We start from the raw sequence: 113,486 nt of genomic DNA on the forward strand, positions 1-113,486 counted from the left end.
GACGCCCTGACCGGCGTCGAGATGTTCACCGGTCTGGAGCCCGAGGTCCGGCAACGGGTGATCGCGGCGGCGGTGCCCCGGACCTACCGCAAGGGCCAGCTGCTGTTCGTGGAGAACGACCCGGGCGAGTCGCTGATCGTGCTGCGTCGCGGGGCGGTGGCCGTCTTCCGGACGGCGCCGACCGGCGAGCGGGCGATCCTGACCGTGATGCGACCGCCGGACGTCCTGGGTGAGGTCTCGCTGCTGGACGCCTCGACCCGGTCGACCTCGGCGGAGGCGATCGAGGACACCGCGGCGCTCGCGTTGAGCCGGGGGGCGTTCATGGAGCTGGTGCACTCCAACCCACGCATCCTGGACGCGGTGATGCGCTCGCTCGGCGGCCTCATCCGCCGGCTGACCGAGCAGAACGCCGACCACGTCTTCCTCGACCTGCCGGGCCGGGTGGCCAAGACGCTGGTCCGGCTGGCCGGCGAGAGCCAGGCCCCGATGATCACGATCGAGCTCAACCAGAGCCAGCTCGCGGAGATGGCCGGCGGCTCCCGGCAGAGCGTCAACCAGGCGATCGGGTCGTTCGCCAGCCGGGGCTGGCTGCGTACCGAGGGTCGCCGGATCGTGGTCACCGACGTCGCCTCGCTGCGTCGGCGGGCCGGCATGAGCGAGCGCTGACCGCGCCGCGTCGAGGGTCGGCGGCGCCGGCCGCCGCGCGACTCAGGCGGCGACCGGCTGTCGCGGCACCGGGGCGGGCTGCGCCTTGGCCTTCTGGGCGTACGTGTCGACGTACTCCCGGCCGGACAGGTCCATCAACTCGTACATGATCTCGTCGGTGACCGCGCGCTCGACGAACCGGTCGCCGGCCATCCCGGCGTAGCGGGAGAAGTCCAGCGGAGCGCCGAAGCGGATCCGCACCCGCCGCACCTTCGGAACGAGCGTGCCCGGTGGCTGGATCTCGTCGAGGTTGAGCATCACCACCGGCACCACCGGCGCCCCGCTCTCCAGGGCCAGCCGGGCGACCCCGGTCTTGCCCCGGTAGAGCCGCCCGTCCGGGGAACGGGTGCCCTCCGGGTAGATGCCCGCGACGCCGCCGGCCCGCAGGATGGTGAGCTGGGTGTCCAGGGCCGCGCGGGCCGCCCGGCCACCCGACCGGTCCACCGGGATGGTGCCGGTGCCGACGAAGAACATCTTGGTCAGCCAGCCCTTGAGGCCCTTGCCGGTGAAGTACTCCGCCTTGGCGACGAAGGTGACCTTCCGCGGCACGATCAGCGGCGTGAAGATCGAGTCCGAGAAGGACAGGTGGTTGCTCGCCAGGATCACCGGACCGGTGGCGGGAACGTGGTGCAGTCCCTCCACCTGCGGGCGGAAGATCAGCCTCAGCAGCGGCCCGAGGATGACGTACTTCAGCAGCCAGTACAGCACCGACGTCCCTTCGGTCGGGGTTTCCCGCGACAGCGCGCCCGTGCCCGGGTCGCTGCCGTCGCCGACGAGCCTACGGAGCGGGGTGGGCCACCACAACGGACGATGGATCACCGACGCCCGACCCGCGCCGGACCGGGCCGATCCGCCCGGCTTCGCCGCTGACGGCGGGACACCGACCCGACACCTGACCGGCCCCCGGGGCACGGCCGAAGCCTGCCATGATGCTCCGCATGCCGCTGTCCCGCCGTACCTTGTTCGCCGCCGGCCTGGCCGGCGCGGGCGCCGCCCTCACCGGTTGCCGCGAGCAGGTCCGACCCGGCTGGTCCGAGGCGGGGCCGGCGACCACCGCACCAGCGGCGGCCACGCCCGGGTCGGAGGCGGCCGGCGCCGCCCGGGTGCCCGGCACCGCCGGCATGGGGCCCGCGCCCACCACCGGCGCGGCCACCAGGATGGACGCCCGGCTCGCCGCCGAACTCACCCGCCACCTGGCGCCCACCCGGGACAACCCGAAGCACCCGGCGTACGGCGGCGCGGTCGCGCTCTGCCTGGTGGACGGCCGGGTCGTCGGCCGGGCGGCCGTCGGTAAGGCGCTGCGCCACGGTGCCGGACCGGTGCTGCTGCCCGAGTCCGAACAGGTCCCGATGCGGCTGGATTCGATCTTCGACACCGCCTCCCTCACCAAGGTCTACACGGCGATCCTCACGCTCCAGCAGGTGGACCGGGGCCGCTTCGACCTCGACACCCGGGTGGTCGACCTGCTGCCCGGCTTCGTCGGCCCGGGCAAGGAGGCGATCACCGTCGCCATGCTGCTCGCGCACACCGGCGGACTGCCGGTCGGCGCGAAGGTGACCGGGCTCTCCGGCGACGCGGCCCGCCGGGCGGCGGTGCTGGCCACGCCGCTGCTGCCCCGCGCGGTCCCGGGGAGCGTCTTCCGGTATTCCAGCGTCGGGCTGATGGTCCTCGCGCAACTCGTGGAGAAGGTCACCGGTCAGCGCTTCGACCGGGCCCTGAGGACCGGGCTGACCGGGCCGCTCGGTCTGCGGGACACCGGGTTCAACCCGAACAGCTGGCTCAGCTCGGCGGACCGGGCCGCTCGCCTCGTCGCCACCGACGCCCGGTCCTCGCGCGGCCTGCTGCGCGGCGTCGTGCACGACGACGTCGCGAACCGGCTCGGTGGCGTGGCCGGTCACGCCGGCGTCTTCAGCACCGCCACCGACGTCGCCGCCATCGGGCAACTGCTGCTCGGCGGCGGCACCCACAAGGGGCGGCGGATCCTCTCCGAGTCGATCACCCGCCGCATGCTCACCAACGTCAACAAGGGCCTGCCGGCGGTGGACCCCGAGCGTCCGCGCCGCACCGCGGCGCACGGTCTGGGCGTCGTCCTCGACCAGCCCTGGTTCATGGGTCGACTGAGTGGCCCGCGCACGTTCGGGCACACCGGCTTCACCGGCACCTCACTGGTCGTCGATCCGGCTCGGCGGATGGTGCTGGTCCTGTTGACCAACCGGGCCCACCCCAACTGGAGCTGGGCCGACCCGGACCCGGTACGCGCGGCGGTGGCGGGCGTCGCCGCCGGCTGACCAGCGGCACCGACCGGACGAATCGGGGCCGGCCCGGCAGCCCGCTGGCGCACTCCACGCGCAAACGGACATGCCGCCGCACCCGCGACCAGCATCTGGGCCGCCGACTTTGCAAGACGCGACGCAACGCACTCCCGGAACGGGGGGCGGACGTGTCACGATTCATGGCACGGCGGGTGCGTCAACGCCGAGGGGGCTCAGGCGGTCGCGCCACGACCGCGCGACGAGGAGGTTGTCCGGTGTCAGCGGGTGGGGCCCGCCGGGGACGGCGGGACAACGGGCTGGACGCGAGCGAGTACGCCGTCGCGGGCGATGTCGATCCGCGGGTCGGCGAGCACCTGCTCGACGTGCTGGCGGCCGGCGGGATCGCCGCCTACCTGCAACCCTCCGCCGACCTGAACCCGGTTACCCGCACCACCACCGTCCCGGCCCGGCCGGTCGACCGGCTCTACGTCGACCGCTCGCACCTGCGTACCGCCCGGGACTACCTGACCCAGCTCGCCGACGAGGGTGGCACCGAGCCACCCCGGCAGGACGAGCCGGACATCGACGTCGAGTGGGCGCGCATCGTGGCCGGCTTCCACGCCACCCCCGCGACCGCCGGGGCCAATCCGTGGCCCGCCGCGGAGGACGTGGACGAGGCGGGGCCGGCCGGTGGGGTCACCCGGTCCGGCGGCGAGGATCCGACCGGGCCCACCACCACCGACGTACGCCGGTTGCCCTGGGCCGCGGACGTGTCCGGGATCTCGGTCGGTCGCGGCCGGCAGGACGAGCCGTCGCTGCTGGACGGGCTGGACACCTTCGGCGCCGACCTGCCGGACGACGAGAGCGACGAGGGCTACACACCCCCGCCGCCCCCGCCGTTGCCCAGGATCTCGAAGTACGCCGTCATGGGCGTGCTGGGCATCGTGGTCGGTTTCGTGCTCTTCCTCTTCCCCGACGTGCTCCCCGCCGACCGCGCGGTGGTCACCTTGCTCGGTTTCACCGGCATCCTCGCCGGCTTCGTCACGCTGATCTGGCGGCTGCGTCCCGGCGACGACGACCGGGACCCCGACGACGGCGCCGTGGTCTGACCGTCGCCCCGTCGGGGCGGGGTTCCGGGCCGGAGTGCCCGCATCGCGGGACCACCGCGGCCCCTGCCGATGGCGTAACAGTGGTGTAACTTACTGTCAGTAGGAATACCGCTGTCCGTCACTTCCCTCGCTGACTGCCCGGTTTTTCCTTTCTGCGGCGGTCACTCCTCAGCTGATCGGAATGCCCGAGATGCGACAGAGTTCCCTCGTGGTGGTGGCCAACCGCCTCCCCATCGACGACAGTGTGGCGCCCGACGGCGCCTGCGAATGGCGCCGCAGCCCGGGCGGGCTGGTCAGCGCCCTGCACACCCTGCTGCGGCACACCCCGGCGACCTGGGTCGGCTGGGCCGGTGGCACCGGCACGGCACCCGCCCTGCCCGACGTCGACGGCGTTCGCATGCACACCGTCCCGCTGAGCGCGGAGGACCTGCGCGACCACTACGAAGGTTTCGCCAACGCCACCCTGTGGCCGCTCTACCACGACTCGGTGGAACAGCCGGAATACCACCGGCGCTGGTGGGAGGCCTACCAACGGGTCAACCAGCGGTTCGCCGAGGCCACCGCCGACGTCGCCGAAGAGGGCGCGGTGGTCTGGGTGCAGGACTACCACCTGCAACTGGTGCCGGGCCTGCTCCGGGCGTTGCGACCGGACCTGCGGATCGGCTTCTTCCTGCACGTGCCGTTCCCGCCCCCGGAGCTGTTCATGCAGCTCCCCCGCCGCGCCGAACTACTGCGCGGCATGCTCGGCGCCGACCTGGTCGGCTTCCAGCGGGCCCAGGCCGCGCACAACTTCGCCCAGCTCGTCGCCAAGGTGCTCGGGGTGCCGGCGACCGACCGGCGGATCGCGGTCGACGACCGGGTGGTCCGCATCGGCGCGTTCCCGGTGTCGATCGACACCGTCGAGATGGGCGCGCTGGCCACCCGCCCCGACGTCGTCGACCGGGCCAGCCGGCTGCGCCGCGACCTGGGCAGCCCCGACCATGTGGTGCTCAGCGTCGACCGGATGGACTACACCAAGGGCATCGAGCAGCGGCTCAAGGCCTACAGCGAGCTGCTCGCCGACGGGCACGTCAAGGTCCGGGACTCGGTGCTGGTGCAGGTGGCGGTGCCCAGCCGGGAACGCGTCGGGCAATACCAGATCCTCCGCGACCGGGTGGAGCGCGAGGTCGGGCGGATCAACGGCGAGTTCGGCCGGGTCGGCGAGCCGGCCATCCACTACCTGACCCAACCCTTCGACCGGGCCGAGCTTGCCGCGCTCTACCGGGTGGCGGACGTGATGGCGGTGACCCCGCTGCGGGACGGGATGAACCTGGTCGCCAAGGAGTACGTGGCCGCCCGGGTGGACGACAGCGGCGCCCTGCTGCTCAGCGAGTTCGCCGGGGCCGCCGCCGAGCTGTCCGAGGCGTACCTGGTGAACCCGCACGACCTGGAGGGTCTCAAGCAGGGACTGCTGGCGGCGCTGCGGGCGAGCCCCGACGACACCCGGACCCGGATGCGGGCCATGCGGGCACACCTGCACGAGCACGACATCCGGGCCTGGGCCCGCTCCTACCTGTCCGCGCTGGACGACAGCGGCTCCCTGCTCACCCGCCTCGGCGCCACCGGCTGACCAGCGGGGCCGGCACGCCGCGGCGGTCCGACGCGTGGGCGGGGTGGTGCGTCGGCTCAGGCCGACGGGGTCGGCTCCTTCTGCAGCCAGTCGAGGATCGCGTCGACCGGCTCCGACCAGCGCGCGTCGAGCATCAGGTCGTGCCCCATGCCGGGGAACAGCAGCGGGGCGGAGCCGAACCGCCGGGCGGCCCGGGTCAACGTCGCCGCCGGCACCACCCGGTCGTCCGGGCTGCCCAGGACCAGCACCGGGGGGTCACCCACCGGCGGCTCCGGGGCCCGCCCGGTGAGCAACTGCCACTGGGCCCGCCGACCGGCCCGGCCCAGCCGGGAGACGTACGCCCGGGCCTGCTCCTCGGGCAGCTCCCGGCTGAACAGCTGGCGGCGGGTGAGCCGCAGCGGCCCACCCACCAGCGCCGGAAGCGTGCCCAGCGGGTTGCCCCGCAGCGCGGCGCCGAGCGTCCCCCACCCGCCCAGCACCGGTGCGACCAGCACCGCCGCGCGCGCCGGGTAACGCGCCAGGGCGTGCGCCACCACCAGGGCCCCGGCGCCGTGTCCCACCAGCACCGCCTGGCGTGGCAGGCTCGCCGCCACCTGGACCACGTCGTGGGCGTACGCCCGCAGCGTGGCGTCCGGCGCCGGCCCGCTGCCGCCGTGCCCCCGCAGGCTCAGCGCGTACGCCCCGAAGCCCCGCGACGCCGCGTGGCCCAGCCAGTGCTCGGCGAACGCCCACGCCCCGTGCCCGAAGCCGGGCACGAAGAGCAGCGGCGGCCGCCCCTCCTCCAGCTCGGGCGTGGCGCTGAGCACCTCCCGCCGGACCGGGCGCACCGGCCGCGCCCACTCCCGACCACGCATGATCCGTACCGAACGAGAAGCGGTCATCACCGAACTGGCCTTTCGTTCGCGACTGCGGGGCTCCGCTCCGCTGCACTCCTCGCGCTCACCGGAGCCGGCCTTTCGTTCGCGACTGCGGGGCTCCGCTTCGCTGCACTCCTCGCGCTCACCGGTTGCCCTCCAGGTCGTGCAGCGCGCGCTGGACGGCACGCAGGTAGTCGGCGTGACCGACCTCGAACCAGTGCCGGCTGCTGTCCTTGACCTGCCCCGAGTAGCGCTCCCCGGCGTGCGCCTCGACCTTGCCGGCGAAGGCCGCGGCCCGGTCCGGGCGGGTACGGCGCAGGCGCAGCAGGCGGGCGAAGAGCACGGTCTGCCAGTGCGAGAGGGTGAAGATGCCGGAGTCCGGCTGCACCAGGCCGGCCACCGCGAGGGTGGGGTGGCCCGGGGTGAACGCGTTGAGCCACAGCCGCGGCCGACCGGCGCCCTCGTCGTCACCAATGATCTTCGGATCGAGGAACTCGAAGCGCGGCAGGTAGCCGGTGGCGAAGACGACCAGCTCCGGGTCGATCTGGCGACCGTCGGACAGCTCCACGCCGTACGGGTGGAAGCGGGTCACGTCGGGCACCGGGGTGATCTCGCCGTGGCCCACGTAGTAGACCAGTTGGCTGTTGGCGATCGGGTGCGTCTCGTAGACCCGGTGGTCCGGCTTGGGCAGGCCGAAGCGGGTCAGGTCACCGACGGTCAGCCGCAGCGTCCAGTGGTAGAGCCACTGGCGTACCCGCAGCGGCACCCGCAGCGCGAGCAGCGCGTCGTTGACCTGGTCGGCCGGGCGGCCCAGAACGTACTTCGGCGCGTACCAGTAGCCCCGCCGGGTCGAGTGCCAGCACCGGGACGCCTGCTGGGCGGCCTCCACGGCGATGTCGCAGCCGGTGTTACCGGCCCCCACCACCAGCACCCGCTTGCCGCGTAGCTGCGCCGGGTCCTTGTACGAGGAGGCGTGCATGATCTCGCCCCGGAACTCCTCCAGCCCCTCGTAGCGGGGCAGCTTCGGCGACCAGTTGTGGCCGTTGGCGACCACCACCGCCGCGTACCGGGAGGTGCGTTCCGGCCCGTAGCCGCCGGTGCTGCGGGTGGTCACGTCCCACCGGTCGCCGGCCACCGGCTCCACCCGCACCACCTCGGTGCCGAACCAGATGTGCGACCGCAGGTCGAAGTGGTCGGCGTACCGCTCGAAGTAGGCCAGCAACTGGCTGTGGTGCGGGTAGTCCGGCCAGTCGTCCGGCATCGGGAAGTCCGGGAACTGGGTGAACGGCCGGGACGAGATCAGGTGGGTGCTGCCGTAGACGGGGCTGCGGTCGTGCCGCCAGTTCCACGCGCCCCCGACGCCGGTCTCGCGCTCGTAGCAGTCGACGCCGAACCCGTGTTCCTTGAGGTTCTTCACCGCGGTCAGCCCGCTGGCCCCGGCCCCGATGACGCAGACGGTGTCACCGCGGTCGGCGACCGGACGTCCGTCGTGGGTGAGGGCGAGCGTGCCCGCATCCGGGTCGGGCCGGCCGTGGTCGGTGGAGGTGGACACCGATGAGTCTCCTTCGTACGGCACGAGTGCCGGTCGCGCAGCATCCTCTCCACATCGGAGCGGGATGTCCAGCCCGACCGGCGGGCGCGGTCAGCCGTCGGCGGGCAGCAGCAGGTCGACCAGGACCGGGAAGTGGTCGCTGGCCCGCCGGGTCTGCGGCGTGTCCACCACGTCGTAGTCGACCACCCGGATCCGCGGGTCGACGAAGAGCGCGTCGATGCGCCGGCTCGGGTTGGCGCAGGAGAAGGTGAGCCGGTCGGCCCGGTCCATCGCCAGCGCCGCGTCGGTGAGCCCGGCGGCCACCGTCGCCCACGCCGGCCCGTCGGGCCCCTCGTTGAGGTCCGCGCCGGCGATCACCGGCAGCGTCGCGGCGTCCAGGTCGCGCTTGAGCAGGGCGGCCTGACCGGGCCGCTCGGCCGGGTCGGTGGACAGGTGCGACCCGGCCACGGTGAACCGGGCGCCCCGGCCGACCACACAGTCGGCGTACGCCACCCCGCGCAGGTGCCGACCCGGGGTCAGCGGGAAGCGCCCGCACCGGGTGTCGGTGACCCGGACCCGCAGGCTGGTCAGCAGGACGTTGCCCAGCGACGGCAGGCCGCCGGCGGCGACCACCAGGCCGAACGACTCGGCCAGCGCGGCGGTCTTCTGCCGCCACCGGAACCGGCGCGGCCCTTCCTGCACGATGACCACGTCCGGGGCCGCCGCGCGGACCACCGCCGCCAGCGCGGCGGTGTCGTCGCGCTGGCTGTGGATGTTGTACGACACGACGCGCAGTGGCACGCCGTCGGTGTGCTCGACCATGCTCAGATCCTGCGGGCGAGGTCGGCGGCGCCGATGACGCCGGCGGTGTTGCCCAGCTCGGCCGGGCGGATCTCGGCCACCGGCAGCCGGCTGCGCTGGGCCAGCGCGTCGGCGAAGGAGCGGCGGGTCGGGCCCATCAGCAGGTCCCCGGCGTCGATCACGCCACCGCCGACCACCAGCACCTGCGGGTCGAGGATCTGCGCCATGTCCGCGAGGCTGGTGCCCAGCCAGCGGCCGACCTGCGCGAACGCCTCCGCGGAGACCGGGTCGCCACCCTGGGCGGCGGCGGTGACCATCGGGCCGGTGATCGCCTCGGCCTCCCCGCCGGCCAGCTCCAGCAGGGCGGTGGCCCGGTGCGGCTCCTGACGGGCGGCGGCGCGGGCGAAGCGGACCAGGGCGCTGCCGCTGGCGTACTGCTCGATGCAGCCGAGCCGGCCGCACCCGCACTGGTGCCCGTCCGGCACGGTGAGCATGTGACCCAGCTCGGCGGCGATGCCGTTGGCACCGCGCACCAGTTCGCCGCCGAGGATGATGCCGCCGCCGACACCGGTGCCGATGGTGAACATGATCATCGAGTCGTCGGCGTCCCGGGCCGCGCCGTGGCGGAACTCCGCCCAGGCGGCGACGTTCCCGTCGTTCTCCACGATCACCGGCAGGCCGACGGCGGCGCTGACGTACTCCCGCAGCGGTTCGTCCCGCCACGCGAGGTTCGGGGCGAAGAGCACGGTGGAGCGGCTGGCGTCGATCCAGCCGGCCGCGCCGATGCCGACCGCGTCGACGGTACGACCGGCGGCCAGCTCGGTGGCCAGCTCGATGATGACGTCGCGGGTCTTGGCGACGTCGTCGGCGGGAGTGTCCCGTCGGGCCTGCACGAGAACCCTGCCGGTCTCGTCCACGACACCGCCGGCGACCTTCGTGCCACCGACGTCGACTCCGATGGTCAGCGTCACCGCTGCCACTCCCCTCTGCTGTGCTGTCCGGCGTCCGGCCGAACCGGCCATGGTTGGACGCCGGATCGTCCGGTGGTCAGGCTCCGTCGCCCGATGCGTCCCCGTCCGCGCCGTCCGGCGCTCGCGAGGCGGGCACCGCGCGACGGTCGGCCGCCGGCCGGACCTGGGCCGGGGCGACCGGCCCGGCGTCGTCGACGGGCGGGGCGGCGGTCGGTTCGACCGGCTCCTCCGCCCGGGTGGCGGCGGACCAGACGTCCCGCTCCGGCGCCGACGGAGAATCATGCCCGCTACGGGTGGCCTCGCGCCACACGTGATCGTCGTCGCTGCTCCCGCCACCGCCCGGCGCGGGGTGCGTGGGCCCCCCGCCGGGACCGCGGGGTTGCTCCGGCGGGGCGAACGCGCGCAGCAGACTGGCCACTCCGGCGGCCAGATCACCCGCTCCGGTGGCCAGCCGCTCGGCGAATTCCGGACTCGGGTCCCGCATTGCCGCGATAGCCCGACAGACGGGGCAGACGCAGCATTCCGGCGCGCCGGTGGACAGACCACCCCCGCCCGGGGCGGTCGACCCGCCCGGGGCGGCGCTGTGACCGAGGACACTCGTCACGATCCCACCGAGCGGACCCCACTGGCCGGCGCCCGAACCGGCGGTGGCCAGTCGGGCGGTGGCCAGCAGGGTGGCGACGAGTCGCTCCGCCTCTTCCCGGGCCGAACCCGGATCCGTTGCCCCCATGGTCGGCTCCTCTACCGTGGCGTCCGCGCCACCGGCCGCGTCAGTGCGCCGCACCGGGTGCTTCTACCCGGCGCTTGAGCTGCTTCAACGCGGTATCCATGATCATCTTCTCGGCCTTGCGACGGAACATGCCCAGCATCCCCACCGACAGCTCGACCTCCAGCGTGTAGGTCACCGTCGTGGTGCCGTCCGGGTGCCCCTGAAGGTCGTACGACCCCTGCTGGGAACGCTGCATCTTCGACGGCGCGACCAGGTGCCACTCGATCCGGGAGAGGTCCTCGGCGTACGCGTACGCCAACACGTACTCGTCGGCCATCACCCCGGCGTCGATGGTGAACCGGACCTGACTGGCGTAGCCGTCCTCGTACTCCTCGACCACCTCGACCCGCCGCATCGCCTCGGACCACTCGGGGTAGCTCGGGAAGTCGCAGATGACCGCCGCCACCCGTTCCGGTGACGCGCCGATGATGATCGACTGGGTGGTGGAGTCCGCCATGGGGGGAGGCTACCCGCCGGGCGCAGCACCTGCCCCGCGCCGCCCCCGGCACGCCGCACCCGCCCGCCGCCGGCCCCTTCCCGGGCAGGGTGCGTGGGCCTGCCTCTTCGCCCCGGCCGGGTGGGCGGGTAGGTTTCGACATGGCCGACCCCCCTGCCGGGAGGCGGCCGGCCTGGTCAGTGTGAGCACGAGGGAGTGCAGGTGCGCGAGTTCTCCGTCCCGCCGATCGTCACCGTCGGCGACGCGGCCAACCTCACCGACCCCGTCTGGGACAACGCCGAGGCCGCCCCGGACGCGGTGCAGTTCGTCCGTCCCGACGCCGACGGCCGGCCCACGGTCGAGGTCACCTGCGGGCAGTTCCGGGACGAGGTCGTCGCGGTGGCCCGGGGCCTCGTCGCGGCCGGCGTGCAGCCGGGCGCCCGGGTGGCGCTGATGAGCCGCACCCGCTACGAGTGGACCCTGCTCGACTACGCGATCTGGGCGGCCGGCGCGGTGACCGTGCCGATCTACGAGACCTCCAGCGCCGAGCAGGCCGCCTGGATCCTGGCCGACTCCGGCGCGGTGGCCTGCGTCGTCGAGTCGACCGCCCACGCCACCCTGGTCGCCGGTGTCCGGGACCGGCTGCCCGAGCTGGAGCACGTCTGGCAGATCGAGCTGGGCGCGGTGGACGAGCTGACCGCCGCCGGGGCGACCGTCGAGCCGGCGGAGATCGAGCGGCGGCGCAAGGCCGTCCTCGCCGGCGACCTGGCCACCATCATCTACACCAGCGGCACCACCGGCCGTCCCAAGGGCTGCGTGCTCACCCACCGCAACATGTACGCCGACATCGCCAACGCCGTGCCGGTGCTGCCGAACCTGTTCCGCGAGGGCGCCTCGACCCTGCTGTTCCTGCCGCTGGCGCACGCCTTCGCCCGGCTGATCCAGATCGGCGTCGTCCAGGCCCGGGCGACGATGGCGCACTGCGCGGACACCACGAACCTGGTCGCCGAGTTGCAGGAGTTCAAACCGACCTTCGTGCTGTCGGTGCCCCGGGTCTTCGAGAAGGTCTACAACGGGGCCAAGCAGAAGGCCGAGGCCGACGGCAAGGGCAAGATCTTCGCCCGGGCCGAGGCGGTCGCCATCGCGTACAGCGAGGCCCTGGAGACCTCGGCCGGGCCGGGCCTGGCGCTGCGCGCGCAGCACGCGGTGTTCGACCGGCTGGTCTACGGCAAGCTGCGCGCCGCGCTCGGCGGCCGCTGCCGCGACGCGATCTCCGGCGGCGCGCCGCTCGGCGCCCGGCTGGGGCACTTCTTCCGGGGCATCGGGGTGACCGTCCTGGAGGGTTACGGCCTCACCGAGACCTCCCCCGCCGCCGCCGCGAACCTGCCCACCGGCACCCGGATCGGCACCGTCGGCCGGCCGCTGCCCGGGGTGACCATCCGCATCGACGACGACGGCGAGATCCTGATCCTCGGTGACCTGGTCTTCCAGGGTTACTGGCGCAACGACACCGCCACCGCCGAGGCGCTCACCGCCGACGGCTGGTTCCGCACCGGGGACCTGGGACAGCTCGACAACGACGGGTTCCTCAGCATCACCGGCCGCAAGAAGGAGATCATCGTCACCGCGGCCGGCAAGAACGTCGCCCCGGCCGTGCTCGAGGACCAGGTCCGCGCCCACCCGCTGATCAGCCAGTGCGTGGTCGTCGGCGACCGGCAGCCGTTCATCGCGGCGCTGGTCACCGTCGACGAGGAGGCGCTGCCGAAGTGGCTGGAGCAGTCCGGCCTGCCGGCCGACACGCCGGTCGAGCGGCTGCGCGACCACGAGAAACTGCGCGCCGAGATCCAGGGCGCGATCGACGCCGCCAACCAGTTGGTCTCCAAGGCCGAGGCGATCAAGGTGTTCCGGGTCCTGCCGCACGACTTCACCGAGGCGACCGGCGAGCTGACCCCGTCGCTGAAGGTCAAGCGGCAGGTGGTGCACAAGTCGTACGCGGCGGAGATCGCCGACATCTACCGAGGCTGACTACGATCCGTCACGTGCCCGCCTCGACGCCCACCCGGCCGCATCCCCATCCCCTCGCCACCGCCGCGCGCGTGGTGATGCTGGCGCTGGTCGCCGTCCTGACCCTGTTCGCCACGCACGACGTCACCCAGCTGTGGTGGATCGTGCTGCTGGCGGTGGCCGGGCTGCCCGCCCTGATGGCACCGGAGCACCCGCTGTTCGGCCCGCTCAGCCGGGTGGCCGAGGTGCTCGTGCTCGGCCTGGCCGCGAGCCAGGTGGCGGCCGTGGCCACCATCGGCGGTGAGATCGGCGGTCTGGGCGCGTCGGCGGTCCTGCCGTACCTGGCGGTGCCGGTGACGGTCACCGCGCTGCGCCGCCGGTTCCGCGAGGGCGCCGCGCTGCTCGCGGTGACCGCGGCGACCCTGCTGGTGGCGGGGGCGCTCACCGAGGTGGGCGGGGAACGGCAGATCGGCCAGATCGGCTACCTGGCGGTCTGCGCCCAGTGGCTGATCCTCGCCGGTCTCGGCCTCTACGCCGCCGGCACGCTGCACCGGGTGATGCAGGCGCGCGGCGACGGCAAGCCCCAGCCGTACGCCGAGGCGACCCGGCTGCTCACCCAGCTGCGCACGGTCGCCCGCCAGCTGCCCGGCGCCACCCTCGACCCGGGCGGCATCTCCGAGCACCTGTTGGAGGAGCTGCGCACCGTCGCCCCGACCGACCGTGGGGCGGTGCTGTCGGCCAGCGGCGGCGGCCGGCTGGTGGTGCTCGCCCAGATCGGCGCGGACCGGGTGGACTGGGAGACCACGCTCGACGCCGACTCGGCCATCGCCGACGCGTGGGCCAGCCAGCAGCCGCAGACCGCGGCCCGCTCCCAGTCCCGCTCGCACCGCGGGGGCGACGTCTCCGCGCTGATCGTCCCGCTGGTGGCCGGTGTGCGTACGGTCGGGTTGGTGGTCCTGGAGGCGGACGCGGCGCAGGCGTACCCGGCCCCGGTGGTGTCCCGGGTGACCGGGCTGACCAGCCCGGCCGCGTTGCGGTTGGAGGCGGCGCTGCTCTTCGACGAGGTGCGCTCGCTGGCCACCAACGAGGAGCGGCAGCGGCTGGCCCGGGAGATCCACGACGGGGTCGCCCAGGAGCTGGTGATGGTCGGTTACGGCATCGACAACGCCCTGGCCACGGTCCACTCCGACGCCGCCGAGACCGAGGAGTCGCTGCGCCTGCTGCGCCAGGAGGTGACCCGGGTGATCCAGGAGCTGCGGCTCAGCCTGTTCGAGCTGCGCAGCGAGGTCGACCGGCAGGGCGGCCTGGCCGCCGCGATCGCCGAGTACGCCCGCACCGTCGGCGCCTCCGGTGGCCTGCGGGTGCACCTGTCCCTGGACGAGTCCACCGCCCGGCTGCCCGCCGCCACCGAGGCCGAGCTGCTGCGCATCGCCCAGGAGGCGGTGACCAACGCGCGCAAGCACGCCGGGGCGGCGAACCTCTGGGTCACCTGCGAGGTGGACCCCCCGTACGCGCAGATCGAAGTGTCGGATGACGGTCACGGGATCGGTGACCAGCGCCCGGACGGGCACTACGGTCTTGCGATCATGGCCGAGAGGGCGGAACGTATCCGGGGCCGGTTGGAGATCAGGCCGCGGCAGCCCAGCGGCACGACCGTGGCGGTGGTGGTCGGTTCGTCACCCCGGCGCGATAACCTGCGCGGTAGCGCAGCGGCAGCAGAAGGGGAGTAACCCGAGGATGACCACAAGTCCGACACCGGCCACCCGCACCAAGGTCCTCCTTGTCGACGATCACGACCTGATCCGCAAGGGTCTGCGGCACGCGTTCGAGCGTGACCGGCAGTTCGAGGTCGTCGGCGAGGCGGCCACCGCGGCGGAGGGCGTGCGCCAGGCCGGTGCGCTCCAGCCGGATGTGGTGATCATGGACCTGCGGCTGCCCGACGGCAGCGGCCTGGAGGCCACCCGGGCGCTGCGCAAGTCCAGCGCGTCGATGGGCATCGTCGTGCTCACCATGTACGCCGGCGACGACCAGCTCTTCGGTGCGCTGGAGGCTGGGGCGAGCGCCTTCGTGCCGAAGACCGCCCCCGCCGACGAGGTGGTGGCCGCCGCGCGGCACGCCGCCTCCTCCCCCAGCGCCTTCACCGCGGCCGACCTGGCCGAGGCGATGAAGCGCCGGCTCGCGCCGTCGGGACCCCAGTTGTCGCCCCGCGAGGGGCAGGTGCTGCGGCTGCTCGCCGACGGCATGAGCGTGGCCGGCATCGCCAAGCAGCTCTTCGTCAGCGAGTCCACCGCCAAGACGCACATCTCGAAGCTCTACGAGAAGCTCGGCGCGGCCAACCGGGCGCAGGCCCTGATGACCGCGCTGCGGCTGGGCCTGCTCGAGGCGCCGGACGCTCCGAAGTTCTGACCCGCTTCCCGACCGCGCCCGCCCAGTGGGCGGGCGCGGTCGCGTTCATCGACCGGTTTACCTGACCGACGCGGAGGCAGGCTATGGTCTCCCGAGCGACGCGGCCTCCGCGTGCGGCGAAGGGGTGAGGGCATTGCGGCGTCCGGAGTGGGCACCCGACGGGATCGACATCGAGCGCCCCAGCGTCGCCCGGATGTACGACTACTACCTCGGCGGCTCGCACAACTTCGCGGCGGACCGGGCGGCGGCCCAGGCGATGGTGGCCGCGATTCCGGAGGCGCCGCTGATGGCCCAGGCCAACCGGGCCTTCCTGCGCCGGGCGGTGCAGTTCCTCGCCGGGCAGGGCATCCGCCAGTTCCTCGACATCGGCTCGGGCATCCCCACCGTCGGCAACGTGCACGAGATCGCCCAGCGGCTGGTACCGGACGCGCGAGTGGTCTACGTCGACGTCGACCCGGTCGCGGTGGCGCACAGCCGCGAGCTGCTCGACTCCGACGAGTCGACCGTCGTCGTGCAGGAGGACCTGCGCCACCCCGAGCGCATCCTCGGCCACCCCGAGGTGCGCCGACTGATCGACTTCGACCAGCCGGTGGCGGTGCTGGTCGTGGCGGTGCTGCATTTCGTCTCCGACGACGACCGTCCCGCCGAGCTGCTGCGTACCCTCCGGGACGCCCTCGCGCCCGGTAGCGCGCTGGTGCTCTCCCAGGCCAGCGACGACGGGCGTCCCGACGCGGAGCGGGCCGAGGCCGAGGCCGTCTACCGGCGCACCGACAATCCTCTGTGGATTCGTAGCCGCCGGGAGCTGGCCGCCTTCTTCGACGGTTTCACGCTGGTCGAGCCCGGCGTGGTGTGGGTGCCGCAGTGGCGGCCGGAGTCCCCGGACAGCGCCGAGGACGCCGAACGGTCGGGCTTCATCGGCGGCCTCGGGTGGCTCGGTGGGTGAGCGGTCCGGGGTGACCGTGCCGGTCGTCGCCCGGCCCGGCGCTCCGGCACCCGCCGGTACGCCGCCCGGCCGGACCCGGACGTCGTCCGGCGCGCAGACCTTCGCCCGCGCCTGGGCCAAGGCGGTCGCCGGCACCAGCTACCTGCCGCTGACCCAGGCGCAGTTGGAGGCGCTGCTGCACGGCTTCACCGTCCGGCTGGCGGCGGCGCTACTCGCCGAGCCGCTCGACCTGCGGACCGGCCAGCGGATCGGCGCCGAGCTGGTGGCCGCGCACGTCGCCTCCGCCGAGGGGCTGGGCCGCACCGCCGAGGTGCTCCAGCTGCGCCTGGTCCGCGACCTCGGGCTGGTCGGCGAGGACGTCGAGGACCGGATGGCCCGGTTGCTGGGGGCGGTCGCCACCGGGTACGCCCGCGCCCTGCGGGACCGGACGCTGGACGAGCAGGAGTCGATCCGTCGGGCGGCGATGGCGGCGCGCACCCAGGCGGAGCGGGCGCTACGCGAGAGCGAGGCCCGCTTCCGGCACCAGGCCACCCACGACTCGCTGACCGGCCTGCCGAACCGGACGCTGTTCACCGAGCGTCTCGCCGCGGCCGTCAACGCCCCCGGGCGCGGCGCCGAACGTGTCGGCCTGTGCTTCCTGGACCTGGACCGGTTCAAGGTGGTCAACGACGCGCACGGACACCAGGTCGGTGACGCCCTGCTCGGCGCGGTCGGCGACCGGCTCCGCCGGGCCCTGGACGGGCACCTGGTGGCCCGGCTCGGCGGCGACGAGTTCGTCGTGCTGGTCGAGCGCAGCGCCGGGACCCGCGACATGATCGAGGTGGCCGAGGTGGCCCTGGCCGCCGTGCGCGAACCGGCCCCGGTGGACGGGCACGAGCTGACCGTCACCGCCAGCCTGGGCATCGTCGAGCGGCAGGTCGCCGGCGCCTCACCGGGGGACCTCATGCGGGCCGCCGACAGCACGCTGCACTGGGCCAAGGCGGCCGGTGGGGGCCGCTGGGAGCTGTACGACGCCGAGCGGGACCGCCGCGAGCTGGCCCGGTACGCGTTGTCCGCGGCGATCCCGGCCGCGTTGGAGCGGGGCGAGTTCTACCTGGACTACCAGCCGTTGACGTCGCTGCGCGACGGCCGGGTGGTCGGCGCCGAGGCGCTGGTCCGGTGGCGGCATCCCGAGCTGGGCGTGCTGCGGCCGGACAGCTTCATCGCGCTGGCCGAGGAGAGCGGGCTGATCGTCCCGCTGGGCGGCTGGGTGCTGGCCGAGGCGTGCCGCGAGGCGGAGCGCTGGGCGGCGACCTCGGCGGACGCGCCGTTCGTCAGCGTCAACCTGGCCGTGCGGCAGGTGCACCGCCCCGGTCTGGTGCAACAGGTGCGCGACCTGCTGGACCGGACGAACCTGCCCCCGCGGCGGCTTCAGCTGGAGATCACCGAGAGCACCATGATGAGCACCGCCGAGGAGCCGGTCCGCGCCCTGCGGCACCTGGCCGAGTTGGGCGTACGGATCGCGATCGACGACTTCGGCACCGGCTACTGCAACCTGGCCTACCTGCGCGAGCTGCCGGTGACGGAGCTGAAGGTGGCCGGGGAGTTCGTGGCCGGGCTGCGCGCGCCGGGCGGCCGGGCCGACGAGCGCATCCTGGCCTCGCTGGTCTCGCTGGCGCACGCGCTGGACCTCACCGTCACCGCCGAGGGGGTGGAGACCGCAGGTCAGGCCGAACGGCTCCGCGCGATCGGCTGCGACGCCGGGCAGGGCTGGCACTTCGGCCGCCCCGAGCCCGCCGACCGACTTCTGGCCCGGCTGACCTGACGCCGCCCGCGGTGCGGTCCGGGGCGGTGTCAGCCCCTCAGGAGGGTGGTCAGGCGCTGGGCCTGGGTCTCCCAGCGCCACTCGCGTTCGACCCATGCCCGCCCCGCGGCGCCCAGGTGGCGGGCCAGGTCCCGGTCGGCGAGCAGGGTCGCCACCCGGTCGGCGAGCGCGGCGACGTCCCGGCCGGGCACCACGTATCCGGTCTCCCCCTCCCGGACCGCGTCCGGCGCGCCGCCGGAGTCGCCGGCCACCACCGGAAGTCCGGTCGCCGACGCCTCCAGGTAGACGATGCCCAGCCCTTCCACGTCGAGACCGCGGTTGCGGGTGCGGCAGGGCATCGCGTACACGTCGCCGGCGGCGTAGTGGGCGGGCAACTCGGCGGTCGGCACCGAGCCGGTGAAGACCACGTCCCGTTCCACCCCGGACTGCCGGGCCAGCTTCTCCAGCGTCGCCCGGTAGGGGCCGCCGCCGACGATCAGCAGCGCCGCGTCGGGAACCCGGCGGCGGATCTCCGGCAGCGCGCGGATCAGCATGTCCTGGCCCTTGCGCGGCACCAGGCGGGACACGCACACCACCACCGGCCGGTCGGCGAGCCCGAGGCGTAGCCGGACCGGCTCGCCGTCCACCGACGGGTGGTAGGTGTCGGTGTCCACGCCGGGCGCGAGCCGGCGCAGGTCGGTCACCCCGTGCAGCGCCCGCTCCAGCCGCACCCGGGTGTACTCGCCGAGGTAGGTGGTCACGTCCACACCCTGGCCGATGCGGCGCAGCGCCCGCCGCGCGCCGGGCAGGGCGGCCCAGCCGACCTCGTGGCCGTGGGTCAGCGCGACCACCCGCCGGACGCCGGCCCGCCGGCGCAGGCCGGCGGCGAGCAGCCCGAGCGGCGCCGCCGCGCCGAACCACACGGTGTCGCAGTCGTACGCGCGGGCCAGCCGCGCCGCCCGCCGGGCCACCAGGGGGGTGGGCAGCAGCACCCTGGTCCGTTCCCGGATCACCTCGAAGGGCTGCTCCGCGTCGAACTTCTCCGCGTCCCGCCAGGACGACGTGTAGACCACCACCGAGCCGGTGGGTTGGCGTACCGCCAGGTTGTGCACGAAGGACTGGATCCCGCCGGGGCGGGGCGGGAAGTCGTTGGTCACCAGCAACGTGCGGCTCATCGGCCGAGCTCCCGGGCGTGGGCGCGGGCGGCGGCGATCCGCTCGACGGTGGACGGGTGGCTGGCCGAGTAGAGGTATTCCCAGCGGGGCGGGTCGGGGTCGGCGAGGTTGATGCCGGCGAGCCGGCGCTGCATCGCCTCGAAGGCGGCCGGGTCGCCGGTGAGCGCGAGGGCGTGCGCGTCGGCCCGCGCCTCCACCCGGCGGGACATCAGGGCCTGCACCGGCGCGGAGACCAGCCCGGCGACGGTGACCAGGGCGAGCAGCAGCGGGAACGCGCGGGGTTGGGCGACGGAGTCGACATCGGCCAGCCGCAGCAGCGGGCGGGACGAGCCGAGCAGGTAGAGCGCGACGACGGCCGCGCCGGCGCCGAGCGCGCCGGTCAGCGTGCCGACGGCGACGTCGGAGTCCTTGGCGTGGCCCAGTTCGTGTGCCACCACGGCGGTGACCTCGGCCGGGGTCGCCTCGCGCAGCAGGGTGTCGTAGACCACCACCCGGCGGGTGGGACCGAGCCCGGAGACGTACGCGTTGACCGCCCGGGTGCGCCGGGACGCGTCGGCGACGAGCACGTCCCGGACCGGTACGCCGTCCCGCGCGGCCATCGCGGTCAGCTCGGTGCGCAGCGGTCCCTGCTCCATCGGGGTGAACCTGTTGAACACCGGCTCCACGAGCACCGGCAGGACGAAGGAGAGCAGGACCACCAGGCCGGCCGCCCCGGCGGCGCCGAACGCCCACCACCAGCGGGGGGCGAGCCGGATGACGGTGTAGAACCCGAGCAGCGCGACCGCGCCGATGACCGCGCTCACCGCGTACGACTTGAGCAGGTCGACGGCCCAGCCGCCCCAGCCGTTGGTGCTGAGCCCGTAGCGGGTGAGCACGGACTGCCGCCAGGCGGCGAACGGGAGGGTCACCAGGTCGGCGACGAGCACCACGGCGAGACCGCCGAACACCGCCTGCGCGGCCCAGTGGCCACCGAAGGGGCGACCGGCGAGTTCGACCAGGCGGCCGCCCAGCGGGGTGAGACCGAGCGCGAGGGCCACCAGCAGGCCGACGGCCAGCGCGGTCCAGGTGCCGGGGCGCAGCGCGGCACGGAACTCCCGGCCCCGGGCGACCTGCTCGGTGGGCAGCTCACCGAGCGCGGCGAGCTGGTCGGCGCGGGGGGCCGGTGGCCGGTTCCACGGGATCAGCAGGGCGGCGGCCAGGACCAGCGCCACCACCAGCACGCCCAGGGTGAGGACCGCCCAGCCACGCGGGCTCAACGGGTCGCCCCGTCGGGATCCGGAGCGCGTCTCCCGGCCATCGGTCCTACCCCGGTCATCCCCGCTCCTCCCGCCCGGCGCGCCCATCGTAGTGCGACCGCCGATCCCGGCGATCACGAGCCGGCGCGCCGCCACGAGCCGACCGGTGACCGGCCCGGGTCAGGCCGCCCGGTGGCGGCGGCGGTCGGCCCGCCGGGCCGGCGGACGCGGCGCCGGCAGCACCTCGACGTCGAAGCCGGCCCGGGCGAACACCTCGATCGCCCGGGCCTCGGCGTCGCCCAGCCCGGCGGTCGCCGAGTCCGCGTCGAACAGCGCGGTCACCAGGCAGCCGGAACAGCCGTCACCCCGGATCCCGCACCGGTCGCAGTCGATCAGCATCTCGCCTCCTCGGAAGCGCTGGCGGTGCGCGGGGGGGCGAGCGCCGTCGCCACCCGAACACCGTCGGTCACATCGACGCTAACCGCCGGGTACGACAAGAACCGGGCAGTCACCGCCCAACCCGGATCTTGGTAGGCAACCGCCCCTGGAGGGGCCAATTCCGGCCAAGGTCCGCACCGGAGCGGAGGAGGGTCCCGCGGGCGCCGGCCGGCGCGTCCTCAGGAGCGGGCCAGGCGGCGCAGCAGCGAGTCGGCGCCGAGCGGGTAGGCGCCGTGCCGGCGTACGCCGTCGGCGACCTCCCGGTCCGAGGAGACCACGACCACCGGCCGGCCGGACGGCTCCGCGCGGACCAGGCGCCGGATCAGCTCGTCGGCGGTCTCCCCCTTGCGCGAGAAGAGCACCCGCACCCCGCGCGGGGTGGGCGGCAGGCCGTGCATCCGCTCCGCGCCGTCGAAGACCACGGTGACCTCGTCGCCGGTCTGCGCGGCGATCCCACCCAGACCGGTGATCAGCCGCTTGCGCTGCTGTTCCAGGGACATCTCGCCGAACCCGCGCTTGGTGACGTTGTAGCCGTCCACCACCAGGTGCGCCCTGGGCAGGGCGAGCAGCTGGTCCAGCCGGGCGGGGTCGTCGGTGTCCCGGGCCCGTGCCGCCGTACCGGTCGCCGTGGTGGCGGACTGGTCGGCGAACGCGTCGGCCACGAAGTCGCCCGGCATCTTCTCCACCGGGTCCAGCGCCAGCTCCCGGCGCAACCCGACGGCGGCCTGCCCGATGGTCTCCAGCAGCAGCCAGAGCCGGGCGTCGTCCACCGAGCGGGCCTCCTTGGCGCTGGCCCGGGCGACGCCGGCGGCGGCCTCCGCCTCGGCCAGCCGGGCCCGCGCCCGGCGCAGCTCCGCGTCGGCGTCGGCGGTCGCCCGCGAGGCGCGCCCCCGCTCGGTCGCCAGCAGTTCGGTGGCCCGGCGCTCCCGGGCCTGGATCTCCCGCAGGGAACGACCCAGCTGCCGGTTCTCCTCGCGCAACTGACCCAGCTCCTCGCGGACCCGGGCCAGCTCGTCACGCAGCTTCTCCGCCTCCACCCGGGCCACCGCCCGGTCGTGCTCGGCGCGGGTGGCGCGCTGCTCGGCCTCCCGGACCAGCTCGGCGACCACCGCGCTGTCCGCCTCGGCACGGACCGCGGCACCGCTGGCCTCGATCAGGTCGCGCCAGCCGCGCGGCCGGGCGAGGTAGGACAGGGCGGCCACCTCGACCGGGTCGGCGGCGGCCGGCGCGGTGCCGTCCAGGACGGCCGCGCCCAGGTCACCGGCGTCGGCCAGCACCCGGGCGGTGATCCGCTGCCGGAACAGCGGGTCGGCGGTGAGCTGGGCGGCGATGACGGGTGCGCCGAGGCGGGCCCGCCGGTTGGGGGCGAACTTCGCCACCCGCCGCAACGGCACCGGCACCTCGTCGGCGGGCAGCCCGGGCAGCGCGGCGGCGGTGAGCGCCACGATGCGCTGGCGGACCGGTTCCGGCAGGACGGGCTCCGGCTCCCCGACGGCGCCCCCACCGTCGTCGGGCGTGCCGGCGACCGGGTCCTCCCGGGGGAGGTCGTCGTACGGCTCGGTGAGGGGCATGTGGCAAGTCTCCCACCGCGACCGGGCCCACCGCCGGGTGAGTGAGCCGATCTCTCATCCTAGACGGGTGGTGACCCCTGGGACCGCTGGGACGGGAGTGTCGGACCGGACCGCTAGCGTGCCCGCGATGGCAGCACAGGAGTACGTCCAGGAGTCGCTGGCCGGTCTCGACCCGGTCACCGGCGGGGTCGATCCGGCGCTGCCGCTGTACGCGACGACGTTCGTGGTGGTCGACCTGGAGACCACCGGCGGCGCACCGGACGGCGGTGGCATCACCGAGATCGGCGCGGTGAAGGTCCGCGGCGGCGAGCAGCTGGGGGTGCTCGCCACCCTGGTCAACCCCGGCGTGCCGATCCCGCCGTTCATCACCGTGCTCACCGGCATCACCCAGGCCATGCTCGTGCCGGCTCCGCCGATCGAGCAGGTGCTGCCGAGTTTCCTGGAGTTCGTCGCCGACGCCGTGCTGGTGGCGCACAACGCCCCCTACGACGTCGGCTTCCTGAAGGCGGCCTGCGCCCGGCACGGCTACCGCTGGCCCAATCCCCGGGTCCTGGACACCGCCGCGCTGGCCCGGCGGGTGCTGACCCGCGACGAGGTGCCCAACCGGAAGCTGGGCACCCTGGCGGCCTACTTCCGCACCGCGACCCGGCCGACGCACCGCGCGCTGGACGACGCCAAGGCCACCGTGGACGTGCTGCACGGGCTGATCGCCCGCCTCGGCGGCCACCGGGTGGACACCATCGGTGACGCCATCGAGTTCGCCAGGGCGGTCACCCCGACCCAGCGACGCAAGCGGCACCTGGCCGAGGGGCTGCCGAAGGTCCCCGGGGTCTACATCTTCCGGGCCGCCGACGACCGCCCGCTCTACGTCGGCACCTCGGTGGACATCGCCACCCGGGTACGCAGCTACTTCACCGCCGCCGAGAAGCGGGCCCGGATCTCGGAGATGCTGGCCGCCGCCGAGCGGGTGGAGGCGGTCGAGTGCGCCCACTCGCTGGAGGCGGAGGTCCGGGAGCTGCGGCTGATCGGCGCGCACGCCCCGCCGTACAACCGGCGGTCGAAGTTCCCGGAGCGGGTGGTCTGGCTGAAACTGACCGACGGGCCGTTCCCCCGGCTCTCGGTGGTCCGCAACCTGGCTCCCGGCGACGACGCCTACCTGGGGCCGTTCGCCTCGCGCCGGGTCGCCGAGCTGGCCGCCGCCGGCTTCCACGACGCGCTGGCCCTGCGCCAGTGCACCCACCGGCTGTCGCTGCGCACGACGACACCGGCCTGCGCGCTGGCCGAGCTGGGTCGCTGCCCGGCGCCGTGCCAGCACCGGATCACCCCCGAGGACTACGACGCCCGCGCGGTGACGCCGTTTCGCACCGCGACCGCCAGCGACCCGCAGGTCGTGGTGGACGCCCTGCTGGCCCGGATCGAGACGCTCTCCGGCGGTCAGCGCTTCGAGGAGGCGGCGGTGGTGCGGTCGCGGCTGGCCGCGGTGCTGCGCGCGGCGGTCCGCATGCAGCGCCTGGCCGCCCTCAGCGGCATCGCCGAGCTGGCCGCCGCCCGGCCGGCGGCCCGGGGCGGTTGGGAGCTGGCGCTGGTCCGGCACGGTCGGTTGGCCGGCGCCGGGGTGTCCCCGCCGGGTGTCCATCCACGACCGACGATCGCGGCGATCCGGGCCACCGCCGAGACGGTCCTTCCGGGGCACGGCCCGGTGCCGAACGCGTCGGCCGAGGAGAGCGAGCGCATCCTGTCCTGGTTGGAGCGACCCGAGACCCGTCTGGTGGAGATCTCCTCCGGCTGGGCGTCGCCGGTCGCCGGCGCGGGCCGGTTCCGTGACCTGCTCAGCAAGGCCGAGGGGGCGGCGGGCCACCAACTCTCGACCGAACGCTCATGACCAAGTGACCGATCGGACTACGTCGACTCGCTTAGGCTGTTAGAGAAGTGCAGTCCTGCCCGTTTCGTGGGCCTGCTCCCGGTTGCCGGGTTCCCGGCTGCCGTGGGGCCGGGGTGAGGAGGTGTCCCACGTGGACGTCGACGCCGGACACGGCGCCGCCCTGGGGGGCGCCCTTCCGACCCGGCCCGGTGAGCTGCCCCTGACCCGCCGGCTGCGGTCACTGCTCACCTGGCCGACCACCGACAGCGACCCGGTCGCCCAACTCGTCCGGGCGCACCGGACCATCCACTCCGGCGCCGACCCGGCAGTGCTGCGCCGGGCCTACACCATCGCGGAGAACATGCACCGGGGGCAGTTCCGCAAGAGCGGTGAGCCCTACATCACCCACCCGCTGGCCGTCGCGCAGATCTGCGCCGAACTGGGCATGGACACCACGACCCTGGTCGCCGCGCTGCTGCACGACACGGTGGAGGACACGCGTTACACGCTCCAGGCCCTCGCCGAGGACTTCGGACCGGAGGTGGCCCACCTCGTCGACGGGGTGACCAAGTTCGACAAGGCGTTCTACGGCAAGGCGGCCGAGGCCGAGACGATCCGGAAGATGATCATCGCAGCCGGCAAGGACGTCCGGGTACTGATCATCAAGCTGGCCGACCGCCTGCACAACATGCGGACCCTCGGCGTACGCTCCGCCGCCTCCCGGGAACGCATCGCCCGCAAGACGCAGGAGGTGCTGGTCCCGCTCTGCGACCGGCTGGGCATCCAGACCCTCAAGCGGGAACTGGACGACGTGGTGCTGCTGCACCTGGAGCCGGAGGAGCACGACCGGATCGCGCGGCACGTGCGGGACCGGCCGGGCTGGGAGGCGTACCTCGACGCGGTGGTCGCCCGGGCGAAGACCGCGCTGCGCCGCAGCCGGGTCGACGCGGAGGTGACGCCCCGTCCCCGACACCTCTACTCGATCTGGAAGGACACCGTCGCCGGGGACCACCCCAGCCCCTTCGACCTGCCCCGCATCGCCATCGTGGTGGACGGGCCGCCCACCGACTGCTACGCCGCCCTGGGCGCCGTCCACGGCACCTGGCGACCGGTCCCCGGCCGGTTCAAGGACTTCATCGCCTCGCCGAAGAACAACCTCTACCGCTCGCTGCACACCAGCGTCCGCGGCCCGGAGGACCGCACGGTGGAGGTGCTGATCCGCACCACGGAGATGCACCGCGCGGCCGAGTACGGCATCGCCGCCGAGTTCCGCTTCCCGCGCACCGGCAGCGGCTCCTCGGCCCGCAACGAACAGCTCGACTGGCTGCGCCGGGTCCTGGACTGGGAGCAGGACACCGCCGACCCGGCCCAGTTCCTCGAGTCGCTGCGCTGCGACCTCGCCGAGGCGCAGATCCAGGTCGTCGCCGACGGTCGTCAGGTGGTGCTGCCGGCCGGTGCGACGCCGGTCGACCTCGCCTACGAGCTGGGCACCGAGCGCGGCGACCGGTGCCTGGCCGCCCGCATCAACGGTCGGCTCGCGCCGCTGTCCTCGGAACTGGACGAGGGTGACGTGGTGGAGATCTTCACCGAGACCGACGCCACCAGCGGCTTCGAGGCCGACGCCGCCCCGCGCGGGCCCCGGCGGGAGTGGCTGGGCTTCGTCAAGTCGCCACAGGCGCAGATGCAGATCAACCGCTGGTTCGCCGACCACACCGAGCCGGGCATCTCGATCATCGACAAGGTGCGCCTGGGACGGGCCACCATCGGGCTGGCGCTGCGGACGCACCACCGCGGGCTCGCCAGCGACCTGCCGCTGCTGCGGCTCTCCGAGGAGCTGGGCTACCCCGACCTGGAGACGATGCTGGTGGCGGTCTTCGACCGGGTGATCGAGCCGGACGAGGTGGTCCGGCAGCTCATCGACCTGGTCGACCACCGCCAGTGACGCCTCGGGTCCGAGACTTCCTCACCGCCCACTAGCCTGGACCCATGCTCCCCCGTTCCCGCCGCACCGGCCGCGCCATCGCGTACCAGGTCTTCTACCGGCTGCCCCTGCCCGTGCGGCGGCGGCTGGTCCGGCTCGCCGTCTCGAAGTACATCGTCGGCGCGGTCACCCTGGTCCGGGACTCCGAGGCCGCGGGAGCCGGCCGTCTCCTGCTGCTGCGCCAGCCTCCCGGCAACGGCTGGACACTGCCCGCGGGGCTGCTCCAGAAGCGGGAGGCGCCGATCGTGGGGGCGGCCCGCGAGCTGTACGAGGAGTCCGGCATTCGGCTGTCCCCGCGCCAGCTGACCCCGGCGGTACCCAACGCGGTGGTGCACGACAAGGGTTGGGTGGACGTGGTGTTCACCGCGGCGGTGCCGGCGTCGACCACCGCGCTGAAGGTCGACGGCGCCGAGGTGTTCGAGGCCGCCTGGCACCCGCTGGACGACCTGCCGAAGCTGACCTGGCCGACGGCGCGCCTGCTGGCCTACTACGACATCGGGCCGCTGGCCGGGCAGTTCCCGCCGCCGGTGCCCGACGAGCGGCCGTGACCACCGCCGGTGCCCCACCGGCGGGCGCGGCGGCCCCGGCCGGCGTCGAGGTCTGCGCGGTGGTGCTCGCCGCGGGTGAGGGCACCCGGCTGCGGCCGCTGACCGCGCGGGTGCCCAAGGCGCTCTGCCCGGTGGGGAACGTCCCGCTGCTCGACCGGGCGTTCGCCCGGCTCGCCGGGCTCGGGCTGGCCGGGCCGGACCGGGTGGCGGTGAACGCCAGCTACCTGGCCGACCAGGTGGTCCGCCACACCGGGGAGCGGGCGTACCGGTCGGTGGAGCCGGACGGCCCGCTCGGGACCGCCGGCGGCGTGGCGAAGCTGCGGGACTGGATCGGCGGGCGGGGCGTCCTGGTCGGCAACGCCGACGCCTACCTGGCCGACCCGGCGGCGCCACCGGGACCGGACATCGCCGCGTTGCTGCACGGGTGGGACGGCGAGAGCGTACGCCTGCTCGGCCGGCCCGCGGCGGACCCGACCGCGCCGGGCACCTTCGACGGGCACGAGTTCACCGGGTTCTCGCTGCTGCCCTGGCGGCTGGTGCGGGACCTGCCGGTGGAGTTCGGCGATCTGGTCCGCGCGGTCTGGCGGCCGGCCGAGGCGGCCGGGGCGCTGTCCGTGGTGCCCTACCCGGGGACGTTCCTGGACACCGGTACCCCCACCGACTACCTCGCCGCGAACCGGCACGCCGCCGGCGGCGGCAACCTGGTCGACCCCACCGCGACGGTGACCGGGCGGTGTCGCGAGGCGGTCGTCGGCCCCGGCGCGGTGGTACACGGTGACGTCACCCGTGCGGTGGTCTGGCCGGGCGCCGTCGTGCACCACGGCGAGCACCTGCGCGACGCGGTCCGCGCCGACGGCGACCTGACCGTACCCGCCGGCGTGCCGCTCACCGCGCCGCAGGGGCCGGGGAACCTCTAGCATGAGCGACGACGCCGACGAACGGAGAACCGACCCGTGATCACCGCGATCGTCCTGATCGACTGCGCCACCGACTCGATCCCCGAGGTGGCCGAGGCCCTGGCCGACCTGCCCGGCGTCAGCGAGGTCTACTCGGTCGCCGGTCACGTCGACCTGATCGCCATGGTCCGGGTCCGGGAGTTCGAGCAGATCGCGAAGGTCATCGCCGGACGCATCTCCAAGGTTTCCGGTGTGCTGAACACCGAGTCGCACATCGCCTTCCGGGCGTACTCCCAGCACGACCTGGAGGAGGCCTTCGCGATCGGCCTCGCGAACGCCGACTGACCACGGACGCCGGGCCCGGTACCGACACGCGGCGGCCGGCCCGGTACCGACACGCGGCGGCCGGCCCGGTACCGACACGCGGCGGCCGGCCCGGTACCGACACGCGGCGGCCGGCCCGGTACCGACACGCGGCGGCCGGCCCGCCCCGAGGGGCGGACCGGCCGTCGTCGGTGACCGACGTCAGCTCTGGCTGGGAACCGGCGTCTCGGTGGTGCCGCCCGGAGCCGGCGACTCGGTGCCGCCCGGAGCCGGGGTCTCGGTGGTGCCGCCCGGAGCCGGGGTGGTCGCACCCGGGCTCGGGGTACCGCTGGCGCTGGTCTGCGGAACCGGGATGCCCAGCTGCTGGGCCAGTTCCACCAGCGCGTCGTAGTGCGCCTGCAGGATCGGCAGCGCGGTCTGCGCCAGCTGGACCACCGACTGCTCGGAGCCCTGCGAGATCTCCGTCTGGGTGGCCTGGATGGCCTGGACGTGACCGGCCAGCTCACTGGTCACCCAGAGCCGGTCGAACTCCTCGCCACTGGCGTTGTTCAGCTGGTCGATGACGGCCTGCTGGTCGGCGGTGGGCTCAGCCGGCAGTTGGACGCCGAGCTGGTTGGCCACCTCCTGCACCGACTGGTCGACCTGGGTGTGGTCGGTCTTGAAGCGTTCGCCCAGGTCCTTGACCCCCTGGTTCTGGCCCTTCTGCTGGGCCAGGTCACCGGCGGTGATCTCGAACAGGTTCACCTGATGGATCGCCTGCAGGTACTGGGTGTCCTGCTGCGACGGCTGCACCGCGGCCTGTGCGGCCGCGGCGGGTGCGATACCCACCAGCACGAGTGCGGCCAGCAGGCCCAGGCGTTTGATACCCAACATGCTTCCCCCCCTTGAGACGTTGGACCGCACGCATACCCGGCTGGCGGGGGTTATTCCTGCCATCCGCCCCTCCCTACCCCTCCCCACCCCCCTGCCGCGCCCCGCCCCACCCCCTCCCCCGCGATCTTGCACTTTCGGACACTCTTATGTCTCTTTAGCGCCTTTTACGGCAACACATAGTGCAAGATCGCGCGACACGGCGACCCTGGCTCGTTTCGGGGTGGGGACAGCGAGACGCCCGCCGGAACGGGTCCGGCGGGCGTCACGTGGGTGTCGCTGGGTCAGCGGCGGGATTCTCCGCTGGTGATCTCCTCGCGTTCCGGTCGGGGCTCGACCGGCGGGTGACCCGGCGAGACCGGCGCCTCGGCCGGCTTCTCGATCGGGTAGAAGAAGCCCCGGATGGCCGGGCCGAGGGCACCGAGCCGGTTCATCTTCTTCGGTACGACCCACCCGACGTACTCCAGCTCACCGTGACCGTCGGCGTGCCCGTTGGACGCGCTGAGCGGCTGGTGCACCTCGACGAACCGGCCGTCCGGCAGCCGTCGGATGATGCCGGTCTCGACGCCGTGGGCGAGCACCTCCCGGTCGTGCTGCTGCAGGCCCAGGCAGATCCGGTAGGTGACGTAGTACGCCAGCGGCGGGACCACCAGCAGGCCGACCCGGCCGGCCCAGGTCATCGCGTTCAGACTGATCTGGAACTTGTCCGCGATCACGTCGTTCGCCCCGGAGAGGGTCAGGATGACGTAGAAGGAGACCGCCATCGCGCCGACCGCGGTGCGGGCCGGAACGTCGCGGGGCCGCTGGAGCAGGTTGTGGCTCTTGCGGTCCTTCAGGTGCCGGGCCTCCAGGAACGGGTACAACGTCGACAGGGCCACCAGGATGCCGGGTAGGACGACCGTCGGCCAGAACAGCGGCGGGATCACGTAACCGTCGCCGATCGGGATGTTGATCTCCCAGGCCGGCATCAGTCGGGTCGAGCCGTCGAGGAACATGACGTACCAGTCCGGCTGGCTGGCGGCCGAGACCACCCACGCCTCGTACGGGCCGAACAGCCAGATCGGGTTGATCTGGAACAGGCCGCTCATCAGCGCCACGACGCCGAAGACGACCATGAAGAAGCCGCCCTGCTTCAGCGCGTACCGCGGGAACATCCGCTCGCCGACCACGTTCTCGTTGGTCCGGCCGGGGCCGGGCCACTGGGTGTGCTTCTGCTTGAAGACCAGGCCCAGGTGGACGCTGATCAGTGCGACCAGCAGACCCGGGATGAGCAGCACGTGGGCGATGAAGAACCGGCTGATGATGATCGTGCCGGGGAACTCACCGCCGAAGATCGCCGCGGAGACCCACGAACCGATCACCGGGATGGAGAGGATGATGGCGGAGGCGATCCGCAGGCCGGTGCCGGAGAGGCCGTCGTCCGGCAGCGAGTAGCCGGTGAAGCCGGCCAGGAAGCCGACCCAGAACAGCAGCGAACCGATGATCCAGTTCGTCTCGCGCGGCTTGCGGAACGCGCCGGTGAAGAACACCCGCAGCATGTGCACCACGATCGCGGCCATGAACAGCAGCGCGGACCAGTGGTGCATCTGCCGCATGATCAGGCCACCGCGGACGTCGAACGAGATGTCCAGGCTGGAGGCGTACGCGGCGGACATCGGCGTGCCCCGCAGTGGTGCGTAGCTGCCGTTGTAGACCACCTCGGTCATCGCCGGCTCGTAGAAGAAGGTCAGGAACACACCGGTCAGCAGCAGGATCACGAACGAGAAGAGCGCGATCTCGCCGAGCAGGAACGACCAGTGGTCCGGGAAGACCTTGTTCAGCAGCCGCCGCAGCGGGGTCGCCACCTGGAAGCGGTCGTCCACTCCCCGTGCGGCGTTGCCCGGGACGGCCGCCATGTCAATCTTTCGCCGCTTCACGGCCGCTCCCAGAAGTCGGGCCCGACGGTCTCGGTGTAGTCGGACGTCGCCACGAAGTAGCCCTCGGCGTCGACCTCGATCGGCAGCTGGGGCAGCCGCCGGCTGGCCGGGCCGAAGATCGGCTTCGCGTTGTCGGTGATGAGGAACTGCGACTGGTGGCACGGGCAGAGCAGCCGGTTGGTCTGCTGCTCGTACAGGCTCGCCGGGCAACCGGCGTGCGTGCAGATCTTCGAGTAGGCGGCGTAGTTGCCCCACATGTAGTCGCCGTGACCGATCCGCTCGTTGGCCTGGCGCGCGTCCTGGGCGTCGGATTCGCGCAGGTGGATCAGCAGGGCCGGCGAGTCGGCGTGCAGGTTGCTCACGCCGTGGTCGATACCCGGGAACACGGTGATCTGGCCGCCGGCGCTGACGTCGGCGGGGCGGACCGGCCGGCCGTCCTCGCGGACCAGCCGGATCTTCCCGCCGCCCTCGGCCGGGGCGAAGCCGGTGGTGAACATCTGGTTGTTCTTGTGCGGCTGCTCGATCAGGCCACCGACCAGCGGGGCCGCGGCCACCGCGCCGACCGGCGCGAGACCGGCCAGCAGCGAGATGCCGAGCAGCGGCCGGCGCTTCACGCCCAGCTCGTCGGCCATGTAGAGCATGGTCTGGCCGGTGATGGTCCGGTCGTCCTCGCTGACCGCGCCCTCGTGCCGGTCCTGGATCGAGACCTCCTTGGGCAGCAGCTTCTTGCCCCAGGTCAGGATGCCGAAGCCGACCGCCAGCAGGGAGATGCCCAGGGTCACGCCGAGCAGCGGGGTGAACCACTTGTCCCCGCCCCGGCCGGCCTCCCACTGCCACGGCCACCAGATGTAGACCACCAGGAAGGCGGTCGCCGCCAGGCCGGTGAGCAGGAAGAACAACGCGACCGTACGGGTCAGTCGGCGCTCGGCCTTGCTGCCCGGAACGACCTGCGGCTCGTAGTGGACGATCTCGATGTCATCCCGGCGCGCGCCCTCGCGGACGATGTCGAACTGGCTCAGCCGGGGGTCCTGCACGTCGAGCGGCTCCCGACCCGGCTGGGTCTGGTGCTCGGTGTGGGTGGTCATGCCGTCACCTCGCTACGGACGGTGCCGACGCGCGACACCAGCGCAATCGTACTCACGTTGCCGGCGATCACGACTTGCCCGCGATCCACAGGCTGGCGAAGACCAGCGCGACGATGCCGACCAGGAAGATCGCCAGGCCCTCGGTGGAGGGGCCGTAGCGACCGAGGTTGAAGCCACCCGGGTCCTGGTCGGTCTTCAGGGTCTGCTGGATGTAGGCGATCAGGTCGGCCTTCTGCTCCGGCGTGATCTGGTTGTCGCCGAAGACCGGCATGTTCTGCGGGCCGCTCAGCATCGCCGCGTAGATCTGCCGGTCGGTGGCCGGGGCCAGGCTCGGCGCGTACTTGCCCGAGGAGAGGGCGCCGCCGCCACCACCGAACGCGTGGCACTGCGAGCAGTTGATCCGGAACAGCTCGCCACCGGCGGCGATGTTCCCGTCTTCGTGAAGATTGTCACCCGCCGGGACGACCGGACCGCCGCCCAGCTCCTGGATGTACTGCCCGAGCTGGCGGACCTCCTCGTCGGTGAACAGCTCCGGCTTGCGCATGGCCTGGGCCTCCTGGCGGGCCATCGGCATGCGACCGGTGCCCACCTGGAACTCCACCGAGGCCGCGCCGACGCCGATCAGGCTCGGTCCGCGACCCTCGACACCCTGCGCGTTGCGACCGTGACAGGTCACACAGCTCACGTCGAACAGCGCCTTGCCCTCGGCGGCGGCGCCGGTCAGCGGCGGATTGTCCTGCGCCTGCACGCCGGGGGCGAAGACGGTGTAGGCGCCGCCGGCCAGCATCAGCGCGGCGAACAGCCGGACCGCGGCACCCAGCCGGCGGCGGCCCCTGCTGCGCGCCGCGGGCCGCTCGCGCAGCCGCGCGAGCAGACCGCGTCGGCGGTCGTTGTCAGAAGTCATGACCTGTGTCCTTAACCGGTTGGACCTTGTCTCAGGGGACGGAGCAGCGGCGCGGTTCGTGACGCGCCAAGATCACTGAAGCCAGTAGATCATGGCGTAGAGGCCGATCCACACGACGTCGACGAAGTGCCAGTAGTACGACACGACGATGGCCGAGGTCGCCTGGGCCGGGGTGAACCGGCCCATGGTGGTGCGGATCATGAAGATGATGAACGCGATCAGACCGCCGGTCACGTGCAGGCCGTGGAAGCCGGTGGTCAGGTAGAACATCGACCCGTAACCGTCTTCGTTGATCTTGATGCCGGCGTGCACCAGCTCGCGGTACTCGTTGACCTGGCCGAGCACGAAGATCAGGCCCATCACGAAGGTGACCGTGAACCAGCGCCGCAGCGCGTGCACGTCACCCTTCTCGGCGGCGAACACGCCGAGCTGGCAGGTCACCGACGAGAGCACCAGGATCACCGTGAACGTCGTCGCGTACGGGATGTTCAGGTGAACGGTGTGCTCCGCCCACTGCTCCGGCGCGGCGGCGCGGATGGAGAAGTACATCGCGAACAGCGCCGCGAAGAACATGAGTTCGCTGGAGAGCCACACGATCGTCCCGACGCTGACCATGTTGGGACGCGTCAGGGAGTGGATCCGGCTCTTGTCAATGGCTGGGGCCGCAGTCACGCGGTCATTATTGCCCCTGACCGGGGCCCGCGATCAGCGGGGTGGCAAACCCGTGGCATCCACGGCCCGATCGGGGTGGTCCGGTTCGCCTGGCCTAGGCTGAAAAGCGTGCTGCACGTCGATCCGATCTCCGCCGCCACCTCGGCCGCCGCGCCGACGGTGACCGCGGCCACGCCGCCGCCGTTCACCGTCACCTCGGTGTTCACCGAGACCCGGCTGGACAGCTGGCTCGCCGTCGGGCTGGTGCTCGCCGCCGGGATCTACCTCTACGGGGTGCACCGGCTTCGGATCCGCGGCGACCGCTGGCCGGTCGCGCGTACCGTCTTCTTCATCGGCCCCGGCCTGGGCGGCATCGCGGCGGTCACGGTCAGCGGCCTGCACGCCTACGACACCGCGCTGCTGTCGGTGCACATGGTGCAGCACATGGTGCTGTCGATGATCTCGCCGATCTTCCTCGCCCTGGGCGCGCCGATGACGCTGGCGCTGCGCACCCTGCCGCAGCGGCCCCGCCGGCGGCTGTTGGCCGTCGTGCACAGCCGGATCGTCCGGGTCTACACCTTCCCGCTGGTGGCGTTCACCATCTTCGTGGTCAACCCGTTCGCGCTCTACTTCACCGACCTGTACCGCTACACCCTGGAACACGCCTGGGCCCACGAGCTGGTGCACGCGCACTTCATCCTCACCGGCTGCGTGTTCTTCTGGCCGCTGCTCGGCCTCGACCCGCTGCCCGGCCGCTGGCCGTACCCGGGGCGCGCGCTGCTGATGCTGCTGTCCGTGCCGTTCCACACCGTGCTCGGGCTGACCATCATGCAGAGCAGCACGCTCTTCGGCGGCGACTGGTACCCCTCGCTCGGCCTCACCTGGGCCGACCCGTGGGCCGACCAGGTGGTCGCCGGCGGCATCCTCTGGGCCGGCGGCGAGGTGGTCAGTGTCACCATGCTGGCCGTCCTGGTCGTGCAGTGGATGCGCCAGGCCGAACGCGAGGCCCGCCGGATCGACCGCGACCTGGACCGCCAGGAGGCCCGCCAGCGCGCCGCGGAGGCCGCGTCCTGAGCTGCGCCGACGGTACGCCCCGGACGCCGCGCCGGGCGCGACGTCACCAACGTCACAGCGACCGGTACGATCAGCGGGCAGCTACGAGGTGGGAGCCAGTTCCGTCATGAGCGATCGTCTTTGCACCGTCCTGCTCTACAGCGACGACCCGCAGGTCCGGGACCGGATGCGGCTCGCCGTCGGCACCCGGCCCGCACCCGGCCTCCGGATCGAGTTCGTCGACGCGTCGACCTACGCCGAGTGCGTCCGGCTGGTCGACGACTACGAGATCGACCTGATGCTGCTCGACGGTGAGGCCAGCCCCGGCGGTGGCATCGGCATCGCCCGGCAGATCAAGGACGACCGGGACGACGCCCCCCCGACCTGCGTGGTGATCGCCCGCGCCGCCGACCGATGGCTCGCGGCCTACGCCGAGGTCGACGCCACGCTGGTGCACCCCCTCGACCCGGTGACCACCGGCAACACGGTGGCGGAGCTGCTGCGTACGCACGCGCCCGCCTGACGTCCCCGCTCCGGCCCCACACCGTGGCGCCGGGTGCGTCCCCACCCACACCTCCTACGCTCGGGAGGCCCGTCATGGGCGATCGGACCTGGCCGCACCTCATCTCCGCGCTGCTGCGCGGCGACGAACTCTCCACCGGCGACACCGCCTGGGCGATGGGCGAGATCATGTCCGGGTCGGCGGCCCCCGCCCAGATCGCCGGCTTCGCCGTGGCACTGCGGGCCAAGGGCGAGACGTCGGCCGAGTTGGCCGGCCTGGTGGAGGCGATGCTCGGCCACGCCGTCCTGGTGGACCTGCCGGCGGAGCTGCGCGCGACCGCGCTGGACGTGGTCGGCACCGGCGGTGACCTCGCCCACACGGTCAACATCTCCACGATGGCCTCCCTCGTGGTGGCCGGCGCCGGTGTCCGCGTGGTCAAGCACGGCAACCGGGCCGCGTCCTCGTCCTGCGGCACCGCCGACGTGCTGGAGTTCCTCGGCGTACCTCTCGATCTCGGCCCCGAGGGCGTGGCCCGCTGCGTGGCCGAGGCCGGGATCGGCTTCTGCTTCGCCGCCCGGTTCCACCCCGGCATGCGGCACGCCGGCACCACCCGCCGCGAGCTGGGCGTACCCACCGCCTTCAACTTCCTCGGCCCACTGACCAACCCGGCCCGTCCCCGGTCGGCCGCGGTGGGCTGCTTCGACGCCCGGATGGCCCCGGTGATGGCCGGCGTGTTCGCCGCCCGGGGCGACTCGGTGCTGGTGATGCGCGGCGAGGACGGGCTGGACGAGTTCACCACCGCCGCGCCCACCCGGGTGTGGGCGGCGCAGAACGGCACCGTACGCGAGGCCGTGGTCGACGCGGTGGACCTCGGCATCCCCCGGGCCACCCTGGCCGACCTGCGTGGCGGCGACGCCGCGTACAACGCGGAGGTGGTGCGGCGCCTGCTGGCCGGCGACAAGGGCCCGGTCCGCGACGCGGTCCTGGTCAACGCGGCCGCGGCGCTGGCCACCCAGGGCCCGCTCGACGGCGACCTCACCGAAGCCCTGCGGGCCGGCCTGGACCGCGCCGCCGAGTCGATCGACTCCGGTGCCGCCGCCCGGACCCTCGACCGGTGGATCGAGGTCGCCCGCACCGCCTGACCGGCCACCGGCCACCGGCCGCATCCCGCACCGCCGCCGCACCCGCACCGCATCCACCGCCGCCGCAGCACGGCCCCGGACACCGCCCGACCCCGGGCGTCGCCTGTTCCCGGTGCGCCCTGTTCCCAGGTTTCCTGGCACGATGCGGGAGCCCGTTCCACCACTCCGGAACGCACGCTTCCCTCCCCGGCTGCCGCACCTGCTGGGCAGTGGGGCGGAGGAAGGTTGTCGGACCCGGGTGGGAAACTACAGGTGAGTAGTTTCCGCTCCCGTCGCGACCGGTGGGAGCCCCCGGAGCGAGAGGAGACGCCCGTGTCGAGCCGCGAGTTGCACTGCGAGGTCTGCGAGGGCGTTCGGCCGTTCGAGGCGCCACCGTGCGTCGACGATCACGGCGCCGACTGCCCCGAGCTCATCTGCACCGGCTGCGGCGTGGCCGTGCTGATCGCCACGTTCGCGTTCCCGGCTCCGCGTCTGGCCGACGCGCGGCGTCGCCCGGTCCCGCCGGCGCACCGCCGCGCCGCCTGACCGCAACGCACCCCGGCGCACACCGCCGCGCCGCCTCACGCAAACCCGCCCCGGCAGGGCACGACGTCGGTGAACCGGCCGGGCACACGACGAGGCCCGCCTCCCCGAAGGGTGGGCGGGCCTCGGTGCGGAGCGGATCCGGCGGCTCAGTGCTCGGCGGTGCGCCGGGTGCCGGAGTAGTACTCGAAGAGCAGGCCGCAGGCGGCCAGGATGACCGCCACCAGGCCGAGGCCCAGCAGCCAGAACTGCCAGAACACCAGGCCGAAGCCGGCGACGGAGGCGGCCAGCGCCAGACCGAACGGCCAGTAGCTGCCCGGGCTGAAGAAGCCGATCTCGCCCGCGCCGTCGGCGATCTCGCCGTCCGGACGGTCCTCCGGGCGGAGGTCGATCCGGCGGGACACGAACCAGAAGAAGCCACCGCACATGGTGCACAGCAGGAAGCTCAGCAGCAGGGCGACGGTGCCGACCCACTCGACCTGACCGCCCGAGTCCGCGGCGGTCCAGCCGCCGTACAGGAACGTCGCGAAGAGCAGGAACCCGGCGATGACCAGGAAAATGCGCCACTCGGTCTTCATGCCCGCTCCCTCAGTTTCCCGCGCCGGCGGAGGCGCTGTCCGGGTTGAAGTTGGCGGTGTCGCGCCGGGTCTCGAACGGCCGGGTCGTCGTCGCGTACGGCTCCTCGCCGATGGCGGTCAGCGCGTCCTGGGTCGACTGGCCGGCACGCTTGGCGGCGAGGAACTGGTCGTACCGCTCCGGCGAGACGACGCGCAGCTCGAAGTTCATGAAGGCGTGGTAGCTGCCGCACAGCTCGGCGCAGCGGCCGACGTAGGCGCCCTCGGTCTGCAGCTCGGAGACCTCGAACACGTTGCGGATCTTGCCGGGGAAGACGTCCCGCTTGAACAGCATCTCCGGCACCCAGAACGAGTGGATGACGTCGCGGCTGGTCTCCTCGAACCGGATGGACCGGTCGGTCGGCAGCACGAGGATCGGGATGACCTCACTGGTGCCGAGCACGGAGGCGACGGTGTTGGCCTCGGTGCCCTGGCCGTCGCGGTAGTTGAACTGCCAGTTCCACTTGAAGGCGACCACCTCGACCGTCACGTCGGGGTTCTTGGTGGTGCGTACCACGTCGGTCTGCACGATCGCCGTGTAGTAGAAGAGCACCGAGACGATCAGGATCGGCGCGATGGTGTAGAGGAACTCCATCGGCAGGTTGTAGCGGGTCTGCACGGGCAGTTCGTCGCCCCGGCGGCGGTACCGCACCACACACCAGAAGATCAGGCCCCACACGAAGACGCCGACCGCGAGCGCGGCGATGCACGACGCGATCCACAGGTCGTACATGCGGTTGGCTTCCGGCGTGATGCCGCCCTGCGGCCAGCCGAAGCCGCCGAACGCCGCTCCGACGTCGCACCCCGTGAGCAGGACCAGCAGCGCCGCTCCGCCGAGACCGAGCCCGGCGAGCCGACCGGCACCCCGCCCCCGGCGCCGGGCGGCTCCTGGGGAAGCGCTGTGCCGCACGGCCGACGGCCGTACCTCCGAACTCCTTGCGACCACCTGGTCCTGCCTCCCTAGCGCGCCGCGGTGTCTTTTTCGTCGTTCTGCCGGTCCCCGCCGTGCGGGGCGGCAGCACCGCGGCAAAGGCGTCACCGACGGTCGCAGATTACTCGACCATGACGGGCCTGACCGTGGTGGGGTCACTGTCCGCCCCCATCGGGGGGATCATGGCCATACCGGCACGATACGTTGGCTTCCGTGAGCGCGAGGAGCGAGCCGGGGTTGCGAGCCCCGCAGTCGCGAACAGAAGGGGCACCGTGAGCGCGTCCCCGGTCTACCTGGACGCGGCCACCGCCGCGCCACCGCATCCGGTCACCCGGCAGGCCCTGCTGGCCGCGCTCGACGACGGCTGGGCCGACCCCGCCCGGCTGTACGGCCAGGCCCGCCGGGCCCGGCAACTCCTCGACGCCGCGCGCGAGGCCGCCGCGGCCACTCTCGGTGTCCGTGCCGACGAGCTGTCCTTCACCCCCAGCGGTACGGCGGCGGCGCATTCGGCCGTGCTCGGTGGCCTGCTGGGGCGGCGTCGGGTGGGTCGGGTGCTGGTGCACTCGGCGATCGAGCACTCCGCGGTGCTGCACGCGGCGGAGAAGCACGTGGCCGAGGGCGGTTCGGTGGGGCCGGTGCCGGTGGACCGGCTGGGCCGGCTCGACCTGCCGGCGTGGTCGGCGGCGGTACGCGCGCCGGGCGTGGCCCTCGCCGCGCTGATCGCCGCCAGCCACGAGGTCGGCACCGTCCAGCCGGTGGCCGAGGCGGCTGAGGCGTGTGCCGAGGTCGGGGTACCGCTGTTCGTGGACGGCGCGCAGGTGGTGGGGCGCGTGCCGGTGCCCGCCGGCTGGTCGGTGCTCACCGCCAGCGCGCACAAGTGGGGCGGCCCGCCGGGCGTCGGGTTGCTGGTGGTCCGCAAGGGCACCCGCTGGGAGTCGCCGTGGCCTGCCGACGAGCGGGAGTCCGGTCGTACGCCCGGGGTGGTGAACCTGCCGGCGGTGGTGGCGGCGGCGGCGAGCCTGCGCGCGGCGGCGGCCGACGCGGCGGCGGAGGCGGCCCGGCTCGCGCCGCTGGTGGACCGGATCCGGGCCCGGGTGGCGGCGGACGTGCCGGACGTCGAGGTGGTGGGTGACCCGGACCGCCGGTTGCCGCACCTGGTGACGTTCTCCTGCCTGTACGTCGACGGCGAGGCGTTGCTGCACGCGCTGGACCGGCGCGGGTTCGCGGTGTCCTCGGGCTCGTCGTGCACGTCGTCGACGCTGCGCCCGTCGCACGTGCTGGAGGCGATGGGGGTGCTGTCGCACGGCAACGTGCGGGTCTCCCTGCACCGGGAGACGACCGAGGCCGACGTCGAGCGGTTTCTGGCCGAGCTGCCGGGCGTGGTGGCGGAGCTGCGTGCCGAGGCGGGGGTGACGGCGCTGTGACGTTTCCCGACGAGGTGCTCGACTGCCGGGGTCAGCGGTGCCCGCTGCCGGTGATCGCGGCGGCCCGCCGGCTGCCCGAACTACCGGTCGGGTCGGTGGTGCGGGTGCTGGCCGACGACCCGGCGGCGGCGGTGGACATCCCCGCCTGGTGTCGGATGCGGGGGCAGGAGTTCCTCGGCACGGTCACCGGCGCGGACGGCCCCGGCTACGACGTGCGCCGCCGGCACTGACCCCGGGGCCGGTACGGCGTCACGTCGTGAGGTGCGCCCGAACGTCGTCGGCGGCCACGTCGCCGTACGACTCGGCGAGCCGCTTGACGAACAGGTCGCGGCGCACCTCGTACTCCTGGGTGCCGACGGTCTCCAGCACCAGCGTGGCCAGCAGCGACCCCACCTGGGCGGCCCGTTCCAGCCCGAGGCCCCAGGACAGCGCGGTGAAGAAACCGGCCCGGAAGGCGTCGCCGACCCCGGTCGGGTCGACCGCCCGGATCTCCCGCGCGATCGGCACGTGGATCGGGTCGAGGTCCCGCCCGGCGATCTCCACGCCGTCCTTGCCGAGCGTGGTGACCCGCACCTTGACCAGGTCGAGCAGCTGCGCGTCGCTCAGGCCCGCCTTGCTCTGCAGGAGAGACTTCTCGTAGTCGTTGGTCATCAGGTAGTCGGCGCCCTCGATCAGCCCGACCACGTCCGCGCCGTCCATCCGGGCGAGCTGCTGGGACGGGTCGGCCGCGAAGGCGTACCCCCGGTCCCGGCACTCGGCGGAGTGCCGCAGCATCGCCGCCGGGTCGTTGGCGCCGACGACAACCAGGTCGAGGCCGTCCAGGCGGCGGGCGACCGGCTCCAGCTCGATGTTGCGCGCCTCGCTCATCGCCCCCGCGTAGAAGGACGCGATCTGGCACATGTCGGTGTCGGTGGTGCAGACGAAGCGCGCGGTGTGCGCCACCTCGCTGATGTGCACCGAGTCGCAGTCCACGCCGTGCCGCTCCAACCAGGAGCGGTAGTCGGCGAAGTCCGCGCCGACCGCGCCGACCAGGACCGGCCGCAGGCCCAGCTGGCCCATGCCGAAGGCGATGTTGGCGGCCACCCCGCCGCGCCGGAGCACCAGGTCGTCGACCAGGAAGGACAGCGACACCTTGTGCAGCTGGTCGGCGATGAGCTGGTCGGCGAAACGGCCGGGGAAGCTCATCAGGTGGTCGGTGGCGATCGAGCCGGTCACGGCGATCTTCATGTCAGCCCTCGGGGTCGGGAGCACGGCGCCGGTCAGCCTACCGGGCCGATCCGAGGTGTGGTCGCGGGTCGGTCGACCGGTGGACATCCGGACGTCACCTCCCGGAAAGCCCCCGGGCAGAGCGGCGGGGCCGCCCCTTGAGAGGGGCGGCCCCGCCGTTTCTGTCAGCTCGTCCGGTGCGGGCCGGCGAGCGGCCGACTCAGCTGAACGAGTCGCCGCAGGCGCAGGAGCTGCCCGCGTTGGGGTTGTCGATGGTGAAGCCCTGGGCGTCGATCCGGTCGGCGAAGTCGATGGTGGCGCCGGCCAGGTAGGGGGCGCTCATCCGGTCGACGACGACCCCGACGCCGCCGAAGTCGGTGACGACGTCACCGTCGAGCGAACGCTCGTCGAAGAAGAGCTGGTAACGCAGGCCGGAGCAGCCACCCGGCTGCACCGCGACCCGGAGCCGCAGGTCGTCGCGGCCTTCCTGCTCGATCAGGGCCTTGACCTTCTGCGCCGCGACGTCGGTGAGGACGATGGACGTGGGGGCCGTGGCCTCGGTCGAGTCGGTCTGCGCTGGCGTGGTCACGTGGATATCTCCCTGCGCGGTATGGGTCCGGACGCACTGGCCAACGCTCCCCGTCGCCCAGTATTCCCGGTGTGGTCCGTCCCCCGATGGTACGCCGCCGCAGCCGCGACGGCCCGGGTGGCGTGATCCGGGCCGCAGGTCGGGCGGCTCCACCCGGGTCCGGTTTCGACCGGTGCGGGCGGTCAGCGACTCCACTGCCCGGCCAGCCGGGTGCCCAGCGCCCGCAGCCCCTCGGCCGGCCGGCCCATGGCCGCCTCGACGCCGCCGCGCTCCTCGCCGCCGAAGTGCTCCACCAGGCTGTACGCCTCGGTCACCCCGGCCGCGGCGGACTCCCGGCGTCCCGCGCTCACCCGGCCGGCCACCACCACGCAGGGCACCCCCCGGTCGCGGGCGGCCCCGGCCACCCCGGCGACCACCTTGCCGCGCAGTGACTGGTGGTCGAACGACCCCTCGCCGGTGATCACCAGGTCGACGCCGTCCAGCGCGGCGTCGAGCCCGATCGCCCGGTTCACCAGGCCGATGCCCGACTCGCACTGACCGCCGAGGGCCAGGATCGCCGCGCCGAGCCCGCCGGCCGCACCTCCGCCGGGCAGCGCGCCGAGGCCCGGCGGACAGCCGGGCAGGTCCCGTTCCAGGACGGCGGCGAACCGCTCCAACGCGGCGTCGAGCAGCAGCACGTCGGCCCGGTCGGCGCCCTTCTGCGGGCCGAAGACGTTGCTCGCCCCGTGCAGGCCGAGCAGTGGGTTGTCCACGTCGGTGGCGGCCACCAGCCGGACCCCGCGCAGCCGGGGGGCTCCGTCCAGCGCGGCCGCCGCGGCCAGCGCCGCTCCCCCGTACGGCAGGGCCGCGCCGGTGTCGTCCAGCGGGGTGACCCCGAGCGCGGTGAGCATCCCGGCGCCGGCGTCGTTGGTGGCGGAGCCGCCCAGCCCGATCACCACCTGCCGGGCGCCGTGCTCCACCGCGGCGGCGACCAGCAGTCCCAGCCCGTACGACGTGGTGGCCTTCGGATCGCGCTCCTCGGCGGCGAGCAGGTGCAGGCCGCACGCCTGGGCGCTCTCCAGGTAGGCGGTCGCGCCGTCGGCGGTGAGCAGGATCTCACCGGCCGCCGGTCGCCCGCGCGGGTCCACCGTCGGCACCGGCACGCGCCGGCCGTCCAGCGCGTCGGCGAGGACGTCGAGGAACCCCGGCCCGCCGTCGGCGAGTGGGCGGATGAGCAGGTCGTCGCCGGTGGTCACGGTGCGCCAGCCGGCGGCGACCGCGGCGGCCACGTCGGGGGCGGACAACGTGCCGGCGAACTTGTCCGGACAGAGCAGCACGCGCATGCGGTGCAGTGTGGCAGCCCACACCGGCGGAGGCTGCGCCGCGCCCGCGCTGTGGGACCATGGGGTACGTGACGTCGACCTGGGTAGAACCCTCCAACACCGCCACCGCCCTGCTGCTGCTGGGCCGGGGCAGCGACCCCGCCACCGAGCGTGGCGTCGAGTGTCCGGGTGACCTGCCGGCGCCCAGCGACCCGGACCTGGTGGCGCGGGCGGCGGCGGCGAAGGCGGCGCTGGGCGACTCGGTGTTCGTGCTGGGCCACCACTACCAGCGCGACGAGGTGATCCAGTTCGCCGACGTGACCGGTGACTCGTTCAAGCTGGCCCGGGAGGCGGCGGCCCGGCCGGACGCCGAATACATCGTCTTCTGCGGCGTGCACTTCATGGCCGAGAGCGCGGACATCCTCACCTCGGACGCGCAGAAGGTGATCCTGCCGGACCTGGCCGCCGGTTGCTCGATGGCCGACATGGCGGTGCTGTCGCAGGTCGAGAAGGCCTGGGACCTGTTCACCGACCTGGGCATCGCCGCGCAGACGGTGCCGGTGACCTACATGAACTCCTCGGCCGACATCAAGGGCTTCGTCGGGCGCAACGGCGGCGTGGTCTGCACCTCGTCCAACGCCCGGCGCGCGCTGGACTGGGCGTACGAGCAGGGCTCGAAGGTGTTCTTCCTGCCCGACCAGCACCTCGGCCGCAACACCGCCGTGCTGGAGATGGGGCTCTCGCTGGACGACTGCGTGCTCTACGACCCGCACAAGCCGAACGGCGGGCTCACCCCGGAGCAGCTGCGCGACGCGAAGATGATCCTGTGGCGCGGGCACTGCTCGGTGCACGGGCGGTTCACGCTGGACAGCGTGAACGACGTGCGGGAGCGGGTGCCGGGGGTCAACGTGCTGGTGCACCCCGAGTGCCGGCACGAGGTGGTCACCGCCGCTGACTTCGTCGGCTCGACGGAATACATCATCAAGGCCGTCGAGGCGGCTCCGGCCGGCTCGGCGTGGGCGGTGGGCACCGAACTGAACCTGGTCCGCCGGCTGGCGCTGGCCCACCCGGACAAGCAGATCATGTTCCTGGACAAGGCGGTCTGCTACTGCTCGACGATGAACCGGATCGACCTGCCGCACCTGGTCTGGGCCCTGGAGGAACTGGTGGCCGGCCGGGTGGTCAACCAGATCACCGTCGACCCGGACACCGCCCACCACGCTCGGGTGGCGCTGGACCAGATGCTCGCCCTGCCCGGCGCGGACACGCCGCCACCGGCCGCGGGCTGACCACGCTCCGTAGTTCCCTTGGTACGAGAAAGTGCCAGATCACCGATTGATGCCGCCGAGGGCGATGTGACCGGGTCCATTCTCGTCACCGAGGGCTATGCTGCCGGAGCGACGCGCGGCGCCGTTTTGCCGCCGCCCCGTTCCGGGTAGCTGGACAGCTCGCCCCACCACCGACACGGCACCACCCGACGCGCTGGAGGTTGCGTTGACCGAGGACGTCCTGGTCGTACACGGAGGTACTCCGCTGGAAGGGCGGATCCGCGTGCGCGGCGCGAAGAACCTGGTCTCGAAGGCGATGGTCGCCGCCCTGCTGGGCGACACCCCGAGCCGGCTCTACGACGTGCCGAAGATCCGGGACGTCGAGGTGGTCCGCGGGCTCCTCGGTCTGCACGGCGTGAAGGTCACCGACGGCGACGAGGACGGCGAGCTGGTCTTCGACCCCGCCAACGTGGAGAGCGCCAGCACCGACCAGATCAACGTGCACGCGGGCTCCAGCCGGATCCCGATCCTGTTCTGCGGTCCGCTGCTGCACCGGCTCGGGCACGCCTTCATCCCCGACCTCGGCGGCTGCCACATCGGCCCCCGGCCGATCGACTTCCACCTCCAGGCGCTGCGCGAGTTCGGCGCGACGGTGGAGAAGCGCCCCGAGGGCCTGCACCTGTCCGCGCCCAACGGGCTGCACGGCACCAAGTTCGCCCTGCCGTACCCGAGTGTGGGGGCCACCGAGCAGGTCCTGCTCACCGCGGTGATGGCCGACGGCGTCACCGAGCTGCGCAACGCGGCGGTCGAGCCGGAGATCATCGACCTCATCTGCATCCTGCAGAAGATGGGCGCGATCATCAAGGTGCACACCGACCGGGTGATCGAGATCCAGGGCGTGCCGAAGCTGCACGGCTACACCCACCGGCCGATCCCGGACCGGATCGAGGCCGCGAGCTGGGCCGCCGCCGCACTGGCCACCCGCGGTCACGTCGAGGTGCTCGGCGCGCAGCAGGCCGACATGATGACCTTCCTGAACATCTTCCGCTCGGTCGGCGGCGAGTACGAGGTCACCGACACCCGCCCGCCGAAGCTCGGCGACCCGGGCCAGGAGGGCGGCATCCGGTTCTGGCACCCGGGCGGCGAGCTGAACGCCGTCGCGCTGGAGACCGACGTGCACCCCGGCTTCATGACCGACTGGCAGCAGCCGCTGGTGGTGGCGCTGACCCAGGCGCGCGGCCTGTCGATCGTCCACGAGACCGTGTACGAGCAGCGGCTGGGCTACACCGAGGCGCTGAACAAGATGGGCGCCAACATCCAGGTCTACCGGGACTGCCTGGGCGGCACCCCGTGCCGTTTCGGCCGGCGCAACTTCAAGCACTCCGCGGTGATCGCCGGGCCGAGCAAGCTGCACGCCGCCGACCTGGTCATCCCCGACCTGCGGGCCGGGTTCAGCCACCTGATCGCCGCCCTGGCCGCCGAGGGCACCTCCCGGGTCTACGGCGTCGATCTGATCAACCGCGGCTACGAGGACTTCGAGGCCAAGCTCGCCGACCTCGGCGCGCACGTCGAGCGTCCCTGACCCACCGGAGTCGCGCCCCGTCGGCGCCCCGGCGCACCGCGATGTGCGCCGGGCGCCGACGTTTGGCTACCCTTGCCGCGTGCCGTCGCTGTTTCGCCGCAAGTCAACCGACCTCGTCGACGAGTCCGTCACCTCGGTGACGCCCGACGAGGAGTCCTCCTCCACGCGCCCCCGGGGCTACACGCCGGCCAAGGGCCGCGAGACGCCGAAGCGTCCCGTCGCCGGCCGGCGGCCCGTCGGCTCCACCAAGCCGCTGACCAAGGAGGAGCAGCGGGAGCGCCGGCGTCAGCTGCGCGCCGAGTCGGCGGCGGAGTTCCGGCGCGAGGGCGGGCCGCGTGACCGTGGCCCGGAGAAGCTGCTGGCCCGCAACGTGGTCGACTCCCGGCGTACGGTCGGCACCTGGTTCTTCGGTGGGGCGTTGCTGGTGCTGATCGGCTCGAACCCGGCGATGCCGCCGGCGATCCAGTTGGCCTCCAACCTGGTGTGGGGCGCCCTGGCGCTCGGCGTGGTGGTGGACTCGGTGCTGATCTGCCGGAAGATCAAGAAGCTGGTCCGGGAGCGCTTCCCCAACACCGGTCAGCGGATGGGTTCCCTCTACCTCTACGCGATCATGCGATCCATCACCTTCCGCAAGATGCGGGCCCCGGCACCGCGCGTCGCCATCGGCGAGGCGGTCTGATCCCGACCGCCGGCACCCCGGCGGCACACTCGTCCCGAAGGGTCCCCGCTCGCCCGTGCGGCGCGTGGGGACCCTTTCGCACATTCAGCACTGGCGGCCCGATTCGGTCATAGGGTTAAATGCCCGACAGTGGGGACAACGTTTGCCGGGTGTGCCGAGGCACAGTGGCGGTGAGCGAGCCCACGCCGCTACCCTCCATCCGCAGCCCACGACGTGCCGGACGGGTCGGACCACCGGCGCGCGCGGGGCGTTCGGCAGGACAACTGGCAAGAGGTGACATCGCCGTGAGCGAGCGGACGCGAGCCGACCACCGGGGCGCGGCCGTGAACGAGCGGACGCCCTCCGGCGCCTCCGCCGGTCCCGCTCGCCTCCGGTGCCCCGGATCCGCGCCGACCGCCGCCCGTGGCGACGGGCCACCCGGATGAGCCGCGGCTACGCCGACCGGTGGCACGACCCGGCCGAGCCGTCCTGGGTGGTCGAGCCGACCAACGAGTGGCATCCCCAGTTCCCCGGTCAGCGCTATCCGGGCGACATCGGCACACCGCACGCGCCGCCGCCCCGAAGCCGGGCGACCGCCGTGGGCCGGGCCGAGGTGCCGCCGCTGGCGCCCACCCGCCCGGACGGGACCTACCTCGGCCGGTCCTGGGACGACGAACCCGACGGCCGGCCACGCCCGGACCTCCCCACCGGCCGGCACGACGGGCATCCGACCCGCGCCGACAGCCACCCGTCCCGGGACGACGGTGCCGCCCGGCGGGGGTACCCGGACGAGATGTACCGCCGGCCGGCCGGCGACTCGGCCCGCTCGGACGACCACTACCGCCGGCCCGAGCCGGACGCGCGCAACGGGCGGGGCGCCACGGACCGGTCCACGCCGGGACGGCCGGTGGACGAACAGCGGCACCGCGACAACGGCCGGGACCGGCAGGACCACCGTGCGCCCCGGCACCAGCCGGCGGCGTCCGACCGACCCGTCTCCCCCACCGGCTACGCCGCGGCCGGTTGGGTGCCCGAACCGGACGAGGGCCGGCCACGCCGCGCCGACAGCTACGGGCGGCCGGCGGACGGCCCGGCACGCCACGAGCCGGTCGAGGAGCCCCGCCGGCCGCGCTACCCGTGGGGGCGGGCCGCCGAGGAGCACCGCGACCGCGCGCCGGACCCACCGTGGGACCGGCCGGGCGACGGCCGGTGGGAACGCACCTCCGACGGGCACCCGGACCAGGGCCCGGACGACGCCCGGGACCGCACACCGGACGACCGGTGGCACCGTACGTCCGACGCCTTCCGGGACCCGTCCGCGCCCGGACCGGGGCGGACGTCGCAGGGGCCGTGGGCACCGCCGGCCGATCGGCAGCGGCCGACCGGTGGCCACCACCACCGGACGGACGCCCCCGGCGTACCCGTCGACCGCCGCTCGTGGCCGGAGCGGGACCGGCCGGCTCAGCCCCCGCACGAGGGCGACCGACGCCGGACCGACCCGGACGAGTACCGGCGACCCCGCGAGGCGGCGGCCCGCGCCGAGACGTACCCCGACCGCCGGCCACGCCCACCGGAGCAGCCCCGTGACCCGCGCGAGGGCGGGCTGCCCTGGCCTCCGCCGGGCCCGGTGCGCCCCTACGACGGGGATACCGCCCGACGCCCCGAGCACCGGCGGCCGGTCGAACCCGTCGACCGGCCCCGGCACCAGACACCACCGCAGCGGTACGACGAACGCCCGCGCGGCCCGGTGACCCGCGAGCCAGCCACGCCGGTCTCGCCGGCACCGCTCTCCGGCACACCGGTCTCGCCGGCACCGGTGTCCGGACCGCCCGTCGTGCCCGACCGGCCGGTGTCGCCGGCCACCCCCGCCCCCGTCTCCGGACCGCCGGTCCACGACCGGCTGCGACCACCACCGCCGGGCGCGGACGACCAGCTCACCGACGGCCGCCGCGACCCGGCCCGGCCCGCGCCGGCCGACGAGCCGGTGTCCGGGCCGCCCGCCGCGCGGCTGCGCGTGGAGTTCCGCCCCGCGCCGACCGAGGGAACACCCACCGCCGACCCGGCACCGACCGACGCGCGGCACGGCGCGTCCACCGCCCCGACCGCCGAGAGCCCGGCCGCCCCGGCGCCGACCGGACCGGGCCTGCCCCGGCCGTACGTCCCACCGCCGTCGTCCGAACCGACCCCGCCGCCGCCGGTGACCACCCCGCCGGGCAGCGCGGACGCCTGGTTCCGGCCCGCCCGTCCCACCGGGGCCGACGAGGAGCCGGAGACGGTACGCCCCGAGGAGCACCCGCCCGCGCCGGATGCGACGGGACCTCCGCCGGCCGACAGCGGACGGACTCCGGAGGCCGCCGCACCGGTCTCCGCCCCGCCGTCCGACCCTTCGTGGTCGGCCGACCCGGTCTCGGGCCCGCCGGCCGCCCCGGTCTCCGCCCCGCCAGCCGTCCCGGTCTCCGCCGCACCGGCCGAGGCGTCGGCCGCGCCACCGGCCTACCCGCCGCCGATGCCCATCACCGACTCGACACCCGGAGCGCCGTCCACCCCACCGGCCTATCCGACGTCCGCGCCACCGGAGCACCCCGAGTCCACCCCACCGGCCGCCCCGGTCTCCGCCGCACCGGCCGAGGCGACGTCCGCGCCACCGGACCACCCGCCGCCGATGCCCACCACCGACTCGACACCCGCGGCGCTGGACACCCCGGTGTCCGCCCCACCGGCCTATCCGACGTCCGCGCCACCAGAGCACCCCGAGTCCACCCCACCGGCCGCCCCGATCCCCGCCCCACCGGCCGCCCCGACCTCCGCCCCACCGGCCGCCCCGATCTCCGCGCCGCCGGCCCACCCCACGTCCACGCCACCGGACCGACCGGTGTCCGCGCCGCCGCTGGCCGCCGCCCCGACCCACACCCTCACGGATCCGCCGGCGGAGGAGGCGCCCACCGACGAGGACGCGGCACACGCGTCGGCGGATCGTCCGGGGTCCACTCCGCCGGACGCCGGCCCTCGGCACACCGCGGTGCCGAACGAGCACCGGAACGCCGACGCCCCCCGACCGGTCTCCGCCCCGCCGTCGTTGACCGCGGCGCCCGCCCCGCGCGATCTCGCACTTTCTGTCGACACCAGCGCGGACGAGAGCCATGTTCCCGCGACCGAAAGTGCAAGATCGCCGGAGAGGGCCGGTCGGCCGGATCCGGTCCGGGACGATCCCGAGCAGGTGCTGGCCGGCTACCCGTGGCGGCTCGATCCGACGACCCTGCGTGAGGTGGTCGAGGAGCCGGAGGACTTCCGGGTCGTCCGACGCCGGCTGACCGAGAAGCTGGGCAGCGCCGTGGACAACCGGTCCCGGGCGCGGCTGCTGAGCCTGCGGGCGGTGGTGTCCCGGATCGTCGGCGACCTGGACGACGCGCTCGCCGACGGGCGGCTCGCGCTCACCTACGCGGAGGCGACCGGGGAGCTACGCCGGACGTCGCTGGCCCAGGCCCGGCTGGCACACGTGTTGCGCTGGCGCGGTGAGTACGCCGAGGCGGACCGGCTGTTCGCCCACGCCAACTCCGACGAGCTGCCCGACCGGCTGCGGGCGGCGCTGCACGAGCACGCCGGACGGTGCTGCTTCGACCAGGGCCGGCTGATCGAGGCGTGCGACCACTTCGAGCGGGCGCTGGACCTGCGCGGCGCCGCGGACCCCGAGTTGCTCGCCCGGGTCCGGTCCAGCCTGGACGCGGTCGCCGACCGTGCCACGGCGGGGGGCTTCGGGCCGTACCCCCGGGGTCGTGACGAGGTGCTGGAGCGGGTGCGGCCCCCGGTGCCGGCGCGCGACGGCGACCGCTGGGGTTACGCCGACGCGGACGGCGAGATGGTGGTGCCCGGTCGGTACGCGGAGGTGCAGCCGTTCCACGACGGGGTGGCGTGGGTGCGCCCGCCCGACGGCGACCGGTGGGCGCTGATCGACCTGGTCGGCGAGACGGTGGTGGCGCCGACGTACCGCGTCGTCCGGTCGTTCTCCGACGGCCTGGCCTGGGTGTCGCACGGCGAGCCCGGCGGCTGGTGCGCGGTCGACACCACCGGCGAGATCGCCGTGCCGCCGGGCTTCGCCGACGTGCGACCGTTCCGGCGCGGCCTGGCCGCGGTACGCCGGGAGGGCTGGGGCGCGGTGGACCGCACCGGCCGGATCGTGGTGTCCACCCGCTACCACGGGTTCGCGACCACGCTGTCCGACGGCCGCTACGTGGACGGGTTCACCGACGAGGGCCTGGCGGTGATCGACGTGGCCGGCCGGCGGGGTGTGGTGGACCGGACCGGGACGGTGCTCGTGCCGCCGGTCCACCCGGTGCTGGTGGTCCACCCGGTGGCGTTCCTCACCGGTGACGGCGCCGGGCGCTGGGGTGCGCTGGACCGGCGCGGCGAGCCGCTGATCGACCCGGTGCACCGCAACCCGGACGACGTGGTCGCCGAGATCGACCGGCTGCTCACCGACACCAACCCGGTGCTCTGAGGCGACGGGCGCGATCCCGGCCGGCGACGGCCGTCAGCTCGGGGCGCGTCCGCAGGTCGCGACGTCCGGGATGACCTCCTCGTTGGCGTACACCTTCGCGCTCCGCCCGATCCCGCCCGACGTCTTGATCGAGGGGAGGTCGAACAGGCTGAGGAAGCGGTTGATCGCCTTGGCCACCGGTTCCAGGATGGTGTAGCCGATCCCGAACCGCGCGGTGATGCCGAGGCCGACGCCGCGGCAGAGCGCGTAGGGGGCACCGAGCGCCGAGCCGATCGTCATGCCGTAGCGGGTGGCGAGTTCGAAGTAGACGCCGGCGCTCAGGACGAGGGCACTGAATCCGACGGTGAACTTGACGCGGTGTTCCAGCAGCATGCCCATTACCCCGACCGGCACCCCGGTCAGCGAGTTGACCAGGCTCTTCTTCCGGGCGAACTCGATGCTCACCCGGGGTCCGAACGACCCGTTCGCGTACCCGTAGCCGAGGCTCGACGCGAGGGAGAACTCCCCCGACCCCTCGACGGTGCCGAGCTTGGCGCCGAACGCCGAGGAGATCCGCAGCGACTGGCCGATGGTGAACGTGATCGGCACCCCGAGCACCTGGGCGATGGGGAAGGAGAATTCGGCCCCGACCGGGAACTCGGCCTCGATGTTCCGGCCGCTCTCCGTACCGGCCTTGACGTCGACCTTGATCCCGAAGCCGCCGGTGATCTCCAGTTCGGCCCGGTCGACCGACCCGCCCCGGAGTTCCAGGTGGAAGTCCGCCGAGGGCCGGTTGAAGGTGAGCGTCACGGTGCCGGTGAGCGCGGTTCCGCCGTCGGCGTACCGGAAGTGGGCGCCCACCCCGTCGGTGCAGCAGGAGGCGAAGACCGCGTAGCGGCCCGACCGGGTCTCGACCCCGCCCCCGCCCCGGATCGGCGGTGGCCGGTCCGGCCGTTTGGCCGCCGGATGGTCCGGGGTGGCCGGCTGCCCTGCCGTCGCCGGCCGGATGGCACCGGTGGCCGGGGTGCTGCGGCCGAACCGGCCGGGCGGGACGGTCAGGCCGCCGCCGGTGCCCCCGTCCTCCGCCGGGTCGGCCCAGAACGGCTCGCCCGCCGGGTAGGCGACGGGGGCGTCGAGGCTCATCCCCTGTCGCGCGAGGGTGCCGTCGCGGATCACCTCGGTCACGTCGACCGGTCCGACGGTCACCGCCAGGTCCTGGTCGGCACGGCGCACGTCCAGCACCCGACCGACGCTGCGGCCGGTGACGAACATGACCTTGCCGGGGGCGAGTTCGTCGGCGCGGTCCGCCTCGGGGTCGATGCGCCAGGTCAGGCCGTCGGCGGTGACCGACCTGATCGAATCGCCTCCCCCACCGACGACGACCACGTCGGGCTGGAGGGTGACCTCCGGGGAGGGCAGCAGCGGCAGTCCGTGCCGCAGCGCGGCGTCGCTGAAGGGATCCTGCCCGGCATCGCCGCCGCCGGATCGAGGAGCGCACCCCGCAGCGCCCACAAGCAGCGTCACGACCACGGCGAGCGCGCCGAGCCGGGTCACGGTCGGAGTTCGCACGACGGTTGCACCTCGTGGTCGCCAGCGGGCCGGGCAGTTCACGTCGCGTCGCCGCCGCTCAGCCGCCGATGGCGTCGAGCAGCCGGCGCAGGGTCTGCCCGTAGCCGGCCGGGTCGAGCCGGGTGAAGCTGCTCATGATCAGGGTGTACGCGCCGGTGGAGTCGACCAGGACGGCTTCGCCCTCGATGTCCTTCACGGCGACGTACGCCATGTCGCCCTGGTCGAGGTCGTCGACCTGGTCGTACCGCTGGGCCGCCTGGTCCCGTTTGTAGGTGAAGGTGCCGCTACCGGCGATCTTCGACGCCGTTTCGACGGTGAGACTGGCGACGCCCTTGCCGTCGCTGAACAGGCAACTTCCCTCGCCGACCATCGGCTGCCCGACGATCGTGGACACCTGCTCGGCGGTGAACGGGCAGGACGGCGGCCCGGCGACGGCCCCGGCCGAGTCCGCGTCCCCGGCCGCATCCGTGTCCACCCGGTCGGGCGGCGGTGCGGGATCGGACGACCCACAGCCGACCGCCCCCAGCAGGCCGACGACGGTCACGGGCACGAGCAGGAGCTGGGCGACGCGATGACGTAGTGGTCGCATGGTGGTTCCTCTCAGATGCGGGTGGCCACGGCGCGGGCCGCCTCGACGAGCGGTTCGGCCTTCCGGGCGGGATCGATGAGGCGGACCAGGCGGACGGACGCCCATACCTCGCCCCGGCGTACGAAGATCACCGATTCGTCGGCGAGGCACTCGTCGCCGATCCCGGGCACGCTCCGCAGCTCGTGCCCGAGGCCGCGCTGGATGTCCAGGAACTTCTTGGCGCCGTCACCGACGAAGACCTCCACCTGTGCGGTCGGGCCGGTCACCGGCCCGGTCCGGGTGCAGGTCTGCCGGGCGAGGACCGGGGCACGCAACGGGGTGCCGGCCAGCCGCTCGGCCTCCTCGTCGGTCAGCAGCGTGCACGGATCCGCCGGCCCGGGGGCCGCCGGCTCGCCGTCCTGTGGGGTCTCGGATGCCGCGACGCGGGTGCCTGGCGGGCGCGGTTCGCTGACGGCCGGAGCGTCGGCGTCGCGCAGGCAGCCGGTCAGGCCCACGGCCACGGCCAGGCAAGCCAGGTGAAGGCGGAGCCGCGGAGCCGCCATGGGCCGACCTCCTTCCAAATTCGATGGACAGCCGCATGTTCGATACACACTTTGACTTTGGATAGCAGCGTGCATTTTCGATGGCCAGCGTTATAACCATTAGACTGCTATTATGGCTGAGTCATGGCTGACGTCAAGAGCACAAAACCGACTCGGCGCTACCACTCCCCGGTGCGCGAGGAGAACGCCCGCCGTACCCGTCGCGCGTTGGTCGCCGCCGCGACCAAGCTCTTCGTGGCCAACGGCTACACCGCCACGTCGCTGGCCGACGTCGCCGCCGCCGCCGGGGTGGCCCGCCCCACCGTGACCGCCGCCTTCGGCACCAAGCCGGCCCTGCTGCGCCAGGTGCTGGACGAGGCGCTGGCCGGCGACGACGCGCCGGTGCCGGTGGCCGAACGACCGTGGTACCGACCGGTGCGGGAGGCCGACACACAGTCGGGGGTGATCGACGCGTACGCCGACGTCTGCATGCTGATCGGCGGCCGGACAGCGGCGATCTTCGAGACGGTGCGTCGGGCCGCGGACACCGGTCCCGAGGTGGGCGAGGTCTGGGCGACGCTGCTGCGCAACCGTCGGTTCGGTGCGTACGCCGTGGTCGAGCGGCTCCGCTCGCTGGGCGACCCACTGCGCCAGGGCGACGACGTCGAGCGCGCGGCCGACGTGGTGTGGTTCTTCAACGACCCGGCCCACTACGCGGCGTTGGTGCTGCACGCCGGCTGGACGCCCGAGGAGTTCCGGGCCTGGCTCGCCACCCAGATGCGCGCCGCGTTGCTGACCGGCTGACCGCCCGCGGGTCCGTTCCCGATCCGGTGGCGTGAGGGCGAACCGCCGGGCGGACACCGCTCCGTCCTCGCGGAGTCAGATCCGGCCGGCGACCGTGGCCGCCAGGTCGGTCAGGGACGTGCGGTGCCGTGCCGGGTCGTCGAGGGTGACGAGCCGGACCGACACCCACCGACCGGCCCGGTTGACGAAGACCATGGCGCCGTCGGGCCAGAGGTACGCCTCGTCGCCGACCCCGGCCAGCGTGCGGAGTTCGTGCCCCAGCTCCCGTTCGATGTCGAGCTGCTTCTTCGCACCCGCACCGAGGTAGACCTCCACCTGTGCCGTCGGGCCACCGGCCGGGCCGGTGTAGGTGCAGGCGGACGGAGCGGTGCGCGGGCCGTCCAGCGGTGTCCCCGCCAGCCGTTCGGCCTCCGCCTCGGTCACCACGGCACACGGGTCGAGGTCCGGCGAGACGGCCGCCTCGGGAGCCTCCCCGGTGTCGACCGGATCCGGCGGGACGGCGTCCGGGACCCCGGCCGTGCCCTCCGTCGGCAGCGGCGCCGCCGAGCGGTCGGGCTCGGTCCGTCCGCAGCCGGCGAGGGTGACGAGCAGCAGTGCCACCAGCGGGTAGGCCGCCCGCCGCGCCACCGGCCTCATCGGGGTCCCCCCGGCACCCGGTCCCGCACCAGGCGGGCGAGCCGGACCATCGCGGGCCGGTCGCCGTCGTCGGTGACCGAGGTGACCACCCGGAGCGTGCACAGCCGGTCGGCGGCGGCGAACTCGGCCTCGTCGAGGAGGAACCGGATCCCGTCCGGGCCGGGTTCCGGCGTGCCGAGGATCGGGTCCGGGGCGGGCAGCGCACCCCCGGTGGCGGTGCCCGGCCGTCCCACGGACAGGGTGACCGAGTGGGCGTTGTCGGGGTTCTCCCACACGCAGCCGTCGGCACCCGCCTCGGCGCCGTCGTGCCGCCCGATCACCGCGGTGACCTCGGCGTCGGTCAGCAGTGCGCACCCGTCGACCTCGTCGTCGGCGCGGTCGGGACCGGTCGGTGGCCCGCTGGTCGCGGCGGGCCGCCCGACCGCGCCGGTCGGTGCGCCGGCGTCGTCCGGCTCGTCGGCGCAGCCGGCCAGGGACAGGCCCAGCAGCAGGAGTACGCCGGCGGCGCCCCATCGCGGTCCGGCCGGCCGGACCCGCCGGCGCGTCCAGGCGACGGTGGCCGGTGGTGTGTTCATCGTTGCTCCCCAGGAGGTCGGTCGACGGTGGACGGTCAGCCGCGGGGCGGCGGTCCCAGCAACTCGATGCCGTGCCGGGCCGCGGCGTGCCCGAGCGATGCCGGGTCGACCGGGGCCGGGTCCGGTAGCCGCCGCTCGGGCGCGGGTACACCGGCCTCGGCGGCGAACCCCTCGAACCCGGACGGGGTGGTGATCTGAAGCGCCCGCAGCGGTTCGTCCGGGCCCACCACGAACGTGTGCGGTACGCCGACCGGGAGCAGGACGAAGTCGCCCGGCCCGGCGTGCAGCGACTCCCCGGCGCACTCGAACCGGGCGGTGCCGGAGATGACGTAGAACATCTCGTCCTCCACCTGGTGCCGGTGCAGGGGCGGGGCGAAGCCGGGTGGGTTGAGGAACTCGGCCACCGTCAACCGCCCTCCGGTGTCGGCACCGGCGGCTTTGAGCGTGACCAGGTTGCCGAGGAACCAGTACGGCGTGCCCTGGTCCGATCGGCGTACGTAGGGCTGGACGGTCATGCCCCCTCCTTCTTCGTGGCACGGTTCACCGAGCGCACGGCTATTTGATAGCCGAAACTTTATTCGATAGCCGTGAGTCTGATCGATGTACTGTTAGTATCGCGCCGTCATGGACGAAGTCAAGGACGAGAAGCCGACCCGCCCGTACCGGTCCCGGGTGCGGGAGGAGAGCGCCCGCCGTACCCGGCAGGCGGTGGTCCGGGCGGCCACCGAACTCTTCGTCGCGCACGGATACGGCACGACGTCGCTCGCCGACGTGGCCGCCGCGGCCGGCGTGGCCCGCCCCACCGTGTTCGCCACGTTCGGCTCCAAGGCGGCGCTGCTGCGGCAGGTGCTGGACGAGACGCTGGCCGGTGACGACGAACCCGTGCCGGTCGCCCAGCGCCCCTGGTTCCGCCCGGTCTGGGACGCGCGGTCGCCGGAGGGCGTGCTCGACGGGTACGCCGGCGTGTGCACGCTGATCGGTGGCCGGGCGGCACGGGTCTTCGAGATCGTGCGGCGGGCCGCCGACGAGACGACGGAACTGGCGGAGATCTGGGAGACGCTGCTGCGCAACCGGCGGGCCGGAGCGCGGATGGTCGTCGAGCGACTCGGCACGCTCGACACCGCGCTGCGCCAGGGCTCCGACGTCGAGCGGGCGGTCGACGAGCTGTGGTTCTACAACGACCCGGCCCACTACGGGGCGCTCGTGCTGCGATGCGGGTGGACAGAGGAGTCCTTCCGCCGGTGGCTCGCCGAACGAATGTGCGACGTCCTGCTACCCGGGCAGCGGGGATAGGGTCGGGGAATGGAATTCCGACACCTGGGCCGTTCCGGCCTGATGGTCAGCGAGATCTCGTACGGCAACTGGATCACCCACGGCTCGCAGGTCGAGGAGGAGGCGGCGTTCGCCTGCGTCCGGGCCGCCCTGGACGCCGGCATCACCACCTTCGACACCGCCGACGTGTACGCCGGCACCCGCGCCGAGGACGTGCTGGGGCGCGCGTTGCAGGGCGAGCGGCGCGAGGGGTTGGAGATCTTCACCAAGGTCTACTGGCCCACCGGGCCCGGTCGCAACGACCGGGGCCTGTCCCGCAAGCACATCATGGAGTCGATCGAGGGTTCGCTGCGTCGGCTGCGCACCGACCACGTCGACCTCTACCAGGCCCACCGCTACGACTACAGCACCCCGCTGGAGGAGACGATGGAGGCCTTCGCCGACGTCGTACGCTCCGGCAAGGCGCACTACATCGGCGTCTCCGAGTGGAAGGCCTCGCAGATCCGCGAGGCGCACGCGCTCGCCCGGGACCTGCGCATCCCGCTGGTGTCCAACCAGCCGCAGTACTCGATGCTGTGGCGGGTCATCGAGACCGAGGTCGTCCCGACCAGCGAGGAGCTGGGCGTCGGCCAGATCGTGTGGTCGCCGATGGCGCAGGGCGTGCTGTCCGGCAAATACCAGCCCGGCCAGCCGCCACCGGCCGGCTCCCGGGCCACCGACGAGAAGTCCGGTGCCGGGTTCATCGCGCAGTGGCTGACCGACGACGTGCTCACCCGGGTGCAGCGGCTCAAGCCCCTCGCCGAGCAGGCCGGGCTCAGCATGGCCCAGCTGGCGATCGCCTGGGTGCTGCAGAACCCCAACGTCTCGTCGGCGATCGTCGGCGCGTCCCGCCCGGAGCAGGTGCACGACAACGTCAAGGCGGCCGGCGTGAAGCTCGACGCCGACCTGCTCAAGGCCATCGACGAGATCGTGGAGCCGGTGACCGAGCGCGACGCGTCGCGTACCGAGTCCCCCGCCCAACGTCCGTGATCCGTCCCGGTCCGGCCGGACCTGAGGGTCGGCCGGACCGGGATCACCCCTGCCAGAAGCGGACCAGGTCCAGGCCGTAGGAGTAGAGGGCCGGGGGCAGGCCGAGCAGGTCACCGACGGCGAAGACCGCGTCGAAGAACGCGCCGCCGATCTGCGGGTTCCACAGCAGCAGGAAGAGCAGGACGAAGCCGTACGGGGCGAACAGGTCGTACATCCGGCGGTACGGCGGGCTCAGCCACGGTTGCAGCATGTTGCCGCCGTCCAGGCCGGGCACCGGCAGCAGGTTGAGCACGCTGGCGGTGAGCTGGAGGAAGGCGAGCAGTGCCACCGCCGCCCAGAACTCCACCGGCCCGCTCCCACCGGCGCCCAGCGCCACCGCGCTCACCAGCACCAGGGTGAACACCACGTTGGTGGCCGGGCCGGCGAGGCTGACCAGGGTGTGCCGCAGCCGCCCTCCGATGGCGTGCCGGTCCACCCAGACCGCCCCGCCGGGCAGGCCGATGCCGCCGAGCAGCACCACCGCCACCGGCAGGGCGATGGACAGCAGCGGGTGGCTGTATTTCAGCGGGTTGAGGGTCAGGTAGCCGCGGTGCGCCACGCTGCGGTCGCCGGCCCGGAACGCCACGATCGCGTGGGCGTACTCGTGCAGGCACAGCGAGACCAGCCACCCGGAGACGACGAACAGGAACACGTCGAGCCGGACGTTGCCGACCTGGTTCCAGGTGAGCACTCCACTGGTGGCGAACAACGCGACCAGGGCGAGGAAGACCGGGCTGGGCCGGAACGCCGCCCGGGGCACGCCGAGCAGCAGCGGCTCGTTCCCCGGGCGGTCGGCGGCCGTCATTCCGCCGGGGGCAGCAGGCTCATCCGGTATTCCACCCGGTCGTCCTCGACCAGACAGACCGAGGTGACGCCGGCCGCCGCGAGCTCGCGCCAGCTCTGGCCGATCCAGGACTCGGCGTCCGCCTGGCTGCTGAACGACTCGGCGGGTCCCTCCACCGCCGCGCCGTTCGTGCCCTCGTACCGCCAGCTCCACGCCATCTGCGCGTCTCCCCTCGCCGCCGTCCCGTCCGGGACGCCCCTGCCAGCGTAGTCCGTGATCGATCCGGTGGGCCGGGCCGGCGGTGGGCGGTCCGCCGGGTCCGGGCGGTGCGGCACCTCCCAGGCGGGACATCGCCGAGTGGCTCTAAGGTACGGGGCATGTCCGTTGACGGGTGGAACACGGTCCTGGTGCTGGGCGGCATCCGGTCCGGCAAGTCCGAGTTCGCCGAGTCCCTGGTCGCCGACGCCCCCCAGGTCCGCTACGTGGCCACCGCTGCCGACGCGGAGGCCGACGACGCGGAGTGGGCCACCCGGTTGGCGGCGCACCGGAACCGTCGCCCGGAGACCTGGACCACCGAGGAGACCGCCGGCGACCCGCGCCGCCTGGCCGACGTGATCGCCTCCGCCGAACCGCACGAGACGCTGCTCGTCGACGACCTCGGCGGCTGGGTGACCGTACTGCTGGACCCGGCCCACCAGCCGGCCGACGACACCGCCACCATCGCCGAGCTGGCCACCGCGATCCGGGAATCCCCGGCCCGCCTGGTGCTGGTCAGCCCCGAGGTGGGGCTCTCCCTGGTGCCCACGACGCCGCTCGGCCGGGCGTTCACCGACGCGCTCGGCGCGGCCAACCGCGCGGTCGCCGACGCCTGCGACGCGGTGGTGCTGGTGGTCGCCGGCCAGCCGGCCTGGCTCAAGCCGGCCGCGCCGCGGCCGGCCACCGTCCCGGCCCCGGGCAGCACCGCCGGAATCCCGGCCCCGGGCAGCACCGCCGGAATCCCGGCGCCGGGCAGCCCGTCCGCGGTCCCGACGCCGCACGGCCCGGCCCCGCAGCACGCCGGACCGCAGCACGCCGGACCGCAGCACGCCGCGCCGGAGCCGGCCGCGCTGCCGGACGTGCTCACCCCGACGCTCCCGCCGGAGCCGTCCCCGGCGGCCGACGCCGGCACGCCCTGGTCGGCGCCGACCATGGCACTGCCGATGCTCGCCACCGGACTGGTCATCCAGCCGGGCATGGAACTGCCGATGCCCGACGAGTACGCCGGCCCGCAGGCGGTGGACCGCCTGGCCACCCTGGACGTCCCCGGCGCGGGTCTCGGCGTGCTGGACCGGGTGGTCGGTTTCGCCGCCGCCACCCAGGGCACCCCGACCCCGGTCCCGTGGGACTCGGTGCGGGTGCTGCTGGTGCACGGCGACCACTCCGGCGGTGCCGCCGCCGGCACGGTGCCCGGCGAGTCGGCCCGCCGCGCGCGGCAGGCCCGCGCCGGCAAGGGGGCACTGGCCCGGCTCGCCGCCGAGTCCGGCGCCAGCCTCCAGGTGGTGGACGCCCCGACGGCCGGCCCGATCGAGACCGCGCCGGCGCTGACCCCGGAGCAGGTCGAGTCGGCCCTGCGGCACGGCTGGCGGCTCGCCGAGCAGGCCGCCGACGCGGGCGTACGCCTGCTGGTCCTGGGCGCGTGCGGGGCCGGCACCGAGGCCGCCGCGGCGGCGGTGCTGGCCGCGACGGCCGGCGCCGAGCCACCGGCGGTGCTGGGCCGGGTGCTCAACGGCGCCGGGGAGTACGACGACGCGGCGTGGATGGTCCGCTGCGCGGCGGTCCGCGACGCGCTGCACCGCACCCGACGCTCCCCGCGCGGCGCCAAGGACGTGCTGGCCGAACTGGGTGGCGGCGACGTGGCGGTGGCCACCGGCGTGCTGCTCGGCGCGACCGCCCGCCGGCTGCCGGTGATGGTGGACGGCCCGGTGGGGGTGGCCGCCGGGATGGTCAGCCGCGACCTGGCCGGGCAGGCCCGGCACTGGTGCCTGCTCGCCGACCACGGCGGGCACCCCGCCGTCCGGCTCGCCGCCGACGTGCTCGGCCTGACCCCGCTGCTCGACCTGCGGCTCGACCTCGGCGAGGGCGCCAACGCGCTGGCCGCGCTGCCACTGCTGCGCTCGGTGCTGGCGCTGGCCGCCGCGTTGCCCACCCACCCGGCGCTCGGCGGCGACCAGGACGACGAGCCGGCGGACGACGAGCCGGACTTCCGCGAGCCGGAGCCGGACGGGCCGGGCCCGACCAGCACCGAACCGGAGCCGGCGGACCCGACCGGCTGGCGTGCCGGCTGAGTCCCGGCTCGCCGACGGGGCGCGGCTGGCGCTGACCACGTTCAGCACCCTGCCGGTGCGCGCCGGCCGGATCGACCGCGCCACGGCGGGCACCGCGATGGCCCTCGCCCCGGCGGTCGGCGCGCTGCTCGGCGCCCTGCTGGCCGGGGTTCTGCTGCTGCTCGGCGCGGTCGCGCCGCCGCTGGTGGCCGCCGGGGTGACGGTCGGCGTGGGCGCGCTGCTCACCCGCGGACTGCACCTGGACGGGCTGGCCGACACGGTGGACGCGCTCGGGTCGTACCGGCGGGGGGCCGCCGCGCTGGAGATCATGAAGAAGCCGGACGTCGGCCCGTTCGGGGTGGTCGCGCTGGTGGTCGTACTCCTGGTGCAGACCGCGGCCCTCGCCGACCTGGCCGCTCGGTCGTGGCCGGCGGCGCTCGCGGCGGTGGTGACCGCGACCGCGGCCGGGCGGCTCGGGGTGACGGTGGCCTGCCGGCGCGGTGTCCCGGCGGCCCGCCCGGACGGCCTCGGCGCGCTCGTCGCCGGCACCGTCGGCCCGGTCGCGCTGGTCGCCGGGACGGCCGCCGTCGCGCTGGTGGCGCTCGCCGCCGCGCCGGACCGCCCGTGGCAGGGGCCGCTCGCCGTCGCCGCCGCCCTCGCCGTCGTGGTGGGGCTGCTGCGACACGTGGTACGCCGACTCGGCGGCATCACCGGCGACGTGCTCGGCGCGACGGTGGAGGTGGCCACCACGCTGGTGTACCTGGGACTGGTGCTGTCCGGCTGAGCGACGCCCGGCGCGCCGGGTAGCGTCAGGGACCGACAGCACCGGCGCGGCCACCCCGGGGGAGACATGCTCATCACGGACGACTTCCTGCCCGTACCGGTCCCGGAGTCGCTGAGCGCGACCTATCTGGTGCCGATGTCCGGGTTGCCGGCGGTGGGCACGAAGACGGCGGTGCAGCGGCTCACCGGGCGGCTGGCCGAGCCGGTGTTCGGGCTGGCCCGGCAGATGCTGGACAGCCCGCTGATGTCCGTGGACACCCGCCCGATCGGTGAGTTCCCCGCGCTGCCGCCGGACCTGCTCACCGCGTTCGGCGCGACCGAGGAGCAACTGGCCCGGCTGGCCGCGGCGACCCACCTGGTGGTGGTGCAGGCCGAGTACCGGCCGGGGTGGCCGCCGGCGCACGAGTGGGCGGCGCGGGCGGTGGCCGCCGCGGTCGCCGACACCGTCGACTCCGACGTGGTGGACGTGTTCGGCCTGCAGTTCCTCGACCCGGCGACCGCGCTGCGCTCGCTGCCCGACGCGCAGGGACGGATCCGGCTGGTCGACTGGGTGCTGGTGCCGTACTCGTCGGACTCCGAGGGCCTCTGGTTCACCACCAAGGGGTTGCGGCGCTTCGGGCTGCTGGAGTTGCAGACCCAGGGCGTACCGGACCACCTGACCCGGGCCTGGGGCGCGGTGATGACCGGTGCCGCGCGGCGGCTGCTGCGGGACTGGACCGACGGCCTGACCGGCGAGGACGTGCCCGCGTTCGTGCAGCTTCCGGTGCTGGCCACGGTGACCGGGCACGACATCGCGGTGGCGTACGGCAACCCGGAGCAGCACGGCGCGACCGCCCCGGTGCTGCTGCGCCTGGAACTGGACCCGGCCACCGACCCGGACGCCGACTCGTTCCTCAGCCTGCGCCCGCCGGCCGGGCACCCCGGGCCGGACGGCCGCTACTTCGCCGCCGCCTGCGCCACGCTCTTCTCCGGCATCCAGCCCGACGTGCGGTACGCCCGCAGCGGCGACGCGATGAGCACGGCGGTGGCCACCGCCCGCGCCAGCCTGGGCGACATCCGGGCGCGTTTCCGCGCCGGGCAGTTGCCGCCGGAGACGCAGCTGGTGGTCAAGTACGGACTGCCCGGTGATGACGGCCCGGAGTTCGTGTGGGCCGGGGTCACCTCCTGGGAGACCCCGGAACGGATCGAGGCGGCCAGCGCCAGTGACGCCGACACCGACCCCACCGTGCGGATCGGCTCCCCGGTGGTCGTGGCGGCCACCGACGTCGTCGACTGGGCGGTCCTGGACGGCACCGGCGTCATCGAGGGCGGCTGGACCCAGGCCGTCCTCGACGCCGGCGAACGCCCCGCCCCGCCGCTCTGACCCCCGTCGCTCCGGCCCCCGCGCGGGTCACTTCACCGAGGGTTCGACGAACGGGGGGCGGGTCAGCCGCATGGTGGCGCGCCTGCCGCGGATGTCGACCTGGACCTCGGCGCCGTCGGCCAGCTCCGCCGCCGTGTCGACCAGGGCCAGGGCGATGCCCTGCTTCCGGGTGGGGCTGAAGGTGCCGCTGGTGATCGTGCCGACCCGGGTGTCGCCGGAGTAGACCGCCATGCCGGGGCGCGGGATGGCCCGGTCCACGGCCTCCAGGCCGCGCAGCGTACGCCGGGGGCCGGCGGCCTTCTCGGCGCGCAGCGCGTCCCGGCCCCAGAAGGCCGGCTTGTCCCAGCCCACCGCCCAGCCCGAACGGGCCTGCACCGGGGTGATGTCCAGGGACAGGTCCTGCCCGTGCAGCGGGTAGCCCATCTCGGTGCGCAGCGTGTCCCGCGCGGCCAGGCCGCAGGCGCGCAGGTCGACACCGGCGGCGAACAGCGCGTCCCACACGGCGACCGCGTGCTCGGCGGCCACCACCAGCTCGTAGCCCAGCTCTCCCGTGTAGCCGGTGCGGCAGACGGTCAGCTCGGCGCCGGCCACCGACCCGGTCGAGAAGCTCATGTACCCGTGCCCGGTCGGCAGGCCCAGTGCGCCCAGCAGGTCCGCCGAGCGCGGACCCTGCACGGCCAGGACCGCGTACGCCTCGTGCTCGTCGGTGACGGTGACCGACGGCGGCGCGGCGCCGCGCAGCCGGCGCACCACCTCGGCGGTGTTCGCGGCGTTCGGGACCAGGAAGACGTCGTCGTCGGCATGCAGGTAGGCGATGATGTCGTCCACCACGCCGCCGGTGGCGTCGTCGCAGCAGAGGGTGTACTGCGCCTTGCCCGGCGCGATCCGGCGCAGGTCGTTGCTGAGGCAGGAGTTGACGAACTCCGCCGCGCCCGGCCCGCTCACCCGCGCCTTGCCCAGGTGGGAGACGTCGAAGACGCCGACCTGGGTGCGCACCGCGACGTGCTCCTTGAGCACCCCGCCGCCCGCGTACTCCAGGGGCATCTCCCAACCACCGAACGGGGCGAACTTGGCGCCGAGGGCGGTGTGCCGCTCGTGCAGCGGGGATCGACGCAGCCGGGTCGCGGCGGCGTCGGAGGTCACGTCGGTCATGGGTGGGAACTTACCGGGGTCGGAGGGGCTGGTTAGCATCGGCGGGACCCGTCGGATCCGTCGGCGGGACAACCCAGACGTCCGGCGGGTAGGTTCCGCCGGAGACCTCCACCGCCGGAACGCGACGACGCGCCCGGCCCGGCCCGCCCGGAGTAGCTTCAGTGACATCGCCCCGCACCACCCTGAGCCTGGTCGACACCGACCCCGCCGAACTCGCCGTCGACGCGATCGTGATCGGCGTGCACAGCCAGACCGGAGAGCAGGACCCGCCCGGCGCCCTGCTGCTGGGCAGCGGTGCGGAGAGCATCGCCGCCGCCTTCGACGGCCGGCTGACCGAGACGCTGGCGCTGCTGGGTGCGACCGGCGGCCCCGGCGAGGTGATCAAGCTCGCGACCCTGGGCACGATCACCGCTCCGGTGGTCGCCGCGGTCGGCCTCGGCCCCGAGCCGACCGGTGCCGCACCCGCGCCGGAGACCCTGCGCCGGGCCGCCGGCGCCGCCGTCCGCGCCCTGGCCGGCGCCGGCCGGGTGGCGCTGGCCCTGCCGCTGCCCGACGACGACGACGCCCCGGCCGCGCTGCGGGCGGTCGCCGAGGGCGCGCTGCTCGGCGGCTACCGCTTCGCCGGCTACAAGACCCGGCCGCAGCCGACCCGCCGGGAGCCGGTCGCCGAGGTGCTGGTGGCTGTGCCGGACGCCGCCGACGCGACGGCGACCGCCGAGGTCGCCCGGGCGCAGGCCGTCACCGACGCGGTCCGGCTGACCCGGGACTGGGTCAACACCGCCCCGAACGAGCTGCGCCCGCCGGCCTTCGCCGACGCGGTAGCCGGTGCCGCCCGGGACGCCGGACTGGACGTCGAGGTGCTCGACGAGGCGGCGCTCGCCGCCGGCGGGTACGGCGGCATCATCGCCGTCGGGCAGGGCTCCGAGGCCCCGCCGCGCCTGGTCAAGCTCTCCTACACCCCGGCCGGCGGCGGCACCGGCAAGCGGGTCGCGCTGGTCGGCAAGGGCATCACCTTCGACACCGGCGGCATCTCGATCAAGCCCGCGCAGGGCATGTGGGAGATGAAGTCCGACATGGCCGGCGCCGCCGCGGTGGCCGCCACCATGCTGGCGGTGGCCGCGCTGAAGCCGTCGGTGCCGGTGACCGCCTATCTGCCGATGGCGGAGAACATGCCGTCCGGCACGTCGTACCGGCCGGGTGACGTGATCAGCATGTTCAACGGCAAGAAGGTGGAGGTGCTCAACACCGACGCCGAGGGCCGGATGATCCTGGCCGACGCGATCGCGCGGGCCTGCGCGGACGGCTGCGACTACCTCTTCGAGACCTCCACCCTGACCGGCGGCCAGGTGGTCGCGCTGGGCAAGCGCATCTCCGGGGTGATGGGCACCGCCGAGCTGTGCGAGCGGGTCCGGACGGCCGGCGACGCGGTCGGCGAGCCGGCCTGGCCGATGCCGCTGCCGGACGACGTCCGCAAGGGCATGGAGTCCGACGTGGCGGACATCTCCCAGGTCAACGCCGGGATGGACCGGGCCGGGCACATGTTGCAGGGCGGCGTCTTCCTGCGCGAGTTCGTCACCGACGAGGTGGCCTGGGCGCACATCGACATCGCCGGCCCGAGCTACCACTCGGGTGAGGCGACCGGCTACTGGACCAAGGGCGGCACCGGCGTTCCGGTCCGCACCCTGCTCCAGCTGGTCGACGACGTGGCCGCCAACGGCTGAGGTGTGGTGTAGGGAAGGGCCCCCGGTTGACACCGGGGGCCCTTCTTCACGCGTACGGGTCAGAAGAGTTCGGGGCGGCGCTTGCGGCGCTCGTTGTAGTCCCGCATCCGCTGCGGGTAGCCCATCAGGCGTACGTCGTAGATCGGGATCCCCAGCCGGTGGGCGAACCGGCGGGCACCGTCGGGGCCGTCGATGCGACGCCGCGTCCACTCCCCGTCGTCGGCGATCAGCATGACCGTGGTCTCGGTGACCGTGGTCCGCGGCTCGATGTACGCCTCGACGCCCTTCCGGGTCCGGACGAAGTTCTCCAGGTGGTCCAGATCGGCACGGTCGGCGGCCCGGTCCAGGCTGACCGCGCCCACCTTCTTCCGTCGTCGGAACAGTCCCACCGGTCGTCTCCCCCTCCACCTCGTCATCGAAGCCGGTGCCAAGCGTACGTGCCTCTGACGTGTCGTTGGGCACCTCACTACGCGGCCTGCGGCCAGTGGTGACAAGATGACCGAGGTGGGGTGTGCCTGTTACTCCCCCGTAACCCTCGATGCAGCGACGCGACCTGGGAGTTGGACGTGAGCGAGCCGAACGAAGCGACCTTCGACATCGTCATTCTCGGAGGTGGCAGCGGCGGCTACGCGGCGGCGCTGCGCGCCGCCCAGCTGGATCTCTCCGTCGCCCTGATCGAGAAGGGCAAGCTCGGCGGCACCTGCCTGCACAACGGCTGCATCCCGACCAAGGCGCTGCTGCACGCGGCGGAGATCGCCGACCAGACCCGCGAGTCGGAGCAGTTCGGTGTGAAGGCCGAGCTGCACGGCATCGACATGACCGCGGTCAACTCGTACAAGGACGGTGTGGTCGCCCGGCTGTACAAGGGCCTGCAGGGCCTGGTCGGTGGCGCCAAGAACATCACCTTCGTGGCCGGCGCCGGCAAGCTGGTCGGCAAGAACGTCGTCGAGGTGGACGGCAAGCGGTACACCGGCCGCAACATCATCCTGGCCTCCGGCTCGTACGCGAAGAGCCTGCCCGGCCTGGAGGTCGACGGCGAGCGGATCATCACGAGCGACCACGCACTGACCCTGGACCGGGTCCCGGCCTCGGCGATCGTGCTCGGCGGCGGCGTGATCGGCGTGGAGTTCGCCAGCGTCTGGAAGTCCTTCGGCGTGGACGTGACGATCGTCGAGGCGCTGCCCCGGCTGGTCGCCGCCGAGGACGAGGAGTCGTCGAAGGCGCTGGAGCGGGCCTTCCGCAAGCGGAAGATCAACTTCAAGGTCGGCAAGCCGTTCGAGAAGGTCGAGAAGACCGACAACGGCGTCAAGGTCACCATCTCCGGCGGCGAGACGGTCGAGGCCGAGCTGCTGCTGGTCGCCGTCGGGCGCGGCCCGAACACCGCCGGCCTCGGTTACGAGGAGCAGGGCGTCAAGCTGGACCGCGGCTACGTGCTGACCGACGAGCGGCTGCGCACCGGGGTGCCGAACGTGTACGCCGTCGGCGACATCGTGCCCGGCCTCCAGCTCGCCCACCGGGGCTTCCAGCAGGGCATCTTCGTCGCCGAGGAGATCGCCGGCCAGAACCCGGCCGTGATCGACGAGGCCGGCATCCCGCGGGTCACCTACTCCGACCCGGAGCTGGCGTCGGTCGGGCTGACCGAGGCGAAGGCCAAGGAGCAGTACGGCGCCGACAAGATCAAGACTTACAACTACAACCTGGGTGGCAACGGCAAGAGCCAGATCCTCAAGACCACCGGCTTCGTGAAGCTGGTGCGCGTCGAGGACGGGCCGGTCGTCGGCGTGCACATGGTCGGCGCCCGGGTCGGCGAGCAGGTCGGCGAGGCCCAGCTGATCTACAACTGGGAGGCGTACCCGGCCGAGGTCGCGCAGCTCGTGCACGCGCACCCGACGCAGAACGAGGCCCTGGGCGAGGCGCACCTGGCCCTCGCCGGCAAGCCGCTGCACGCACACGCCTGATCGAGAACTGATTCCGCGGCGTCCGGCGGCTGACGGGCGAGATCGCACCAGGGAATGAAGGAGTCATAGAAGATGCCGGTATCGGTCACCATGCCCCGGCTCGGCGAGAGCGTCACCGAGGGCACCGTCACGCGCTGGCTCAAGCAGGAGGGCGACACCGTCGAGGTGGACGAGCCGCTGCTGGAGGTGTCGACCGACAAGGTCGACACGGAGATCCCGTCCCCCGCGGCCGGCGTGCTGACCCGGATCGTGGTGGGCGAGGACGAGACCGCCGAGGTCGGTAGCGAGCTGGCCGTGATCGACGGCGAGGGTGGCGCTTCCGGCGGCGGCGAGGCCCCGAAGGAGGAGCCGGCCGAGCAGGTCGAGCCGGCCGCCGAGCCGACGGCCGCCGCCGAGGGCACCGCCGACCAGGTGGCCCAGGACGAGGCCCCGAAGGAGGAGGCCCCGAAGGCCGAGGCGCAGGCCGCGCCGGCGCCGTCGGGCGAGGGCACCCCGGTCACCATGCCGGCCCTGGGCGAGAGCGTCACCGAGGGTACGGTCACCCGCTGGCTCAAGCAGGTCGGCGAGACCGTCGAGGTGGACGAGCCGCTGCTGGAGGTCTCCACCGACAAGGTGGACACCGAGATCCCGTCGCCGGTGGCGGGCACGGTCCTGGAGATCAAGGTCGCTGAGGACGAGACCGCCGCGGTCGGCGCCGAGCTGGCCGTGATCGGGGCCGAGGGCGCCGCCCCGGCCCAGGGCGAGCCGCAGCCCAAGGCCGAGCCGAAGGCAGAGGCCGAGCCGGAGCCCGAGGCCAAGCCGGAGCCCGAGGCCAAGCCGACGCCGAAGGCCGAGACCAAGCCCGAGCCGGCGGTGTCCGAGCCGACCCCGGGCATGTCCTACAACGAGCCGTCCGCGGAGGCCGAGGTGGCCGCCGAGCCGGCCAAGGCCGAGCAGGCCGCGCAGCCGTCCGCGCCGACCGGTTCGCCGCAGCGCCCGTCCGCCCCGGTATCCGGTGGTGGCGAGGAGGCCGCCGGCTACGTGACCCCGCTGGTCCGCAAGCTGGCCGGCGAGCACGGCGTGGACCTGTCCTCGCTCAACGGCACCGGCGTGGGTGGCCGGATCCGCAAGCAGGACGTGCTGGAGGCGGCGGAGAAGGCCAAGGCGGCGAAGGCCGCGCCGGCCCCGGCGGCGCAGCAGCCCGCCGCGGCGGCCCCGGCCAAGCCGGCGGAGAAGCCGCAGCCGAGCGGCAAGCGGGGCACCACCGAGAAGCTGCCCCGGATCCGCAAGGCCATCGCCACCCGGCTGCACGAGTCGCTGCACGAGATGGCACAGCTCACCACGGTGATCGAGGTGGACGTCACCAAGATCGCCAAGCTGCGGGCGCAGGCCAAGGACTCGTTCCTGCAGCGGCACGGCGTGAAGCTGTCCTTCCTGCCGTTCTTCGCCCTGGCCGCGGTCGAGGCGTTGCAGTCCTACCCGGTCGTCAACGCCCGGATGGACCTGGCCGAGGGCACGATCACCTACCCGGAGGCCGAGCACCTCGGCATCGCGGTGGACACCGAGCGGGGCCTGCTGACCCCGGTCATCCACAACGCCGGTGACCTCAACCTGGGCGGCATCGCCAAGCGGGTGGCCGACCTGGCCGAGCGCACCCGGACCAACAAGATCAGCCCGGACGAGATCGCCGGCGCGACCTTCACGCTGACCAACACCGGCAGCCGGGGTGCGCTGTTCGACACCCCGATCGTGCCGTCGCCGCAGTCGGCGATGCTCGGCACGGGTGCCGTGGTCAAGCGGCCGGTCGTGGTCAACGACCCCAACCTCGGCGAGGTCGTCGCGGTCCGGTCGATGGTCTACCTGGCGCTCTCCTACGACCACCGGCTGATCGACGGCGCGGACGCCGCCCGGTTCCTGGTGGCGGTGAAGGAGCGGCTGGAGGCCGGCAACTTCGAGGCCGAGCTGGGCCTGTAGCACCACGTACGCGTGAGGGGCGCCCCGGAGGATCGGGGCGCCCCTCACGCGTGGTCGGCGTCAGGCGTTCTTCAGCGTCTCCTCGGAGACCCGCCAGAGCCGCTCGGCCGCCTCCGGGTCACGGGCGTAGGGGGCGTACCCGGTGCGGGTGCCAGGCTGGTTCGGCCCGGCCTCCTGGCAGTCCTCGAAGTAGCGTCCGCCGATGCCGTCGAGCAGCGGCGAGGTGGCCACCAGCACCGACGTGGCGGCGCCCTGTTCGACGTTCTTCCAGTTCGCGGCGCCGCCACCGCTGGAGGCGCGCAGCCGGTTCAGCTCCTCCTCGCTGACGTACCGCTGGAGGTTGGTCCGGATCGCGCCGGGCATCAGCGCGTTGGTCAGGATCCCGTCGTCGGCCCAGCGGCGGGTCGCCGCCACGGCGAACAGCACGTTGGCGGTCTTCGACTGCCCGTACGCGGCCCACGGCTCGTACGGCCGCCGCTGGAAGTGGATGTCGTCGAACACCACGTCGGAGCGCAGGTGGGCCGCCGAGCTGACCGAGACCACGCGCGCTCCCCCGGCCGCGGCGAGTGCCCGGTGCAGGCCGGTGGCCAACGCGAAGTGGCCGAGGTGGTTGGTGGCGAACTGCATCTCCCAGCCCTGTGGGGTACGCATCTCGGGCGAGGCCATCATGCCGGCGTTGTCGACCAGGATGTGCAGCGGGCCGTCCCAGGTGCCGACGAAGGCGGCCACCGACGCCTGGTCGGCGAGGTCGAGCGGGGCGACCAGGATCCGGTCGTTGCCGGTGCTGGCGGCGATGTCCTCGGCGGCCTGCCGGCCCTGGTCGGGCTTGCGGACGGCGAGGGTGACATCGGCGCCGGCGGCGGCGAGCGCCCGGGCGGTCTCGACGCCGATGCCCGATCCGCCGCCGGTCACCACGGCCCGGCGTCCGGTGAGGTCGATGCCCTGGACGACCTCCAGGGCGGTGGACCGGGCGTCGAACGGTGTCTGGACAGGTGCGCTGGTGGTCATGATCCGTCCTTGGGTCGCATGGGTGCGGCGGGCGCGGCCCGAACCGCTACGATGTGAAGCGGAGGATCCTCCGTTACGGTCGAGACTAACCGGAGGTTCCTCCGTTTGCCAGTCCGATCCGCCCGGAGCGCGGATTCGGCGTCCCGCCGGCCGATCCCCGCCGGCCCGGCGAGCAGGAGGAGACGTGCCCGAGCCCGGCCGACGGCCGTTGCGCGCCGACGCGCAGCGCAACCGCGAGCGCCTGCTCGACGCCGCCGTCCGGGCGTTTTCCCAGGGCGGCGCGGAGGTAACACTCGACGCCGTCGCCCGGGACGCCGGCGTGGGCATCGGTACCCTCTACCGGCACTTCCCGACCCGGGAGGCACTGGTCGAGGCCGCCTACCGCAACGAGCTGGAGAAGCTGTGCGACGCCGCCGGGGAGCTGTTGGAGCGGCTGCCCCCGGTGCCGGCCACCCGCGCCTGGATGGACCTCTTCATCGACTACCTGTCCACCAAGCGGGGCATGGCCGACGCGCTGCGGCTGGTGATCGCCGCCGGCACCAACCCGTTCGCCCAGAGCCGGGACCGGCTGCTGGCCGCCGTCGGCGAACTGCTGGCGGCGGGCGTGGCCGCCAAGACGGTACGCCCCGACGCCGCCGCGGCCGACGTGCTGACCGCGCTCAGCGGCGTCTCCCTCGCCGCCGGCGCTCCGGAGCAGCGGGACCAGGCCGGTCGCCTGCTGGACCTGCTGCTGGACGGGCTGCGGTACCGGGCGGGCGGCTGAGACGATTCCGGTCCCGCCCGCGCCGGCCCACTGACAGAGTGGATCGGTGGGCGGCATCCGGTGGCGCGGTCGGTTGGGGCCCGCCGTCGCCGTCGCGCCGGGCGCCCGGGTGGACAAGTTCGAGGTCTTCTTCGACCTGGTCTTCGTCTTCTCGTTCTTCATCATCACCCGGGCCACCGCGATGGACATCAACGGCCGGCAGCTCCTGCACGCCCTGCTGGTGCTCGCGGTGCTCTGGTGGTGCTGGGTGATCCACAGTGTGGTCGCCACCCGGGTCCGGCTCGGGGTCGGCTTCGTGCCGGTGCTGATGGTGATCAGCATGGCCGCGCTGTTCAGCTTCGCCCTCGCCCTGCCGCAGGCCTTCGACGACCCGCGCGAGGGCGCGGCGGGGCCGGCGGTGGTGGCGATCAGCTACGTCGTCATCCGCGTCGTGCACCTGGTGCTCTACCGGCACATGACCGGGGACAGCCCGCACGAGCGCCGCCAGCTCCGGCGCTTCACGCCGGAGATCGTCCTGAGCACCGTCCTGCTGGGCGCCGCCGCGCTGGTCCCCGCCCGGATCGCCGACCCCGACCAGGCCACCATGGTCCGGGACGTGCTGTGGCTGACGGTCGTGCTGCTCCAGTACGCCACCGGGCTGATCGCCGGCACCTGGGGTTGGGGGGTCGCCTCGGCCGAGCACTGGACCGAGCGGTACGACCTCATCCTGATCATCGCCCTCGGCGAGTCGGTGATCTCCGTCGGAGTCGGCAGCAACCTGCTCGGCCAGCCACCGACCTGGCCGGCGGTGGCCGCCGCCGTCCTCGGCATCGTCTTCACCGCCGCCCTCTGGTGGGCGCACTACGACATGATCGGGCCGGCGGCCCGGATCGCGCTGCACGCCGCGCAGGGCCGGCCCCGGGTGGCGATGGCCCGCGACGCCTACGCCTATCTCTACCTGCCGATGATCGCCGGGATCATCCTGTTCGCCCTCGGCGCCGAGGAGATCGTGCACGAGATCGCCGACCAGAAGATCCCGCTGGGCGAGCCGGCGCACGGGCCGGCGGTGCCGCTGCTCTTCGGCGGGGTGGCCTGCTACCTGTCCACGAACATGCTCTTCCAGCTCCGGACCCTGCGGACCGTCTCCTGGACCCGGGTGGTCGCCGTACTGCTGCTGCTGGCCGCGATCCCGGCCGGGATGCACCTGCCCGGCCTGGCCACCCTCGCCCTGCTCACCGCCATCTGTGTCGGGCTGGTGGCGACGGAGGTGGTGGTGTTCGCCGAGGCCCGCCGCGCCCTCCAGACAACGATCTTCGAGGAGCGCACCAGCCACGAGGCGCACGAGGCGGCCTGGCGGGCACGGTGGAAGGAACCCGCCCCGGACGAGCCCTCCACCTGACGCCCCAGCACCCCGCCGGTGATCTGCCGGTAGCAGAACCGGCCCGCGCGGACTGGCCGGCCGGCCCGGCGGGCGGCACCCTGGCAGGGGTGACGACCTTCTCGCTCCAGGCCACCCCCACCGACGCCGCCGACTGGCTCGACCTGGCCCGGCGCGCGGAGGCGGCCGGCTTCGACGCCCTGTTCGCCCCCGACCATCCCGGCAAGGCGGCCGCGCCGTTCGTCGCTCTCGCCGCCGCCGCGGCGGTGACCACGACGCTCGGTCTGGGCACCAACGTCTCGAACGCCGGTGTCCGCGAGCCGGCCCTGCTCGCCGGCGACGTGGCCACCCTCGACCTGCTCTCCGGCGGGCGGGCCCGGCTGGGTCTGGGCGCCGGACACACGCCGGCGGAGTGGCGGGCCGTCGGCCGGGAGCGCCCCGACGTGGCCGGCCGGGTCCGCCGCTGCGTGGCCGTCGCCGAGGCCGTCCGCGCCCTGCTCGACGGGGCGGAGATCACCGTCGACTCCCCCGACCTGGTCGTGCACGGCGCGCGGCTGGCCGGGCCGCGCCCGGTCCAGTCCCGCGTACCGCTGACCATCGGCACGGCCAACTCCCGGCTGCTGCGCTGGGCCGGCGCGCACGCCGACGTCGTCGGGCTCGCCGGCCTCGGCCGGACGCTGCCCGACGGTTACGCGCACGAGGTGCGGTGGCGGGAGGCCGACATCCAGGCCCAGTTGGCCGAGGTCGCGGCGGGCGCGGCGGGCCGGGACACCCCGCCGGTGCTGGAGGCGCTGGTGCAGCAGGTCGTGGTCACCGACGACGCCGAGGCCGCCGCCGCGGACACCGCCCGGGAGACCGGCCTGACGGTGGCGGAGCTGCTGGCCACGCCGTACGTCCTGATCGGCACGGTGGACGAGATCCACGCGGCGGTGACCGCGCACGAACGCCGCTGGGGCATCACCCGTTTCGTCGTACGCCGGAACGCGCTCGACCCGCTCAGCCCGCTCCTGGCCCGCCTGGCCGGCGACGCTCAGCCGAGCCGCTCGTAGAAGCGGATCTTCTCCCGGAGGTGGTCGTACTGGTTCTGCAGCAGGCGCATCTGCTCCTCCACCCGGACGGCGTGACTCTCCAGCAACGCCCGGCGCTCGCCGGCGGTGTGCTCGCCCTCCCGGGCCAGCTCGGCATAGCGGCACATCTCGGCGATCGGCATGCCGGTGTCCCGCAGGCAGCGGAACAGCACCAGCCAGCCCAGGTCGTCGTCGGTGAAGACGCGGCGCCCGGCGGACGTGCGGCCGACCGCGCCGAGCAGCCCGATCTTCTCGTAGTAGCGCAGGGTGTCGAGGCTGAACCCGCTGCGGCGGGCGGCCTCGGAGGGTGCGTACATGACCGCAGGCTAACGCTTGACCTGGAGCGCACTCCAGATTGAAAGCTGTACCCATGACGACGACACGGATCATCGGACGCAGCGGAATCGAGGTCGGCGCGCTCGGCATGGGTTGCTGGGCGATCGGTGGGCCACTGTGGGGCGACGACGGCCAGCCCTACGGGTGGGGCGAGGTGGACGACGACGAGTCGATCCGCACCATCCACACCGCACTGGACCTCGGCGTGACGCTGTTCGACACGGCCAGCAACTACGGCGCCGGGCACAGCGAACGGGTGCTCGGCCGGGCACTGGCCGGCCGGCGGGACCGGGCGGTGATCGCCACCAAGTTCGGCAACCGCTCCGACGAGGCGACCCGCCGGGCGACCGGGGTGGACGCCAGCGGAGACCACGCGGTGGCCAGCCTGGAGGGGTCGCTGCGGCGGCTGGGCACCGACCACGTCGACCTCTACCTGCTGCACCTCAACGACCTGCCGGCCACCGCCGCGCTCGACCTGGTCGACACCCTGGAGGCCCTGGTCACCCAGGGCAAGATCCGCGCGTACGGGTGGAGCACCGACAACCCCGCCTCGGCACGCGCCTTCGCGCTGGCCGGACCGCACTGCGCGGCGATCGAGCACGACCAGTCGGTGCTGCACGACAACGCCGAGATGCTGGCCGTCTGCGACGAGTTCGACCTCGCCAGCCTGAACCGGGGGCCGCTGGCGATGGGTCTGCTCACCGCGAAGTACCAGGGCGCTCCGGTGGCCCGGGGCAGCGACGACGTACGCGGGCTCGCCCCCGACTGGCTGCCCTGGTTCACCGACGGCGTGCCGGACGCCGCGTGGGCCGGCCGGGTGGCACGGGTCCGGGAGGTCCTCACCGCCGACGGGCGCACCCTCGCCCAGGGCGCGCTGGGCTGGCTGCTCGCGCGCAGCCCGCGGACCCTGCCCATCCCCGGCTGCCGGACCGTCGCCCAGGCGGAGGAGAACCTCGGGACACTGGCGTACGGTCCGCTGCCCGACGCGGCCTTCGCCGAGGTGGAGAAGCTCCTCGACGACGTGCGCGCCGCGCGGGCGTGACCCGTGTGACGCATCCGGATTCCCCTCGGTGACCGAAGATAGGGGTATGCGGATCCTCATGGCCGGCGCGTCCGGCTTCCTCGGCACCCGGCTGGCCACCCTGCTCACCGCCGACGGGCACCGGATCACCCGGCTGGTCCGGCGGGCACCCCGTTCCGAGCAGGAGCGGCGATGGGACCCGGCCGCCGGCCAGCTCGACCCGGCCGTGGTCGCGGAGGCCGACGCGGTGGTCAACCTGGCCGGGGCGGGCGTCGGCGACAAGCGGTGGACCGACGAGTACCGGCAGCTCATCCGGTCCAGCCGGGTGGACTCCACCACCACCCTGGCGGTCACGATCGCCGGCCTGCCCGCCGCGGAGCGGCCGGAGGTGCTGCTCAACTCCTCCGCGGTGGGCTGGTACGGCGACACCGGTGACCGGTCCGTGGAGGAGGACGCCCCGGCCGGTGAGGGGTTCCTGGCCGACGTGTGCCGGGTGTGGGAGGCCGCGACCCGGCCCGCCGAGGACGCCGGGGTACGGGTGGTGCGGATGCGGACCGGGCTGCCGCTGCACCGCGACGGCGGGCTGCTCAAGCCCCAGCTGCTGCCGTTCCGGCTGGGCATCGCCGGGCGGCTGGGCAGCGGCCGGCAGTGGCTGCCGTGGATGTCGATGACCGACTGGCTGCACGCGTCGACGTTCCTGCTGGCCCGCGCCGACATCGCCGGCCCGGTGAACCTGGTCGGGCCGTCCCCGGTGACCAACGCCGAGTTCACCCGTGAACTGGCCCGGCAGCTGCACCGGCCGGCGGTGGTGCCGATCCCGGGGCTGGCGCTGCGGGTGGTGCTCGGCGGTTTCGCGCAGGAGGCGCTGGCCAGCACCCGGGTGCTGCCCGGCGTGCTCACCGGAGCCGGGTTCGACTTCCGCCACCCCGACCTGTCCAGCGCCCTGCACGCCGCCCTCACGGAGTAAGGAAGGGCCCCCCGTTAACGCCTCGCGTATAGCAGGGGGCCCTTCTTAACACTGGACGGTCAGCAGCCGATCACCCAGTAGTTGGGGCCGGTCTGCTTCAGGGCGCTGGTGTAGAAGGTGTTGTAGAGGCCCATCCGCTGGTTCGATCCGTTGGCGTACGCGTACCCACCCGACTGGTAGGCGCGACCGGCGGTGACGTGCGCGTAGTTGCTGGCGGTGACGCAGGTCGGGCTGGTCGTCGGCGGCGGCGTGGGCGACGCGGTCGGGGTGGGCGGCGGCGTCGGGCCGGTGGTCGGCGTCGGGGTCGGGTTGGTGCCGCCGCCGTTCAACCCGAAGAACAGCGCGTCGTAGTACGTCGAGCAGATGGTGTCCAGGACGTACGCCCCGGCGGTGCCGCACTGGTTCGCCGCCGAACCCGGGTCGACGGGCGTGCCGTGGCCCATCCCGGAGACCCGCTGGACGCGGACGTCGTTGTTGCCGTACACCTCGACGCTGGTGTTCGCGGGCAGCGACGCGGTGCTGGTCGGGGTCTGGGACACCCCCCGCACGTTGGTCCACTGGTCGCGCAGCTCGGTGGCGTTGGCCGGGACCACCACGTAGTCGGACGTGCCGTGCCAGATCGACACGCGGGGGTACGGGCCGCTGTAGCCGGGGTAGGCGGCGCGGACCAGGTCGCCCCAGGCGGCCGGGGTCTTGTTCACACCGCTGTTCTGACAGGTGCTGGTCGAGGCCGGTGGGGAGCACCGGTACGGCAGGCCGGCGATGACCGAGCCACCGCGGAACACGTCCGGGTAGGTGGCGAGCATGACCGCGCTCATCGCGCCACCGGCGGAGAGGCCGCTGACGAAGACGCGGTTGGCGTCGGTGCCGTAGTTCGCCTTCGCGTGGTCGACCATCTGTTTGATCGACAGAGCCTCGCCCTGACCCCGCCGGATGTCGCCCTCGACGAACCAGTTGAAGCAGCTCAACGCCTGGTTCGCGCTGGACTGCCCGGCCACGATCACGGTGAACTTCCACTGGTCGGCGAACTTCTGCCAGCCGCTGTTGGTGAAGTATCCGGGGCCGTTCTGGGTGCAGCCGTGCAGCAGCACCACCGCCGGGGCGTTGGCGGGGAGATTGTCCGGGCGGTACGCGTACATGGTCAGGTTGCCGGGGTTGGACCCGAACCCGGTGACCTGGGTGAGGCTGGCGGCCTGGGCGGGGGTGGACACGGCGACGACCGCCGCGGCGGCCAGGACGAACCCGGCTGCCGCGCCGGCCAGCCGGGCGAAGAGGGTGGTGTTGCGGCGCACGGGGGCCTCCTGTCGGGGATTGTGAACTGGGTCACCCGCGAATTGCCGCGACGTTACGTCGATGTGTCGACGCTGTGACATGGGCCACGGTCACATATTCACCGGTGTGGAGGTGTGTGCCCGGGTCGTCGGTGTTAAGAGGGGGCCCTTCACCTACCGGAGGCGTTAAGAAGGGGCCCTTCCTTGCAGGTCTGACCGGCGTGTCCAGATCCGATTGGTAACGTCCGCTGCGTGCCGACCTCCCCGTCCCTGGCTGCCTCACCGGCCTCCGCGCCCCGCGCCGTACGCGACCGCCGGGCCGACCTGATCGTCACGCTGGCCGCGCTGGTCCTGGCGGTGTGGGTGACCAGCGGCCTCTGGCGCGACCCGAACGTCCGCACCATCACGGTCAACTCCAGCGACCAGGCGCTCTTCGAGTGGCTGCTGGCATTCGGCGGTCACGCGCTGACCCACGGGCAGAACCCGCTGTTCACCGATCTGATCAACGTCCCGGACGGGGTCAACCTCGCGGTGAACACCTCGATCACCGTGTACGCGGTGGTGTTCGCGCCGCTGACGTACCTGATCGGGCCGCCGGCCACCTTCCTGGTGATCCTCACCCTCAACCTCGCCGCCACGGCGTTGGCCTGGTACTGGCTGCTCTCCCGGCAGTTCGGCCTGAGCGGCGTCGCCGCCGGGGTCGGCGGGGTGTTCATCGGCTTCTCCCCCGGCATGGTCTCGCACGCCAACGCCCACCTGAACTGGACCGCCGGCTGGCTGGTGCCGCTGCTGATCTGGCGGGTGTTCGCGCTGCGCCACACCACGCACCGGCTGCGCGACGGGGCGATCCTCGGCGTGCTGGTCGCGGTCGCGTTCTCGATCGCCGCCGAGGGACTCTTCTTCACCGCGCTGGCCCTCGGCGTGTTCGTCGCCGTGTGGGGGCTGCACCCGGCCACCCGGGCGGAGGCGCGGGCGGCGCTGCCCGGCTTCCTGCGCGGGCTCGGGGTGACCGCCGTGGTCGCCGCGGTGCTGCTGGCGTACCCACTGTGGCTGCACTTCGCCGGTCCGCAGCGCTTCCACGGCACCGGGTTCGACGCGGTGATCCACTCGGAGGACGTCGCGGCCTACGCGGCGTACCCGCGCCGGTCGCTGGCCGGGGAGGTGGGGCTCGGTACCCGGCTCGCCCCGAACCCGACCGAGGAGAACTCGTTCTTCGGCCTGCCGCTGCTGGTGCTGGCCGTCGCCGCCTTCGTCCTGCTGTGGCGCCGCGCCGCGCCCGGTCGGCGGGCCACCCTCTGGGCGCTGGGCGTGCTCGGCGTCGGCTTCACGGTGCTCTCGTTCGGCCCGGTGGCGAAGGTCGACGGCCGCCGGTTCGACCTGCCGATGCCCTTCGACGTGCTCGGGCAACTGCCGGTGGTGAACGCCGCCCTGCCCGCCCGGCTGGCCCTGGTGGTGACGCCGGTGATCGGGGTGCTGCTGGCGTACGCCGTCGACCAGCTCCGCGCCGACCCGCCCCGGCGGCGTCCGGCGCGGCTGGCCTGGGCGGCGGGGTTCGCAGTGGCCCTGCTGCCGCTGTTGCCGACACCGCTGCTGACCGTCGAGCGGGAACCGATCCCGGAGTTCATCACCTCCGGCACCTGGCGGGAGTACGTCTCGCCCGGCGGGGTGCTCACCCCGCTGCCGCTGACCCTGGACGTCTACCCGGACGGCCAGCGCTGGCAGGCGTACGCCCTGGCGCACCGGCAGGGTGAGTTCGCCATCCCGTCCGGCTTCTTCCTCGGCCCCGGCGGCCCGGACGGGCGGGGCCGCATCGGCCCGCCGCCGCGGCCGCTCGGCGCGCTGGTGGACCAGGCGGGGCGCTCCGGGCTGGTGCCGATCATCACCGCCGGGACGATCGAGGAGGTCCGCGCCGACCTGCGGCACTGGCGGATCGAGACGCTGGTGCTGGCCGACCAGGTGCACGGCGCCAAGTGGCCGGTGGACGAGGACGCGATCCGGCGGACCGCGACGGCGCTGCTCGGGGAGCCGCAGCGGGTCGACGACGTGTGGGTGTGGCGGGTACCGCAGAGCTGAGCCACGGCCGGCGGGGACACCACGGCGGCGCGTGGTCGCGTCTAATGGGGTCATGGCCAGATCCCGGATCCGCGCCGCCGCCACCGCCGTCGTCGTGGTCGCCCTCGTGGCGGTGGCCGTGCAGGCGCCCATCTGGTGGGCCGCGCGCCGCGACCCGACCCCGGCCGCCGCGGTACCGAGCCGGGTGCACAACCCGTGGCTGTGGCAGGCCACCGTCGGGCAGCATCCGGTCGGCCCGGCGTCGGTGCTGTTCTTCACCGGCCGCACCCGCTATCTGGAGTCGACCGGCGTGGTCGTCGGGCGCGACGGCGGCTACCGGCTGTTGCCGATCCAGGTCGGAGAGGGCCACGGCCCGCTGTCTCCGGACGGCCGGTGGTACCTGCGGCCCGGCACCGGCGGACTGATCGACCTGCGGACCGGCGACGAGCGGCGTGCGCACCGGCCGGGGCTGCGTCCGCTGACCTGGTTCCCGGACGGGCGGCAGGTCGTCGCGACGCAGGCCAACGACGACGCGGTGCTGACCTACGGGCCGGACGGGGCGCAGCTCAACGATCCGTCGAAGCCGGACGACCTGCTCGCCGTCGACCCGTGGACCGGAGCCGAACGGGTGCTCCCGGTGGGCACCTTCGCCAGTCACGCGGCGGCGTCCTGGTCGCCCGACGGATCCCTGCTCGCGGTGGCCGGCCCGGTCAACCCGGGCGAGGAAGCCGCCGAGCGGCACCGGCTGGTGGTGACCGACCCGAGCGGCGGCGTGCGGTGGCAGGTGGACCTGGACGAGCGCCGGACGCTGGCCGGTCCCGCCGCCTGGTCGCCGGACGGGCGGCGGTTGGCGCTGCTGGCGTACGACGGTTGCACGGTCTGCCCCGACGCCGCCGAGCTGATCCGACGCGCGTGGCGGGTGGAGTACCTGGACGCCGCCACCGGCCGCCCGACGGGTGACGCCGTGCCGGTCACCGGCTCGGCGATGGAGCTGGTCGGCTGGCGGGGCGCCGACCCGGTGGTGAAGCGGCACTCCCCGGATGCCCACCACGAACGGCGGCACACCGCGCTGGTGGCGCTCACCGGCGCCGGGGAGCAGATCCTGCTGGACTCGCCGGCCGGCGTCAGTGACCTGGTGGTGCCCCGCGACCTGGTGGCCCGGGCCGCCTACGGCGGGCCGGTGCCCCGCCCGTCGCCGTTCGCCGCGCCGCCCTGGCTGCTCGTGCTGCTCGCCCTACCGGTGGTGCTGCTCGCGGTGGCGCGGTGGCGACGGCTGGCCCGCCGTCGCCGGCACGCGCCGGCGTCGCCCGGCGGTGAGCCGGCTCACCCGGGGTGACCGGCCGGTACGGGTCTAGGCTGGTCACGTGAGCGCGACGACCTCCGGCCTGACCGCCGTCCACGCCGGCCTGCTCGACTACCAGGCCGCCTGGGACGAGCAGCGCCGGCTGCACGAGTCCGTGGTGGCCGGCGAGCGCGGCGACACCGTGCTGCTGCTGGAACACCCGAGCGTCTACACCGCCGGCAAGCGCACCGAGCCGTGGGACCGGCCGATGGACGGCACTCCCGTCGTCGACGTGGACCGCGGCGGCAAGATCACCTGGCACGGTCCGGGTCAGCTGGTCGGCTACCCGATCCTGCGGTTGCCCGACCCGGTCGACGTGGTCGCCTACGTCCGACGCACCGAGCAACTGCTCATCGACGTGTGCGCCGAGTTCGGCCTGACCGCCGGCCGGATCGAGGGGCGCAGCGGGGTGTGGGTGCCGCAGGACGAGCGGGGTCCGGCCCGCAAGGTGGCCGCCATCGGCATCCGCGTGGCGCGGGGCGTCACCCTGCACGGGTTCTCGCTCAACTGCGACTGCGACCTGACGTCCTTCGACCGGATCGTGCCCTGCGGCATCCGGGACGCCGGGGTCACCTCGCTCACCGCCGAGCTGGGCCGCCCGATCACGGTGGCCGCCGCCCTGCCGGTGGTCGAGCGGCACCTGCCGACCCTCGTCGGAGCCTGAGAGACCCGACCCGGTCACCCGGTGCGCGCGGCGGCCATCAGGTCACGCAGTCTCCCCACCGGCTGGATTCCCGGTACCGGTGCGTGGTCGCCGACGACAAGCGTCGGCACGCCGGTCACCCCCCGTTCGACGGCCCGGCGGCGGTCGGCGCGTACCTCGTCGGCGTAGCGGTCGCCGTCGAGCAACACCCGCACCTCGGCGTCGTCCAGGCCCACCTCCGTCGCCAGGTCGCGCAGCGTGTGCGGGTCGGCGACGTCGCGCCCCTGCGAGTGGTACGCCCGCAGCAGGCGCTCCAGCATCGGACCGGCCAGCCCGCGCTCCCCGGCCAGCCGGCACAGCCGGTGCGCGTCGAAGGTGTTCACCGGACGGGCGCGGTGCAGATCCAGGTCCAGGCCCTCGGCGGCGCCGAGTTCGCGGATGCGTCGGACGCGGGCCTCCGCCCGGTCGCCCCACCACCGCGCCATCGCCTCGGCCGCCGTCGGCCCCGGTGACCGGCCCGCGTCCGGATCGAGTTCGTACGCCCGCCAGACGATCTCCGGCCGGGGGCCGGACAGCCCGCCGAGCGCGGCGTCCAGTCGCCGCTTGCCGATCCAGCACCAGGGACAGAGCACATCGACGTACGCCTCGACGACGGTCATCGGCCTCACGAGTCCTGTCGCCGTGGCCCGGGGCCGACCTCGCGTACCACGCGGAACGTCGGGCGGCTGCTGGTACGCGCCTCGGCCCGGCCGGCGAGCGCGGCCATGGCCGTGGTGATGGCGGCCATCCGCCCCTCGGTGTCCGAGGTCTCCACGAAGTGCCGGTAGTCGGCCTCGGTGGCCCAGTGCACGATGTTGACGACCCGGGTGCCGTCGGTGCTCGCGTGGAAGCGGGCCGACCGGTAGCCGGGGTAGAAGCGCACCCACCGTTCCTGGATCGCCGCGAAGGCCTCGACCACCTCCCGCTCTGTCTCCACCCCGTCCACCGCGTGCTCGATGATCGAATAGAAGCCGTCGTCCGTGGCCATCGATGAATCCCCTCCCCGCTCCCACCGCGACCAGCCTGCAACCTCCACCAAGGTTGAGGTCAATCCCCGGGTGGAGTGGGTTAGGGAGTCAGGCGGTTGAGGTCGCGGGGGAAGGCCGCGACCTCGCGGATGTTCCTGGCACCGGTGAGGCGCGCCACGAGGCGTTCCAGGCCGATGGCGAAGCCGCCGTGCGGGGGCATGCCGTGGCGGAACGCGTCGACGTAGCCGGCGTACGGCTCGACCGGCTCGCCCCGGGCGGCCAACGCCGCCAGGTAGTCGGCGTGCCGGTGCAGCCGCTGCCCGCCGGTGACCAGCTCCAGGCCGCGGAAGAGCAGGTCGAAACCGTTGGAGTACGCCGGCCGCGCCGGGTCCGGGTGGGTGTAGAAGGGCCGCTTGGCCATCGGGTACCCGGTGACGAAGAGGAAGTCCGAGCCGTGCTCGACCCGCGCCCACTCCCCCAGCGCCCGCTCGTGCGCCGGTGCCAGGTCCGGCTCGTCGGCCGGTGCGGCGGCGATCCGCAGCGCCTCGGTGAAGTGCACGGCCGGGATCTCCGCCGGCACCCGCGGCACCGCCACGTCCAACCGGGCCACGGCGGCACCGGCCCGGTCGACCACCGTGTCCAGCATCCCGGCGAGGGTGTCCCGCAGCACCGCCATGACGTCCCGGTGGTCGGCGACGTAGCCCAGCTCGGCGTCGAGCGACGTGTACTGCGCCAGGTGCCGGACGGTGTCGTGCGGCTCAGCGCGGAACACCGGACCCACCTCGTACACCCGCTCGAAGACGCCGACCATCAGCTGCTTGTAGAACTGCGGCGACTGCGCCAGATAGGCGGGCCGGCCGAACCAGTCCAGCGCGAACACGTTCGCCCCGCTCTCGGTGGACGAGGCGACCACCTTCGGCGTCTGGATCTCCACGAAGTCACGGGCGTCCAGGGCGGCCCGGAAACCGGCCACCGCCGCCGCCGAGATCCGCAGCGCCGCCGACCGGGTCGGGTGCCGCAGCGCGACCGGCGCGTGGTCGAGCTGGGTGGGCAGGGAGGCGGTGAGCGTCGGCCGGTACAGGTCGAAGGGCGGTGGTGCGGCGGGCGGGCCGAGTGGTCGTACCGTCGGGGCGGTCAGCTCGACCCCGGCGGATGCCGCAGTGTTCGCGACCACCGTGCCGACCACCTCGACCACGGTCTCCTCGGGCAGCGCCGCCACGGCCGCGCGTACGGCGGCGTCGGTGACCACCACCTGGGCCAGCCCGGCGGCGTCCCGCACGATCAGGAAGGCCACCGACCTGAGCAGCCGGCGACGGTGCACGTGACCGGCGATCCGCACGGTCTGGCCCACCTGGGCGGTGAGCTGGGAGGACAGGATGCGTTGCACAGCGGTTACCTCCTCGATCAATCGCAACGCGATCCCCGGGAGGTGTGGGCGAGCGGGATCCTCGCGGTGCCACCACACCTTCGCCCCCGCCGTGGGCGGGAGCCTCGTTCGTCGCCTTTTCACCGGGGCCAGCCGGGCGGGGTCTACTGGGTGTTAAGAAGGGGCCCTTCCTCTACACGAGGCGTTAAGAGGGTGCCCTTCCTTACCGTTCTTCCCGCAGCTCGGGAGGGTCTTCACGCGCCGCCGCCAGACCGCCTCACAGCAACCGGCGGCTCTCTCGTACTGGCGTCGCGGCGCCCTACTCGGCTCCGTCACAGCTTTGCGGCGCACGCTAGCACTCCCCCGGGTCGATGTGACGCGGATTTTTCCGGCTCTGGTGTCCGGCGTCACAACATCTGGCGCGTGACGGCGGTCGCCCGACGTGCATCGACCGGCACCGACGGGCGTAGGCTCGGTTTTGTGACGATCGAGCACTCCGCGCCGACGACCGGCCAGGCTGCGCGCCCCGCGACGCCCGCCCCCGAGGGGCGGCGGCTGCTGCGGATCGAGGCGCGCAACGCCGAGACGCCGATCGAGCGCAAACCGCCGTGGATCAAGGTCAAGGCCAAGATGGGCCCGGAGTACACCCAGCTGCGCGGACTCGTGTCCCGCGAGGGGCTGCACACCGTGTGCCAGGAGGCCGGCTGCCCCAACATCTACGAGTGCTGGGAGGACCGGGAGGCGACCTTCCTCATCGGTGGCGACCAGTGCACCCGGCGCTGCGACTTCTGCCAGATCGACACCGGCAAGCCGGCCGAGTTCGACGCCGACGAGCCCCGCCGGGTCGCCGAGTCGGTCGTGTCGATGGGCCTGCGCTACGCCACCATCACCGGTGTCGCCCGCGACGACCTGCCCGACGGCGGCGCCTGGCTCTACGCCGAGACGGTCCGGCAGATCCACGCCCTGCAGCCCGGCTGCGGCGTGGAGCTGCTGATCCCCGACTTCAACGCGGTGCCGGAGCAACTCGCCGAGGTCTTCGGCTCCCGGCCGGAGGTGCTCGCGCACAACGTGGAGACGGTGCCCCGGATCTTCAAGCGGATCCGTCCGGCGTTCCGCTACGAGCGGTCCCTGGACGTGATCCGGCAGGCCCGCGCCGACGGCCTGGTCACCAAGAGCAACCTCATCCTGGGCATGGGCGAGGAGCGCGCCGAGATCTCCCAGGCGCTGCGCGACCTGCACGACGCCGGCTGCGAGCTGATCACCATCACGCAGTACCTGCGCCCCAGCCCCCGGCACCACCCGGTCGAGCGCTGGGTCAAGCCGGAGGAGTTCGTGGAGCTGCGCGAGGAGGCCGAGGAGATCGGCTTCGCCGGTGTGATGAGTGGTCCGCTGGTGCGCTCGTCGTACCGCGCCGGGCGCCTCTACCGACAGGCGCTGGACGCCCGCGCGGCCACCCCGGTCGGCACCGCGAGCTGACGAAACCCCGGCCGCCGCGCCGGCACCGCGCCGCACGGGCCACCAGCCGGGTGCCATGATCAGCCCATGACCGCCGGCGTACGCGAGGAGCCACGCGACGCGCTGCGCGCGCTCCCGGCGGCCTGGACCCGGCTGCCGACCCTGCTCACCGTGCTGGCGGTGGTGGCCGGCATCGGGTACCGCCTCGGGCTGCTGCTCGCCGACGCGCCGCCGACCAACAGCGACGAGGCCACGATGGGGCTGGCCGCCCTGCACATCACGCAGGGGCGGGAGTTCCCGGTGTGGTTCTACGGCCAGCGGTACATGGGGACGCTGGAGGCGTACCTGGCCGCGCCGGTGTTCGCCTTGGCCGGACCGTCGACGTTCGCGCTGCGGGTGCCCACCCTGGCCCTGTACGCGGTCTTCCTGCTGCTGGCCTGGCGGCTGACGCTCCGGCTCACCGCGGACCGCTGGTTCGCCCTACTGGTCGTCGTGGTGCTGGCGCTCGGGGCGGACCGGGAGGTCAAGAACCAACTGATCGCCGGGGGCGGCTACCCGGAGATGAACGCCGCCGGGGTGGCGCTGGCCGTCCTCGGGTACGACCTGGCCGCCGGTCGACCCGGACGGCGGGGGCCGCGCTGGGCGGGCTGGGGGCTGCTCGCCGGTCTGCTGCTCTGGGTGGACCCGCTGGTGCTGCCGTACGTGGCCGGCCTCGCGCTGGTGCTGGTCGTCCTCCGGTGGCGGGAGCTGCGCGGTCAGGCCGGCGCGCTGCTCGGCCTCGGCGCGCTGGTCGGGGCCGCCCCGCTGCTGGTGGACAGCATCGTCGCCGGCCGCAGTCCCCTCGACGCGGTACTCGCCGCGGCCGGTTCCGGCCAGTCCGCCGGATGGGCGGACCGGCTGCACGGCGCACTGGTGCTCGGCCCCCCGCTGGGCATGGGCTTCTGCTTCCCGGGCCGGTGCGCCGGTTGGCAGCTCTGGTGGGCGGTGGCGCTGCCGCTGCTGCTGCTCGCCGCCGCGGTCACCGCGTGGCGCACCCTGCGCACCCCGGCCACCTCGGCTCGCCCGTCCGAACCGTCCGGGCCGGGTGCCGCCGGGTCGGCCCGACGGGCCCGGGCGGCCGTGTCGCTCGCACTGGTCGGCGGGGCGGTGGCCACCCTCGCCGGGTACGCGCTGAGCAGTTCGTCCGGGCGTACCCCGATCGAGAGTTCCCGCTACCTGTCCTGCCTGCTCCTCTCCGTACCGGCGCTGCTGTGGCCGCTGTGGGACGCGGCCCGGCGGTGGCCGGCGGCCGGTGGCCGGCGGGCCCTGGGCGGTGTCGCGGCGGCCGGGGCGCTGGTGGCGGTCCTCGGCACCGCCGGGGTCGCCACCGCCGGCGCGCTGGCTACGGTGCCGGCCGCCCGCGCGGAGCAGGCCCGGCACGACGTCCTGGTCGCCGCGCTGCGCGAGCGGGGGGTGCGGCACGTGTACGGCGGCTACTGGACCTGCAACCGGCTCACCTTCGCCAGTCGGGAGGACGTGGTGTGCGCGGTGGTCGACGACGACCTGACCCCGGGCCACGACCGGTACGGTCCCTACCGCAGGGCGGTCGAGTCGTCCCCGGACGCGGCGTGGCTCGCCTGGTCCGGCTCGCCGCTGCACGAGCGGCTGCGCGCCGACCCCGACTTCCAACCCCTGCTGACCGTCCCCGGCTGGCACGCCTACACCCGGTAAGGAAGGGCCCCTTCTTAACGCCTGCGGTAGAGGAAGGGTCCCTTCCTAACGCCCGGGGGCGGGATCGGACAGCAGGTTCAGGCGGTGTGCCAGCGCGGCGGCCTCGACGCGGTTGTGCACGTCCAGCTTCGCGATGATGCGGGACACGTGCACGCTGGCCGTCTTCGGCGAGATGAACAGCCGCTCGGCGATCCGGCTGTTGCTGTGTCCCTCGGCGACCAGCCGCAGCACCTCCCGCTCCCGGGCGGTCAGCAGGTCGGCCCCCGGCCGGCCCCGGGTCGCCCCCCGCAGGCCGACCCGCCGGGCCAGCGTGGCGGCCTGCGCGGCGAGCGGGGCCGCGTCGAGCCGGCCGGCCAGCGCGGCCACCTCGGCGAGCGCCTCGGCCACCTCGTCCCGCGCCCCCGCACCGGCGGCGGCCTCGGCCAGCGCGAGCAGCGCCCGGCCCAGCGGCCACGGCTGCCCGTCGGCCCGCCAGGCGGCCACCGCCGCACGCCAGGCGGGCAACGCCTCGTCACCGGCCGCCCGGCTCGCGGTGACCTGCGCCGCGTACGCCCGCTCGGCGGGATACCGCACCGGTACCCCGGCGGCCAGCGCGGCGACCCGGGCGGCGAGCGGGTCGTCGTCCAGGTGCCGGGCGACCCGGGCGAGCGCGGCCAGCACCGGCCACCCGTAGCGCGGGCAGCCGACCAGGCTGTTGTCGGCCAGACCGGTCTCCGCCGCGCGCCGGGCCTCCGCCTCGTCGCCGGTGGCGAGCGCCGCCTCCAGCCGCAGCTCGATGAGCGGCAGCCGCTGGTTCGGGTGCAGGTACGGCTTGGACAGGAAGCTCAAAGCCCGCCCCACCGACTCGTCCGCGCCCGGATGGCCCTGGGCCAGTCGCAGCCCCGCCCGCAGCTGCTGCCAGTGCGAGCCGGTGACCCCGGGCGGGTCGATCCGCGCGGCCTCCGCGCACGCCTCGTCCGCCTCCGTCCAGCGGCCCAGCGCGAGCAGCGCCTCGGCCCGGTTGGACAGCAGGTACGCGCCGGTGGACCGGCTGATCCCCACCCGCCGCGCCTCGGCCACCCCGTCGCCGGCGGCGCGCGCCGAGTCTTCGTAGCGGCCCAGCTCGAACAGCACGTCGGAGATGTGCACCAGGGCGCTGACCAGTGCCGGTACCGCCCCGGCGGCGCGGGCCAGCGCCTCGCAGCGACGCAGCTCGGCCAGCCCCAGGTCGGGTACGTCGTCCCGCCGTGCCGCCACGGCCAGTTGGATCGGCAGGTGCGCGTCCACCCCGCAGGCCCGCGCCGCGGCGGTCACCTCCGCGACGATCCGGGCCCCCTCGGCGGGATCCACCCGACCCAGGTGGGCGGCGACGTCGGCGAGCAGCCGCAGCCGTTCCGGGCCGTCCGGCACCTGCCGCGCCAGCCGGTACGCCTCCCGCAGCTCGGCGGTGCCGTCGCTCTTGCCGAGGGTGGCCAGCATCCGGCCCCGCCGGTCCAGCAGCCGGGCCGCGCGCAGCGGTTCCGCGTCGGTGTCCACCTCGCTCAGCGCGGCCCGGGTCAGGGTCAACGCCCGCTGGTAGTCGCCGGCGGTGGTGGCCGCCCCGAGCGTCTCCTCCAGCACCGCCAGGTGGTCCATGCCCAGCCGCTCGGCCGCGTCCGGCACCAGCTCCCACAGCTCCAGCACCCGCTCCAGCAGCCGGCTCTGCTCCGCGTACGCGTACCGGTCGGCGGCGGCGCGGGCGGCGGTACGCGCGGTCACCAGCGCGCGGGGGTGGTCGTGTGCGGCGTACCAGTGATGGGCGATCTCGGCCGGCGCGCGCCCGGCGGCGACGAGATGCGGCTGGGCCTCGATGGCGGCCGCGTAGCGGGCGTGCAGGCGCGCGTGCTCGCCCGGCAGCAGCTCGTCGTGCACGGCCTCGCGGACCAGCGCGTGCCGGAACTCGTAGTCGCCGTCCGGGTCGGCCACCACGAGCTGAGCCGCGACGGCGGCCCGCAGCGCGTCCTCCAGCTCCGCCTCCGGCATGCCGGCGACCTCGGCGAGGAGTTGGTGGGCGAAGCGGGTGCCTCCGGCGGCGGCCATCCGCAGCACCCGCTGGGCCGCGTCGGGCAGCCGGTCCACCCGGGCCAGCAGCAGGTCACGCAGGGTCTCCGGCAGGGCCGCGCAGCCGACCGGGTCACCGGCGGCGGCCAGCTCCTCGATGAAGAACGGGTTGCCCTGGGTGCGGTCGTGGATGTCGTCGACGGCGCGGGCGGCCGGCTCGGCACCCAGCAGGTCGGCCAGGATCGCCGCGGTGCCGTCGCGCTCCAGGCGGCCCAGCTCCACCCGCTCGACGGCGCGGGCGCGGTCCAGCTCGGCCAGGAACGGGCGCAGCGGGTGGCCGCGGTGCAGTTCGTCGGTGCGGTACGTGCAGACCAGCAGCAGCCGGTCGGTGCGCGCCGCCCGGACCAGGAAGCCGATCAGGTCCCGGGTGGAGCGGTCGGCCCAGTGCAGGTCCTCGATCACCAGCACCAGTGGCTGCTCGGCGGCGAGCCGACCGAACAACTCCGCGACCAGGTCGAACAGGTAGCCGCGCGGCGCGTCGGAGGCCCCGGCGGCCGGTAGGGCGGCCCCGAGCGGCCCCCGCGCCAGTTCGGGGAGCAGTCGGGCGAACTCCGCCTCGTATCCGTCGAAGACCGCCGGCCCGTCGCGGCGCAGCACCGCCCGCAACGCCGCCGCGAACGGCGCGAACGGAAGGCCCGCCTCGCCGAGTTCGAGGCACTGCCCGACCAGCAGCCGCGCGCCGCCGGTGACGGCCAGGCCGCCGAACTCCTCCAGCAGCCGCGTCTTGCCCACCCCGGCCTCACCGCCGACCAGGACGGTGGTGGGTTCGCCGGTCCGGGCCCGGGCCAGGGCGTCCCGCAGGGCGGCGAGCTCACGCTGGCGGCCGACGAGGACGGTGCAGGCGGCGCGTGCGGTCACGGCACCGAGCATGCCAGACCTCCCGCCGTACCCCGGCCCGCCGATCGGCCGGGCCCCGGCGGGCCCGGTCGCGCCGTTCCCCGGTGCCGGCCCGGTCGGGTCGGCGGTCCGGGATGCCGGTCCGGAACGCGCGTCGGCCCCGCGGCCCGGTTCGGGCTGCGGGGCCGGGTGCCGGTCGGCGACCGCCGGCGTGGGCGCGGTCACCGGGCGGCCGCGCCACCGCGGCCGGCGTCGTGCCGGCGGCTGAGCCAGCCGCGCGCCGAGCGGCGCGGCAGCGTACGGGCCAGCCGGTCGACGGCGGCCTCGGCACGCAGTTCGGCGGCGTGGGTACGGTGGACGCTGAGCAGGAAGTCGGGATCGTTGGCGAACATGTCGGGCTCCTCGCGGTCGTCGGGTGCTGACCTCGACTCTGCGCGCGAAGGTGCCCGCCGGGCATGGGTGCGGTGCCTGATCTTCGTCCGCAGGACCTCCTTACCGACCGCCCTCGAAGGGCGTGGCGGGCCGTAAGGTACTCAGCCGCCCGCCGACACCGGGCGCGGACTCCGACCATTAGACTCTCCGGCATGGCAAAGCCCCAGGAGAAGGTCTCGTTCGGCCAGCGGCTGAAGCAGATCGGGATGGTGTTCCGGTTCACCGCCAAGCAGGACAGGTGGTTCGCCCCCCTGGCCTTCGCGGCCGTCGTCATCCCGCTCGCGCTCACCGTGGTCGCCTTCCTCCTGTGGGGCTGGTTCTGGATCCCGGTGGGCATCCTGTTCGCGCTGCTCTGCCTGCTGATCGTGCTCAACCTGCGGTCGAACCGGGCGATGATGAACGCCGCCGAGGGGCAGCCCGGCGCCGCCGCGCAGATCATGGAGAACATGCGGGGCGACTGGCGGGTCACCCCCGCGGTCACCTCCACCACGCAGATGGACATGGTGCACCTGGTCATCGGCCGGCCCGGGGTGATCCTGCTGGCCGAGGGCAACCCCCAGCGCGTGCGCGGCCTGCTCGGCCAGGAGAAGCGCCGGCTGGCGAAGGTCATCGGCAACGCGCCGCTGCACGACTACGTGATCGGCACCGAGGAGGGGCAGCTGCCGGTCCGCAAGCTGCGGATGACCCTCATGCGGCTCCCCCGCAGCCTGAGCGGCAAGGACGTCAACTCGCTGGACAAGCGACTCAAGGCGCTCACCGCCCGCCCGCAGCTGCCGAAGGGCGCGATCCCCAAGAACATGCGACCGCCGCGCGGCGCCTTCCGCCAGTCGCGGGGCCGCTGACCCCGCGGGCGTACGCGAACGAGGGCCGGACTCCGCACGGGAGCCGGCCCTCGTGGTCTCGTCGAGCGAACCGACGGGAGGGTGACCAGGTGGACGTGGGGCTCTGGGTGGTATGCCGGTTCGCCGGTCCGATCGCCCGGTTCGCCGGGAACGGCAGTGGGCCGGAGCAGCGCGCCGAGGTGATCGAGGAGGCGGGGCTGCCCGGCGAGGACGTCCTGGACCTCGGCTTGCGCCACCTCAACCGGATGGCCGGCTGGTTCCTGCTGTCCGGCACGACGTTCGCCGTGTCGATCCCGGTGCTGGTCCCGATCCGGGTCTTCGCCGACGGCCGGACCGTCGACCTCGCGTTCACCGTCGCCGAGTGGCTCGCCTTCCTCCCCTTCTTCCTGTCGATGACGCACCTGGCGAAGTTCGTGATCTGCGTCTACCTGCCGGAGCGCTGGTGGAACCCGGACAACCGGCTCTGGCGCCTGTCGATGCTCGCCCACACCCCCGACATCCTGCTCGCCCTAACCCTGACCACCCTCACCACACCACCCTGACCCACCCCCACCCCCACCCCCACCCCCACCACCGCCACCGCCACCGCCACCGCGATCTTGCACTTTGGGTCGCCGGTACGGGATTTTCACGGCTTATGCCCCCGCACAAAGTGCAAGATCGCGGAGGTGAGTGGAGCGGGCGGGGGCGCGGGGGTGGGGTGGGGGGGTTAGGCGGGGCGGCGGGGGGCGTCGGTGATCACCGAGCCGGTGAGGCGGTCGTGCAGGCCGCGGCGGTGCTCGTCCATCAGCAGGGCGGGCACCACCAGCGCCAGCAGCAGGCCGCGCAGCGAGGCCCGGATCAGGCCGATCCGGCCGCCGTCGGACCACGACACACAGCGGATCTTCGTGATGTACATGCCGGGGGTCTGCGCGAAGAGGCCGAGGAAGAAGCCGTACTCCAGGATCAGCACCAGGACCGGGGCCCAGCCGTCGGTGACCGGGTCGGCGAAGCCGCGGGAGACGAGCAGGCAGAGCACCCAGTCGATGACCAGCGCACCGAACCGCCGACCCAGGGTGGGCGGGGTGAAGGACGGGTCCGAGGCGGGCGGTCGAGGATCTCGCTGCGGCGTGCTCACAACGGTAAAGGGTATCCAGCCGACCGGGCCGGGCCGGGCCGGGCCGGGCCGGGCCGGTGATCCACACGACATCCCCTGACCTCGGGGGGCCCTGGGCGGACACCCCGAGGTCGGGGAACCGGGTGGATCAAGGCTGGTGGGCCGTTCGGCCGGGCGGGTCGGCCGGGCGGACAGCGGCCGCGCCCAGGGCGCGAAAATGGGCCAAAGCGAGCAAGTATCCCTAGAATGGCACAGCCGACGGCGTCCCGACGGGCGGCCGCGGACCGGACGACCGGCGCGGATGACGCACCGCGAGGGACGTAACACGGCAGAAACACTCAAGACATGGCCGGGCAACCGCTCGGCCATAGCGTCGCCAGAAGCCTAGCCACCCAGTGGACGTGCCAGGAGGACGTGTGTTCGCCAATTCCGAGGAACTCCTGCGATACCTCAAGAACGAGGACGTGAAGTTCGTCGACGTTCGTTTCTGTGACCTGCCCGGCGTGATGCAGCACTTCAACATGCCGGTCGAGTCGGTCGACGACGCGCTCCTCACCGAGGGCCTCGCCTTCGACGGCTCCTCGATCCGCGGTTTCCAGGCGATCCACGAGTCGGACATGCTCCTGCTCCCGGACGTCGCGACCGCCTTCGTCGACCCCTTCCGGGCGCAGAAGACCCTCGCGCTCAACTTCTTCATCCACGACCCGTTCACCCGCGAGGCCTACACCCGCGACCCGCGGAACGTGGCCAAGAAGGCCGAGGCCTTCCTCGCCGCGAGCGGCATCGCCGACACCGCCTACTTCGGCGCCGAGGCGGAGTTCTACATCTTCGACTCGATCCGCCACGAGACCTCGGCGCACCAGTCGTTCTACTACATCGACTCCGTCGAGGGCGCCTGGAACACCGGCCGGGAGGAGCAGGGCGGCAACCGGGGTTACAAGACCGCCTACAAGGGCGGCTACTTCCCGGTCCCGCCGGTGGACCACTACGCCGACCTGCGGGACAGCATGGTCCGCCGCCTGGTCGACGCCGGGTTCACCGTGGAGCGCTCGCACCACGAGGTCGGCACCGCCGGCCAGTCGGAGATCAACTACAAGTTCTCCACCCTGCTGCACGCCGCCGACCAGCTCCAGCTCTTCAAGTACCTGATCAAGAACGAGGCCTGGAACGCCGGCAAGACCGCGACGTTCATGCCCAAGCCGCTGTTCGGCGACAACGGTTCCGGCATGCACACCCACCAGAGCCTCTGGCTCAACGGCGAGCCACTGTTCTACGACGAGACCGGCTACGCCGGGCTGTCGGACACCGCCCGCTGGTACATCGGCGGCCTGCTGCACCACGCCCCGTCGCTGCTGGCCTTCACCAACCCGACGGTCAACTCGTACCGGCGTCTGGTGCCCGGCTACGAGGCGCCGGTCAACCTGGTCTACTCGCAGCGCAACCGCTCCGCCTGCACCCGCATCCCGGTCACCGGCAGCAACGCCAAGGCCAAGCGGGTCGAGTTCCGGGTGCCGGACCCGTCCAGCAACCCGTACCTCGCCTTCTCGGCGATGATGATGGCCGGCCTGGACGGCATCAAGAACAAGATGGAGCCGCCGGCGCCGATCGACAAGGACCTCTACGACCTCCCGCCGGAGGAATGGGGCGACGTCAAGCAGGTGCCGGGCTCGCTGCCGGCGGTGCTGGACTCGCTGGAGGCCGACCACGACTACCTGCTCGACGGCGGCGTCTTCACGCCGGACCTGATCTCCACCTGGATCAACTGGAAGCGGGCCAACGAGGTCGACCCGGTGCGCCTGCGCCCGACCCCGCACGAGTTCGCCATGTACTTCGACTGCTGAGGTCAATCAAGGCGCCGACCTGAGCAAACAGGATCAACACTGATCTTGGTTACCACCTACGGACGGCGGTCACGCCCGGCTCACAGCCGGCGTGGCCGCCGTTTCGTGTCGGCCGGGTGACGGCTGCCGGGTCTCAGGTTGTCGCGGTACGACGGCCGACGCCGAGGCGGTGAGCCAGACGGCCCATGGCCTTGGCCATGCGTGCGGGCGGCGAGTCAGGGGCAGGGATGCTGACTGGTCGCACTCGACCGTTGTGCAGGGCGGTGAACCGCCACCCCTCCTCGGCGCGGACCGCAACCAGGGTCTGCCGGGACAGTCGCCGCTTGGGCAGCGTGGAGCGCCAGGGCATCAGGACCGACGCGGTGCCGTGGATGACGGCGACGTCATTGTTGAGGTAGCGGATCGACTCGATGCCGCCGACCAGGGCAGAACCGGCGAGCACGCCGCGGAAGAGCTGGTCGTGGGCGTGTTGCATGGGCGCCCGACCGACGGCTCGGGTGCCGTCGTACGAGACGTAGTCAGCATCCTCGGTGAAGCAGCCCGCGTAGGCGACCGCGTCGTTGTCGGTCCAGGCCTGCATGAGGTGGTGGAACAGCGTCGTGATCGCGTGGTCGTCGCTGGTCATCGAATTCTCCTGTCCAGTACGATTAGATTGCCGGACGTTACGATAGCAGGAGATTTCGAGTGTCGAAAGATAGCATGATCCGCGAGGTGGCGACCAGCCTGCGCCTGTTACAGCAGAGCTTCGACGCATTCGACGAGGCCGCCGCCACCGCGCTCAAGATCAACCGAACAGACCTGCGGGCGCTCGATCTCCTCCTGGCCGGAGGCGACCCCCTGTCGGCCGGCGAACTAAGTGCGGCGCTCAAGCTCAGCCCCGCCGCCACCACCACGGTCATCGACCGCCTGGAGCGAGCCGGACTGGCCGTCCGGATCCACGATCCCCACAACAGGAGGCGCGTCCTCGTCGCCGCGACCGACGCCGCGCGCGACGCCGAACACGTCATCTACGCACCGGTCGGCGACGCCGGCGCAAAGGCTCTGGCCGGGTACCCCGCCGAGCAACTCGCCATCATCCTCGACTTCCTTCAGGTTGCCCGTCGAGTGCAGGAGGAGCAGGTGATCCGGGTCAGGAGCAGCCAACGCCGGCCGAACCGACCCTGACCGCACCACGAATGCGGGCCACGAGTCGATGTGGCCCAGTTCGGCCGTCCGGCCGCACGGGCCCACGCGATACCTTCGCGTCCGATATATTGCCGCTGTGGACACACCGCTGCGGGAACCCACGTTCCTCATCCTGACCGCGCTCGCCCGCGAGCCGCTGCACGGCTACGCGATCATCGGGGAGGTCGCCGCCCTCTCCGACGGTCGCCTCACCCTGCGTCCCGGCACCCTCTACGGCGCCCTGGACCGGCTCACCGACGCCGGCCTCGTCGCGGTGGACCGGGAGGAGACCGTCGACGGCCGGCTGCGCCGCTACTACCGCCTCTCCCCCACCGGCGAGACCACTCTGGCCGCCGAGACCGAACGCCTGCGCCGCAACGTCGAGGCGGCCACCGCCCGGCTGGGCGCCCGCTCCCGCGCCGTCCGCCCGACGGCCCCCCGGACCGCCGGGGGTCTGGCATGAGCGAGGACCGGCACACCGGCACGAACGACCTGGAGCGGCGCTACCGGCGGCTGCTGCGCGCGTACCCCGGGGACTACCGCCGGGAGCGGGGCGACGAGATCGTCGGGACGTACCTGGAGGTGGCCGGACCGGATCGGCGCCGGCCCTCGCCCGCGGACGCCGCGGACCTCGTGCGCGGCGGCCTGCGCCAGCGGCTGCGGGCGGTCGGCGCACCGGACCTGGCCCCGGGCGTACGCCTCGCGGCGCTGCTCGCCTTCCTGACCGCGACCCCGCTGGCCGCCGCGTGGATGGTGCTGGAACAGCACACGCCGCCCGCGGCCGGTCCGCTGACCGCCGCCTGGCTGGCGCAGGGACAACACACGCCGCCCGCGGTCTGGAATGCGCCGTACGTCGGCCCGTTCCTCTCCCTCGGGGTCGGCGTGTGGCTGGTGTGGCTGCTCGCGGTGCTGCCGCTGGCCCTCGGCTCGGTCCGCTGGACCCGGCGGCTGACCGGGGCGGCCGTGCTGGCCACCGTCGCCGTGCTGCCGCTGGCGGCGCTGACCGGGCTGCCCCGGCCCCCGCTGTTCGTGCTGCTGCCCCAGGTCGCGCTGGGCCTGGTGGCGCTGGCGCTGCCGGAGCGGCTGCCCACGGCGGCCCGGCTGCTGCCGCTGGTCGCGGTCGGGGCCGCCGCCGTCGCCGCGCCGAACCTGCTGCCCCGGGCGGAGGACTTCTACGTCAGTTACTACGGCTGGACGGCCAGCCAGATCCTGCCCTGGGCGGCGGCGGCCCTGCTGGTGACCGTCCTGTTGATCGGCGTCGGCCTGGCGGTGCGCGGCGACCTCCGGGCCGGCTGGGCGGGTGTCGTCCTGGCCACGCCGCTCGGCCTGATGTCGCTGCACGTGTTCGCCGGCGCGGTGGACGGCGTCCTGCACGGCGCGCCGCGCCCCGGCTGGTCGGCGCTGGCCGGCACCGCGGTGGCGGTGACCGTCCTCGGTCCCGCCCTGCTGCCCGCGACGATCGCCCTGCGCCGCCGGGTGACCGCGCGGCTGGCCACCCCGACCGCCGGCCGCTGCCCCACCTGCGGAACGGCCCGCTGACGACCTGCCCCACAGGTGTCGACGGCGTCAGTCCACCTCGAAGGCCGCGTGCCGCAGGCGGGGCAGCCCCCACACCGCCACCGCGACGACCAGCGCGGTCATCGCCACCGCGCCGGGCGCCTTGGTCAGCCGGGCGAGGTTCGTGCCGTCGGGCAGCGCGAGGAAGGACGCCGCCGCGCTGGGCGGCACGAACCAGAGCGTGCGCCGGGCGGCGACCGCGAGCACGACCAGCGGCCACGTCGCGTACCAGGGGTGGAAGACCGGGGCCAGCGCGACCGTGCCGGCCAGGGCCAGGCCGGCGCCGAGCAGGGCGACCCGGGGCCGGGCCGCCGCCAGGCGGACCACCCGCCGTCGGGCGTCGTTGAGCGCGCGCAGCGCCGACCAGGCCCGCCACCAGAGCAGGAGCAGTAGCACGACGAGCACCGCCAGGGCCACCGCCCGGGCCACCGGCACCGCCGCCGGGTCCCGCCCGGCCAGCCCGCCCAGGTAGTCGGCGACCATCCCGACGGCGGTCGGCGGTGACGTCCACTGCTCGGTGTCGCCGCTGCGGCGCAGGCCGGCGACCCAACCCAGCCCCAGACCGGAGAGCGCGGAGGCGCCGAGCAGCGCGGCCAGCGTCCCGCCGGTCAGCCAGCCGGCGTCGCGCAGCAGCGTACGGCCGGTGTAACGGCCGCGCACCGCGGCCAGCGCCGCGAACGGCAGCACCACCACGGCGGTCGCCTTCACCGCCACCGCCAGGCCCAGCAGCACTCCGGCCAGCACCAGTGCCCCGGGCCGACCGGGGCGGCGGACCAGCGCCAGCAGCCCGAGCAGCAGCAGGCCGAGCATCACCGCGTCGTTGTGCGCCCCGGCCAGCAGGTGCACGCCGACCAGCGGGCAGGCCAGCGCCAGCCAGGCCGCCCGCCGGGTCGGCACGCCGGCGGCGCGGGCCAGGCCCGGCAGGCAGAGCGCGGCCAGCAGCACACCGGCGAGGGCGATCAGCCGGAGCAGCACGACGGTCCCGGTGAGGCCGCCGCCGAGCGTCGCGGCCAGCGCCGCGAGCAGCACGAACACCGGGCCGTACGGCGCCGGGGTGTCCCGCCAGATCGGCGCGACCGCGTCCACCCAGGGACAGCCCGCCCCGGCCACCCCGACCGCGTACGGGTCGACGCCGTGCGCGTACGCCCAGCCCTGGCACGCGTACGAGTAGACGTCCCGACTGCCCAGCGGCGGCGCGGCCAGCAGCGGCAGCGTCCACAGCCCGGCGGTCAGGTACGCCCACCGGGTCGACGGCGCTCCCCGGCGCAGCGCCCACCACGCCCCGGTCAGCAGGGTGGTGCCGGCCAGCCACAGCAGGACGGTGGCCACCCCGTCGCCGGAGGTCCACACCCGGGTGGCGGTGGCGCCGGGCAGCGCCCCGCCGAGGTGTCCGGCGACGGCGAGCAGCACCGCGCCGGCCACCCCCGCCCAGCGGGCGAGGGTGGCGGTCCGGGTCGTCGGCTCCGGTGCGCCCGGGTGCGTCACCGGGGTACCGGGTCGGATCACCCGTCTCCCGCCTCCACGGTGGCCGGCCGGCGGCCGGCCCGGGCCGACCGTACCAACCGGACCGCCACCACGATGACCAACAGCGTCATCAGGGGCGCACCGGCGGTCTTGGTGTACCGGGCCAGCCCGGTGCCGTCCGGCAGCACCAGGAACGAGGAGATCAGCGCCACCAGCGCGAACCAGCCGGTGTGCCGGGCGGTGGCGGCGAGGACGGCCAGCGGCCACATCCAGTACCAGGGGTGGAACAGCGGGGCGAGCGCCACCGTCGCGGCCAGCGCCAGGCCGGCGTGCCACAGCGGCTCGCGGGTGCGGGCCCGCCACCACAGCCACACCAGCAGCACCGCGAGCACCGCCATGCCGATCGCCCGGGTGACCGGGAGCGCGTCGACGTGCCAGCCGAACGGGAGCGCCAGGTAACCGACCGTCTGCCCGATCGCGGTCGGCGGCGAGGTCCACGCGATCACGTCGCCGCCCCGGGCGAGGCCGCCGATCCACCCGAGGTCCAGGCCCGCGCCGAAGGTCGCGGTGACCACGGCCACCACCGATCCGCCGACCACCCACCCGCCGTCGCGCACCAGCGTCCGGATCGAGTACGCCCCGGCGATCGCGGCGAGCGCCGCGAACGGCACCACCACCAGCGCGGTCGCCTTGACCGCGCCGGCCAGGCCGAGGACCAACCCGGCGGCCAGCAGCGGCCCGGGCCGGCCCGGACGGGACGCCACCAGGGACAGCCCGGCCACCAGCAGCCCGACCATCAGCGCGTCGTTGTGCGCGCCGGACACCAGGTGGACCCCGACCAGCGGGGAGCCCAGCGCCAGCCAGAGCGCCCGACCGGCCGGTACCCCACAGCGGCGGGCCAGCACCGGCAGGCAGGCCGCCGCCAGGCCCAGCCCGGCCACCGCGAGCAGCCGGAACGCCACGATGCTGCCGACCAGCGATCCGGTGAGCTTCACCACCGCGCCGGAGAGCAGCACGAACAGCGGCCCGTACGGGGCCGGGGTGTCCCGCCAGATCGGCGAGACCGTCTCCAGCCACGGGCAGGGCAGCGCCGACACGCCCTGCTCGTACGGACTGAACCCGGCGGCGTAGGTCGCGCCCTGGCAGGCGTACGCGTAGGGGTCCCGGCTGGCCAGCGGCGGCGCGACGAGCAGCGGGACCAGCCAGAGCCCGACGGTGACCAGGGCCCAGCGCGCGGACGGCACCCGGTCGCGCAGCGTCCACCACGCGTGACCCAGCAGGACCAGGCCGACCAGCCACAGCGCGATCAGCAGCGGCCCGTTCGGACCCTGCCAGATGATCACCGGGTTCACCTTGTGCGGTGACGCCGGCAGCGCGCCGCCGAGGAACGCGGCGGCGGCGAGCAGGATCGAACCGGCCAGGCCGGTCCAGCGCGCGAGGTGGTGGGGCACGGAAGGACATGCTGCCAGTACGGTGGTCGCGGTACGGAGGTGGGCATGCGGCTCGGTCGGACGGTGGCGGTGGCCGCGGGGTGCTCCGTCGTGCTCGCCGCGGCGTACCTGGCCCTGCCGCCGACCGGGTCGGACCTGGCCGCGCAGGTGGCCCGGGCCGACTTCTTCGCCGCCCACGGTCTCACCCCGGTCGACCTGCGCTGGTACGGCGGGGTCCAGCAGTTCGGCTACAGCCTGGTGTCGCAGCCGTTGATGGCGGCGCTGGGGGTCCGGGTCGTCGGGGCGCTCGCCCTGGTGGCGGCGGCCACCACGTTCGCCGCCCTGCTGGTGCGGGTGGGTGTGCCCCGCCCGCTGCTGGGCGCCCTGGTCGGCGTGGTGACGATCGCCGGCAACCTGGTCTCCGGCCGGGTCACCTACGGCCTGGGGGTCGCCTTCGGGCTGGCCGCCCTCCTCGCGCTGACCCTGCCCGCGCCGGTCGCCCCGACCGGGCGGCACCGGATTCCGGCGCGGCTGGTGCTGGCGGCCCTGGGGGCGCTGCTCGCCTCGGCCACCAGCCCGGTGGCCGGGCTCTTCGTCGGGCTGGCCGGCGTGGCGCTGCTGCTGTCCCGGCGACGCGTCGACGGCGTGGTGCTCGGCGTGGCGGCGGCGCTGCCGCTCGGCGTGACCGCGCTGCTGTTCGGCGACGGCGGCTGGATGAACATCAGCCGCACCGACACGCTGCGCACGGTGGTGGCCAGCCTGCTGGTGGCGGCGCTGGTGGCGTACCGGCCGGTGCGGGTGGGCGCGCTGCTGTCGGCGGGCGGGGTGCTGGTCGCGGCGCTGGTGCACACCCCGGTGGGGCTGAACGCCACCCGGCTGGCGGTGATGTTCACGCTGCCCTTGCTGGCCGCCGCCGCCCACCCACCGGGGTGGGTGAGCCGCCGATCGTGGTTAGGAAGGGACCCTTCCTCTACACGAGGCGTTAACAAGGGGCCCTTCCTTGCGCTGGCACTGGTGCTGGTGGCGGTGGCGTGGTGGCTGCCCCCGGTGCCGCCGGCGGACCTGCGCAGCCTGGACGACCCGGCCAACCGGCCCGGCTACTTCGCGCCGCTGCGGGACTTCCTGGCCGGGCAGCGGCTCACCGGCCGGGTGGAGGTGCCACCGACGCGGAACTACGCCGAGGCGGCCGCGCTGGGCGAGATGCCGCTGGCCCGGGGCTGGCTGCGGCAGGCCGACATCGCGCGCAATCCGCTGTTCTTCACCACCGTGCCGGGCGCGTCCGGCACGGGTGTGCCGCTGACCGCCGAGACGTACCGGGCGTGGCTGGCCGACAACGCGGTGCAGTTCGTGGCGGTACCGGACGCGCCGCTGTCCTGGGTGGGACGGGCCGAGGCGGAACTGGTCCGGGGTGGTCTGCCGTACCTCGTCCCGGTCTGGTCCGCGCCGCACTGGCGGGTCTGGGCGGTGACCGACCCGACGCCGCTGGTCGGCGCGCCCGGCGACCTGGTCGCGATGGACGGCGCGTCGGTCACCCTGCGCGCGCCGGCGGCCGGGACGGTGCCGGTCCGGGTGCGGTACAGCCGCTGGTTGCGCGCGTCCGGCGGGGCGACGGTCGCCGCCGACGGCGCATGGACGGTGGTGACCGTGCCGCGTGCCGGCGAGTACACCCTGGGCAGCTGACGGCTTTGCTGATCCGGCAACATTGCTTGCCGTCCGGTGGGCGACCGGCGCACCATCGCCGGGACGGGCGGGCAGGCCGCCCGGGAATCGGGGAGCAGACGTGCACGACAGCCACCACCACACCCGGATCGACGAGGAGACCGCCCGTTTCTGGGACGAACGGTACGGCCAGAGCGAACGGATCTGGAGCGGACGGCCCAACCCGCACCTGGTCGACGTGGCCGGTCGACTGCCGGCCGGCACCGTGCTGGACCTCGGCTGCGGCGAGGGCGCCGACGCGGTCTGGCTGGCCGGGCAGGGCTGGCGGGTGACCGCCGTCGACGTGTCGAGCACCGCCCTGGACCGGGCGCGGGTCGCCGCGACCGAGGCGGGCGTGACGCCCCGCGTCGAGTTCCGCCGGCACGACCTCACGCGGGACTTCCCGACCGGCACGTACGACCTGGTCTCCGCGCAGTTCCTGCAGACGCCGCTGGAGTTCCCGCGGCTGGACGTGCTGCGCGCGGCGGCCCGGGCGGTGGCACCCGGCGGGCGGCTGCTGGTGGTCGAGCACGGCGAGTTCCCGCCGTGGGCCACCGACCACCACCGCCACCCGGACGTCCACTTCCCCACCCCGCAGGAGACCCTCGACGGCCTGGACCTGGCGCCCGCCGACTGGGAGACCGAGCGGCTCGACGCGCCCCGGCGCACCGCCACCGGCCCGGACGGGCACACCGGGGAGCTGGTCGACCACCTGCTGCTGGTCCGCCGCCGGTAGCGGCGCGGTCAGCCCTCCAGCACCCGCTGGGCGGCCGCGCGGGAGCGGCGGCCGGTGCGCAGGTACTCGTCGAGGAACTCGCCCGGATCGTCCCGCCCGAGCAGCCGGACCACCCCGGCCAACTCGACGCCGTGCCGGGGCAGCTGGTCGCCGGCGCGGCCCCGGACCAGCATCAGCGCGTTGCGGACCTGCGCCGCCAGGGTCCACCCGGCCGCCATCTCCGCGGCGTCCGTCTGATCGACCAGGCCCGCGTCCCGGGCCGCCGCGAGGGCATCGAGCGTACGCGTGCCGCGCAGCTCCGGGTAAGCGCCGGCATGCCGCAGCTGGATGAGCTGCACCGCCCACTCGACGTCGGCCAGCCCACCCCGGCCGAGCTTGGTGTGGGTGGCCGGGTCGGCGCCCCGGGGCAGCCGCTCGGTCTCCACCCGGGCCTTGATCCGTCGGATCTCGACCAGCTGTTCGCGGCTCAGGCCCTCGGGCGGGTAGCGGACCGGGTCGACCAGCGCCTCGAACTCCGCGCCGAGGTCGGCGTCCCCGCAGACGAACCGCGCCCGCAGCAACGCCTGCGCCTCCCACACCCGGGACCAGCGGGCGTAGTACTGCGCGTACGCGGCGAGGCTGCGCACCAGCGGACCCTGCCGGCCCTCGGGGCGCAGGTCGGCGTCGACGCCCAGCGGCGGGTCGGGGGCGGGCATCCCGAGCAGGCGGCGCAGTTCCTCGGCGATGCCGTGGGCGGTGGCCGCGCCGTCCGGGGTGCCGGCCGGCAGGTCGTAGACGAAGAGCACGTCGGCGTCGGAGAGGTAGTTCGACTCGTACCCGCCGAGCCGGCCCATCCCGATCACGGCGAACCGCAGGCCGGGCAGTGCCGGCTGGCTGGCCCGGGCGGCCCGCAGCGCGGCCGCCAGCGTGGCGTCGGTGACGTCGGCGAGGGCGGTGCCGACCGCCGCGACGTCGGCCAGCGCCGGCGCGGCCCGTCCGCTGCCGTCCGGCCGGGGCGGCGCGGGGGCCAGCTTGCCGGCCCGGCTGAGCACGTCGGCGCAGGCGAGCCGGACCAGCTCGCGACGGCGCAGCGCACGGATCGCCCGGGTCGCCTCGACCGGGTCGGTGTGCCGGGCCGCCGCGGCGGCGAAGCCCTCGCCGAGCACCTCCCGGGGACGCGGGGTCAGCTCGCTCTCCTCGGCGAGCAGCCGCAGCGCCTCGGGGTCGCGGGCCAGCAGGTCGGCGGCGTACCGGGAGGAGGAGAGCACCCGGGCCAGCCGGCGGGCGACCGGGCCCTCGTCGCGCAGCAGGCGCAGATACCAGGGCGTGCTGCCGAGCTTGTCGGAGACCTGCCGGTAGTTGAGCAGGCCCCGGTCCGGTTCCGGGGCGTCGGCGAATTCGCTGAGCAGCACCGGCAGCAGCGTCCGCTGGATCGCCGCGGTGCGGCTCACCCCGCCGGTGAGGGCCTGGAGGTGGCGAAGCGCCCCGGCCGGGTCGGCGAAGCCGAGGATCTCCAACCGGTGCCGGGCCGCCTCCGGGGTCAGTCGCAGACCGTCGGCGGGCACCCGGGCCACCGACTCCAGCAGCGGCCGGTAGAGCAGCTTGGCGTGCAGCCGGCGTACCTCGCTGGCGTGGGTGACCCACTCTGCCCGGAACGCCTCGACCGCGCTGCGCCCCGGCGCGGCCACGTAGCCCAGCGCGGCGGCCAGCCAGCGCAGCGCGGCCGGCTCGACCGGCACGGTGTGGGTACGGCGCAGGGCCTGGAGCTGGAGGCGGTGCTCGACGGCGCGCAGGAAGCGGTAGCCGCGCAGCAGCGCCTCCCCGTCGGCCCGGCCGACGTAACCGCCGGTGACCAGCGCGCGCAGCGCCGGGATGGTGCCGGGCATCCGCAGCGACTCGTCGCCCCGGCCGTGCACCAGTTGCAGCAGCTGCACCGCGAACTCGATGTCGCGCAGCCCGCCCGGCCCGCGCTTGATCTCGCGTTCCTGCTCCTTCGGCGGGATGTTGTCGATGATCTTGCGACGCATCGACCGGACGTCCTCGACCGCCTCGGGGCGCTCGGCGGCGGTCCAGACCAGCGGGGCGAGCTGCGCGATCCACTCCCGGCCCAGGTCCAGGTCACCGGCCGCCGGCCGGGCCTTGAGCAGCGCCTGGAACTCCCAGGTGCGCGCCCAGCGGCGGTAGTAGGCCAGGTGGCTGGCCAGCGTCCGGACCAGCGGACCCCGGCTGCCCTCCGGGCGCAGCGCGGCGTCGACCGGCCAGGCGACCAGCCCGCAGATGTGGATCAGCCGGGTGGCGATCGCGGTGGCCGCCGGGAGGTCCTCGTCGGTGGCGCCGACGAAGATCACGTCGACGTCGGACACGTAGTTCAGCTCGTCGCCGCCGCACTTGCCCATCGCGACCACGGCCAGCCGTGGCCGGTCCGTGGCCTCGGGCAGCTCGTCGACGGCGATCCGGTAGGCCGCGGCCAGGGTGGCGTCGGCCAGCGCGGACAACGCGGCCATGGTCTGCTCCAGGCCCCGGCCGCCGGTCAGGTCGGCCGCCGCGATCCGCAGCAACGCCAACCGGTACGCCCGCCGCAGCACCGCCACCGGCGGGCCGTCGCCGGACAGGTCGAGCCGCCCCTGCGCCGGCGGCGCCAGCCCGTCCGGGGCGGTCCGCAGGGTCGCCCACTGGTCCGGGTTGGCGACCAGGTGGTCGCCGAGCGCGGACGAGGCACCGAGCACCGCGAGCAGCCGGCGGCGCAGGCCCGGGTCGTCGTGCAGGGCGTCCAGCACCGCGACCGCGCCGTTCTCGTCGGCCCGCCGTTCGGCCTCCACCAGGCGGTGCAGTTGCCGCAGCGCCAGGTCCGGGTCGGCGGCGCGGGACATCCCGGCCAGCAGCTCGGTGGCCCGCTCGTCGGTGGGCTCCTGCTCGTCCGGCCGCCACAGGTTCAGCCCCTGCGGGCCGAGCAGGTCGGCGGCACGTGACCCGCCGTCACCGTCGGTGACGCCGAAGCCGTAGCGGGCGAGCCGGCCGGGGGCCCGGGTCGACCGGCTCATCACTGCCCGAGCAGCGGCAGGGTGCGGCGGGTGGCCGCGTCGTCCAGCTCGCCGAGGGCCAGCGCGGCGAACCGGGCGGCGAACGGCTGCCAGACCTCCTCGACGTCGACCATCACCGCGTCGCAGGCGGCCACCACCAGCTCCGGGTCGTAGCCCAGCTCGGCCAGCAGCTCCGAGCCGCTGGACCAGTCGGCGATCATCGCGGTGTCGCACTCGATGTGGAACTGGAGGCCCCAGGCCCGGTCACCGAGCCGGAACGCCTGGTGCGGGTGCCGGGTGGAGGCGGCCAGCAGGGTGGCGGCGGCCGGCAGCTCGGTGATCTCGTCGGAGTGCCACTGGAGCACGTCCGGGATCAACGGCACGTAGCGGAACAGCGGGTCCCGCTCGGCGGCGTCCCGCCGGCCGACCACCCCGGGGCCCACCTCGGGTCCGGACGGGCTGCGCTCGACCGTCCCGGCGTGCGCGGTGGCCAGCAACTGCGCGCCGAGGCAGATCGCCAGCGTGGGCACCCGGTGCCGGACCGCCTTGCGCAGCAGCCCTTCCAGGGCGGGGAACCAGGGCGCGCCGGGGGTGCCGTCGGCCCGTGGGTAGGCCTGCTGGTCGCCACCCAGCACCACCAGCGCCGACCAGCCCTCCAGGTCGGCGGGCAGTTCGTCCCCGGCGTGCGGACGCACCACCCACAGGTCGAGGCCGGCCTCGGTCAGCCACTCCCCCAGCCGGCGCAGATCGTCGGTCGGGTCGTTCTCGATCACCAACGCGGTTGCCACGTGGACGAGGCTAGTCGGTGACCCCGACCATTCCGGAATCCCTCCACCGGCCGCGTCAGCCGGCACGTCCGGCCGGGTCCGCTGCCCGCAGCGCGTCGAGCATGCGGGACAGGGCGGCCCAGGTGTCCGCCAGGTCGGCCGGACCGGTGGAACCGGCGAGCCAGAGGGCCGCCTCGTTCATCGCGCCGGAGAGCAGGTGGGCCAGCGGGGCGACGGGCTGCCGGGAGATCACCCCGGTCCGCACCAGCTCGGCGAGCGCCTCGGCCAGGTGCCGGCCGGACGCGGCCTCGTCAAGCGACCGCCACTCGGTCCAGCCGAGCACGGCGGGGCCGTCGACGAGCATGACGCGCTGCCGGTCCGGGTCGGTCGCGGCGGTCAGGAACTCCCGGCAGCCGGCGGTGAACCGGTCCCACGGGTCGTCCCGGCGGTCGGCGGCCCCGGCGACACGGTCCGCCACCTCCTGCTGGACCTGCCCGAGGACGGCGCGGAAGAGATCCGGCTTGCCGGAGAAGTGGTGGTAGAGCGCGCCCTTGGTCACCCCGGCCGCCCGCACGATCTCGGCCAGCCCGACGGCGGCGTAGCCGTGCGCGGCAAACAACCGCCGGCCCTCCCGCAGCAGCGTCGCCCTGGTCTGGTCGCGTTGCCGCGCGCGTACGCCCTCCGCCATCACCCCTCCATTGACATACCAACGGTATGCGAACTAGCTTTGTCGACATACCGATGGTATGCGAAGGGGCCTCAGGCATGGAACTCACCAGCTTCTACCCGGTCATCTGCACCCCGCAGCTCACCGCGGCACACGACTTCTACCGCCGCCACCTGGGCTTCGAGACCACCTTCGAGGCCGACTGGTACGTCAGCCTCCGCCGGCCGGGCACCCCGGCGTACGAGTTGGCGCTGCTGGACTTCCACCACCCGACCCTGCCCGCGGCCTACCGCCACCCCGTCCGGGGCCTGCTGCTCAACCTCGAGGTCGACGACGTCGACGCCGAGTGGGAACGTCTGGTGGTCCGCGGCGGCCTGCCGGTCGAGCTGGAGTTGCGCAGCGAGGACTTCGGGCAGCGGCACTTCATCACCGCCGCCCCCGACGGCGTCCTGATCGACGTCATCACACCGATCCCACCCACGCGGGAGTACGCCGAGCGGTACGCGGGCGGCTGACCCGGGTACCCCACTAGGCTGTGCCGCTGTGTCCGACCACACCGCTGCCGACGACGCCGTACGACCTCCGGCGCTGCGCCCCGGCGACACGGTGCTGCTGGTGTCCCCGTCCGGGCCGACGAACCCGGAGCGGGTGGCCCGGGGCGTGGAGCTGCTCACCGGCTGGGGCCTGCGACCGGTGCCCGCCCCGCACGCGTACGCCCGGCACGGCTACCTGGCCGGCACGGACGAGCTGCGCGCCGCCGACCTGAACGCGGCCTTCGCCGACCCGGAGGTACGCGGGGTGATCTGCACCCGCGGCGGGTACGGGGCGCAGCGGGTGGTGGATGCGATCGACTACGACGCCGTCCGGCGGGACCCGAAGGTGGTGGCCGGGTTCTCCGACATCACCGCGCTCCAGTTCGCGCTCTGGCGTGGCGCGCGGCTGGCCACCGTGCACGGGCCGGGCGCCGCCTGGCGGGACGAACGGACCCCGCTGTCCTCGGCCGAGTCGCTGCACCGGGCGCTCACCGTCGCCGAGCCGGTCACCGTCACCGCCGACGCCGGGGCGGAGACCGGCCCGGTACGCGTACCGGGGCGGGCGGCCGGTCGGCTGCTCGGCGGCAACCTGTGCCTGGTCGTCGCCTCCCTGGGCACCCCGGACATGCCCGACCTGACCGGGGCGGTGCTGCTGCTGGAGGACGTGCAGGAGCCCCCGTACAAGGTGGACCGGATGCTCACCCAGCTTCGCCGGGCCGGCGTCCTGGACGGGCTGGCCGGGGTGGCCGTCGGGCAGTTCACCGACTGCGCCGACGGATGGGCGGTTGACGTCGCCGACGTGCTCACCGACCGCCTGGGCGACCTCGGCGTACCGGTCCTGGGCGGTCTGCCCATCGGCCACGGCCCCCACCAACTGACCGTCCCGGTAGGCACCCAAGCCCTCCTGGACGCCACCACCGGCACCCTAACCATCTCCCCCGCCGTCCGCTGACCCCACTCCCCCACCCGGTTGATCATGAGGTTGGCGGAGGGTTTGGAGATCAACTCACCTGTCAACCTCATGATCAACCAGGGGGGAGCCCGGGGGACGGGGAGGGGTCGGGGTGAGGTGGGCCAGGGAGCCGGTTTCCAGGGCCGCCCAGACGGTGCCGTCGGGGGTGACGGTGAGGCCGTGGGGTTCGCGGGACGGGGTCGGCAGGGCGTGGTTGGTGATGGCGCCGTCGGCGTCGACGTGGCCGATGCGGTTGGCGGCCCACTCGGTCCACCAGCACCCGCCGGCCGGGTCGGCGACGATCGCGTGCGGTCGGGCGGCACGGTCCGGCAGCGGGTACTCGTCGATCCGCCCGTCCGGCGTGATCCGCCCGACCTGCCCGGCGCCGATCTCCACGAACCACACCGCGCCGTCGACCCCGGCGGTGATCCCGACCGGCGCCGCGCCCACGGTCGGCAGCGGGTGCACGGCCACCCGCCCGCTGTCCGGGTCGATCCGGCCCACCGCGTCGGCCCGGTTGAGCGTGAACCACACGCCACCGTCCGGGCCGGCCGTCACCATCGACGGCATCCCGCCGGGCGGGAGCGGGAACGACGTCACCTCGCCGTCGGTGGCCACCCGGCCGAGCGTGTCCGAGGTCATCCCCGCGTACCAGAGCGCGCCGTCGCCACCGGCGGCGATGCCGCCGGGACCGGTGCCCGCCGGGAGCACGACGGCGCTCTGTTCGCCGGCCGTGGTGATCCGGCCGATCCGGTCGTCGCCGGAGCGGGTGAACCACAGCGCGCCGTCCGGACCCGGCGTGACGATCAACGGCCGGCTGCCCTCCCCCACCGGCCAGGTACGCAGCCCGCCGTCGACGCCGAGGCGGGCGACCGCGCCGGCGTGCACGAGCGTCAGCCACAGCGCGCCGTCCGGCCCGACCGTGATGCCGTAGGGTCCGGCGTCCGCCCCGCTCACCGGAATCTCTCGGATGGTTCCCGCCGTCATGCCGGCCGCCCTTCCGCCCGACACCGCCGGGCTCCATCAAGCGCCACCCTCCGTCCCCGGACGTCCCGGCGCAACCGGTTTGTCCCCCGCACGGGCCGGATTGCCAGCTCGCTGACAGGCTCGCCACGGGTCGCGCCCAGCCCTGCTGGTCACCGTCGGTGAGGTCATCGCACCACCCACCGACGATCCGGAGGACCACATGTCCCGCACGACGCGCAAGAAGAACCTGCTGGTCGGGCTCGCCGCGGCCGGCGTACTCGCCGTGGGCGTCGCGGCCCCGACGGTCGCCATGGCCGCCGACAACGAGACCCCGCCGACCGCCGGCGCGGACGCCGACCGGGAGCAGCGGCACGCCGAACGGCAGGACGCGTTCGCCGAGGCCCTCGCCGGGGAGCTGGGGGTGGACACCGCGAAGGTGACCGCCGCGCTGGAGAAGATCCGCGAGCAGCACCGGGCCGACCGCCCGGAGCGGCCGGACGCCGCCGACCGGCAGGCCGCGCTCAAGGAACGTCTCGACCAGGCCGTCGCGGACGGCACGCTCACCCGGGAGCAGGCCGACGCGATCACCGCCGCGGCCGAGGCGGGCGTCCTCGGCGGCGGCGCCCGCCCCCACCGCTGACGGCGCAAGGAAGGGCTCCTTGTCAACGCCTGGCGTTGTACAAGGGTCCCTTCCTCACACCACACCGCGCACGCCGACGCGCGGCCGGCGCGCGGCACCGCACGCCGCGCGCCGGCCGCCGCTCACCTCAGGTACGGCCCGTCGGCGCCGATCTTGCCGGGGGCCGGGTTGTCGGGCAGGTTCAGCACGTAGACCCGCAGGTTGCCCTTGCCGCTGACGGAGGCGGTCAGGGTGCCGTTGGTGACGGTCCGGGTGTCTCCGGTGACCGCGTCGACGTACGTGCCGTTGGGCACGCCGCTGAAGGTGGCGCTGCCGGAGACGGTGACCAGCGCGAAGCTGTCCACCCCGGCGGCGGTGTACCGGCGTTTGTAGGCCATCTGGTTGCCGCTGACGCCCTGGGTGGAGTACTGCCCCTTCTGCAGGGCGGGGACGGCCCGGCGGATCTGGTTGAGCCGCTGAACGTGCTTGACCAGCGGCTTGTCCAGGGTCTGCGCGACGGCTCCCGTGGCACCACCCACCACTGAGAAGTCGGAGGCGGTGACGCTGCCGGCGAGGTGGCCGCCGTAGTAGGCGCGGCCGGTGGTGGCCAGCGGGCAGGTGGGACCGCAGTCGATCTTCGCGCCCTTCTGGAACTCGATCTCCGAGCCGTAGTAGAGCGTCGGGATGCCACGGAAGGTCCACATCAGGCTCATGTTCTCCGCCCAGGCGTCGGTGCCCTCGGCGTAGCGTACGGACGACTTGTTCGGCCCGTAGTCGTGGCTGTCGACGTACACGACGTTGTAGGTGGCGTCGTTGTAACTGTCGTCGGAGTCCCGGCCGTTGCCGAAGGCGTTGTTGGCGTCGCCGAAGTTCATGTGCATCCGCATGTCGATGACGTTCATGCCGGAGAACTTCGAGTGGTCCGGCGCGTGGTAGTCGTTGCCGCGCAGGAACGCGTTGTCGCTCGTCGGTTGGCCGTTGGGGCCGAGCAGCTGCTCGTAGTCGTACTGTTCGATCGCGGCCCGCACGTCGTCGGGGCTGTACTCCTTGCGCTCCTTCCAGGTGAAGAACTGCGCGGAGTGGTTCACCGAGCCCCGGTTCCACTTGTCGTTGACGAACGCGGCGACCTCGCCGAAGACGTAGAAGTCCTTGCCCTTGGCCCCGTGCCGGGCCACCGCGTGCTGCTGGATGGCCGGCAGGAAGTGGCGGTTCCAGGTGACCCGGGGGATGTGCACGGCGGTGTCGACGCGGAAACCGTCCACCCCCATGTCGATGTACCGGTTGTAGGCGTCGATCAGGTATCGCTGCACGGTGGCGTTCTCGGTGTTGAAGTCGGCCAGGTCCTCGTGCAGCCAGCAGCTGCGCGAGTCCTCCCCCTCCCAGTTGCCGATCCAGCACTGGTGGTACAGGTCGGCCGGGAACAGGCCGCTTGTCGGCGTCGGCCACTGGCAGTGGTGGACGGTGTAACCCTCCTGGCTGTAGGACCCGTTGGGGGTGCCCCAGCGCAGGCACCGGTTGCCGGCCGGCGGGGTGGACGACCACAGGTCACCGCTGTACGGCCGGCCCTTGGCGAGCGCGTTCTGCGCGGGGGTCAGGCCCGGGTCGTCGCCGGCGTGCTCGACCATCGGGTCGTACTGCCGGCCGGCCTGCGGCTGGTCGTAGTACCACTTCCACTGCGCGTCGCGGACGCCGTACACGGTGGGGGTGAAGAGCCCGCGCGCCCCCCACCGTGAGCTGTGGTTGTAGACCACGTCCTGGAAGATCTTGATGCCCTTGGCGTGCGCGGCGTTGATCAGGTCCTGGTAGCTGGCGCCCGGGCTCTCCAGCCGCGGGTCGATCTGGTGGAAGTCCCAGCCGTGGTAGCCGTGGAAGTCGTAGTCGGAGCGGTTGAGCACCACCGGGGTGATCCACAGGGCGGAGAAGCCCAGGCCCTTGACGTAGTCGAGCTTGTCGATCAGGCCCTTGAAGTCGCCCCGGAACATCGGGTCGTCGTTGGCGGCGTTGCCCGAGCGCACGTGCTGGCTGCCGCCCCGGTTGTTCGCGCTGTCGCCGTCGGCGAAACGCGCGGTCATCACGAAGTAGATGCTGTCCTCGCGGGGATCGCCGCCGAGCGGCGACCCACCCACCGGCGGCGCGGTGCCGGTGGTCGCCGTCGCGGGCGCGCTCGCCGCCGACCGGTTGCCGGCCGCGTCGAGGGCACGCACGGTCCAGGTGTACGCGGTGCCCGGCGCGAGGCCGTAGGCGACGTGCCGGGTGCCGGTGACGGTGACCGTGGTGGCCCCGCCGGTGCCGCCGGTGCGGGTCACCTCGTACCCGGTGACCGCCCGGTCGTCGGTCGACGGGGTCCAGGTCAGGGTCACCGACAGGCCGTCGGCGGTGGCGGTGAGCCCGGTGGGGGCGGACGGCGGCGCGGTGTCCGGGGCGACCGGGGTGCACGGGTCGGCGGCGTTCGGGGTGACCACCCCGCCGGAGACGGTGCTGCGGCCGGCGCCGAGGGTGTAGTCGGCGCCGTTGTTGTTGTCCCACGAGCCGGCGTTGTTGAACGCGGCGGTGAGGCCGCTCGCCGTACCGAGGTCCACGGTCCGCTTCACCCAGCCGGCGCAGGCGGTCTGCATGGCGACGCCCGGCGCGGTCGTCCAGGTGCCGCCGGTGGGCCGGTAGTGGATGTTCGCGGCCGGCCAGCCGCGCGGGGTGAGGTGGTAGAACACCTCGGCGGTGACCCCGCCGGGGGCCGGGCTCGCGGTGGGCGTGGGCGTGCCCGCGCACGGGTCGCCGGAGCCGATCCGGCCGGCGGCGACGGTGACCGTGCCGGTGCCGAGCCGGTAGTTCGCGCCGTTGTTGTTGTCCCAGGTGCCGGCGCCGTTGGTGAAGACCACCTGGAGGCCGGTGGCGGCCCCCAGGTCGATGGTCCGGCGACGCCAGCCGGTGCACGCGGCGTCCATCGCGACGCCGGGCACGGGGGTCCAGGTCGACCCGTCGACGCCGTAGTGGATGTTGACCGACGCGCCCCAGGCGGTCGGTGGTTGGTAGTAGACGGTGACGGTGTTGGCCGCGACGGCCGCCGTGAGGGGCAGCAGTCCGGCGGCCAGGCCGGTGGCGAGCGCGAAGGCTCCCCACCGGCGACGGGTGGTGGTGGTCCGCCTCATGACAGGTCTCCTGACACCTGCACCCGTGGGGGCGGGCGCAAGTCACTGAAGGCGTTGCAAGAACTTGCGAACGCGGTGCCAGGAAGTTACCAGCTTCAATGAGTTGAAACCAGGTCTTCACAATCGACAAAGTGGCGTGATTGTGCGGCAGGCTACTGAAAGGCGTTGCACCTGCGGCAACGCCTTCCGAGCGATCTTCCGGGAACCACCTTCAGGCGTCGGCGGGCGGCGTCGCGAACACGCCGAACCGGTTGCCGACCGGGTCGGCCAGATGGGTCAGGGTGAGCCCGGCGGGGGTCGTCCGCGCCGGCGCCAGCACCGTCCCGCCGGCCGCCTCGGCCTGCCGGC

103 protein-coding genes (2 of these 103 cut by a window edge) are annotated in these 113,486 nt (G+C 74.0%); 54 read left to right on the plus strand and 49 right to left on the minus strand.

All coding sequences use genetic code 11. The annotated features are described in order from the left end of the window. Window positions 1-666: the 3' portion of a Crp/Fnr family transcriptional regulator gene (locus D7223_RS03540; protein ID WP_120724695.1), read on the plus strand. It extends 27 nt beyond the left edge of the window; 666 of the gene's 693 nt are visible here — the last part of the coding sequence; the start codon falls outside the window, past its left edge; the stop codon is at window positions 664-666. A 42-nt stretch (window positions 667-708) separates the two neighbouring features. Here D7223_RS03540 and D7223_RS03545 read toward each other — a convergent pair whose 3' ends face one another. Further along, entirely contained in the window at window positions 709-1,413 is a 705-nt protein-coding gene (locus D7223_RS03545; protein ID WP_120724697.1) for a lysophospholipid acyltransferase family protein, read from the minus strand. A gap of 230 nt (window positions 1,414-1,643) precedes the next feature. Between D7223_RS03545 and D7223_RS03550 the strand changes: the two genes are divergently transcribed. The 3 genes from D7223_RS03550 to D7223_RS03560 all read left to right on the plus strand — a co-directional run bounded on the left by D7223_RS03550 (window position 1,644) and on the right by D7223_RS03560 (window position 5,675). Beyond that, complete coding sequence (locus tag D7223_RS03550; RefSeq protein WP_238161535.1) at window positions 1,644-2,993, plus strand: serine hydrolase domain-containing protein; 1,350 nt, start codon at window positions 1,644-1,646, stop codon at window positions 2,991-2,993. Window positions 2,994-3,232: 239 nt separating this feature from the next. Then, on the plus strand, window positions 3,233-4,066 hold the full coding sequence (locus D7223_RS03555) for a DUF308 domain-containing protein (RefSeq protein WP_120724700.1): 834 nt from the start codon (window positions 3,233-3,235) through the stop codon (window positions 4,064-4,066). Window positions 4,067-4,256: 190 nt separating this feature from the next. After that, window positions 4,257-5,675, plus strand: coding sequence for an alpha,alpha-trehalose-phosphate synthase (UDP-forming) (locus D7223_RS03560; protein WP_120725724.1), 1,419 nt, complete (start codon window positions 4,257-4,259; stop codon window positions 5,673-5,675). Window positions 5,676-5,731: 56 nt separating this feature from the next. On the opposite strand, the gene D7223_RS03565 is transcribed toward D7223_RS03560, so the two are convergent. The 6 genes from D7223_RS03565 to D7223_RS03590 form a co-directional block, all read right to left on the minus strand. Then, window positions 5,732-6,556 (minus strand): alpha/beta hydrolase, encoded by an 825-nt coding sequence (locus D7223_RS03565; RefSeq protein ID WP_120724702.1) that lies wholly within the window; start codon window positions 6,554-6,556, stop codon window positions 5,732-5,734. Window positions 6,557-6,674: 118 nt separating this feature from the next. Continuing rightward, window positions 6,675-8,084 (minus strand): flavin-containing monooxygenase, encoded by a 1,410-nt coding sequence (locus tag D7223_RS03570; RefSeq protein WP_120724704.1) that lies wholly within the window; start codon window positions 8,082-8,084, stop codon window positions 6,675-6,677. 90 nt (window positions 8,085-8,174) lie between these two features. Beyond that, entirely contained in the window at window positions 8,175-8,885 is a 711-nt protein-coding gene (locus D7223_RS03575; protein ID WP_120724706.1) for an endonuclease/exonuclease/phosphatase family protein, read from the minus strand. Between the two features lie 2 nt (window positions 8,886-8,887). After that, complete coding sequence (locus D7223_RS03580) at window positions 8,888-9,835, minus strand: ROK family glucokinase (RefSeq protein WP_120724708.1); 948 nt, start codon at window positions 9,833-9,835, stop codon at window positions 8,888-8,890. A 76-nt stretch (window positions 9,836-9,911) separates the two neighbouring features. Further along, window positions 9,912-10,565, minus strand: a complete 654-nt coding sequence (locus tag D7223_RS03585) for a hypothetical protein (protein ID WP_120724710.1) — start codon at window positions 10,563-10,565, stop codon at window positions 9,912-9,914. 40 nt (window positions 10,566-10,605) lie between these two features. Next, window positions 10,606-11,061, minus strand: a complete 456-nt coding sequence (locus D7223_RS03590; RefSeq protein WP_120724712.1) for an SRPBCC family protein — start codon at window positions 11,059-11,061, stop codon at window positions 10,606-10,608. A gap of 201 nt (window positions 11,062-11,262) precedes the next feature. On the opposite strand from D7223_RS03590, the gene D7223_RS03595 reads away from it, so the two are divergent. From D7223_RS03595 to D7223_RS03615, 5 genes are all read left to right on the plus strand, one after another. Further along, window positions 11,263-13,065: an AMP-dependent synthetase/ligase gene (locus D7223_RS03595; RefSeq protein WP_120725726.1), complete on the plus strand. Its 1,803-nt coding sequence runs from the start codon at window positions 11,263-11,265 to the stop codon at window positions 13,063-13,065. Window positions 13,066-13,079: 14 nt separating this feature from the next. Continuing rightward, window positions 13,080-14,774 (plus strand): sensor histidine kinase, encoded by a 1,695-nt coding sequence (locus D7223_RS03600; RefSeq protein WP_120724714.1) that lies wholly within the window; start codon window positions 13,080-13,082, stop codon window positions 14,772-14,774. A 7-nt stretch (window positions 14,775-14,781) separates the two neighbouring features. Then, the gene (locus D7223_RS03605; protein WP_007072219.1) at window positions 14,782-15,450 is read left to right on the plus strand and encodes a response regulator transcription factor; all 669 of its coding nucleotides are present in this window, start codon (window positions 14,782-14,784) and stop codon (window positions 15,448-15,450) included. Window positions 15,451-15,583: 133 nt separating this feature from the next. Then, a complete protein-coding gene (locus tag D7223_RS03610) occupies window positions 15,584-16,393 on the plus strand; it encodes an SAM-dependent methyltransferase (protein WP_120724716.1) in 810 nt (269 codons plus the stop codon). 16 nt (window positions 16,394-16,409) lie between these two features. Then, the gene (locus D7223_RS03615) at window positions 16,410-18,197 is read left to right on the plus strand and encodes a putative bifunctional diguanylate cyclase/phosphodiesterase (RefSeq protein ID WP_120725728.1); all 1,788 of its coding nucleotides are present in this window, start codon (window positions 16,410-16,412) and stop codon (window positions 18,195-18,197) included. 29 nt (window positions 18,198-18,226) lie between these two features. On the opposite strand, the gene D7223_RS03620 is transcribed toward D7223_RS03615, so the two are convergent. The 4 genes from D7223_RS03620 to D7223_RS03635 form a co-directional block, all read right to left on the minus strand. After that, entirely contained in the window at window positions 18,227-19,351 is a 1,125-nt protein-coding gene (locus D7223_RS03620) for a glycosyltransferase family 4 protein (protein WP_120724718.1), read from the minus strand. Continuing rightward, on the minus strand, window positions 19,348-20,607 hold the full coding sequence (locus D7223_RS03625) for a M48 family metallopeptidase (protein ID WP_120724720.1): 1,260 nt from the start codon (window positions 20,605-20,607) through the stop codon (window positions 19,348-19,350). Before D7223_RS03625 ends, D7223_RS03620 begins: the two co-directional genes overlap by 4 nt. Window positions 20,608-20,766: 159 nt before the next feature. Then, complete coding sequence (locus D7223_RS03630) at window positions 20,767-20,985, minus strand: hypothetical protein (protein WP_120724722.1); 219 nt, start codon at window positions 20,983-20,985, stop codon at window positions 20,767-20,769. Between the two features lie 218 nt (window positions 20,986-21,203). Next, complete coding sequence (locus D7223_RS03635; protein ID WP_120724724.1) at window positions 21,204-22,595, minus strand: NYN domain-containing protein; 1,392 nt, start codon at window positions 22,593-22,595, stop codon at window positions 21,204-21,206. A gap of 127 nt (window positions 22,596-22,722) precedes the next feature. Between D7223_RS03635 and D7223_RS03640 the strand changes: the two genes are divergently transcribed. The 5 genes from D7223_RS03640 to D7223_RS03660 all read left to right on the plus strand — a co-directional run bounded on the left by D7223_RS03640 (window position 22,723) and on the right by D7223_RS03660 (window position 28,226). Beyond that, window positions 22,723-24,477, plus strand: a complete 1,755-nt coding sequence (locus D7223_RS03640; RefSeq protein ID WP_120724726.1) for a DEDD exonuclease domain-containing protein — start codon at window positions 22,723-22,725, stop codon at window positions 24,475-24,477. A gap of 130 nt (window positions 24,478-24,607) precedes the next feature. Further along, window positions 24,608-26,398 (plus strand): RelA/SpoT family protein, encoded by a 1,791-nt coding sequence (locus tag D7223_RS03645; RefSeq protein WP_120724728.1) that lies wholly within the window; start codon window positions 24,608-24,610, stop codon window positions 26,396-26,398. Window positions 26,399-26,442: 44 nt separating this feature from the next. After that, entirely contained in the window at window positions 26,443-26,985 is a 543-nt protein-coding gene (locus D7223_RS03650) for an NUDIX hydrolase (RefSeq protein ID WP_120724730.1), read from the plus strand. Then, entirely contained in the window at window positions 26,982-27,902 is a 921-nt protein-coding gene (locus D7223_RS03655; RefSeq protein WP_120724733.1) for a nucleotidyltransferase family protein, read from the plus strand. The genes D7223_RS03650 and D7223_RS03655 overlap by 4 nt, the downstream gene beginning before the upstream one ends. A 36-nt stretch (window positions 27,903-27,938) precedes the next feature. Then, window positions 27,939-28,226 (plus strand): Lrp/AsnC family transcriptional regulator, encoded by a 288-nt coding sequence (locus D7223_RS03660; protein ID WP_120724735.1) that lies wholly within the window; start codon window positions 27,939-27,941, stop codon window positions 28,224-28,226. A gap of 180 nt (window positions 28,227-28,406) precedes the next feature. On the opposite strand, the gene D7223_RS03665 is transcribed toward D7223_RS03660, so the two are convergent. The 5 genes from D7223_RS03665 to ctaE all read right to left on the minus strand — a co-directional run bounded on the left by D7223_RS03665 (window position 28,407) and on the right by ctaE (window position 33,652). Beyond that, on the minus strand, window positions 28,407-29,078 hold the full coding sequence (locus D7223_RS03665; RefSeq protein WP_120724737.1) for a DUF4142 domain-containing protein: 672 nt from the start codon (window positions 29,076-29,078) through the stop codon (window positions 28,407-28,409). Window positions 29,079-29,359: 281 nt separating this feature from the next. Further along, complete coding sequence (gene qcrB / locus D7223_RS03670) at window positions 29,360-30,991, minus strand: cytochrome bc1 complex cytochrome b subunit (protein ID WP_120724740.1); 1,632 nt, start codon at window positions 30,989-30,991, stop codon at window positions 29,360-29,362. Then, window positions 30,988-32,076 carry a cytochrome bc1 complex Rieske iron-sulfur subunit gene (qcrA, locus tag D7223_RS03675; protein ID WP_120724742.1) on the minus strand — a complete coding sequence of 363 codons (1,089 nt, stop codon included), beginning with the start codon at window positions 32,074-32,076 and terminating at the stop codon, window positions 30,988-30,990. The genes qcrB and qcrA overlap by 4 nt, the downstream gene beginning before the upstream one ends. Window positions 32,077-32,143: 67 nt before the next feature. Next, window positions 32,144-32,980 carry a cytochrome bc1 complex diheme cytochrome c subunit gene (gene qcrC / locus D7223_RS03680; RefSeq protein WP_120724745.1) on the minus strand — a complete coding sequence of 279 codons (837 nt, stop codon included), beginning with the start codon at window positions 32,978-32,980 and terminating at the stop codon, window positions 32,144-32,146. A gap of 72 nt (window positions 32,981-33,052) precedes the next feature. Continuing rightward, complete coding sequence (ctaE, locus tag D7223_RS03685) at window positions 33,053-33,652, minus strand: aa3-type cytochrome oxidase subunit III (protein ID WP_120724747.1); 600 nt, start codon at window positions 33,650-33,652, stop codon at window positions 33,053-33,055. Window positions 33,653-33,760: 108 nt separating this feature from the next. On the opposite strand from ctaE, the gene D7223_RS03690 reads away from it, so the two are divergent. The 4 genes from D7223_RS03690 (at window position 33,761) to D7223_RS03705 (ending at window position 36,853) form a co-directional block, all read left to right on the plus strand. Then, a complete protein-coding gene (locus tag D7223_RS03690; protein WP_120724749.1) occupies window positions 33,761-34,705 on the plus strand; it encodes a cytochrome c oxidase assembly protein in 945 nt (314 codons plus the stop codon). A 106-nt stretch (window positions 34,706-34,811) separates the two neighbouring features. Continuing rightward, entirely contained in the window at window positions 34,812-35,207 is a 396-nt protein-coding gene (locus D7223_RS03695; RefSeq protein ID WP_120724751.1) for a response regulator, read from the plus strand. 74 nt (window positions 35,208-35,281) lie between these two features. After that, window positions 35,282-36,328 carry an anthranilate phosphoribosyltransferase gene (gene trpD / locus D7223_RS03700; protein WP_120724753.1) on the plus strand — a complete coding sequence of 349 codons (1,047 nt, stop codon included), beginning with the start codon at window positions 35,282-35,284 and terminating at the stop codon, window positions 36,326-36,328. 312 nt (window positions 36,329-36,640) lie between these two features. After that, window positions 36,641-36,853: a hypothetical protein gene (locus D7223_RS03705; RefSeq protein WP_120724755.1), complete on the plus strand. Its 213-nt coding sequence runs from the start codon at window positions 36,641-36,643 to the stop codon at window positions 36,851-36,853. A 146-nt stretch (window positions 36,854-36,999) separates the two neighbouring features. On the opposite strand, the gene D7223_RS03710 is transcribed toward D7223_RS03705, so the two are convergent. Further along, window positions 37,000-37,428 carry a cytochrome c oxidase subunit 4 gene (locus tag D7223_RS03710; RefSeq protein ID WP_120724757.1) on the minus strand — a complete coding sequence of 143 codons (429 nt, stop codon included), beginning with the start codon at window positions 37,426-37,428 and terminating at the stop codon, window positions 37,000-37,002. Between the two features lie 10 nt (window positions 37,429-37,438). Beyond that, on the minus strand, window positions 37,439-38,410 hold the full coding sequence (gene ctaC / locus D7223_RS03715) for an aa3-type cytochrome oxidase subunit II (RefSeq protein WP_120724759.1): 972 nt from the start codon (window positions 38,408-38,410) through the stop codon (window positions 37,439-37,441). A 257-nt stretch (window positions 38,411-38,667) separates the two neighbouring features. Here ctaC and D7223_RS03720 point away from each other — a divergent pair, with 257 nt between their 5' ends. Further along, the gene (locus tag D7223_RS03720) at window positions 38,668-39,819 is read left to right on the plus strand and encodes a cysteine desulfurase family protein (protein ID WP_120724761.1); all 1,152 of its coding nucleotides are present in this window, start codon (window positions 38,668-38,670) and stop codon (window positions 39,817-39,819) included. Continuing rightward, the gene (locus D7223_RS03725) at window positions 39,816-40,049 is read left to right on the plus strand and encodes a sulfurtransferase TusA family protein (RefSeq protein WP_120724763.1); all 234 of its coding nucleotides are present in this window, start codon (window positions 39,816-39,818) and stop codon (window positions 40,047-40,049) included. The genes D7223_RS03720 and D7223_RS03725 overlap by 4 nt, the downstream gene beginning before the upstream one ends. Before the next feature lie 19 nt (window positions 40,050-40,068). Here D7223_RS03725 and D7223_RS03730 read toward each other — a convergent pair whose 3' ends face one another. The 3 genes from D7223_RS03730 to D7223_RS03740 form a co-directional block, all read right to left on the minus strand. After that, a complete protein-coding gene (locus D7223_RS03730) occupies window positions 40,069-41,046 on the minus strand; it encodes a carbohydrate kinase family protein (RefSeq protein WP_120724766.1) in 978 nt (325 codons plus the stop codon). 199 nt (window positions 41,047-41,245) lie between these two features. Beyond that, window positions 41,246-41,614, minus strand: coding sequence for an iron-sulfur cluster insertion protein ErpA (gene erpA, locus D7223_RS03735; protein WP_120724768.1), 369 nt, complete (start codon window positions 41,612-41,614; stop codon window positions 41,246-41,248). Window positions 41,615-41,796: 182 nt separating this feature from the next. Next, entirely contained in the window at window positions 41,797-42,936 is a 1,140-nt protein-coding gene (locus D7223_RS03740) for a glycerate kinase family protein (protein ID WP_120724770.1), read from the minus strand. Between the two features lie 68 nt (window positions 42,937-43,004). Between D7223_RS03740 and nadA the strand changes: the two genes are divergently transcribed. The 4 genes from nadA to D7223_RS03760 all read left to right on the plus strand — a co-directional run bounded on the left by nadA (window position 43,005) and on the right by D7223_RS03760 (window position 50,918). After that, on the plus strand, window positions 43,005-44,204 hold the full coding sequence (gene nadA, locus D7223_RS03745) for a quinolinate synthase NadA (RefSeq protein ID WP_120725730.1): 1,200 nt from the start codon (window positions 43,005-43,007) through the stop codon (window positions 44,202-44,204). A gap of 205 nt (window positions 44,205-44,409) precedes the next feature. Then, complete coding sequence (gene murA / locus D7223_RS03750; protein WP_120724772.1) at window positions 44,410-45,765, plus strand: UDP-N-acetylglucosamine 1-carboxyvinyltransferase; 1,356 nt, start codon at window positions 44,410-44,412, stop codon at window positions 45,763-45,765. Between the two features lie 79 nt (window positions 45,766-45,844). Next, entirely contained in the window at window positions 45,845-46,444 is a 600-nt protein-coding gene (locus D7223_RS03755; protein WP_120724775.1) for a DUF3043 domain-containing protein, read from the plus strand. A gap of 421 nt (window positions 46,445-46,865) precedes the next feature. Beyond that, a complete protein-coding gene (locus D7223_RS03760; RefSeq protein ID WP_120725732.1) occupies window positions 46,866-50,918 on the plus strand; it encodes a WG repeat-containing protein in 4,053 nt (1,350 codons plus the stop codon). Between the two features lie 33 nt (window positions 50,919-50,951). Here the strand turns inward: D7223_RS03760 and D7223_RS03765 are convergent, their stop codons facing one another. Genes D7223_RS03765 through D7223_RS03775 form a run of 3 tightly spaced genes read right to left on the minus strand, consistent with a single transcriptional unit; the run spans window position 50,952 to window position 53,597 of the window. Continuing rightward, entirely contained in the window at window positions 50,952-52,466 is a 1,515-nt protein-coding gene (locus D7223_RS03765) for a hypothetical protein (protein WP_147252433.1), read from the minus strand. Between the two features lie 58 nt (window positions 52,467-52,524). Next, window positions 52,525-53,055 (minus strand): hypothetical protein, encoded by a 531-nt coding sequence (locus D7223_RS03770; RefSeq protein WP_120724779.1) that lies wholly within the window; start codon window positions 53,053-53,055, stop codon window positions 52,525-52,527. An 11-nt stretch (window positions 53,056-53,066) separates the two neighbouring features. Beyond that, window positions 53,067-53,597, minus strand: a complete 531-nt coding sequence (locus D7223_RS03775) for a DUF3558 domain-containing protein (RefSeq protein ID WP_120724782.1) — start codon at window positions 53,595-53,597, stop codon at window positions 53,067-53,069. Between the two features lie 123 nt (window positions 53,598-53,720). On the opposite strand from D7223_RS03775, the gene D7223_RS03780 reads away from it, so the two are divergent. After that, window positions 53,721-54,380: a TetR/AcrR family transcriptional regulator gene (locus D7223_RS03780; protein ID WP_120724784.1), complete on the plus strand. Its 660-nt coding sequence runs from the start codon at window positions 53,721-53,723 to the stop codon at window positions 54,378-54,380. A gap of 75 nt (window positions 54,381-54,455) precedes the next feature. Here the strand turns inward: D7223_RS03780 and D7223_RS03785 are convergent, their stop codons facing one another. From D7223_RS03785 to D7223_RS03795, 3 genes are read right to left on the minus strand one after another with little or no spacing between them, the layout of a single operon-like run. Continuing rightward, window positions 54,456-55,016, minus strand: coding sequence for a hypothetical protein (locus D7223_RS03785; protein ID WP_120724786.1), 561 nt, complete (start codon window positions 55,014-55,016; stop codon window positions 54,456-54,458). Beyond that, on the minus strand, window positions 55,013-55,591 hold the full coding sequence (locus D7223_RS03790; protein ID WP_120724788.1) for a hypothetical protein: 579 nt from the start codon (window positions 55,589-55,591) through the stop codon (window positions 55,013-55,015). The genes D7223_RS03785 and D7223_RS03790 overlap by 4 nt, the downstream gene beginning before the upstream one ends. 35 nt (window positions 55,592-55,626) lie before the next feature. Beyond that, the gene (locus D7223_RS03795; protein ID WP_120724790.1) at window positions 55,627-56,106 is read right to left on the minus strand and encodes a cupin domain-containing protein; all 480 of its coding nucleotides are present in this window, start codon (window positions 56,104-56,106) and stop codon (window positions 55,627-55,629) included. Between the two features lie 109 nt (window positions 56,107-56,215). Between D7223_RS03795 and D7223_RS03800 the strand changes: the two genes are divergently transcribed. Together D7223_RS03800 and D7223_RS03805 are read left to right on the plus strand one after the other, a co-directional pair. Next, a complete protein-coding gene (locus D7223_RS03800) occupies window positions 56,216-56,884 on the plus strand; it encodes a TetR/AcrR family transcriptional regulator (protein ID WP_120724792.1) in 669 nt (222 codons plus the stop codon). A gap of 9 nt (window positions 56,885-56,893) precedes the next feature. Then, the gene (locus D7223_RS03805; RefSeq protein WP_120724794.1) at window positions 56,894-57,892 is read left to right on the plus strand and encodes an aldo/keto reductase family protein; all 999 of its coding nucleotides are present in this window, start codon (window positions 56,894-56,896) and stop codon (window positions 57,890-57,892) included. Between the two features lie 43 nt (window positions 57,893-57,935). On the opposite strand, the gene D7223_RS03810 is transcribed toward D7223_RS03805, so the two are convergent. After that, window positions 57,936-58,736 (minus strand): site-2 protease family protein, encoded by an 801-nt coding sequence (locus D7223_RS03810; protein WP_120724797.1) that lies wholly within the window; start codon window positions 58,734-58,736, stop codon window positions 57,936-57,938. Then, entirely contained in the window at window positions 58,733-58,933 is a 201-nt protein-coding gene (locus tag D7223_RS03815) for a hypothetical protein (protein ID WP_120724799.1), read from the minus strand. The genes D7223_RS03810 and D7223_RS03815 overlap by 4 nt, the downstream gene beginning before the upstream one ends. Window positions 58,934-59,092: 159 nt before the next feature. On the opposite strand from D7223_RS03815, the gene D7223_RS03820 reads away from it, so the two are divergent. From D7223_RS03820 to D7223_RS03830, 3 genes are all read left to right on the plus strand, one after another. Next, window positions 59,093-61,039: a bifunctional adenosylcobinamide kinase/adenosylcobinamide-phosphate guanylyltransferase gene (locus tag D7223_RS03820; protein ID WP_120724801.1), complete on the plus strand. Its 1,947-nt coding sequence runs from the start codon at window positions 59,093-59,095 to the stop codon at window positions 61,037-61,039. After that, window positions 61,029-61,802, plus strand: coding sequence for an adenosylcobinamide-GDP ribazoletransferase (locus D7223_RS03825; protein ID WP_120724803.1), 774 nt, complete (start codon window positions 61,029-61,031; stop codon window positions 61,800-61,802). The genes D7223_RS03820 and D7223_RS03825 overlap by 11 nt, the downstream gene beginning before the upstream one ends. A gap of 66 nt (window positions 61,803-61,868) precedes the next feature. Beyond that, window positions 61,869-63,164: a DUF2314 domain-containing protein gene (locus tag D7223_RS03830; RefSeq protein WP_120724806.1), complete on the plus strand. Its 1,296-nt coding sequence runs from the start codon at window positions 61,869-61,871 to the stop codon at window positions 63,162-63,164. Window positions 63,165-63,191: 27 nt separating this feature from the next. On the opposite strand, the gene gcvT is transcribed toward D7223_RS03830, so the two are convergent. After that, window positions 63,192-64,316, minus strand: a complete 1,125-nt coding sequence (gcvT, locus tag D7223_RS03835) for a glycine cleavage system aminomethyltransferase GcvT (protein WP_120724808.1) — start codon at window positions 64,314-64,316, stop codon at window positions 63,192-63,194. A 161-nt stretch (window positions 64,317-64,477) separates the two neighbouring features. Between gcvT and D7223_RS03840 the strand changes: the two genes are divergently transcribed. Beyond that, complete coding sequence (locus tag D7223_RS03840; RefSeq protein WP_120724810.1) at window positions 64,478-66,037, plus strand: leucyl aminopeptidase; 1,560 nt, start codon at window positions 64,478-64,480, stop codon at window positions 66,035-66,037. A 59-nt stretch (window positions 66,038-66,096) separates the two neighbouring features. Here the strand turns inward: D7223_RS03840 and D7223_RS03845 are convergent, their stop codons facing one another. Beyond that, on the minus strand, window positions 66,097-66,426 hold the full coding sequence (locus tag D7223_RS03845; protein ID WP_120724812.1) for a hypothetical protein: 330 nt from the start codon (window positions 66,424-66,426) through the stop codon (window positions 66,097-66,099). Between the two features lie 177 nt (window positions 66,427-66,603). Here D7223_RS03845 and lpdA point away from each other — a divergent pair, with 177 nt between their 5' ends. Beyond that, complete coding sequence (lpdA, locus tag D7223_RS03850; protein ID WP_120724814.1) at window positions 66,604-67,995, plus strand: dihydrolipoyl dehydrogenase; 1,392 nt, start codon at window positions 66,604-66,606, stop codon at window positions 67,993-67,995. A gap of 72 nt (window positions 67,996-68,067) precedes the next feature. Continuing rightward, window positions 68,068-69,948, plus strand: coding sequence for a 2-oxoglutarate dehydrogenase, E2 component, dihydrolipoamide succinyltransferase (gene sucB, locus D7223_RS03855; RefSeq protein ID WP_120724816.1), 1,881 nt, complete (start codon window positions 68,068-68,070; stop codon window positions 69,946-69,948). 60 nt (window positions 69,949-70,008) lie between these two features. Here the strand turns inward: sucB and D7223_RS03860 are convergent, their stop codons facing one another. Further along, on the minus strand, window positions 70,009-70,956 hold the full coding sequence (locus D7223_RS03860; protein WP_120724818.1) for an SDR family NAD(P)-dependent oxidoreductase: 948 nt from the start codon (window positions 70,954-70,956) through the stop codon (window positions 70,009-70,011). A 184-nt stretch (window positions 70,957-71,140) separates the two neighbouring features. Between D7223_RS03860 and D7223_RS03865 the strand changes: the two genes are divergently transcribed. The 3 genes from D7223_RS03865 (at window position 71,141) to D7223_RS03875 (ending at window position 74,125) form a co-directional block, all read left to right on the plus strand. Next, entirely contained in the window at window positions 71,141-71,719 is a 579-nt protein-coding gene (locus tag D7223_RS03865) for a TetR/AcrR family transcriptional regulator (protein WP_120724820.1), read from the plus strand. 46 nt (window positions 71,720-71,765) lie between these two features. Beyond that, window positions 71,766-73,097 carry a low temperature requirement protein A gene (locus D7223_RS03870; protein WP_120724822.1) on the plus strand — a complete coding sequence of 444 codons (1,332 nt, stop codon included), beginning with the start codon at window positions 71,766-71,768 and terminating at the stop codon, window positions 73,095-73,097. An 89-nt stretch (window positions 73,098-73,186) separates the two neighbouring features. Next, complete coding sequence (locus D7223_RS03875) at window positions 73,187-74,125, plus strand: TIGR03621 family F420-dependent LLM class oxidoreductase (protein WP_120725734.1); 939 nt, start codon at window positions 73,187-73,189, stop codon at window positions 74,123-74,125. Here D7223_RS03875 and D7223_RS03880 read toward each other — a convergent pair. Next, window positions 74,107-74,460, minus strand: coding sequence for a MerR family transcriptional regulator (locus D7223_RS03880; protein ID WP_120724824.1), 354 nt, complete (start codon window positions 74,458-74,460; stop codon window positions 74,107-74,109). The genes D7223_RS03875 and D7223_RS03880 overlap by 19 nt on opposite strands. Window positions 74,461-74,513: 53 nt before the next feature. Between D7223_RS03880 and D7223_RS03885 the strand changes: the two genes are divergently transcribed. Both D7223_RS03885 and D7223_RS03890 read left to right on the plus strand, forming a co-directional pair. Next, complete coding sequence (locus D7223_RS03885) at window positions 74,514-75,521, plus strand: aldo/keto reductase (RefSeq protein WP_120724826.1); 1,008 nt, start codon at window positions 74,514-74,516, stop codon at window positions 75,519-75,521. Window positions 75,522-75,567: 46 nt separating this feature from the next. Next, window positions 75,568-76,467 carry a TIGR01777 family oxidoreductase gene (locus D7223_RS03890; protein ID WP_120724828.1) on the plus strand — a complete coding sequence of 300 codons (900 nt, stop codon included), beginning with the start codon at window positions 75,568-75,570 and terminating at the stop codon, window positions 76,465-76,467. A gap of 59 nt (window positions 76,468-76,526) precedes the next feature. Here D7223_RS03890 and D7223_RS03895 read toward each other — a convergent pair whose 3' ends face one another. Next, the gene (locus D7223_RS03895; protein ID WP_120724830.1) at window positions 76,527-77,759 is read right to left on the minus strand and encodes an extracellular catalytic domain type 1 short-chain-length polyhydroxyalkanoate depolymerase; all 1,233 of its coding nucleotides are present in this window, start codon (window positions 77,757-77,759) and stop codon (window positions 76,527-76,529) included. 231 nt (window positions 77,760-77,990) lie between these two features. Here D7223_RS03895 and D7223_RS03900 point away from each other — a divergent pair, with 231 nt between their 5' ends. From D7223_RS03900 to lipB, 3 genes are read left to right on the plus strand one after another with little or no spacing between them, the layout of a single operon-like run. Further along, window positions 77,991-79,811, plus strand: coding sequence for a DUF6311 domain-containing protein (locus D7223_RS03900; protein ID WP_120724833.1), 1,821 nt, complete (start codon window positions 77,991-77,993; stop codon window positions 79,809-79,811). A 52-nt stretch (window positions 79,812-79,863) separates the two neighbouring features. Beyond that, a complete protein-coding gene (locus tag D7223_RS03905; protein ID WP_120724835.1) occupies window positions 79,864-81,126 on the plus strand; it encodes a TolB family protein in 1,263 nt (420 codons plus the stop codon). 28 nt (window positions 81,127-81,154) lie between these two features. Beyond that, window positions 81,155-81,796 (plus strand): lipoyl(octanoyl) transferase LipB, encoded by a 642-nt coding sequence (lipB, locus tag D7223_RS03910; protein WP_120724837.1) that lies wholly within the window; start codon window positions 81,155-81,157, stop codon window positions 81,794-81,796. Window positions 81,797-81,810: 14 nt separating this feature from the next. Here the strand turns inward: lipB and D7223_RS03915 are convergent, their stop codons facing one another. From D7223_RS03915 to aspS, 3 genes are all read right to left on the minus strand, one after another. Further along, window positions 81,811-82,434 carry a DsbA family oxidoreductase gene (locus tag D7223_RS03915; RefSeq protein ID WP_120724839.1) on the minus strand — a complete coding sequence of 208 codons (624 nt, stop codon included), beginning with the start codon at window positions 82,432-82,434 and terminating at the stop codon, window positions 81,811-81,813. A gap of 5 nt (window positions 82,435-82,439) precedes the next feature. Continuing rightward, on the minus strand, window positions 82,440-82,802 hold the full coding sequence (locus D7223_RS03920) for an antibiotic biosynthesis monooxygenase (RefSeq protein ID WP_120724841.1): 363 nt from the start codon (window positions 82,800-82,802) through the stop codon (window positions 82,440-82,442). Window positions 82,803-82,882: 80 nt separating this feature from the next. Then, window positions 82,883-84,169 (minus strand): aspartate--tRNA(Asn) ligase, encoded by a 1,287-nt coding sequence (gene aspS, locus D7223_RS03925; RefSeq protein ID WP_120724843.1) that lies wholly within the window; start codon window positions 84,167-84,169, stop codon window positions 82,883-82,885. Window positions 84,170-84,571: 402 nt separating this feature from the next. Between aspS and lipA the strand changes: the two genes are divergently transcribed. Continuing rightward, window positions 84,572-85,624 (plus strand): lipoyl synthase, encoded by a 1,053-nt coding sequence (gene lipA, locus D7223_RS03930; protein ID WP_120724846.1) that lies wholly within the window; start codon window positions 84,572-84,574, stop codon window positions 85,622-85,624. Window positions 85,625-85,690: 66 nt separating this feature from the next. Beyond that, on the plus strand, window positions 85,691-87,313 hold the full coding sequence (locus D7223_RS03935) for a hypothetical protein (RefSeq protein ID WP_120724849.1): 1,623 nt from the start codon (window positions 85,691-85,693) through the stop codon (window positions 87,311-87,313). Window positions 87,314-87,358: 45 nt separating this feature from the next. On the opposite strand, the gene D7223_RS33910 is transcribed toward D7223_RS03935, so the two are convergent. Next, window positions 87,359-90,250, minus strand: a complete 2,892-nt coding sequence (locus D7223_RS33910) for an ATP-binding protein (protein ID WP_272948667.1) — start codon at window positions 90,248-90,250, stop codon at window positions 87,359-87,361. A 200-nt stretch (window positions 90,251-90,450) separates the two neighbouring features. Further along, on the minus strand, window positions 90,451-90,621 hold the full coding sequence (locus D7223_RS32965; protein WP_186832179.1) for a hypothetical protein: 171 nt from the start codon (window positions 90,619-90,621) through the stop codon (window positions 90,451-90,453). 192 nt (window positions 90,622-90,813) lie between these two features. Here D7223_RS32965 and D7223_RS03945 point away from each other — a divergent pair, with 192 nt between their 5' ends. Both D7223_RS03945 and D7223_RS32970 read left to right on the plus strand, forming a co-directional pair. Then, a complete protein-coding gene (locus D7223_RS03945; RefSeq protein ID WP_120724851.1) occupies window positions 90,814-91,503 on the plus strand; it encodes a DUF4191 domain-containing protein in 690 nt (229 codons plus the stop codon). Between the two features lie 89 nt (window positions 91,504-91,592). Further along, complete coding sequence (locus D7223_RS32970) at window positions 91,593-92,045, plus strand: hypothetical protein (RefSeq protein ID WP_186832178.1); 453 nt, start codon at window positions 91,593-91,595, stop codon at window positions 92,043-92,045. A gap of 167 nt (window positions 92,046-92,212) precedes the next feature. Here the strand turns inward: D7223_RS32970 and D7223_RS03955 are convergent, their stop codons facing one another. After that, the gene (locus tag D7223_RS03955) at window positions 92,213-92,620 is read right to left on the minus strand and encodes an RDD family protein (RefSeq protein ID WP_420330289.1); all 408 of its coding nucleotides are present in this window, start codon (window positions 92,618-92,620) and stop codon (window positions 92,213-92,215) included. Between the two features lie 395 nt (window positions 92,621-93,015). Here D7223_RS03955 and glnA point away from each other — a divergent pair, with 395 nt between their 5' ends. Then, entirely contained in the window at window positions 93,016-94,440 is a 1,425-nt protein-coding gene (glnA, locus tag D7223_RS03960; protein WP_120724855.1) for a type I glutamate--ammonia ligase, read from the plus strand. A 133-nt stretch (window positions 94,441-94,573) separates the two neighbouring features. Here the strand turns inward: glnA and D7223_RS03965 are convergent, their stop codons facing one another. Beyond that, window positions 94,574-95,065 carry an SgcJ/EcaC family oxidoreductase gene (locus D7223_RS03965; protein WP_120724857.1) on the minus strand — a complete coding sequence of 164 codons (492 nt, stop codon included), beginning with the start codon at window positions 95,063-95,065 and terminating at the stop codon, window positions 94,574-94,576. Between the two features lie 74 nt (window positions 95,066-95,139). Between D7223_RS03965 and D7223_RS03970 the strand changes: the two genes are divergently transcribed. The 3 genes from D7223_RS03970 (at window position 95,140) to D7223_RS03980 (ending at window position 97,143) form a co-directional block, all read left to right on the plus strand. Next, window positions 95,140-95,604 carry a MarR family winged helix-turn-helix transcriptional regulator gene (locus D7223_RS03970; RefSeq protein ID WP_238161539.1) on the plus strand — a complete coding sequence of 155 codons (465 nt, stop codon included), beginning with the start codon at window positions 95,140-95,142 and terminating at the stop codon, window positions 95,602-95,604. A gap of 97 nt (window positions 95,605-95,701) precedes the next feature. Continuing rightward, window positions 95,702-96,067: a PadR family transcriptional regulator gene (locus D7223_RS03975; protein WP_120724862.1), complete on the plus strand. Its 366-nt coding sequence runs from the start codon at window positions 95,702-95,704 to the stop codon at window positions 96,065-96,067. Then, complete coding sequence (locus tag D7223_RS03980) at window positions 96,064-97,143, plus strand: hypothetical protein (protein ID WP_120724864.1); 1,080 nt, start codon at window positions 96,064-96,066, stop codon at window positions 97,141-97,143. Before D7223_RS03975 ends, D7223_RS03980 begins: the two co-directional genes overlap by 4 nt. A 27-nt stretch (window positions 97,144-97,170) precedes the next feature. Here D7223_RS03980 and mptB (D7223_RS03985) read toward each other — a convergent pair whose 3' ends face one another. Both mptB (D7223_RS03985) and mptB (D7223_RS03990) read right to left on the minus strand, forming a co-directional pair. Then, complete coding sequence (gene mptB, locus D7223_RS03985) at window positions 97,171-98,646, minus strand: polyprenol phosphomannose-dependent alpha 1,6 mannosyltransferase MptB (protein ID WP_120725738.1); 1,476 nt, start codon at window positions 98,644-98,646, stop codon at window positions 97,171-97,173. Window positions 98,647-98,663: 17 nt separating this feature from the next. Next, on the minus strand, window positions 98,664-100,076 hold the full coding sequence (gene mptB, locus D7223_RS03990) for a polyprenol phosphomannose-dependent alpha 1,6 mannosyltransferase MptB (protein WP_120724866.1): 1,413 nt from the start codon (window positions 100,074-100,076) through the stop codon (window positions 98,664-98,666). Window positions 100,077-100,121: 45 nt separating this feature from the next. Here mptB (D7223_RS03990) and D7223_RS03995 point away from each other — a divergent pair, with 45 nt between their 5' ends. Both D7223_RS03995 and D7223_RS04000 read left to right on the plus strand, forming a co-directional pair. Further along, window positions 100,122-101,735 (plus strand): hypothetical protein, encoded by a 1,614-nt coding sequence (locus tag D7223_RS03995; protein WP_120724868.1) that lies wholly within the window; start codon window positions 100,122-100,124, stop codon window positions 101,733-101,735. A 100-nt stretch (window positions 101,736-101,835) separates the two neighbouring features. Further along, window positions 101,836-102,489 (plus strand): SAM-dependent methyltransferase, encoded by a 654-nt coding sequence (locus D7223_RS04000; protein ID WP_120724870.1) that lies wholly within the window; start codon window positions 101,836-101,838, stop codon window positions 102,487-102,489. An 8-nt stretch (window positions 102,490-102,497) separates the two neighbouring features. On the opposite strand, the gene D7223_RS04005 is transcribed toward D7223_RS04000, so the two are convergent. The 3 genes from D7223_RS04005 to D7223_RS04015 are packed head-to-tail and all read right to left on the minus strand — an operon-like array spanning window position 102,498 to window position 106,943. Beyond that, entirely contained in the window at window positions 102,498-105,509 is a 3,012-nt protein-coding gene (locus D7223_RS04005) for a bifunctional [glutamine synthetase] adenylyltransferase/[glutamine synthetase]-adenylyl-L-tyrosine phosphorylase (RefSeq protein ID WP_120724872.1), read from the minus strand. Beyond that, window positions 105,509-106,276 carry a type 1 glutamine amidotransferase gene (locus D7223_RS04010; RefSeq protein WP_120724874.1) on the minus strand — a complete coding sequence of 256 codons (768 nt, stop codon included), beginning with the start codon at window positions 106,274-106,276 and terminating at the stop codon, window positions 105,509-105,511. The genes D7223_RS04005 and D7223_RS04010 overlap by 1 nt, the downstream gene beginning before the upstream one ends. A gap of 55 nt (window positions 106,277-106,331) precedes the next feature. Then, on the minus strand, window positions 106,332-106,943 hold the full coding sequence (locus tag D7223_RS04015) for a TetR/AcrR family transcriptional regulator (RefSeq protein WP_120724876.1): 612 nt from the start codon (window positions 106,941-106,943) through the stop codon (window positions 106,332-106,334). A gap of 77 nt (window positions 106,944-107,020) precedes the next feature. On the opposite strand from D7223_RS04015, the gene D7223_RS04020 reads away from it, so the two are divergent. Both D7223_RS04020 and D7223_RS04025 read left to right on the plus strand, forming a co-directional pair. After that, window positions 107,021-107,437, plus strand: a complete 417-nt coding sequence (locus D7223_RS04020; RefSeq protein WP_120724878.1) for a VOC family protein — start codon at window positions 107,021-107,023, stop codon at window positions 107,435-107,437. Window positions 107,438-107,465: 28 nt separating this feature from the next. After that, on the plus strand, window positions 107,466-108,407 hold the full coding sequence (locus D7223_RS04025) for a S66 peptidase family protein (protein ID WP_120724880.1): 942 nt from the start codon (window positions 107,466-107,468) through the stop codon (window positions 108,405-108,407). Window positions 108,408-108,461: 54 nt separating this feature from the next. Here the strand turns inward: D7223_RS04025 and D7223_RS04030 are convergent, their stop codons facing one another. After that, window positions 108,462-109,394: a Vgb family protein gene (locus D7223_RS04030; RefSeq protein ID WP_120724882.1), complete on the minus strand. Its 933-nt coding sequence runs from the start codon at window positions 109,392-109,394 to the stop codon at window positions 108,462-108,464. A 199-nt stretch (window positions 109,395-109,593) separates the two neighbouring features. Here D7223_RS04030 and D7223_RS04035 point away from each other — a divergent pair, with 199 nt between their 5' ends. Then, window positions 109,594-110,013, plus strand: a complete 420-nt coding sequence (locus D7223_RS04035) for a hypothetical protein (protein WP_120724884.1) — start codon at window positions 109,594-109,596, stop codon at window positions 110,011-110,013. Window positions 110,014-110,135: 122 nt separating this feature from the next. On the opposite strand, the gene D7223_RS04040 is transcribed toward D7223_RS04035, so the two are convergent. Further along, complete coding sequence (locus D7223_RS04040) at window positions 110,136-113,138, minus strand: carbohydrate binding domain-containing protein (RefSeq protein ID WP_120724886.1); 3,003 nt, start codon at window positions 113,136-113,138, stop codon at window positions 110,136-110,138. Between the two features lie 211 nt (window positions 113,139-113,349). Next, window positions 113,350-113,486, minus strand: partial view of a VOC family protein gene (locus tag D7223_RS04045; RefSeq protein ID WP_120724888.1) — the 3' portion only. 244 nt of this gene lie beyond the right edge of the window; the window shows 137 of its 381 coding nt (coding positions 245-381); its start codon lies beyond the right edge, outside the window — the gene reads right to left on this strand; the stop codon is at window positions 113,350-113,352.

The sequence above is a fragment of the Micromonospora endolithica genome (assembly GCF_003626595.1).
Taxonomy (GTDB): domain Bacteria; phylum Actinomycetota; class Actinomycetes; order Mycobacteriales; family Micromonosporaceae; genus Micromonospora; species Micromonospora endolithica.

What these genes read in the sequence shown, in the direction of transcription:
- D7223_RS32965 (WP_186832179.1), bottom strand. Translation starts at nt 90,621, where the DNA reads ATGTTCGCCAACGATCCCGACTTCCTGCTCAGCGTCCACCGTACCCAC.
- D7223_RS04040 (WP_120724886.1), bottom strand. Translation starts at nt 113,138, where the DNA reads ATGAGGCGGACCACCACCACCCGTCGCCGGTGGGGAGCCTTCGCGCTC.
- D7223_RS03620 (WP_120724718.1), bottom strand. Translation starts at nt 19,351, where the DNA reads ATGAGCCGCACGTTGCTGGTGACCAACGACTTCCCGCCCCGCCCCGGC.
- D7223_RS03820 (WP_120724801.1), top strand. Translation starts at nt 59,093, where the DNA reads ATGTCCGTTGACGGGTGGAACACGGTCCTGGTGCTGGGCGGCATCCGG.
- D7223_RS04030 (WP_120724882.1), bottom strand. Translation starts at nt 109,394, where the DNA reads ATGACGGCGGGAACCATCCGAGAGATTCCGGTGAGCGGGGCGGACGCC.
- D7223_RS03935 (WP_120724849.1), top strand. Translation starts at nt 85,691, where the DNA reads ATGACCGCCGGCGTACGCGAGGAGCCACGCGACGCGCTGCGCGCGCTC.
- D7223_RS03905 (WP_120724835.1), top strand. Translation starts at nt 79,864, where the DNA reads ATGGCCAGATCCCGGATCCGCGCCGCCGCCACCGCCGTCGTCGTGGTC.
- trpD (WP_120724753.1), top strand. Translation starts at nt 35,282, where the DNA reads ATGGGCGATCGGACCTGGCCGCACCTCATCTCCGCGCTGCTGCGCGGC.
- D7223_RS03665 (WP_120724737.1), bottom strand. Translation starts at nt 29,078, where the DNA reads ATGTTGGGTATCAAACGCCTGGGCCTGCTGGCCGCACTCGTGCTGGTG.
- D7223_RS04005 (WP_120724872.1), bottom strand. Translation starts at nt 105,509, where the DNA reads ATGAGCCGGTCGACCCGGGCCCCCGGCCGGCTCGCCCGCTACGGCTTC.
- D7223_RS03810 (WP_120724797.1), bottom strand. Translation starts at nt 58,736, where the DNA reads ATGACGGCCGCCGACCGCCCGGGGAACGAGCCGCTGCTGCTCGGCGTG.
- D7223_RS03970 (WP_238161539.1), top strand. Translation starts at nt 95,140, where the DNA reads ATGATCCGCGAGGTGGCGACCAGCCTGCGCCTGTTACAGCAGAGCTTC.
- D7223_RS03885 (WP_120724826.1), top strand. Translation starts at nt 74,514, where the DNA reads ATGACGACGACACGGATCATCGGACGCAGCGGAATCGAGGTCGGCGCG.
- D7223_RS03710 (WP_120724757.1), bottom strand. Translation starts at nt 37,428, where the DNA reads ATGAAGACCGAGTGGCGCATTTTCCTGGTCATCGCCGGGTTCCTGCTC.
- D7223_RS03785 (WP_120724786.1), bottom strand. Translation starts at nt 55,016, where the DNA reads ATGAGGCCGGTGGCGCGGCGGGCGGCCTACCCGCTGGTGGCACTGCTG.
- D7223_RS03730 (WP_120724766.1), bottom strand. Translation starts at nt 41,046, where the DNA reads ATGAAGATCGCCGTGACCGGCTCGATCGCCACCGACCACCTGATGAGC.
- D7223_RS03770 (WP_120724779.1), bottom strand. Translation starts at nt 53,055, where the DNA reads ATGCGACCACTACGTCATCGCGTCGCCCAGCTCCTGCTCGTGCCCGTG.
- D7223_RS03920 (WP_120724841.1), bottom strand. Translation starts at nt 82,802, where the DNA reads ATGGCCACGGACGACGGCTTCTATTCGATCATCGAGCACGCGGTGGAC.
- D7223_RS03815 (WP_120724799.1), bottom strand. Translation starts at nt 58,933, where the DNA reads ATGGCGTGGAGCTGGCGGTACGAGGGCACGAACGGCGCGGCGGTGGAG.
- D7223_RS03790 (WP_120724788.1), bottom strand. Translation starts at nt 55,591, where the DNA reads ATGAACACACCACCGGCCACCGTCGCCTGGACGCGCCGGCGGGTCCGG.
- D7223_RS03585 (WP_120724710.1), bottom strand. Translation starts at nt 10,565, where the DNA reads ATGGGGGCAACGGATCCGGGTTCGGCCCGGGAAGAGGCGGAGCGACTC.
- D7223_RS03860 (WP_120724818.1), bottom strand. Translation starts at nt 70,956, where the DNA reads ATGACCACCAGCGCACCTGTCCAGACACCGTTCGACGCCCGGTCCACC.
- D7223_RS03650 (WP_120724730.1), top strand. Translation starts at nt 26,443, where the DNA reads ATGCTCCCCCGTTCCCGCCGCACCGGCCGCGCCATCGCGTACCAGGTC.
- D7223_RS03780 (WP_120724784.1), top strand. Translation starts at nt 53,721, where the DNA reads ATGGCTGACGTCAAGAGCACAAAACCGACTCGGCGCTACCACTCCCCG.
- D7223_RS03565 (WP_120724702.1), bottom strand. Translation starts at nt 6,556, where the DNA reads ATGACCGCTTCTCGTTCGGTACGGATCATGCGTGGTCGGGAGTGGGCG.
- gcvT (WP_120724808.1), bottom strand. Translation starts at nt 64,316, where the DNA reads ATGACCGACGTGACCTCCGACGCCGCCGCGACCCGGCTGCGTCGATCC.
- D7223_RS03915 (WP_120724839.1), bottom strand. Translation starts at nt 82,434, where the DNA reads ATGACCGTCGTCGAGGCGTACGTCGATGTGCTCTGTCCCTGGTGCTGG.
- D7223_RS04035 (WP_120724884.1), top strand. Translation starts at nt 109,594, where the DNA reads ATGTCCCGCACGACGCGCAAGAAGAACCTGCTGGTCGGGCTCGCCGCG.
- D7223_RS03640 (WP_120724726.1), top strand. Translation starts at nt 22,723, where the DNA reads ATGGCAGCACAGGAGTACGTCCAGGAGTCGCTGGCCGGTCTCGACCCG.
- D7223_RS03630 (WP_120724722.1), bottom strand. Translation starts at nt 20,985, where the DNA reads ATGCTGATCGACTGCGACCGGTGCGGGATCCGGGGTGACGGCTGTTCC.
- D7223_RS03805 (WP_120724794.1), top strand. Translation starts at nt 56,894, where the DNA reads ATGGAATTCCGACACCTGGGCCGTTCCGGCCTGATGGTCAGCGAGATC.
- D7223_RS03800 (WP_120724792.1), top strand. Translation starts at nt 56,216, where the DNA reads ATGGACGAAGTCAAGGACGAGAAGCCGACCCGCCCGTACCGGTCCCGG.
- D7223_RS03695 (WP_120724751.1), top strand. Translation starts at nt 34,812, where the DNA reads ATGAGCGATCGTCTTTGCACCGTCCTGCTCTACAGCGACGACCCGCAG.
- D7223_RS03995 (WP_120724868.1), top strand. Translation starts at nt 100,122, where the DNA reads ATGCGGCTCGGTCGGACGGTGGCGGTGGCCGCGGGGTGCTCCGTCGTG.
- D7223_RS03590 (WP_120724712.1), bottom strand. Translation starts at nt 11,061, where the DNA reads ATGGCGGACTCCACCACCCAGTCGATCATCATCGGCGCGTCACCGGAA.
- D7223_RS03965 (WP_120724857.1), bottom strand. Translation starts at nt 95,065, where the DNA reads ATGACCAGCGACGACCACGCGATCACGACGCTGTTCCACCACCTCATG.
- D7223_RS03795 (WP_120724790.1), bottom strand. Translation starts at nt 56,106, where the DNA reads ATGACCGTCCAGCCCTACGTACGCCGATCGGACCAGGGCACGCCGTAC.
- D7223_RS03980 (WP_120724864.1), top strand. Translation starts at nt 96,064, where the DNA reads ATGAGCGAGGACCGGCACACCGGCACGAACGACCTGGAGCGGCGCTAC.
- D7223_RS03760 (WP_120725732.1), top strand. Translation starts at nt 46,866, where the DNA reads ATGAGCCGCGGCTACGCCGACCGGTGGCACGACCCGGCCGAGCCGTCC.
- D7223_RS03945 (WP_120724851.1), top strand. Translation starts at nt 90,814, where the DNA reads ATGGCAAAGCCCCAGGAGAAGGTCTCGTTCGGCCAGCGGCTGAAGCAG.
- D7223_RS04020 (WP_120724878.1), top strand. Translation starts at nt 107,021, where the DNA reads ATGGAACTCACCAGCTTCTACCCGGTCATCTGCACCCCGCAGCTCACC.
- D7223_RS03575 (WP_120724706.1), bottom strand. Translation starts at nt 8,885, where the DNA reads ATGGTCGAGCACACCGACGGCGTGCCACTGCGCGTCGTGTCGTACAAC.
- D7223_RS03880 (WP_120724824.1), bottom strand. Translation starts at nt 74,460, where the DNA reads ATGTACGCACCCTCCGAGGCCGCCCGCCGCAGCGGGTTCAGCCTCGAC.
- D7223_RS03635 (WP_120724724.1), bottom strand. Translation starts at nt 22,595, where the DNA reads ATGCCCCTCACCGAGCCGTACGACGACCTCCCCCGGGAGGACCCGGTC.
- D7223_RS03560 (WP_120725724.1), top strand. Translation starts at nt 4,257, where the DNA reads ATGCGACAGAGTTCCCTCGTGGTGGTGGCCAACCGCCTCCCCATCGAC.
- D7223_RS03550 (WP_238161535.1), top strand. Translation starts at nt 1,644, where the DNA reads ATGCCGCTGTCCCGCCGTACCTTGTTCGCCGCCGGCCTGGCCGGCGCG.
- D7223_RS03740 (WP_120724770.1), bottom strand. Translation starts at nt 42,936, where the DNA reads ATGCGCGTGCTGCTCTGTCCGGACAAGTTCGCCGGCACGTTGTCCGCC.
- qcrA (WP_120724742.1), bottom strand. Translation starts at nt 32,076, where the DNA reads ATGACCACCCACACCGAGCACCAGACCCAGCCGGGTCGGGAGCCGCTC.
- D7223_RS03830 (WP_120724806.1), top strand. Translation starts at nt 61,869, where the DNA reads ATGCTCATCACGGACGACTTCCTGCCCGTACCGGTCCCGGAGTCGCTG.
- D7223_RS03605 (WP_007072219.1), top strand. Translation starts at nt 14,782, where the DNA reads ATGACCACAAGTCCGACACCGGCCACCCGCACCAAGGTCCTCCTTGTC.
- D7223_RS04015 (WP_120724876.1), bottom strand. Translation starts at nt 106,943, where the DNA reads ATGGCGGAGGGCGTACGCGCGCGGCAACGCGACCAGACCAGGGCGACG.
- D7223_RS03890 (WP_120724828.1), top strand. Translation starts at nt 75,568, where the DNA reads ATGCGGATCCTCATGGCCGGCGCGTCCGGCTTCCTCGGCACCCGGCTG.
- qcrC (WP_120724745.1), bottom strand. Translation starts at nt 32,980, where the DNA reads ATGACTTCTGACAACGACCGCCGACGCGGTCTGCTCGCGCGGCTGCGC.
- D7223_RS03775 (WP_120724782.1), bottom strand. Translation starts at nt 53,597, where the DNA reads ATGGCGGCTCCGCGGCTCCGCCTTCACCTGGCTTGCCTGGCCGTGGCC.
- sucB (WP_120724816.1), top strand. Translation starts at nt 68,068, where the DNA reads ATGCCGGTATCGGTCACCATGCCCCGGCTCGGCGAGAGCGTCACCGAG.